The organism is Paraburkholderia phosphatilytica, from assembly GCF_003443895.1.
Lineage (GTDB): Bacteria > Pseudomonadota > Gammaproteobacteria > Burkholderiales > Burkholderiaceae > Paraburkholderia > Paraburkholderia phosphatilytica.
This window is the reverse complement of record NZ_QQOA01000033.1, coordinates 1-83790: the sequence shown is the minus strand read 5'-3', so window position 1 is coordinate 83790 and position 83790 is coordinate 1. Positions and strand designations below refer to the sequence as shown.

Genomic DNA, 83790 nt, shown 5'->3' with positions numbered 1-83790 from the left:
GTCGAACATCGACATCAGCACGACGAACGGCGCCAGCGCCGCGATGGAATCGATCGACAACGCGCTGTCCACGGTGAACAACCTGCAGGCAACGCTGGGTGCGGCCCAGAACCGCTTCGCGTCGGTCGTGACGACGCAGCAAAGCGCTTCGACGAACCTGGCCAGCGCGCAATCGCAGATCACCGACGCGAATTTCGCGCAGGAAACCGCGAATCTCTCCAAGGCACAAGTGCTGCAACAGGCCGGTATCTCGGTGCTGGCACAGGCCAACTCGCTGCCGCAGCAGGTTCTCAAGCTGCTGCAATAACGTGTAAGTCGGCATGGGCGAGCGGTCCAGACCAGGCAGTAGCCGCCCGCACATGCCAGTTACCCATGCTTAAGCATGGTGTTCTCCAGCGGAGACTGTCGCAAGACACTCTCCGCTTTTTTTATGGCGTTCAAAATCGCAGCAGGCGTGCCCTGCCGCCCCGAAGCCAGCGCGCTTCAACCGTCCGTAGAGAGCGTCACGGTCTCCCACGCGCGAATCTCATCCTCCAGCGCCGACAGCTTGTTTCGCACCAGCCCGAGCGCATCGCTGCCCAGCAGGAGATGCACCGGTGGGTGCTCCGCATCGATCGCGGCAAGCATCGCACGCGCGGCTTTTCCCGGATCGCCTAGCTGCCTGCCGCTCTTTTCCTCGCGTGCTTTGCGGACAGGATCGAACATATCGTCGTAGTCCGCGATCGAGCGAGGTGTTCGAGACATTGAACGGCCAGCCCAGTCCGTGCGGAACGAACCTGGCGCCACGGCTGTCACGTCGATACCGAAAGGCTTGACCTCTTTGCTCAACGCTTCGGAGATGCCTTCAAGCGCGAACTTGCTGCCGCAGTAGTACGCGATTCCCGGCATGGTGATGTAACCGCCCATCGACGTGATGTTCAGAATATGCCCGCGCCGACGTGCTCGCATGAAGGGCAACACGGCCTTCATCATGGCGACCGCGCCGAATACGTTCACATCGAACTGTCGACGCAGTTCCGACATCGGCGATTCTTCCACGATGCCTTCGTGGCCATAGCCGGCGTTGTTCACGAGCACATCGACAGGCCCCACGCCCGCTTCGATCTCCGTTACAACGCGCTCGATGGCGTCGAAGTCCGTTACGTCGAGTACACGTCCGAACGCCGCGTGCGCAGATAGCGACTCGAATTCATGCATTGCCTGCTCGCTTCTCACGGTGCCGATCACCTTGTGACCTGCCGCCAGCGCCTCGTGTGCGAGCGCACGGCCGAAGCCGCTGCTGACGCCCGTGATGAGCAACGTTTTGCTGGATGTCATTGAAGCACGCTCCCGAATGTTGTGAGGAACGTGCATACTAGTCTCAGGTTCAACGCCCGATAAGGCGAAATCCGCTAGTTTTATTGCCCAAAACTATGAGCAGCAAGCACCTCTCCCCTCGCCGTTCCGAACTCTCCTCGCAAAGCCAGAAGCGTATGGTCTCCCTGCTGCGCGCGCTGGCTCCCGAAGAGGGCTACAACCTGACCGCGCTGCCCAGCGTCCGCATTCTGCGTTCGAACCGCGCGTTGTCGCGCACGCCGGTTCTTTACGATCCCGGCATCGTGATCGTGTGCCAGGGCTGCAAGCGGGGCTACTTTGGAGAGCAACTCTATCTGTACGACGAGCGTCACTACCTGGCGGTGTCCGTACCGGTGCCGTTCAGCATGGAAACCGATGCAACCGCGGAGCGCCCGCTGCTTGCGCTGTATCTGCACCTCGATTTCGCGCTGGCCGCCGAACTGGCGGAGCAGATCGATCGTGAACACGTAACGGAACGCATCGAAACACCGCAAAGCATGACCTCCACGCCGATGGACGAAGCCATGCAAACGTCCGTGTTGCGCTTGCTCGAAGCGATGCAGCAGCCGCTGGAAGCCGCCGTGCTCGGTCCCGGGCTCCTGCGCGAACTGTACTTTCGTGTACTCACCGGCGCTCAAGGCGGCTCGATGCGAGAAGCGCTAGCCATGCGAGGACAGTTCGGCAGGATAGGCCGATCGCTACGGCTGATCCACACCGCTTACGCGCAGTCGCTCGATGTGACACGGCTTGCCGAAGAAGCCGGTATGAGCGTGCCGAGCTTCCATAGCCACTTCAAGGCGGTCACGCAGGTGTCGCCAATGCAGTACGTGAAGTCGACGCGTCTGCATCAGGCCCGCTTGCTGATGTTGCGTGAGGAACTAACCGCGGACACAGCGAGTCACGCCGTCGGTTACACGAGCACTTCCCAGTTCTCGAGAGAATTCAAGCGGCTCTTTGGTTTGACACCTGCCGCGGAGACAAAACGTATGCGCAAAAGCTTCGCGATCCCGGCGGCATTCGATGGCGCGACGTATGTTTCGTCACACTAAGCTTTCCACGGCGAGCTTGCGGCCAGCCAAAGAAAAAGCCCGCGCGGAGGCGGGCTGAATCCGTATCAAAGGAGACATGGAGGAGACAAGACTCAGTATAAACCCTTGATCCCGTGATGCAAGGCGATGCGCGTACATCGCTATCTTCAGGCGTTTCAACCAAAACTGCCCGCAATTACATTAACAACTGCTGCCTTACCGTCGATAGTATTGTCGAAATTACTACTCGCGGACGGGCATGGCATCGACGCCACGCGCAAATTCCGCGTTCATTCTGAGGAGGCGACATGCGCATAGGCGTTCCAAAGGAGATCAAGAACCACGAGTATCGCGTCGGCCTCACACCGTCTTCAGTGCGTGAGATCGTCGCGCACGGACACAGCGTGGACGTCGAGACAGGAGCCGGCGCCGGCATCGGCGCATCGGACGACGCTTACCGCGTCGCGGGCGCGCAGGTTGCGCCCAGTGCCGAAGCGGTATTTGCCGCTGCCGACATGATCGTCAAGGTCAAGGAGCCCCAGGCGCCCGAGCGTGCGCTGTTGCGCGAAGGGCAGATTCTGTTCACCTATCTGCATCTCGCGCCGGACCCCGAACAGTGCGCCGATCTCGTTCGCAGCAACGCGGTCTGCATCGCCTACGAGACCGTCACGCAGCGCGGCGGCGGCTTGCCGCTGCTCGCGCCGATGTCGGAGGTGGCGGGTCGCATGTCGATTCAGGCGGGCGCATTCTGCCTTGAACGCGCACATGGCGGCAAGGGCATTTTGCCCGGCGGCGTGGCCGGTGTTCCCCCTGCGAAGATCGTGATTCTCGGTGCAGGCGTAGTGGGTAGCAATGCCGCGCAGATAGCGGTCGGCACGGGTGCGCAGGTCGTCGTGATCGACCGCAACGTCGATGCGCTGCGACGCATGGACCGGTTGCTGGGCGCACGCGTGATCACGGTGTATTCGAATCAGGACAATATCGAGCAACACGTGCTCGATGCCGACCTCGTGATCGGCGGCGTGCTCGTGCCCGGCGCGGCCGCGCCCAAACTCGTCACGCGCAAGATGGTCGATGCGATGAGCCCAGGCTCGGTCATTGTGGACGTCGCGATCGACCAGGGCGGTTGCTGCGAGACGGCGAAACCTACCACTCACGCGAACCCCACGTACATGGTCGGCGAAATCGTGCACTACTGCGTGGCGAACATGCCGGGCGGCGTGCCGCGCACGTCCACTTACGCGTTGAATAACGCGACGTTGCCTTTCGTTCTGCAGATTGCCGACCAGGGCTGGCGCAAGGCGCTCACCGGCGACGAACATCTGCGTCGCGGGTTGAATGTCGCGTTTGGCAAGGTGACCTGCCCTGAGGTTGCCGAAGCTTTGGGCTACACCTGCGAAGACGCAGCGGTCATCGCCGCTGGATAACGCAAACTTGAGCAGACGAGGCGCGGCCGGTTCGAGCGGCCGCGCCTCCGATGCAACGCGCGGCTAGAAGTCGATCTTCGCGTTCAGGCTCACCGTACGCGGTTCGCCCGGCGCAATGTAGCTGTCGTACTGGAACAACCAGTAGCGGCGGTTTGCGAGGTTGTCGACCGCCGCACGCAGCGTGACGTCGTGACCGCCGATGCGCGTCATGTAATTCGCGCCCACGTTCACGAGCATGTAGCCGCCCGTTTGCAGGTCGCCGGCCGGACGCACTTCGGTATTGCCCGTGTACTTCGCGTCGGCGCCCAGTTGCAGGCCCGGCACCAGCGGCACGTCGTAAGTGACGCGCGCGGCGGCCGTGAACTGCGGGGCGCCGGCCACGCGCTTGCCGTTGTACGTCTGCCCCTTGGCGTACCACGTGTCGAGCAGCATCACGTCGCCCGCAACCTGCCAGTCGCGACCCAGACGCACGCTGCCGCCCGCTTCGATACCTTCATAAATGGACGTGCCGTCCTGCGTCAGCACGTTCTGGCTGTTCGTGTAGGTCGCGCCGCGTTCGATACGGAACAGCGCCGCGTTAGCGCTCCAGCGTCCGTGCTCGGTCTTGATGCCCACTTCGTACTGGCGCGAGCGCAGCGGGTTGAGCACCGAACCGGCATTTGCATAGGTGTCCGCAACAACCTGCCCCGCTTCCAGCGACTCCACATAGCTCGTGTAGATCGTGGTCAGCGGATCGAGCTTGTACATCAGCGCGAAAGTTGGCGTGATGACGCCATTCTTGCCGTACGCGGCGGTGGTTGCGCCCGCTTCGGAGAAGGTTTCCTGATCGTAATTGGTGTAGCGCAAGCCTGCGAGCACCGACCAGCGGCTCGTCAGTTGCACCGTATCGCTCACGAACAGCGCCTTCTGGTTGATCTCGCTCGCGCGGTACTTCGCGAGACCGCTGCCCGAGTAGTAAGCGTACGGATTCGGCTCGTAGAGATTGCCCGCGCCGAGCGTGTCGTAAATCGTGCTGGCCGCCGTGCCGTAATCGTTGGTCTGACGCTGGACAGCGGCGCCGAACACGAGCTGATGCGCGAACGGTCCGGTCTTCACCTTGCCTTCGAAGGTGCCCTGCCAGTAGATGTCCTGATGACCTTCGTCGCCATTCCAGCGGGTATCGGTGTAGTCGCCTGCCTGGTTCAGCAGCGTGAGCGTGCTCTCGTTACGGTCGCGCGCCACCTTGCTGTAGCTCGCCGAGGTGTTGAACGTCCAGTCCGGCGCGATCTGGTACTTCACGCCCGCCGTGTAGAGCTGCAGGTTCGTGTTCAGATGCTGGCCGGCGCTGTCGAGCCAGTTGGTGCCGCCGCTGATCGTCGCGGGCAGGCTCGAACCGGTATAGGTGCCCGGAATGTAGATCGAAGGCGTCTGACCGCTCGAGCGGCTCTGCTGATAGATCGCGTTGAAATAGACGTCGAGGTCGCGCGTGAGCTGGCCGTCTAGTGCAAGCGCCACCGAATTGCGGTTGATGTTGCCCGCGTTATAGGTCTTGCCCTGCTCGTGCGTGTAGTTGATGCGCGCACCGAACATGCCGTCCGGACCGAAGCGGCGGCTCAGATCGGCGTGCTGGGTCAGCACGCCGTCCATCCGGTAACCGACGTCGAAGCTCGTCACCGGGTCCTTGCCCGGCGTCTTCGTCACGTAATTGACCACGCCGCCCGGTGCCGCGAACCCGTACATGAAGCCACCGAGGCCCTTGAGCAGTTCGACGCGTTCGAGGTTTTCATAGGGCATCGTGATGCCGTACGAAATGAACGGATTGCCGTCGATCTTGAAGCCGTTCTGCCAGTCGATCGCGAGGCCGCGCACCGTGATGTAGGTGGCCCACGCGCTATAGGCGCTGCTGTTGTCGGTGACCGACGCGTCACCCGCAAACACGTCGCCGAGCTTGTTCGCCTGGCGGTCCGCCAGATCTTCGCCGGTCACCACCGTGGTCGAGAACGGCGTATCGATCTGCGAGCGCGTGCCGAGCGCGCCATTCGAAACGGGCGTCTCCAGATGCAGCGGCGTATCGGACACCGAGGTCGCGTTCACCTGCACGGCCGGCAGCGCTCCGTCGGCGCTAACCGCGGCTTTACCCGAAGCGGCAGCAGTCGCGCCGCTCGCCGGCGCGGCCGCGCCCTCTTGCGCGGCGGTCTGGCCAAATGCCGATTGGGCGGCCGCGGCAAACGTCAGCCAGGCGGCAATCCGCAAAGGACGAGGGTGTGTGCGCGTCGTGCGGCGTGTGGTTTTTTGACGTTCTTCGTTGTTCATATCGGTCTGAAATCCGGGCGCGCTCCGCCCCGGCTGGATGTCGAAGCAATTTATAAATGCGACGCATTCTCATTCGCAGAGCGCATACTAGCAAAACCGGCGGCGTTTTGAAAGCCTCCTGAAACAATCGGGAGACAGACCGTTGCGCGAACATGGGTTTGTCCGCCCGTGTCATTCCCGTGATGAACTGGGGCATTCACCTACATCGGTTGGAGTTCTGGTTTCGCGACCGTCTGCGGCCAGAATGTGCCGGCCTTCATCGACGGCGTCCGCGAACGCATCGGCGGGGATGCCAAAGGTCGCTGCAGCCTCTCGCACGACTTTCCGATCGACTGGAGCGTCGAGCAGGTGGTCACGTTCTATCCGGCCATCTGCAACTCGGCGCATGCGCAGGCCTAGCTCACAGCATGATGGATCCCGTCAAAGCCGGACCGACGGCGCATACGCGCGCACGAAGAACACCAGCGTGATACAGAGGGTCACCAGCAACGTACCCGCGCGCGTGACCTTGGGTGGAATCCGCCGCCCGATCAGCGCGCCGCCGTACCCGCCGACGATCGCAGCCACCAGCATCACGAGCGTCTCGTGCCAATAGACGGCACGAGCAATCACGAAGGTCAGTACGGCGCACACGTTCGCCGTACTGACGAGCAGCGTGCGTGGCGCATTCAGCCGCTTGAAATCGCGGCTGTCGATCAGGCTCCATACGGCCATCATCATGATGCCGACCGCGCCGCCGAAATAGCCGCCGTAAATGCCGAGTCCAAACTGGACCGTCAGCGCGACGGCGCCGCTCAGATGTCCGCGGCCACGCAATGCTTCGCCAAGACGCCGGCCAAAGGCCAATGCGAGACACGCGAGCAGCAGGAGCCAGGGCAACACAAACGAGAAGGCCGTCGACGATGTGCACAGCAGCAGAATCGCGCCAACGAATCCTCCCGCCAGCGTCGCGATCATCAGCCAGCGCAGCGTGAGCGGACCAACCGGGCCCAGACCGTCCCGATAGGCCCACGCGCTGGCAGCGCCGCCAGGAAACAGCGCAACCGTGCTCGAAGCATTCGCCTGAACCGGAGGCACGCCCACGGCGATGAGCGCCGGCAGGCTGACGAACGAACCGCCGCCCGCCAGTGCGTTCATCGCACCGGCCAGCAAGCCCGCAAAGAAAACCATGAAAAGTGGAGACATAGCGTGCATGCTAAGGGCTCAAAGGTCGCGTCACAATCTGGCAATTCCAATGCCAGACTTCGGCTGCTCCGAAGCGTCTTCCGCAATGCAACCCAGGCCATACCAAAGGATCGATACCCATGCGCTTCGATTTGACCGACCTGCGTCTCTTCCTGACCGTGATCGAGCAAGGCAGCCTCACGCGCGGCGCGCAGACGCTGCATCTGGCGCTCGCGTCGGTGAGCGAGCGGATCGCGGGCATGGAGACGACGCTCGGTACGCCGCTGCTCGAAAGGAATCGTCGCGGCGTGAGCGCAACAGCCGCCGGCGACGCGCTGGCTCGACATGCGCGCTCGATTCTCGAACAGGTCGAACAGATGCGCGGCGAGTTGCGCACGTACGCCGCGGGCCTGAAAGGACGCATCAGGGTGCTGTCGAACACGGCTGCGCTGGCCGCCTTTCTGCCGTCGCGGCTTGGCCGCTTTCTCGCGGACCACCCCGATCTGTCGATCGATCTGGATGAACGCCCTAGCGCGGAAATCGTTCTGGCGTTAGCCGACGGACGCGCCGATCTCGGCATCGTCGCCGACATCGCGGACCTGAGTGCGCTGCAAACCCATTTGATCGCGCAGGATCAACTGGTCGTGATCGCGCCGCATGAACATCACATCGTGACAGGTCGTCCGGTCGTGTTCGCCGATCTGCTGGACGAAGCGTTTGTGGGTGTCGCCGATGCGGCGCTGGAGATGCATCTCGCGGAACGCGCGTCGCGCCTCGGACGACAGTTGAATCACCGGATCCGGTTGCACGGCATCGAAAACGTTGCGATGCTGGTGGAAGCGGGCGTGGGGATCGCGATACTCTCGCAGGCTTCGATCGAAGCGGTACGTCACCGGCGCGTGACGATCGCCCCGCTCTCCGACCGCTGGGCCACGAGGCAATTGCACCTGTGCGCACGCGATTTCGCCACGCTGACACGACATGCCCGCCTGCTCGCGCAACAACTGACTGACGGAGCGGCTAACGCTTAAGGGTGCGGCTTACGCTTAACGCCACGCCTGCGTGAACTCGTCGATCACGCGCGCAAGATGCGTCTGCATCGCCGTGCGCGCAGCGGCCGCGTCGCGCGCCATGATGGCCGAAAAGATCCGCTGATGGTCTTCCTGCGAAGCCGCGCGCAACGCCGGCGTGTGGAAATGCTCTTCGATCTTTTTCCACAACGGGTCGGCGCGGGAGTTGTCCCACATAGCGGTCACCACCAGCCGGAGCACTTCGTTGCCGGTTGCCCGCGCGATCGCGAGGTGAAACTCGCGGTCCGCGGCTTCGTTGGCGGCCTTGTCGTCCATGTTTTCGCGCATCGTGCGCAACGTGGCGAACAGACGGTCGAGGTCCGAGTCTTTGCGTTCGGTCGCGGCCAGCGCGGCAATGCCGCTTTCGATCACTGCCCGTGCGCGCAGCGTTTCGATCGGACCCGGCCCGCGCGGCAGTTCGAACGTGAGAGGCCGCGCATCCGGTGCATCGGCCACGTAGATACCCGACCCGACGCGCACCTCCACCACGCCCTGCACTTCCAGCGCGATGATCGCCTCGCGCACCTGCGTACGGCTCACGCCAAAGCGCTCGGCGAGCGTTCGCTCGGAAGGCAGGCGCGCACGAGGGCCGACGTCGCCGGCCGCGATCAGGTCGTAGATCTGTTTCGCCAGCCCGACATAGGAACGATCGGCCGCGTCCGCATCGGCGTTGCGGCCGGTTGGCGTGGGCAAGAGGTCGGCCATCCGGGTTCCTGAAATCGTCCAAGCCGCACCGTGGCGGCGGCAGTCGCCAAAAAATGGTACACCAATTTCATGTCATTCCGCGGCCGGCTTCCGTGCGCCGGGACGACGCGTCCGGCATAGCATCGGCGCGGGTTTCAGGCCGATCGCGCTGTGCATGGACGCACTGGTAAACCACTATCGCGCGCAGATTGGTATGCCAGTACTGTCAGATGTGGAGGCGTTCGCACATGCGTTCCATTTCGCTTCGAGGGGACGCCTTTGAAGAGGTCATTCCGCTGGTTCACGCTGGTTCGGTAAGTCCGATTCAGTCCCGCTGCTGCACATCCGCAAGATTCCCAGCGTCACACACCGTGTCGGCATTGCATGACGAGACATGTGCGCCGGCAAACGGCAGGTTCAATCCAACAACAAGGAGACAACATGCTTTCAGGAATCCAGGTGCTTCGAGCGGCGGCGACCGCGGCTTTGGCGTTGTCCGCGAGTGCGGCATTCGCACAGGCATCGATCGTGTCCGGACCGTCCAGCGACCCCACGTGTATGGTCCCGTGGAAGAGCGACACGAAATTCGTTAAGTATCCGAAGAAAAACGGCCCCTACCGGATCGCGCTCGTGAACGGCTATATCGCGAATACGTGGCGGATCCAGATGATCAAGACCGCCAAGGCCTATACCGCGCAACCGGCCGTTGCCGCAAAGCTCAAGGAGTTCAAGGTCGTGTCGACCGGCGAGGATGTGCCCGCGCAGATCTCGGCAGTCAACAATTTCATCGATGCCGGTTATGACGCGATCATCGTGGACGCGCAGAATCCGGCGTCGTTCGGACCCGCGATCCGCCGCGCGAAAAAAGCCGGCGTGGTGCTGATCGCGTTCGACAATACGCTCGACAGCGAAGACGCGATCAACGTCGACGTCGACCAGTACGGGCTCGGCGTGCTGTGGGCGAAGTGGCTCGCGGGCCATCTGCCGAACGGCGGCAAGGTGCTGGAGGTGCGCGGCGTGGCGGGCACCTCGGTCGACACCGACCGGCACAACGGCTTCACGAAGACGCTCGACGACACCGGCAAAAAGTGGAACGTCGTGCAGGTCTACGGCAAGTGGGACGACGCGGTCGCGCAGAAGGCCACCGCCGATGCGATCGCGGTGCAGGGCCATTTCGACGGCATTTCCGCGCAGGGCGGCGACACCGGCGTGGTGCGCGCAATGATCGATGCGAAGCATCCGTTCGTGCCGTTCGGCGGCGAGACGGAGAACGGCTTCCGCAAATTCTGCGCGCAGTACGGCGGCCAGGGCCTGAAATGCACGTCGGCGGGCAGCGGTCCCGCGCAGGTGGCGGTCGCGATCAAGACCGCCCTCGCCGCGCTGGATGGCCAGACGATTCCCGTCGCGATCAAGCTACCGCTCGACGTCACCGACGATTCGAAGCTGAAAGCAGGCACCAACTATTTCCCGAACGAGTCCGACAACTTCTTCGTCGGCAACTCGTTCCCGACGTGCGGCATCAACTTCTCCGCGCAGGAAATCATGAAGCAGAGCCAGGGCAACCAGTGATCGCGTGATGGCGTGAAGGCGCGATTGCGCGCGACGTGACGGGAGGCGATGCATGCAGCAGGACGTAGAGCAGCCGTTCTTTCAGATGTCCGGTGTGTCGAAGAGCTACGGCGGCGCCGTCGCGCTGGATCATGCGGAGCTTGCGGTGCGCCGGGGACGCATCCACGCGATCCTCGGCGAGAACGGCGCGGGCAAGTCCACGTTGCTGAAGGTGATGTCCGGCGTCGTGCAGCCGGACGAAGGCACGATGCAGCTCGACGGCCATGAAGTGTCGTTCGCGTCGCCCGCCGCGGCGAACGCGGCCGGCATCGTCTGCGTGTATCAGGAGCTGTCGCTGATCCCCGACCTCAGCGTGGCGGACAACATCTTCGCGTCGAACCCGCCGCGACGCTTCGGCATGATCGACCGCCGCGCGCAACGCCGTCAGGCCGAAGCCGCGCTCGCCCGCGCGGGCGCACCCGACATCAATCCGCTCGCAAAGATTCGCGATCTACCGCTGTCGCGCCAGCAGATGGTCGAACTCGCGAAGGGCCTCGCGCGCGAGCCGCGCATCCTGATTCTCGACGAAGCCACCTCCGCGCTGACCGCGGCCGACGTCGCGCGTGTAATCGACGTGCTGAAGCGCCTGCGCGAAGAAGGACTCGCGCTGCTCTTCATCTCGCACCGGATGCACGAGGTGAAGGCGCTCGCGGACGAATGCACGGTCTACCGGAACGGCCGTCACGTGATGAGCTTCGACGCGGGTGCGCGCACCGATAATGAGGTCATCGAAATGATGATCGGGCGGACGTACCAGCATGCATTTCCAGAAAAACCCGCGGACAAGCCTGCTGACAAGTCCGAGCAACGAAACGCCGCCGCACCGGTGCTCGCCTGCCGCGATCTCGCATGGAACGACACGCTGCAAGGCATCAGCTTTTCGCTAAGGCGCGGTGAAATTCTCGGGCTGGGCGGCCTCGACGGGCAAGGCCAGCGCGAACTGCTGCTCGCGCTGTTCGGCGTGTTGCGCGGTTGCGAAGGCAAGATCGAGATCGACGGCAAGCCCGTGTCGATCGGCAGCCCGGTGGCCGCGCGCGCGAACGGAATCGGCATGGCGCTGATTCCGGAGGACCGCAAGACCGAAGGCCTGATGCTGCCGATGTCGGTGCGCGAAAACCTCTCCTTCGCCGCGCTCGATCGCATGTCCACCGCGGGCGTGATCGATCGCGAGCGCCAGCAGTCGTGCGTCGACAGCATGATGGAGACACTCGCGATCAAGTCGTTCGATGTGGACGCGGCCGTGGGGTCGCTGTCGGGCGGCAACCAGCAGAAAGTCGTGATCGCGAAGTGGCTGGTCCGCAAGCCGCGCATCCTGCTGCTCAGCGATCCGACGCGCGGCATCGACGTCGGCACCAAGCAGGAGATCTATCAGCTCCTGAGGCGTCTCGCCGACGAAGGCGCCGCGATTCTTTTCTACTCAACCGACTACGACGAACTGATCGGCTGCTGCGACCGCGTGCTCGTGCTGTACGAAGGACGGATCAAGAAGGAACTGGTCGGCCCGGCGATCACCGAGCAGAACCTGATTGCGAGCGCGCTGGACCTGCCTGTTGGGCAAACCGCGGAGCAGCCCTCGCCTTCCACAGGAGCCGCATCATGAGCGGGCTGCGTTACTGGTATGCGGAAAATCGCGGCACGACGTTCGCGTTCTGCCTGTTCGTGCTGATGTTCGCGATCTACCTGTTCAACTATCCGTCTTCCCTATCCGCGAACGTGTTCCAGACGGCCGCGAACAAGGCGGTGCTGCTTGCGCTCGTGTCGATGGCGCAGGCGCTCGTCGTGCTGACGGCCGGCATCGACCTGTCGATCGGCATGATGCTCGTGCTGACCAATTGCCTCGGATCGTGGATCGTCGTCGGCGACGCGCTGCATACCGCGCTCGGCATCGTTGGCGTGCTCGTGTCCGGCGCGCTGTGCGGCGCGCTCAACGGTGTGATCATCATTTTCGGCCGTCTGCAGCCGATCGTGACGACGATCGCGACGGGCGCCGTGTACTACGGGCTCGCGCTGCTGCTGCGCCCGGTTCCCGGCGGAACGATCAACGACGACCTCGGCGACATACTGACCGGCAAGGTGGCCGGCATCATTCCGACGAGTCTGCTGATCCTGATCGCGACCGTGATAATCGTCTGGATTCCTTTCAAACGCTCGGCAGTCGGACGCGCGGCCTACGCGACCGGTTCGTCCGAGCCTGCGGCGTTCCTGTCCGGCATGCCGATCCGCCGCGCGAAATTCGCGAGCTATACGCTCGCCGGCGTGCTCGCCGCGATCGGCGGTCTCTTTCTGACGTTCTTCACGGACACCGGTGAAGCGAGTCTCGGCAGCGCGAACTCGTACGTGCTGTTTTCGATCGCCGCGGTGGTGATCGGCGGCGTGTCGCTGCTCGGCGGCAAGGGCAGCGCGATCGGCGCGATCTTCGGCGCGTTCGCGTTCCGTTCCATCGGCGACCTGCTGTTCGTGTTCAACGTCGATGCGCTGTGGCAGCCGCTGTTTCAGGGTGTGATTCTGCTGCTTGCCGTGTCGATCGGCGCATGCGGACTGTTCAGGGTGCGCAACCGTCTGGAGTGGTTCCAATGAGCGGCGTTTCCGCAACCAGCCGGACCACCTTCGTGTCGCGGCTCACGCGCAGGATCGACAAGCCGATCGTGATCGCGTTCGCATGCATCGTCGCGCTGCTGCTGGTGGGCGGGATGTTTTCGCGCAACTTCATGTCGCCGGAGTACATCCTGCTGCAGCTGAAAGTCGGCGCGTTCCTCGGCATCATCGCGACCGGGCTGATGATGGTGATCCTGCTCGGCCACATCGACCTGTCGCTGCCATGGACGATCACGGTCGGCGCAATGATGGGCTGCGCCGTCGCGGGGCACGGCGAACTCGGGCGCGTGCTCGCGATTCCGGTCGGAATTGGCTGCGGCATGCTGATCGGCGTCGTCAACGGCATCCTCGTCGCGCTGCTGCGCATTCCGTCGATGATCGCCACGCTCGCGACCAACGCGGTCGCGCAGGGCATCATGATCGTCTACACGGGCGGATCGTCGCCGCAGGATTCCGCGCCGCCCGCGATGCGATGGCTCGCGGCGGGCTGGCTCGTACCGGGCGTGCCGAACGCCGTCGTGCTGTGGGTGGTGATCGGCGGCGCGACGATGTTCCTGCTGTCGCGCACCACCTTCGGCCGTACGCTGTACGCGATCGGCAACACCGAGCGCGCAGCGTATCTGTCGGGTATCAATACGCGTCTCGTGACCGTGGCCGCGTTTGCCGTGTGCAGCGCATTCGCGGCGTTCGGCGGCGTGCTGCTCGCGGGCTATGCGTCGAAAGCGGCACAGTCGATGGGCGATGCGTATCTGTTGCCCGCGATCGCGGCGGTCGTGCTCGGCGGCACGTCGATTCTGGGCGGCCGGGGTTCGTATCTCGGCACCGTGGCCGGCGCAATTCTTATCACGCTGCTGCAGTCGATCCTGTCCGTTGCGCAGATGCCGGAGGCGGGACGCCAGATCATCTACGGCGTGGTGATCGCGGCGATGCTGCTGCTCTACGGACGCAGCAAACAGGAAGCGTAGGCGATCGCGCACCGAAGCGCGTCAAGTTCGTTCGAGCTACTGATCAATCTCAATCCCACCCCGCCTCGGCCAGCTTCAGCGGCGCCATGCGCCGCATCGCCAGCCGGAAATCGCGCGCGACCGGCGAAAGCGGCGCGTCGCGTCGGCGGATCAACCCAAGCACGCGCGCAACGGACGGCTCGATCAGCGGCCGGATCGCGAGCCGCATGTGCGTATCGCGCGGCGCCGCGCAGCGCGGAATGATCGAGATGCCGAGCCCCGCTTCGACGAGCCCAAGCGACGTGGTGAGGTGCTCGATCTCGATCAGCCGCTCCGGCTTCCAGTCGATGTCGCGCAACGCGGTATCGAGCATCCGCCGGTTGCCGCTCGTCGTGCCCGACACGATCAGCGGCCACGGACGCAGTTCGCGCCATGCCACGTGCTCGTGCGCGGCGAGCGGATGATCGGACGGACACGCGAGCACGTACGGGTCTTCGAGCAACGCGTCGATCGCGAGCTCGGGCGTGTCGTTGACGAGAAACGCGATGCCGAACTCCGCATCGCCATCCACCACTCGCCGCGTGACGGTGGCGAGATCCGCTTCGATCAGGCGCAGCCTCACTTCCGGGCGCCGCCGGTGGTAGCTGCCGATGATGTTCGGCAGCAGAAACTTCGCCGCGGTCGGAATGCATGCGATGGTGAGCTGGCCCGCGCGGATGCGCGTCGCTTCGGTCACGATCCGAAGCGACGCATCCAGTTCGCGCAGCACGCCCTGCGCGCGCGGCAACAGCAGTTCGCCGGACGTGGTGAGCGCGACCGAACGCGTGGTGCGCTCGAAAAGTCTCAGGTCGAGCGCGGCTTCGAGACGTTTGATGCGGCGCGTCAACGCGGGCGCCGACAGATTGAGTTCGAGCGCCGCATCGTTGAACGACGCATGCGACGCGACCGACACGAACGCGCGCAACGCGTCGAGATCGACGCCGGGAAAGCGGTTGGCGAATGACACGGGCGGTAAATCGTGCCCTTGGGACAAACGGTTCGAACGCGTCAAGCGAAGCTCCGGAACTCTTGCATGTGAAGCAATAATAATCACGCGACGTGCAATTCACAAAGCATCCCGCGCTGCGGATACTGGATGCGCAAATCAACGAGACGCTCCAGCAATGAACCGATCCGACAATCCTGGTGGAAACGCGTATACGGCCGGCATCGCCGCTTTCGTCGCGGGACTTCGTTATGACGCGATTCCGTCCGAGGTGCGCGCGCGCATCAAGCTGCTCGTACTCGATTCGATCGGCTGCGCGATTTTCGGCGCGGGCCTGCGCTGGAGCGAGATCCTCGCCGATACGCTCGATGCGGTGGATTCGACCCGCAGCTGCGCTGTGTGGGGCACGTCGCGCCGTCTGTCCGCACCGCACGCGGCGCTCGTGAACGGCACGCTCGTGCAGAGCTTCGAACTCGACGACGTGCATCGCGTCGGCGTGCTGCACGTCGGCGCCGTGACCTTGCCTGGCATCGTCGCGATCGCGGAAGGCCTGCCCGCGAATGCGCGTATGAGCGGTCGCGATTTCCTGCGCGCGTGCGTCGCGGGCTACGAGATCGGTCCGCGCGTCGGTATGTGCATGGGTCCCGAGCACATCGCGCAGGGCTGGCATTCGGGCGCGACCGTCGGCGTCTATTCAGCGGCCGCGGGCGCTGCCGCGGCGCTAAGGCTCGATACGGAGCAGACCGTGCACGCGCTCGGCATCGGCGGCACCCAGGCCGCGGGCCTGATGGCCGCGCAGTTCGGCGCGATGGTCAAGCGGATGCACGCGGGCCGCGCCGCGCAAAGCGGCCTGTACGGCGCGCTGCTCGCGCAGAACGGCTTCACCGGTATCGTCGACGTGTTCGAAAATCCGTACGGCGGTTTTTGCAGCACGTTCTCGCGCTCCGACGACCGCTTCGATCTGACGCAACTCGTCGACGGGCTCGGCGAGCGCTTCGAGACGATGCGCGTCGCGCTGAAGTTCTACTCGTGCGTCGGCAGCAATCACACGACGCTCGATGCGATCCGTGCGATGCGCTCACGCCATCCGTTCGAGGTGGCCGACATCGAACGCATTGTCGTGCATGGTTCGCGCGTGACGATGGATCACGTCGGCTGGAAATACGTGCCGCAGGGTTTGACCTCGGCGCAGCTCAACCTGCCCTATTGCGTCGCAACGTTGCTGCTGGAAGGCGACGTATTCGTCGACCAGTTCAGCGAAGAGCGTGTGGCCGACCGCGAACGGATGGCGCTCGCCGACCGCGTGCAGGTGCTCGAGGACCCCGCGATCACCGCGCGCGGTCCGACGTTCCGGCACATGGTGCGCGTCGAGATCCTGCTGCGCGACGGCACGCGCCTTGAAGAAACCGTCGAAGCGCAGCGCGGCAGCGAGCACGCATTCGCGAGCGAAACCGACATCGTCGACAAGATGATGAAGCTCGCCACGCACCGTATTCCCGCTGGGCACGCCGAGCGCATCGTCGACTGGGTGATGCACGCGGAAGACCAGGCCGACACGGGCGAACTCGCCGCGCTGCTCGCGGCCGGCCCGCAACGCTAGCGCATCGCGGAACCGACATGGCCGCCACGCCCCACTCTCTCGCCGCAACTTCGCCGCGCACGGCGCGGCGCATGCGGATGCGCTCGATCATCGGCGGCAGCGCGGGCAACGTAATCGAGTGGTACGACTTTCTCGCGTACTCGATCTTCTCGATCTACTTCAGCCAGGCATTCTTTCCCGGCGACAACCGCACGGTGCAGTTGCTCAATGCCGCGGCCATCGCGGCGATCGGCTACGTGATGCGGCCGCTCGGCAGCTGGGCGATCGGCGCCCTCGCCGATCGTCGCGGGCGGCGCGTGGCGCTGAGCCTCTCGGTTGGCATGATGAGCGCGGGCTCGCTGCTGATCGCGATCACGCCAACCTACGCATCGATCGGCGTCGCGGCGCCGGCCATTCTCGTCTGCGCACGGCTCCTGCAGGGCTTCAGCATGGGTGGCGAAGCGGGCACCAGCGCGACGTATCTCAGCGAAATGGCGCCCGCGGGAAAGCGCGGTTTCTTCGTCGGCTTCGTGCAGGTGACGGTCGTGATGGGACAGCTCGTCGCGCTCGCGCTGATGCTGGTGCTGCAGCGTCTCGCGCTGACGCCGCATCAGCTCGAACAATGGGGCTGGCGGATTCCGTTCGCGATCGGCGGTGCGCTCGCGATCTTCGCGCTGTATCTGCGGCGCGGCATCGCGGAGACCGACGCGTACGCGCAAGCGGGTACGGGCACGGACACAGGCGATGCCACGACGGAACGCGGCAGCCTGCTCGCGCTGATCGTCCAGCATCGCCGCGAAACACTGTGGACGATCGGCATCAGCGTGGGCGGCACGGTCGCGTTCTACACGTTCACGATCTATCTGCAGAAGTACATGGTCAACACCGCGGGCTTCAGCCGCGACACGGCCACGCTGATCGCGACGGTTGCGCTCGTGATCTACATGTTCTGCCAGCCGCTGTATGGGTGGCTCTCCGATGTGATCGGCCGGCGGCCGGTGATGATGATCTTCGGCTTCGGCGGCACGTTCCTCACGGTGCCGCTGATGCATGCGCTCGGCACGACGCACAGCGCGTGGACTGCGTTCGGCCTGAGTCTTGCCGCGCTCGCGATACTGAGCGGCTTTTCGTCGATCCACTGGCTCGTGAAGTCGGAACTGTTTCCGGCGAAGGTGCGCGCGCTCGGTGTGGGCTTGCCGTTCGCGATCGTGTCGTCCGTGATGGGCGGCACGACCGAGTTTCTCGCGCTGCGCCTCAAGCATGCGGATCATGAGTCGTGGTTCTTCTATTACGTCAGCGCGTGCGCGGCCGTTTCGCTCGTCACGTACTGGCTGATGCCCGAGACGCGCCATCGGTCGGTGATCGACGACGAAGCGCGCACGTGATTCATCGTCTGGAGACTTTGTCGATGCAGTCAGGCTCGTCCGTCGCGCCATTTGCGGCGCAGGCGCTGTCGCGATACGCGGCCGCGCTGCGTTTCGACGCATTGCCCGCCGACGTTGTGCGGCGCGCGAAAGACTGCTTCGTCGATGCGATCGGCGCGGCCGTCTACGGGCACGACACGGCAGCGGGCCAGGCCGCGCTGCGTTACATCGCGGATGCGGCGCCCGGGTCGTGCGCGATCGTCGGCAGCATGCATCGCGTCGCGCCGGAGGCCGCGGCGTTCGCGGGCGGCGTGCTCACGCACGCGGCCGAACTCGACAGCCTGCGGCAACCCGGAGTCGGCGTGCATCCGGGCGCGGCGCTCGTGCCGGCGGCGCTTGCCGCGGCGCAGATGGCCTCGCTGCGCGCACGCGATGGCAATGCAACCGGCCGCGATCTGTTGACCGCGCTCGTCGCCGGCATCGAGGTGATGTTCCGCATCGGCACGGCGACGAAGCATTCGGCCGAGGCGCGCGGCTTCCACGCGCCGGGGCTGACGGGACCGTTCGGCGCGGCGATCGTCGCGGGCCTGCTCGCCGGTCTCGATGCGGATGCGTTGTGCCGCGCGCTCGGCATCGCGGGTTCGCTCGCGGGCGGCCTGCTCGAATTCGCGAAAGCCAGCGACGGCGGACTCGTGAAGCGCATTCACCTGGGCCGCGCGGCGCAGGCGGGCGTCACTGCCGTGCGTCTCGTGCAGGCCGGCTTCGATGGACCGTCGAGCGTGCTCGATGGACGCTATGGCTTTTTGCACGCGTACTGCGCGAGTTCGGATCAAGCGGCGCTCACCGCGGCGCTCGACGGTAGCCACTACGAAACGCCTACGCTGTGCATCAAGCGTTACGCGTGTCACATCGTCGCGCACACGCCGGTCTACGCGATCAGTCAATTGCGCGCCGCGCACGCGCTCGACGCGAGCCGCGTCGCGTCGATCCGCATCGAAGGCGCCGCGCGTCTCGCCGCGAATCACAACCTCAAGTCACCGAGCGATCTGGTGCTCGCGCAATACAGCGTGCCGTACTGCGTAGCCGCGGCGCTGCTGCACGACGCGGACGATCCGCGCGCGTTCAGCGCGGCGCTGCTCGACGATCCGCGCGTGCATGCGCTCGCGCAGCGCGTGGAAGTCATCGCAAGTGACGCAACCGGACTCGCGACCGTGACCACCGTCACGCTCGACGACAGTACGACGTCGACCCAGGCGCAACACGATTTTCCCGGTTGCCCGTCCGCGCCGCTGTCGCGCGCGCAGTTGCGCGACAAGTTTCTGCGCATGACATCGCGGCTGGGCCATGCGGCAGATTCGCTGTTCGAGCGTCTCGACGCGCTCGAACACGAGTCCGACCTGCACTGGCTCGATGCAGCGCCACATCAAGGAGGCTATCGATGAACGTCGCACGCACGCTGGGCGAGCGGATCGTCGCGTTGCGCTTTGCCGATCTGCCCGACGAAGCACTGCACTGGGCGCGCATCGGTATCGCCGACACGGTCGGCGTGACGCTGGCTGGCGCGAGCGAACCGTGCGCGCGAATCGCGCGCAGCGTCGCGGGGCCATCAACGGGACCCGCGCTGTGCTTCGGCAGCAACGAGCGAATGAAGCCCGTGGACGCTGCGTTCGTAAACGGCACCGCCGCCCATGCGCTCGATTTCGACGACTGCAGCAACACGCTCGGCGGCCATCCATCGGCGCCGATCCTGCCCGCCCTCTTCGCGCTCGCGGATGCACATAGCGTGAGCGGCCGCGCATTCGTCACCGCGTACGTAGCAGGATTTGAAGCACAGGCGCGTATCGCGCACGCGGTCAATTTTCACCACTACGACAAGGGCTGGCACCCGACCGCGACACTCGGCGTGTTCGGCGCATGCGCGGCCGCTTCGCATCTGCTCGGCCTCGATGCGGAACGAACCGCCACTGCGCTATCCGTCGCCGCATCGTTCGCATCCGGCGTGAAGGCGAACTTCGGCACGATGACGAAACCGCTGCACGTGGGTCACGCATCGCGCAACGGACTCGTCGCGGCATTGCTCGCGCGCGAGGGCTTCACGGCCGGCGACGACGCGTTCGGCCATCGCCAGGGCTTCTTCGAGGTCTACAACGGCGCGGGTCACTACGATCCGGCTGCCGCGCTGCGCAACTGGGCGGACCCGCTCGATATCGTCGCGCCGGGCATCGCGATCAAGCAGTACCCGTGCTGCGGCAGCACGCACCCTGCGATCGACGCGATGCTGATGCTCGCCGCGGAACATGAACTGACGCCGCGCAACGTTACGCGCATCGTGTCCCGCACGCATCCGCGCCGACTGCGGCACACCGACCGGCCGCAGCCGTCCGGCGCGCTCGATGCGAAATTCAGCGTGCAGTACTGCGTCGCGCGTGCGCTCGCGCAAGGACGCGTCGTGTTGTCCGATTTCGAAGGCGACGCATGGGCGGACGCCGCGATCCGCGCGCTGATGGAACGCGTGAGCGCGGAGCCCGATCCGCTTGCCGACCAGCAGCCCGATCACTTCGGCGCGGAGATCGTGGTGGAAACGACGGACGGACGGCGGTTGTCGAAGCGCGTCGCGAGCGCGGCGGGACGCACGTCGGCAAATCCGCTGCCGATGTCGCGCATCGAAGCGAAGTTCCTCGATTGCGCGGCGCATGCGCTGCCTGCCGACGCGTGCCGCGCGGCGCTCGACATGCTGTGGCAGATCGAAACGCTCGACGACGTTGCCGCGCTGACCGCGCAGCTTGCGCTTCAAGGCGAACGAAGCAAATGATGCGAATGAAACGAACGAAGCGAAGATTGATGGCTAGAGATTGAAGGCTGGAGTGCGCGGTGTGCCCGCGCACGTCGATGACACGGCGGCTACGACCGCCGGAACCGGAGACAGTCATGAACGACTCGCTGGTCGCGGCGCGGGTGGACCGCCTGCCGAACACGCGGATGCATCGCGCGTGGATGGTGCTGTTCGCGATTCCGCTCTTCTTCGACAGTTGCGACATCAATACCTTCGCGTCGGCGGCGCCCGCGCTGATCCGCCACTGGCACATCGCGATCAACGAGATCGCGCTGATCACGTCCGCGAGTTTCATCGGCATGTTCTTCGGCGCAACGCTCGGCGGGCTGCTATCGGACCGCATGGGGCGGCGGCGCTCGCTGGTGGTGTTCGTCTTGATCTCGTCGGTCGGCTCGCTCGCGTCGGCCATCGTGCCCAGTGTCGGCTATCTGTTCGCGGCGCGCGTGGTGACGGGCTTCGGCATCTCGGCCGGCATGGTGACGGTGATGACCTACATCGCCGAGCTGTTTCCGGCGCGCTCGCGCGGCACCTGGCAGTCGTGGGCGATGGTGATCAACCTGTGCGCGATTCCGCTGACCAATCTGGTCGCGCGGCTGCTGGTGCCGTACGGCGAGAACGGCTGGCGCTGGGTGTTCGTGTGGGGCGCGCTCGGTATCGTGTTTCCGCTGCTGGTGCGCCGGCTGCCTGAGTCGCCGCGCTGGAGCGCGCGCGCCGGACGCTACGACGAGGCGGACGCCGCATTAAATGCGATGGAAGCGCGCGCGGTCGCGGAAGGACACGTGCTCGACGCGCCCGAAGTCGCCGCGCGGCCGCCCGAAGTGCGCGAGCCGTGGGGCACGATGTTCAACCCCGTGTACCGGCGCCGCACGCTGACGCTGTGCGCGATCTGGCTGCTGCAAACGCTCGGCTTCTACGGCTTCGAAGCGTGGGTGCCGACGCTGCTCGTGCATCACGGCATCACGATCGCACGCAGCCTCACCTACTTCACGCTGATCAACGTCGGCGCACCGCTCGGTGCATTGCTCGCGGTGTACCCGGCGGACCGCTTCGAACGCAAGCATCTGATCGCGGTAGTCGCGTTGCTGATTGCAGTGTTCGGTCTGCTGTACGGACTGAGCTTCACGCCGATCCTGATCGTGACGTTCGGCTTCGCGGTCGGGATGCTGACGCAGACCTTCGCGACGCTCCTGTACTCGTACACGCCCGAGCAGTTCCCGACCGGCGTGCGCAATAGCGCGACCGGCCTGACTTACGGCGCGGGCCGCATCGCGAATGTCGCGAACGCGTTCGTGATCGCGGCGATCTACACGAACCTGGGCTACGTGACGGTGTTCATGTATATCGCCGGCGCGTGGCTGCTGACCGCGCTGATCACGCTGCTGTTCGGGCCGCGCACCACGGGACGCAGCCTCGAGACGCTGAACCCGGCCGTCGATGGCGCGCGCGACGAAGCGGGCTCGATCGGCAAGCTCGCCGACTATCCGCATCGCTGAACCGGCCGCACACGTTGCAGCTGTACACGCTCAGACAAGGAGATGGATTCGATGACCCTCGACGATCTGCATGACCTCGACGTACTCGTGGTGGGCGCCGGCAACGCGGCGGCCAACGCGGCGCTGGCCGCGCGCGAGCGCGGCGCGCAACGCGTCGCGCTGATCGAAAGCGCGCCCGAGCAGGCGCGCGGCGGCAACTCGGCGTTTACCGGCGGCGCGTTCCGCTTCGTGTACGACTCGGTCGACGATCTGCTGAAGCTCGCGCCCGACATCGCGGACCTCGATCTGCCGAACATCGATTTCGGCACCTATACGCGCGAGCAGTATTTCGACGATATCGGCCGCCTCACGGAATTTCGCGCCGATCCCGATCTCACCGAAGTGCTGATCGGCAACAGCTACGATGCGGCGCTCTGGCTCAGGCGGCACGGCGTGCGCTTCCAGCCGGCGCTCGGCCGCCAGGCGTTCAAGGTGGGCGGCAAGTTCCGCTTCTGGGGCGGCCTCGCGTGCCATATCCTGGGCGGCGGCACGCATCTCGTCGAGGCGCTGCATCATGCGCTCGCGGACGCGCGCGTCGGTGTGCTGTACCAGACCCAGGCGATGGGGCTGCTATACGGCGAACGCGGCATAGAAGGCGTGCGCGCGATGCACGCGGGACGCCAGGTCGATATCCGCGCGCGGGCCGTCGTGCTCGCGTGCGGCGGCTTCGAATCGAACGCGGAAATGCGCGCGCGTTATCTCGGACCGAACTGGGACCTCGCGAAGGTGCGCGGCACCCGCTACAACACTGGCTGGGGCCACCGGATGGCGATGGAGATCGGCGCGGCGGTGGCCGGCCACTGGTCCGGCGCGCACGCGGTGCAGTGGGACATGAACGCGCCCGAGTTCGGCGACCTGACGATCGGCGACCGCTTTCAGAAGCACAACTATCCATTCGGGATTCTGGTCAACGCGAAGGGCGAGCGCTTTCTCGACGAGGGCCTCGACTTCCACAGCTTCACGTATGCGAAGTACGGTCACGAGGTGCTGAAGCAGCCGGGCTTGTTCGCATGGCAGATCTTCGACCAGAAGGTGACGAAGCTGCTGCGCGACGAATACCGGATCGCGCGCATCACGAAGGAGACGGCCGGCACGCTCGAAGAGCTCGCAACGAAGCTGACGGGCGTCGACCCTGAAGGCTTCCTGCGCACCGTGCGCGCGTACAACGCGGCGCCGCGGCCCGACGTGCAGTTCGATCCGAACGTGCACGATGGGCTGCGCACTCAGGGTCTCGCGATCGACAAGACCAACTGGGCGAACCCGCTCGATACGCCGCCGTACGAAGCGTACGGCGTGACGACGGGCGTCACGTTCACGTTCGGCGGCCTGAAGGTATCGACCGATGGGGAAGTGCTCGATGCATCCGGGATGCCGATCCGCGGGCTGTTCGCGGCGGGCGAGATCGTCGGCGGGCTGTATTACCACAACTATGGCAGCGGCACGGGGCTCGTTGCGGGCGTGGTGTTCGGCCGGCGCGCGGGCGCAGGCGCGGCTGCACTCGCGGCACGGTGACGGACGATGAGCGCGCTTTCCATTTCCACGCCGCACAACACGCCGGCCGGCGACGTGCTGCTGATCGACAACGAGCTGGTGGCGAGCGTGCTGACGATGCGCGACTGCATCGACGCGCAGGAGCGTGCGTTCGCGGGCCTCGCGAGCGGCGCATCGATCGGCCGGCCGCGCATCGACACCTACGTGCCGACCGCTTCGGATGACAGCTACTACCGCTTTGGTTCCGTGGACGGCGCAACGGACGGTGTGCTCGCGGTACGGCTCAAATCCGACGTGATGGTGTGGCCGCGCGGGCACGGCGCGGCAGGCAGCGAGCAGAAGTACTGCATCGAGCCCGGCACGTACTGCGGGCTCGTCGTGCTGTTCAGCACGGAAAACGGCGCGCCGCTCGCGCTCCTCAATGACGGCCACCTGCAGCATATGCGGGTGGGCGGCGCGGCGGGACTCGGCACGCGTCTGCTTGCGCGCGCGGATGCGCGCTCGGTCGGCATGATCGGCTCGGGCGGCATGGCCGCGACGTTTCTGGAAGCGCTCGTCGCGGTGAGGCCCATCGAACGCGTGCGGGTGTACAGCCGCAGCGAAGCGAACCGGCAGCGCTTCGCGCAGCGTATGCGCGAACAGCTCGGCATCGACGTGCTCGCAGTCGATGCGCCGCATGATGCCGTGCGCGGCGCGGACATCGTGTCGACCTGCACCGACAGCATGACGCCGGTGCTCGACCCCGCGTGGCTCGAACCGGGCATGCACGTGGTCGCGCTGACGCCGCGCGAATTCGATGCAGACGCGGTGCAACGCTTCGACGTGAAGGTGGTGCAAGGACGCGAGCCGCTACCGATGGCCGAGAGCGAGCGCTTCAGCCAGCGCATCTCGGGCAGCCCGAATGCGTTCGTCGGCGGCTCGGAGGCGGAACGCGCGCGGCTGCCGGTGGCGAAGCGGGCGCGCGTCGATACGACGTCATGGCCGACCTATGCGGACGTGATTGCCGGCCACGCGCCGGGCCGCACCGACAGCCGGCAGATCAGCTTCTATTTCACGCCCGGCAACTGGGGCGTGCAGTTCGCGGCGGTGGGCGGCGTGGTGTATCGCGAAGCGCTGCGCAGAGGTCTCGGTCAGCGACTGCCGCTGCAATGGTTCGTGCAGTCGATCAGGAACTGAAGGGGTTCCCGTCGTCCCTGCCCGTTCCAGCGGCAAAATGTCCGCCACTCCACTCGCTCGATGTCTGGTACTCTGCGCCATTCGCGACTGCAGGCATTTCGAATCGATGGATACTCCCTTCAACGAGCGCGGCGTCTCGGTCACGCGCAACGCGTTCTCGGCGGCTGGCCAGGTCTTCGCGCTGCGCGAGATCGAAGGCGTGCGCGTCGTCACGATCCCCAAGAACAAGGCCTTGCCGACGACGATCTCGCTCATCGGGCTCGCCGGCGCGATCGCGGGCGGCGTGGCGGGATCGGGCGCGGGCTTCGTGCTCGGCGTCATGCTGATCGTGGTTGGGATCCTGGCGTGGTTCACGCAGGACGTCACGCACCGCCTGATGCTGAAGACCGCGAGCGGCGAGCGCGACACGATTTCGAGCGTCGATCTGGACTTCGTCGAGCGCGTCGCGCAAGCGGTGACGCGCGCGAAGGATGCGGCGGTCGTTGCTAGCGGGCCGGCCGCTTAAGCACGGCCGCCTGGTTCGCACCATGACAAAGCGGCGGTTGCGCGCAAACGCAACCGCCGCTTTTCGTTCACCGTCCGGCATCGACCGGCCCGCTCACTCCTCTTCGACTGGCTTCACATGCCAGATCTCGCGCGCGTAGTCGCCGATCGTGCGATCCGACGAGAACTGCCCCATGCCGGCCACGTTCGCGATCGCGCTGTCGGTCCACGCCTGCGTATCGACGAAACGCGCATCCACCTCTTCCTGCGCCTTCGCGAACGCCGCGAAATCGGCGAGCACCATGTAGTGATCGCCCCAGTCGACGAGCGTGTGGAAGATGTCCGAGAACCGGTGCGGATCGTCCGGCGAGAAGAAGCCGGTGCGGATCTGATCCAGCGCCATCCGCAGTTCCGGATTCTCTTCGTACAGCTGACGAGGCCGATAACCCTTCGCGCGCAGCTCGTCCACTTCGTCGGCGGTATGGCCGAAGATGAAGATGTTCTCGCGCCCCACCGCGTCGCAGATTTCGATGTTCGCGCCGTCGAGCGTGCCGATGGTCAGCGCGCCGTTCAGCGCGAGCTTCATGTTGCCGGTGCCCGACGCCTCCGTACCCGCCATCGAGATCTGCTCGGACAGGTCCGCGGCCGGGATGATCATCTCCGCGACGCTCACGCCGTAGTTCGGCACGAACACCACTTTCAGCCGGTCGCCCACCACCGGGTCGTTATTGATCTTCGCGCTCACGTCGCCGATCAGCTTGATGATCGTCTTCGCCATCCGGTACGCGGACGCGGCCTTGCCCGCGAACATCACGACGCGCGGCACCCAGTCGCGCTCCGGATGCTGGCGGATGCGGTTGTAGCGCACGATCACGTGCAGCACGTTCAGCAGCTGTCGCTTGTACTCGTGAATGCGCTTCACCTGCAGATCGAAGATCGCGTCGGGATTCACGGTCTGGCCGAGATGCTGCGCCAGATGATGCGCGAGATGCTGCTTGTTCCTGCGCTTCGCCGCGCGGAACGCGGACGTGAACGCAGGGTCGCCGCGCAGGTCGCCGAGCTTCTCGAGTTCGAACAGATCGCGGCGCCAGTGCGTGCCGATCTGCTCGTCGATCAGCGACGACAGCGGCCGGCTCGCCTGCGCGAGCCAGCGCCGCGGCGTGATGCCGTTCGTGACGTTGGTGAAGCGCTCGGGCCACATCTTCGCGAAGTCGGCGAAGATGTCGCGCGTCATCAGCTGCGAGTGCAGCTTCGACACGCCGTTCACCTTCTGGCTCGCGACGATCGCGAGATGCGCCATCCGCACGCGACGCTGCCCGTATTCGTCGACGAGCGAAATGCGGCGGATCATCTCGACGTCGTGCCCCGAATGCTCGCTGACGTGCTTCAGGAATTCGGCGTTGATGTCGAAGATGATCTCGAGGTGACGCGGCAACAGGCGCGCGAGCATCTCGACGTCCCACGTCTCCAGCGCCTCCGGCATCAGGGTGTGGTTCGTGTACGAGAACATCTGCTGGATGTGTTTCCATGCCTTGTCCCACGGCACGTGATGCACGTCCACGAGAAGCCGCATCAGTTCGGGAATCGCGAGCACCGGGTGCGTGTCGTTCAGATGCACCGCAACCTTTTCGGCGAGCCGCCCGAACGTGCTGTGCGTGCGCTGGTAGCGGCGGATCAGATCCTGCATCGTCGCCGACACGAAGAAGTATTCCTGGCGCAAACGCAGCTCGCGGCCCGCGGGCGTCGAATCGTCCGGGTACAACAGACGCGACACGTTTTCCGAGGTGTTCTTCGCTTCGACCGCGCGGCGATAGTCGCCCTTGTTGAACGCCGACAGATCGAGCTCTTCAGTCGCGCGCGCGGACCACAGCCGAAGCGTGTTGGTCGCGCTCGTCGCGTAGCCCGGAATCACGGTGTCGTACGCCATCGCGTTCACGTGCTCGGTGTCGATCCACTCCACGCGATCGTCGCGCTGCACCGTGCGGCCGCCGAAGTGTACGATGTACTGCACCTCGGGCCGCGGAAACTCCCACGGGTTGCCCGCGCGCAGCCAGTAGTCCGGCGTCTCGAGCTGCTCGCCCTCGACGATCTGCTGGCGGAACATCCCGTATTCGTAGCGGATGCCGTAGCCGAAGCCCGGAATGCCGAGCGTCGCCATCGAATCGAGAAAGCACGCGGCAAGCCGACCGAGACCGCCGTTGCCGAGCGCCGCATCGGGTTCGAGATTCACGAGCGACGCCATGTCGACGCCCATGCTCGCAAGCGCCTCGTTCATCTGGTCGTAGATGCCGAGCGCGAGCAGCGCGTTCGTAAACGTGCGGCCGATCAGGAATTCCATCGACAGGTAGTAGACCCGCTTCACGTCCTGTTCGTACTGCAGGCGGGTGGTCTTCATCCAGCGCGCGACGAGACGGTCGCGCACGGTCAATGCGGCGGCATGCAGCCAGTCACGCGGCTGCGCGGTGATGGCGTCCTTGCCGACGCCATACATCATGCGGTTGGAGATGGAGCGCCGAAGCGCATCGACCGTACTGTTGAGCTGGTCGAATTCCAGATCCACGGCTGTCATTGAAGCCTCCGGGAGAAATCGATCCAGCATGTGCGACGCCGCTGGGTCGGCGGCGAGTGCGCGCATGCCGGTCAGGCGGGTTAACTTGCAGAGTAGGACATTTTGCTCGCGGCCGAGCCGCCCGTTTCCGGTGCAGCGGCACGGCGTGGGTGCACTACCATGAAAGCACGGCGCGATCCCGTGGCGGCGCTTCCGGCCCGTGCCGGCCTCGCAGCCACGCCGCGAGGCCCGATGCCGGGTCCGCCACCACGCGCAGCGCGCACGAGGAGGTCATCATGAATGCACAATCCATGCTCGGGACGATTCATGCGCAGGAGTTGCTGCTGATGTCGGTGATCCGCGCGCTGCCACCCGATACGCGCCGCCGCATCGCCGACGAATTCCAGACCCAGGTCGAACTCGCCGACATGCCGCATCTGAGCGGCGGGCACGAACTGGAAACCGGCGAAGCATTCAAGGCTCATATCAGGAAGCTTTCGATCTTGCTGGCGTCGTTGAGTTGAGTTCAATTCAGTCGATACCGAAGATTGACCGGCCCACGATACCAGTGTTCCCCCATCGCGAGCATGTCGATTTCCCCCCTTGACCGCGGATTTCGTCTGGACGAGGTTTGCGGCCATGCGGGTTGCATGCTTTCGCGGTTTGACGTGCGTGTTGATGTGCCGCTGGCCTATGTGTCTGGTGAGCGCGCGCGGGCTCGACCGTTAGTTGCCTTCCAGTCATCTCGTACGGCCACATGAAAACCTTGGCTCCGGGCAGCGGCTCTCCTGCTCCGCCTGCCCGCTGCACTGCAAAATCGTCGCGCCTCTGTGACAATCGCTGAACCTGGACCCATCCGGCGGCGCATTGGGCAACGCCGGATCTCCCGCCCCACCCTTCCGACGGGAACCCGACTTGGCTGCCACTCCCCCCACCGGCCCCGGACCGTCCGCGGCTTCCGCGGCCCCTGCCGCGCTGCGCGGCGACGCGCCGCTGTCCGGCGCGAACCGTCGCGCGCTGGTCGCGATCATGCTGGCCGTCGCGCTCGCGACGCTCGACACCGCGATCGCCAACACCGCGCTGCCCACCATTGCCGCCGATCTGCACGCGGCGCCCGCCGCGTCGGTGTGGATCATCAACGCGTATCAGCTCGCGATGGTCGCGACGCTGCTGCCGCTCGCCGCGCTCGGCGACATCGTCGGGCACCGGCGCATCTATATCGCCGGCATCGCGCTGTTCACGCTGGCGTCGCTCGGCTGTTCGCTGGTCACCACACTGCCGATGCTCGCCGCCGCCCGCGTGCTGCAAGGACTCGGCGCGAGCGCGATCATGAGCGTGAATACCGCGCTGATCCGCTTCCTGTACCCGCCGCATCAGCTCGGCCGCGGGCTCGGCACGAACGCGCTGGTGGTGGGGTTTTCGTTCGCGGTGGGGCCGACGGTCGCGTCGATGATCCTGTCGCTCGGTACGTGGCCGTGGCTGTTCGCCGTAAACGTGCCGCTGGGCGTGCTGGCGCTGGTGTTCGCGCTGCCCGCGCTGCCGCACACCGCGCGCGGCTCGCACGGGTTCGATCCGGTCGCGGCGGCGCTCAACGTCGTGACCTTCGCGGCGCTTATCTTCTCGCTCGGCGAAGCCGCGCAGCGCGGGCCGACGCTAGTCGTGCTCAGCGCCGCCGCGCTCACGCTCGCATTCGGCGCGCTGCTGATCCGCCGCGAGCACGGCCACCCCGCGCCGATGCTGCCGGTCGACCTGTTCCGGCGGCCGGTGTTCGCGTTGTCCGCGGTGACGGCGGTGTGTTCGTTCGCCGCGCAGGGGCTCGCGTTCGTGTCGCTGCCGTTCTACTTCGAGGACGTGCTGCACCGCAGCCAGGTCGAGACCGGTTTCCTGATGACGCCGTGGCCCGTGATCGTCGCGCTGGCGGCGCCGGTTGCGGGTCGGCTGTCGGACCGCTATCCGCCGGGGCTCCTCGGCGCGATCGGCCTCGCGATCCTGAGCGCGGGCATGGCGGCGCTGGCGCTCCTGCCCGCGCATCCGACGGTGCTCGACATCGGCATCCGGATGGCGATCTGCGGCGCGGGCTTCGGCTTCTTCCAGTCGCCGAACCTGAAGGCGCTGATGGCGAGCGCGCCGCCCGAGCGCAGCGGTGGCGCGAGCGGGATCGTCGCGACCGCGCGGCTGATCGGCCAGGCGACCGGCGCGGCGCTCGTCGCGCTGAGCTTCGGGATTGCGGGTCGGCATGGGCCGACGCTCGCGCTCGGCGCCGGCTGCGTGTTCTCCGGACTGGCGAGCGTGGCGAGCGGATTGCGTCTGTTCGCGCCGAGCCACCGCGCGGGGCATGCGGTGGGCAGCGCGGTCAGCGTGACGGTGACGCCGGGCAAGATAGCCGGCGATGGGACGGATGCGGCGGGAAGCGCTTGAGCAGTGCGTGTGAACGGCGGTGGTGAACCTGCCGTGGTGAACAGCGGCGGTGAACAGCGGCGGTGAACGAAGACGCACCGAGCCGCCAAGGCAGCCCGGCGCGCGTCCCACATCAACGCGCGAAGTACGCCTTCACGGCATCGACGAACGTATCGATATCCGCGCGCGACAGATCGAGGTGCGTGACGAAGCGCGATGTGTAGACCATCTGCGTGAGGATGCCGCGCTCCTTCAGGAACGCTTCGAGCGGCACCCAGTGTTCCTGCGGAAACTGCGCAAAGACCATGTTGGTGGCCTGCGACAGCACCTCCACCTGACCGATCGACGCGAGCCCCTTCGCGAGATGCCCGGCGTTCGCGTGGTCCTCGGCCAGACGATCGACGTTGTGTTCGAGCGCATAGAGGCACGCAGCCGCCAGCACGCCCGACTGCCGCATGCCGCCGCCCAGCACCTTGCGCCAGCGGTGCGCGACTTCGATCAGCGCGCGGCTGCCCACCAGCACCGAGCCGACCGGCGCGCCGAGTCCTTTCGAGAAGCAGATCGACACCGAATCGAACGGCTTGCAGAGCGCCGCGAGCGGCTGACCCGACGCGACGGCGGCGTTGAACACGCGCGCGCCGTCGAGGTGGGTGGACAGCCCGTGCGAACGCGCGAGATCCGTCGCCTCGGCGACGTAGCCGGGCAGCAGCACCTTGCCGCCGATCGTGTTTTCGAGTGCGAGCAGGCGCGTGCGCGCGAAGTGGTGGTCGATCGGCTTGATCGCGGCGAAGATCTTGTCGAGCGGCAACGAGCCGTCGGCGGCGTTTTCGATGGGCTGCGGCTGGATGCTGCCGAGCACCGCCGCGCCACCGCCTTCGTACTTATAGGTGTGTGCCGCCTGGCCGACGATGTACTCGTCGCCGCGCGCACAGTGTGCCATCAGCGCGGCGAGGTTGCTCTGCGTGCCGCTCGGGAAGAACAGGCCGGCTTCCTTGCCGGCGCGCTCGGCAAGCGTCGACTGCAGGCGCAGCACGGTCGGGTCGTCACCCCAGACGTCGTCGCCGGTTTCGGCGGACGTCATCGCGGCAAGCATCGCCGGACTCGGGCGGGTTACGGTATCGCTGCGCAGATCGATCATGGTGGCTTCCTGAGTGGTCGGGAGTGCGGTGTCGGGCACGCGGCGCGCGTCGACAGACGGCATGCACGATGAGAATCGTGCAGTGTATCAAGCCTCCCGAAAGCCCGTGGCGCGGCGGGCCCGGGCGACCACTCGGCGCTGCTGCTCAGTTCGCTGCTCAATTTACTGTCTAGGCAGCCACGCAAGCGGATCGACCGGGCGGCCGTCCCAGCGCACCTCGAACTGGATCGAGGGCACGCCGCGCGGGTCGGTGCCGACCGTGCCGATCTGCTGCCCCTGCGCGACCGCGTCGCCTTCCTTGACGAACAGCTGGCCGTTCTGCCCATACGCGGTGACGACCGATGCGTCGTGCTTGATGATGATGAGCGGCCCGTAGGCCGGCATGCCCGTGCCCGCGTACACGACGCGCCCGGCGGCGGCCGCGCGCACCGCATCGCCCGGGCGGGCGCCGATCACGATGCCCTTGCTCTGGCCCGGCGTGAACGGCCGCATTACCGTGCCGTGCACCGGCCACGCGAGTTGAACGGTGGGCGTGGCGGGCGCCTGCGGCATCGGCGCCGGCGTGGGAGCGGGCATCGGCACCGCGTTTTCGACGACACCCGGCGCCTGCGGAACGTTCGCCCCGGCCGGCGGCGCGACGCGCAGCACCTGGCCGACCATCACGGCCGAGCCGGGCACGAGGTTGTTCCAGCTGGCGATGTCTTCGGGGCGCTGGCCGAACGCGGCGGCGATGCTCGGCAGCGAGTCGCCGGGGTTCACGCGGTAGTAGCCGGCCGCGACGGGCGGCTGGGTGACCTGCGTCTGCCCGGTTCCGCCGGACGGGTTCCACTGCGGCATCATCTCGCAGCCGCCCAGCAGCGTGGACACACTCGCCGCCACACCCGCGGCCACGCCTAGCGCGGCCGCCGCGCGCGGTATGCCGCGCATGCCGGCGGTTGCTGCCCATCTGTTCGGATTGCGCCGCTTCGCGTTCATCGTATGGCCCCCGCCTTCAATGCACCGTTTGACTCGTCACGGAAAACCGCGTCGCAAGACTTGCACCACGCGGCGTCGACTTCGGGATTATGACGCCGCACGATGACGATCGTTCGCCATTTCCGCGCACGAAACGTCCGGCGTCCGGTCAGACGCTGCCTTCGGTCTCCACGACCAGGATGCGCGCTTCGCCAATCGGGTATGCGACGTGCTCGGTTCCGACCGATGCGAAGAAGACGTCGCCGGTTTCGAGCACCGTGGACTGTTCGGCGCCGTCTTCGCGATAGCGCATCTCGACCCGGCCGTCGAGCACCGCGAACACTTCCTCGCCATCGTTGATATGCCAACGATAGGGCTGATCGGTCCAGTGCAGACGTGTGGTGATGCCGCGCATGTTGGCGATGTCGAGCGCGCCCCAGGGACGCTCGGCCGTGAAGCTCCTGCTGCGGATGATCTTCATTGTGAACGGTTCCGAACCCATTGCCGCGCATGCGTCGGCATACACGGCACGATGACGGTGACACAGTGGAAAGGACGACCATTATATGCGGCACGGCGGACGTTTTTTCGCAACGTCGGGCGGCCATCGTGCAGCAATTGCACACAACGCCAACCCGCGCGGCGCGACGATTGCAACCCGTCGAGCCTCGCCTATACTGGATTTTCACGCTGCCGTCAGCGCCGTGTCCGCGAGGCCGCGCGATCAATCCTTAAGGAGTCCGAGGATGAATAAAGCCACCTTCCTGGCCGTCCAGTTGAGCCTCGAGGACATCACCGGATCGCCAGGTTTGGTCGAGCTGCTGAACACGCATCTCGTGTTCTCGGCCGATGTGGCGGAAGCCGCCGACGCGCTGATCCAGCTCGCCAGCATCGCGAGGATTTCGGGCGGTACCGAGGCGCGCGTCGAACTGCCGGCGATCGCGCTCGAACGACTGCGCGAGGCGCTCGACAACCTGAGCGGCTACGACGAGTCGTGGCTGCTCGCGCTTGAACCCAGCGACGCGCTGTTCGACGACATCACGCGCCGGCATCGCATCCTGCACTGATTCGCACGCGAGGGCCGGCATGTCGCCGGCCCTCGTGTTTGTTGTGCTTTCCGCACGGACGCCGTGCGCCGGCGGCGGCCGGCGAGTTCGGGTCGCCGCGCGGCCATTTTTGGGGAACTGCCGTGAAAAGCCTCCTGAACCGACGCAGCGCCGTACTCGCCAGCACTCCTTCGCATCTCGTCGACGTCGAGCATGTGTCACTCACGCCGGCGCAGGACGGCATCCCCCGCGATGAAGCCGACGCCGCGGCCGCGCAGCTCGCGCAGGACGCCACCGTCGACGCGGACGATCCGCGCGACGGACGCCTCGCGCGGGTCGATCGCGCACCCGCGACGGTCGAGGCACCGCGGCCGGTGACGACGCTGCGCGCGGTGCCAGTGGTGCCGACCCAGGTCAACGGACGCAGCGGCGTGCTGTCCGCCGACACCGCGGAAGTCGACGATCTGTGCGCGCATGAGGAACTCGCGCCGTTTCGCGTGTTCCGCAGCTTCGCGTACTCGGCGAGCCTGCTGTTTCATCCGCGCGATCTCTGCTATTACATCGCGCTCTATCACGACAACACGCTGTGGCGCGCGCTGAAGGCGCTGGATCTCGAATCGGCCGAGACCGCGTTTCATCACTTCGAGGAACAAGCCACGCGGCTATCGGACGGCGAGACGCGCCGCGCGCAGCTCGAAGCGCAGAACGATCAGCTCGCGAAGATGATCGCGGCATCGGAAGCGCAGTCGGAACGGATGCGCGCGCATCTACAGCGCACGACGGCGCAGGAGCAGTCCGTCGCGAACCGGCAGCATCAGCTGCGCAAGGAGGTGTCGCAGCTCGAAGCGCAACGGGTGGCTGCGCAGGCGCATCTGAACAAGGCGCATCGGCAGTTGCACCAGCTCAACATCGTGAACAACGAAAATCTGCCGCATCTGCCTTCGAACCGCTAAACACGCGCGGCCACACAGTAGACGAACGAAGGGCGCCGACCGGATGATCCGGTCGGCGCCCTTTTCTTCGATGCGGGCTGATTCAGTTGGTCAATCTAGTTGGCCAATTCAGCTGGCTGAGTGACAAAACTTAGTTGCCAAAATACACCGGCTTCACGCCATCCGACGACACCGGGCCGCCTGCGTGCGAGGTGCCCGCAACCGCCGGGCCGTAACCCGTGGTTTCAGCCTGAGCCTGGGCGGCGCCGTTCTGCGCGGCGACGCGCGCTTCGGCTGCCTGGAGCTGCACGGGGTAGTCGTACTTGTCGGCCACCGGATCGTAGCCCGCCTTTTCGAGCTGGACGAGTTCCGCGCGAACCTGCGCGCGCGTCACGGGCTGCTGGTTGTTCGACTGTGCAAACGATGCGACCGGCGCGGCAAGCAGAACGGCGACGGCAACTGCGGACATGAGCGACTTCATGGTGACCTCCAATCTGGTTGTTTGTTTGTCCTGCGATCGCCCGATCAGCAGGACCACAACGTCAGTCTACGGATTGGAGGACTAAGTAAAAACCCTTGCTTTGACGATAATCTATTGCAGAATCCGTAAGTATTGACGGATTGATAGCCTTTTCGAACATCAGAATTCTGAGAGTCGTAACAATTATGGCAATTTCGCCATCTTCGGTCGGCACAGGAAAAACGGGCGCCTCCTTGCGGAGACGCCCGTTGCGGTCAGACTCGAAGCGGCGGCCAACGGCGACCAACACCCGCCGCCAGCCAACCTTACGACCAGTTCGCGTGGAAGCTGCCCGGCTTGTCGACGCGCTCGAAGGTGTGCGCGCCGAAGAAGTCGCGCTGCGCCTGCACGAGGTTCGCGGGCACGCGCTCCGAACGGTAGCCGTCGAAGTACGCGATCGCCGACGCGAACGCCGGCACCGGCACGCCCGCCGCGATCGCGGCCGTCACCACATCTCGCAGCGCCTGCTGGTACTTCGCCGCGATGTCGTGGAAGTACGGGTCGAGCAGCAGGTTCGCGAGCGCCGGATCTTTCGCGTACGCGTCCGTGATCTTCTGCAGGAAGCGGGCGCGGATGATGCAGCCCGCGCGGAAGATCTTCGCGATCGAGCCGAACTGCAGGTCCCACTTGTACTCCTGCGACGCCGCGCGCAGCTGCGCGAAGCCCTGCGCGTACGAGATCACCTTGCTGAAGTACAGCGCCCGGCGCACGGACTCGACGAACGCCGCGCGATCGCCCCCGAACGGCTTCGATGCGGGCCCTTCGAGCACCTTCGCGGCCGCGACGCGCTCCGTCTTCAGCGACGACAGCACGCGCGCAAATACCGACTCCGTGATCAGCGGCAGCGGCACGCCGAGGTCGAGCGCGTTCTGGCTCGTCCACTTGCCGGTGCCCTTCTGCGCGGCGCGGTCGAGGATCACGTCGACCAGATCCTTGCCCGTCTCGTCGTCCTTCTTGCCGAAGATCTTCGACGTGATCTCGATCAGGTAGCTGTCGAGCTCGCCCTGATTCCATTCGGTGTAGACCTTGCCGAGTTCTTCGTTCGAAAGCCCCACGACCTGCTTCAGCACCGCGTAGCTCTCGGCGATCAGCTGCATGTCGCCGTACTCGATGCCGTTGTGGACCATCTTCACGAAGTGGCCCGCGCCGTCCGGACCCATGTACGCGACGCACGGTTCGCCGTCCGGCGCCTTCGCGGCGATTTCGGTGAGGATCGGCGCGACCAGATCGTACGCGTCGCGCTGGCCGCCCGGCATGATCGACGGGCCTTTCAGCGCGCCCTCCTCGCCGCCCGACACGCCGGTGCCGATGAAGTGCAGACCCGATTTCGCGAGGTCCTGGTTACGGCGGATCGTGTCGGTGAAATGCGTGTTGCCGCCATCGATCAGAATATCGCCCTTCTCCAGCAGCGGGCGCAGCGACGCGATCGTCGCGTCGGTGCCCTCGCCGGCCTTCACCATCATCAGGATGCGGCGCGGCTTTTCCAGCGACCCGACGAATTCCTCCAGCGAATAGGTCGGCACCAGCTTGCGATCCGGATACTCGGCGATCAGCTCGTCGGTCTTTTCGCGGCTACGGTTATAAACGGACACTGCGTGACCGCGGCTCTCGATGTTGAGCGCCAGATTGCGGCCCATGACCGCCAACCCCACCACGCCAATTGCCTGCTTTCCCATGAGAATTCTCCAGCTTCAAAAAGTCGGGATGCCGCGCTGCGATGCTCCGCCTGCGATGTGTCACGATCGCCCGGATCGTGTCCGGGCGCGGCGTCGAGGGTGAAAGGATAAAAGAAACGGTACTTCGCTGCTCCCTGCGCGACATCTGTCGCCGATAAAGCCGGCGCTAGCGCCGATGAAAAATCACACAGAAATTGTTGGCCGGCATCGCGACCGGCTCTGCCGCGTCGAACCCCGCGGCGTCCGCCATTTCCACCACCGATTCGAGATCGCGCACGCCCCACGCGGGGTTGCGCTGCCGCAGCTGCGCGTCGAACGCCTCGTTGCTCGGCGCCGTGTGCGTGCCATGCCGCCGGTACGGGCCGTACAGCACGAGCGGCGCACCCGGTGTCAGCACGCGGCGCGCGCCGTCGAACAGCGCGCGCGTCGACGCCCACGGCGAGATATGGATCATGTTGATGCAGATCATTGCATCGGCGCCGTCGATGCCCCACGCCGGATTCGTCACATCGATCTCGAGTGGCCGCCGCACGTTGGACAGCCCCGCATGCGCGGTCCACGCCGCGATCGACGCGCGCGCATCAGCGTCAGGATCGCTCGGCTGCCAGTGCAGATCGCGCAGCGCCGCCGCGAAAAACGTCACGTGCTGGCCGGTGCCGCTGGCAATCTCCAGCACGAGCCCCTTGCGCGGCAGCACGCCGCGCAGCACCGCGAGAATCGGCTCGCGGTTGCGGTCGGCCGCGGGTGCGTGTTGCCTTGGATCAGGATCGGTCGTCATCGCGCGTGGTCGGTCGGAACGGTTGAGGATGGGTCAGTACAGCTGCGTTCGCACGCGTTCGGCGAGGTCGCGATCATACGTCGCGACGTCGAAGCCGTCACCCACGATGCTGCGGTGGATCTCGCCCGCGCTCGGCAACCGCGAACGTTCGACGTGACGCGCCGGGTCCCACAGATGCGAGCGGACCATCGCCTTCGAACAATGAAAATACACCGCGTCGACATCGACGATCAGCACCGTGCGCGGCAGCTTGCCGTCCACCGCGAAGCGCGCGAGCAGTTCGGGATCGCGCGTGATGCGGCCGCGTCCGTTCACGCGCAGCGTTTCTCCCATGCCCGGCACGACGAACAGCAACGCAAGCCGCGGATTCGCGATCACGTTGCGCAGACTGTCGAGCCGGTTGTTGCCCGGGCGGTCGGGAATCGCGAGCGTGCGTTCGTCGAGGAGCTCGACGAAGCCGGGCGCGTCGCCGCGCGGCGAGCAGTCGAGGCCCTCAGGGCCGGCCGTCGCCAGCACGACGAGCGGCGACGCCTCGATCATCGCGCGGTACGCCGCGTTCACGTACGCGATTTCCTTCTTCACCGCGCGTTCGTGCGGGTGGCCGTAGATCGCTTCGAGTTCTTCGATGGTAGTCAGCGATGCGGCGGCTGCGGTCGGCTTGGTCTGCGTGGTCTCGATCGTGTCGGTCATATCGGGTTGGTCCATGGTTCGGCGTGTTCGGCGTGTTTGCGTTTTCGGTCCGGGTCAGTCCACCGCGAGCTGCGCCGCCAGCGCGGTCAGCGCGGGTCCGCACGGCAGTTCCGCTTTCAGCGCGAGCAGCGGATCGGCGCGCGTGCGGCCCAGGTTGATCGCGGCGATCGGCTTGCCGAGCTTCTGCGCCCACACGCAGAAGCGGTAGCCGGAGTACACCATCAGCGACGAACCGACCACGAGCATCGCGTCCGCCGCTTCGAGCGCCGCGGACGCCGCGTCGACCCGCTCGCGCGGCACGCCCTCGCCGAAGAACACGACGGCCGGCTTCAGCAGCCCGCCGCATACCGGGCAGTCGGGCACGCGGAATGTGTGGAGCGCGTCCCATTCGAGGTGCGCGTCGCCATCGGCGGCGGTTTCGGCGGTGATGTCGAGCAGCGCGGGATTGTCTTCGGCGAGTGTCTGCTGGATCGCCGCGCGCGTGCGGTGCGCGCCGCAGTCGAGGCACACGACGCCGCCGATGCTGCCGTGCAGCTCGATCACGTCGCTGCTGCCGGCGCGCTGATGCAGCCCGTCGACGTTCTGCGTGACGAGCGTGCCGACGTGCCGCGCGCCCTCTAGCCGCGCGAGCGCGCGGTGTGCGTCGTTCGGCTGCGCGTCGGCGACGACCGGCCAGCCGACCATGCTGCGCGCCCAGTAACGGCGGCGGCTTTCGATCGAACCGAGGAAGGCCTGCAACGTGATGGGCGGCGAGCGCTTCCACTCGCCGTTCTCGTCGCGGTAGCCGGGAATGCCGGAATCAGTGCTGATGCCGGCGCCCGTCAGCACGAACAGGCGCGGATGCGCGCGCACGAAGTCGTGCAGGCCCGCGAGGGCGATGGCGGAAACATCGGACGTCAACGGCAGAAGGTCGGTCATGAACGGAACGTGGTGAGCGTACGGCTGACAGCTGCGCGTTTCTGGTGTTGCAGGTGTTTCAGGCGCGGATCCGGCGCGCCATCCGCATCATGTTTCAGCGCCCGCGCCGCCGTTTGCCGGCATGCCGCGCCTCCCAGGCGGCCAGCGCGACGCGATAGCGCTCGAGCGCCGCGTCGTACAGGTCGAACACGCAGGGATCGCAGCCGCTATGACAGCACTCGTCCGAAGTGGGCGGCTTCGGCGGCTCGGGCGGCGGCTCGTCGTCGCGGGGCACGTCGACCCGGGATCTTGACTCGGCAGGCACGGCGGGCTGGGGCATCCGTTGACAGCGCGATAGCGACAATCGTCCAGTATAAGGAAATCGGCCGACGCCCGTACGAACGGCGGCCCTTGGCGCTACTCATCGACTCTTATCCGCGCCCGACGTACGGCATCTTGCTGGCCATGATCGTCATGAACTGCACGTTCGCGGACAGCGGCAGCTCCGCCATGTGCAGCACAGCGTCAGCGACGTGCTGCACGTCCATCAGCGGCTCGGCCGCAAGTTCGCCGTTTGCCTGCGGCACGCCGCGCGCCATCCGCTCGGCCATCTCGGTCGCGGCGTTGCCGATGTCGATCTGCCCGCAGACGATGTCGTGCTTGCGTCCGTCGAGCGACACCGACTTCGTGAGCCCGGTGATCGCGTGCTTGGTCGCCGTGTACGCGATGCTGTACGGCCGCGGCGCGTGCGCGGAGATCGAGCCGTTGTTGATGACGCGGCCGCCGCGCGGCGTCTGCGATTTCATCAACCCGAACGCCGCGCGCGTGCACAGAAAGACGCCGGTCAGGTTCACGTCGACGATATTGCGCCACACGTCGACGTCGAGCTCGTCGATCTCCACCGGCGGGCCGTTGCGGCCCGCGTTGTTGAACAGCACGTCGAGCCGGCCGAAGCGGCGCCGCACGGTGTCGAACAGATCGGTCACCGCGACCGGGTCGGTCACGTCGCACACCACCGCGAGCGCGTTCTCGCCGCGCGCGGCGGCTTCGGCGGCCAGCGCAGCGAGCGGCTCCTGACGCCGCCCGACCAGCACGACGCGATAGCCGTGCGCAAGCAGCGTCGCCGCCGTCGCGCGGCCGATGCCGCTGCCCGCGCCGGTGACGAGCGCCACCTTGCCTTCGTTCGAATCCGTCATGGTCGTCCTCCCGTAGAGTGTTCGTCAGCGTGGCGATGAGAGCGTGCTCCCGCAAACCGCGCGCCCGGCACGTTCATATGCGGTTCGTTTGCGGCTCATACGCGGCTCATATTTGGAAATCGCCGGCCATGTCCTCGTCGCTGCGCGCTTCGAGCTTGCCGCTGCGGCAGGCCTTGAGGAACGCATCGTAGTCGCGTTCGACCTGATCGGCGTACGCGAATGCATAGCCGGTCAGTGCTTCGGCGAACTGGTCGCCGCGGCCGATATACGCGCCGATCCCGATCGCCTGGCCGCCGGCCTTCGCGTGTGCCCGCGCGAGCACCCAGCCGCACAGGCGCGCGTAACCCTTCAACAGCTCCGGCTCGAGCAGCTCGACGTTGACCGACAGCTTCATGTCGCGCAGCTGGCGCACGTAGTAGTGGCTGCCCGACGGACCCATGGTCCAGCCGAGGAAGATGTCGCTCGCGGCCTGCAGCATCCGCTGGCCGCGCACCACGCGCTCGCCCTGATGCTTGACACCCGTTGCCTTGAAGAACTGCGAGACGACGGACTGACGCGCCTCCTTCAGCTGCAGGAACAGCGGCTTGCCCATGTGATCGACCAGCAGCAGCACGAGACAGCGCGTGCCGACGCTGCCCACCCCGACCACCTTGAACACCAGGTCCTGCGGCGTGAAATGCTCGAGCAGCTCGCGGCGGTCCGGCGCCAGCGTTTTCGCGTAGCCGTCGTACATATCATCGACCAGCTTGCGCCCGTCGCCGATGCGGAACCCTTCGTCTCCCTCATCGAAGAGCGAATTGCTGCCTTGCACGTGAAAGAGGCTCGGCGGCGCATCGCGGATGACCCACGCGTCGTTTTCGAAGGCGGCCATTTTCGCGAGCATGCTTTCGTGCGTGCGGCCCGCGGCCTTCTCCATGCCGCGGCGGATCGCGCGGCGGCCTTCCTGGGTCAGCGCGGTTTCGATCATCAGGTCGAACGTGATGCGCTCGTACCAGAGGTCGAGCGCGCCGGACTGCGCGTACTGCGCGATCCGGTCGCGGTACTGCGTGACGGCGGTCATGACCAGCTCGTCGGCCGTCGCGCGGCTCAGGCGCATATGGCGCGCGGCGACCACGAAGCTCGCCGCGAGACGCTTCAGGTCCCACTCGAACGGACCCGGTGCGACTTCGTCGAAATCGTTCAGGTCGAACACCAGCTGACGCTCGGGCGTCGCGAAGCCGCCGAAATTCATCAGATGGGCGTCGCCGCAGATCGGCGCGACGAAACCGGTGTGCGGAACCTGGCCGAGATCGTGCGCCTGCAGGATCGCGCTGCCGCGAAAGAACGTGAACGGCGACGCGGCCATCCGTCCGTAGCGCAGCGGCACCAGCTTCGCGACGCGCCCTTCGCTGTTCGCTTCCAGCAGCGCGATCGGGTCGCGCCGCAGTTCGCCCGTCAGGCGATGGCTCGAGCGCTTCGAGCGTTCCCGCGCAGCACGGCCGGCTGCTTCGCGATCGGCAATGGTGGTGGCCCTCATCTCGTTCTCCGTTCTGTTCTGATTGGTGGACTCTGGTGGACTCGAAGTGCGTCGCGTCGCATTGCATCGTGCCGGGCCGTCCGCCTGGTACGGCGGTATTAAATCCCGCGGCGTAGCCGATCGCAAGCGCCGGCAGCGGGCGTCGCGTCCGGCATTGCATCGATACATGGATTCGTGTCGTCAGCATGTCGGATTTGTGAATCCGCCCGACGAAACGTGCGAAAAGAAAACGACCCGGCCGGCGGGAACCGGGCGGGTCGTCGTGTGATGGAGAACGCTTCGTATCGGCTTCAGTAGGCCGCGCGAACCTCGGTGTCGGTCGATGCGGTGCGGACCTTGACGGCGTCGGCGGTCGCGAAACGCTCGCGCATGCCGGCAATCGCGGCTTCGAACGCTAGCCGCTGCGCGGGCGAAAGCGGCGGCGTTGCGCCGTCGCCGGTGAGCGTCATCGGATCGACCGGCTGATCGGCCACGCGCACCTCGAAGTGCAGATGCGGACCCGTCGACGTCCCGGTGCTGCCCACCTTTCCGATCGTGTCCGCTGCCGTCACGGTCATGCCGGCGCGCAGCCCTTTCGCGAGCTTCGACAGATGTCCGTAGACCGTCGAATAACCGTCCGCGTGACGCACCACGACACGGTTGCCATAGCCGTGCTCCCAGCCGGCTGCCACCACGACGCCTGGCGCCGCGGCATGCACCGGCGTGCCGAGCGGCGCGGCGAAGTCGACGCCGGTATGCATGTGCGCCTGACCCATGACCGGATGCACGCGCATGCCGAATGGAGAGCTGATGCGCGTGTAGGCGACCGGCGTCGCGAACGGCATGGCGCTGAGCGGCTCGCCGTCGAACGTGTACCAGCCGCCGTCGAACCAGGCCGCGCGCCACGTGTCGCCCGCGACGTGCAGCTCGACGGCCGTCACGCGAACGTCCGCGCTGTCGGCGGTGCGGTCGTACTGGACACGCCAGCTGTCGCCCGGCTGCGCCGGCGCATCGAGATTCAGGCGCGCGCCGAAGATCTGCTTCAGCTGCGTCACGATGCCAGCCGGCACGTCGGCGCGCTGCAGCGCGAGCCGCAACGTGCCGTCGATCGAGCCGGCCAGCACGGTTGCAACCGCGCTGTTCGCGGCGAACGGCGCGGCGGTCGACAGCGGTGTCGCGTCGGGGCGCACGATCTTGCCGCGCCACTGGTGTTGCACGCGCTCGGCGCCGGACGCGCTGCACAGTTGCGGGTCGGTGCGGCACAGCGCGAGCAGCATCGGCGAAGCGGCGGAGGACGAATCGGGTTGCGCGTCATGCAGGGACGTTTCCGCGAGTCGGTGTGCCGTCAGGGTCGACGGCGACGCCTCGCTCCACGCGGCGGATGCGCCGAGTGTACCCAGCAGGCCGGCGAGCAGCGCGATACGCGCCGCGGAGCCGATCGGGGACTCGCGTTCCGGAAGCGCCGCGGCGCTCGCGTTCGGGGAAACGACCTGCCTGCGCGCCAGGTATCGACGTGTGAACATCACGTAAATCTCGCAGGCAGAAACAGGAAAACGGGCTGAGCAACCGTGAGGACAAAAACCGGCACGGCGGCGGCGCGAACCGATGAGGAAACGACGCGGCCCGGCTGGACCTGTCATTCATCGCACCGCGCGACCCGGTGAAAGAAGATCAGTGTAGAAGCACGCTTTTTTGCATTCGATAGGACGATTCTTGTATTCGTCCCAACCTCCTCAGAATCCGTCCTAAACCGTCGTTGCGAAGCGCTCCCGAACCCACCCGGCGTGAGCTTCCGGCTCGCGCACCGAGTGCGATGCCACGCCTGAATCCATAAGCAATAGCTAATGATTCAGGCGACAAACTTTAACTATCTTCAATCGTCCCAGCCTTTTATGCTGGACTCCATAGCCTGTCGCTGACACGGCGCCCCGTGCGTATGCGCACGGCCGGCGCGCCGCGCATGGCGGCGAACCCCACGCCAGGTCACGCGCAAGAACGGGCACGCGGTTTCATGTCATTGGGTTGGAGGAGAACGATGAAGATCTGCATCTTCGGAGCAGGTGCGATCGGCGGATTGATGGGCGCGCAGCTCGCGCGCGCCGGCGCCGACGTCAGTTTCATCGCGCGGGGGCCGCATCTGGCCGCCATGCGCGAGCGCGGCGTGCGCGTGATCTCGGACGAGGGCGAAGTCGTGGCGAACGTGCGCTGCACGTCCGATCCGCGCGAACTCGGCGTGCAGGACTACGTGATCATCACGCTGAAGGCGCATTCGGTGCCGGCGGTGGTCGAGTCGATGCAGCCGCTGCTCGGCAAGCACACGGCCGTCGTCACCGGCGTCAACGGCATTCCCTACTGGTACTTCCACGAGCACGGCGGCAAGTTCGCCGGCACGCGGCTGACAAGCGTCGATCCGGACGGCCTGCAATGGACGCGGCTCGGCCCCGAGCGCGCGATCGGCTGCGTGCTGTATCCGGCTGCGGAGATCGTCGAGCCGGGCGTCATCAAGCACACCTACGGCAAGAAGTTTCCGATCGGCGAACCGAGCGGCGAGCGCACGCAGCGCGTCGTCGCGCTGCACGAGATGATGCAGGCGGCCGGTTTCGACGCGCCGATCCGCGACACGATCCGCGACGAAATCTGGCTGAAGCTGTGGGGCAATCTGTGCTTCAACCCGATCAGCGCCCTCACCCACGCAACGCTCGACGTCATCACGAGCGACCCCGCGACGCGCGCCGTGTCGCGCACGATGATGCTCGAGGCGAAGCGCATCGGCGACCAGCTGGGCGTGCATTTCCGCGTCGACGTCGAGAAGCGGATCGACGGCGCGGGTGCGGTGGGCGCGCACAAGACGTCGATGCTCGTGGACCTCGAAAACCGCCGCCCGATGGAGATCGATCCGCTGCTGACGGTCGTGCAGGAGATGGGGCGTCTCGTCGGCGAAGCGACGCCGACCATCGACACTGTGCTCGCGCTCGTCAAGCAGCGTGAACGGATGGCGATGCAGGCGGCTTGACGGTTCCTCCACCGCGCCGGCGAATCGGAGCAAACCAGCAACAGTTTCCAGGACGGGGGAGCGGCAGATGTTTTGCCGTTCTCCCTATTTTTTGCGTTGCGGTTTGTCGTGCGCTGCGCTGCGGCTTTATCGCGCTTTGTCGTGCACCGCGCGCGGGCCGCGGCAACCAGCAGCGGCCCGCAGCGCGCTCAGGCCACCCGCGCGAGTCCCTTCGGCCGACCGATTTCCGTCACGACCGGCTCCGGCGTGATTGCACCAGTCATTGCAGAATCCATCGCCTCGTCGACCGACGCAAACTGCGTCCATACCGTCTCGGCATTCGGCCGCAGCGACCGGTTGCGTCGACGCACCAGCTGCGTGACGATCCGTTGGTCCGGCGTGAGCGGCCGCACGACGAGATGCTCCGGCACGTCGGGCCAGTGCTCGCCGACCGGCAGAATCCCGACGCCCAGTTGCAGTTCGACCATCCGCCACACGGCCGCGACGTGACCGAGCGCCTGCAACGGCCGCCCGCGCGCGCGTCCTGAGCCGAGCGCGCGCGCGACGGCCGCTCGCACGCCGCTGTCTTCATTAAGCGTGACGAGCGGCATCGATTCGAGCGCGGCCCACGTCAGCGTGGTCTCCTTCGCGAGCGGATGCGTGGCCGGCAGCACGGCGCACAGCGGCGTCGCGAACAGCGGCTGCGCACGCAGACCGTCGATGCAGCCATCCGCCGGCAAGGGCTCCGCGCCCGACACGAGACCGAAGTCGACTTCGCCCTGCGCGACCGCCGTCATCACCGCCGACTGCGACAGATCGCGCATCGACACGACGAGCGCCGGCGACACTTTCGCGCAGCGCGCGAGCGCCTCCGGCACCCAGCCTGTCGACAGCACCGGATTGCTCGCGACGATCACGAGCCCCGTGTGCCCCTCATGCGCGGCGCGACCTTCCAGCAGCGTGAGCTCGATCTCGTCGAGCAGCCGCCCGATGCGCCGCTCGAGCGTCGCGCCCGCGCTGGTCAACTCGACCTGGCGCGTCGTGCGATCGAACAGCTTCAGGTCGATCGCGTCCTCGAGTTCGCGAATGCAGCGGCTCACCGCCGACTGCGTGAGATCGAATTCGCGCGCCGCGCGCGTAAAGCTCTGCTCGCGCGCGACGGCGATGAAAACCTTCAGTTGATGCAGTGAAACGTTCATGGTCAGCGATACGTTCGGCCCGGCGCCGGCAACTCCGGATCCGCGCGGACCGGGTCGGCCCGCCGTCGGTCCCGCGTTGAAGCTTTCGGCGCTTTCGATATTCGAGGCGCTTGCAACGTCCGAAGCCCGCTTCGCATCGCGGCACTCGGCGCCGTGTCCACTGGACCCCGGCCGTGCGTGCAGTCGATGAAGCGGGCCTCGATTTCGCGCGAGCGAAATGAAGGAAACGTCAGTTCACTCGCCGGTCTGCTCGGGCCAGTGCGTGAGGCGCGATGCGCCGGCCGCGCTCGCCGCCGGCGTGGCCGTCGCGTTTAAAGCCGCGGGCTCGTCGGTCTGCGCGATCCAGCGTGCGCGCATCGGTGCGATCACGAACTTCGACGCGATGCCGGCTGCGATCGTGATCACTGCGGCCGCAACGAACACCGCGCTCCAGCCGCCGGAGGCCGACAGCAGCGACGCGATCGGCACGATCAGCGACGCCGTGCCCTTCGCCGTGTACAGCGTGCCCGCATTTGCCGCCGCATAACGGCTGCCGAACGTGTCGGCGCAGATGGCCGGGAAGATCGAGAAGATTTCGCCCCAGAACAGGAAGATCAGCGCGGCGAAAGTCATGAACGCATAGGGGTTCGTGCCGTATTGCATCATGCCGAGCAGCGCGAGTCCTTCGCCGACGAAAATCAGGAACATGGTATTTTCGCGACCGATTTTATCGGACACGAGTCCGCACAATGGGCGCGTAAATCCGTTGCAGATATTGTCGATCGAGACAGTGGCGGTCAATAACGGCAGCGTGACGCCGAACAGATTCATCGGAATTCGGGCGAGGCCCCAGTCTTTTGCAATCGGGCCGATTTGCGCGGTTGCCATCAATCCGCCTGCCGCCACGGCGACAAACGCGGCGTAAATCACCCAGAAAACCGGGGTTTTAATCATCTGGCCCGGCGTATAGTCGATTTTGGTGACCGCGAATTTGCGCTTCTTCGCGACGATGGTGCCGGGTTGCGGTTTTTTCAGCAGCAGCGCGAGCACGAAAATGCAGATGCCCTGGACAATGCCGAAGAACAGAAACGTCTGCTCGTAGCCGGAGCGCGTAATCATGTTCGCGATCGGAATCACCGTGACCGCCGCGCCCGCGCCGAAGCCCGCCGCCGTCAGGCCCGCCGCGAGACCGCGCCGGTCCGGGAACAGCTTCAGCGCATTGCCGACGCAGGTGCCGTACACGCAGCCGGCGCCCACACCCGCAATCACCGACGAGATATACAGTTCCGGCAGCGTCGTCGCGTACGAGTTCATCACCCACGCGAGACCCGCGCACACCGCGCCGGCCGCCACCACCGGACGCGGACCGAATTTATCGACCAGCCAGCCTTCGATCGGCACCAGCCAGGTTTCAGTCAGAATGAAAATGGAAAAGGCAAACTGAATTGAAGCCACACCCCAATGATGCCTGGAGTTCATTGGCGTGACGAACAGCGTCCATGCATATTGAAGATTGGCAACCAGCGCCATGCATAGCAGCCCGATTATCAGTTGAAACCAGCGGTTGCTTAAAACCGATGGTGCAGCAACCTGCCTGTTAAGCTCATTCATTTGCCTTGTCTCCGCTATCTATTTGATCAGCCGGTCTTTTGACCGTGCTCCATGCATCCCGTCTTATAGTTTTATTATTGAATTGGCAAAATCATTCAGGCTTTTTCCGGTTCTGGATTATCAAACCGTTCAAAGCGTGAGGCTTTTCCAGGACCTCATTAAACTGTTCAAGCAAAACAGAAAGCCATTCGAAATAATCACTTTCCTTATCTGACAGGGCTTTGCGCCTGGCGTTTACCCGATACCTGTCAGATCGTAAGCTCCGTGCATCAGGTTCCATGCTAGGGTGATTGCTGAATTACTAATAATTAAACTTTGTTATCATGATCATTCATTTTTCTGTATACATCGACCATGACGATGCGTAACGCGACGCTGCGGCAGCTGAAGGTGTTCGAGACCGTCGCGCGCCATCTGAGCTTCTCGCGCGCCGCGGAGGAACTGCACCTGACCCAACCCGCGGTCTCGACCCAGGTGCGCCAGCTGGAGGAGCACGCGGGTCTGCCGCTCTTCGAACAGCTCGGCAAGAAGATCTACCTGACGCCCGCCGGCACCGAGATGCTTCATTACAGCCGCGCCATCATCCAGCAGTTCCATGAGGTCGACGAGGCGATGGGACAGCTGAAGGGCATCTCCGGCGGCAAGCTGAACGTCGCGGTGATCAGCGCCGGCGACTACTTTTTTCCGCGGCTGCTTGCCGAATTCACGCGGCGCTACACCGGCGTCGTCCTGAATCTCGCGGTGCACAACCGCGAGGAAACGCTGCATCAGCTCGCCACCAACCAGACGGACCTCGCGGTGATGGTCCGGCCGCCGCGCGAACTGGACGCCGTGACGGAGCCGTTTGCGCCGCACCCGTATGTGATTGTCGCGTCGCCGTCGCATCCGCTCGCCGGCAAGCGCAACATCCGCATGAGCCAGCTCGCGAGCGAGGCGTTCGTCGTGCGCGAGCGTGGCTCGGACACGTGGAATTCGATGGAGGAAGGCTTCGCCGGGCGCCTGACCAATTTCAAGATCGCGATGGAGATCAAGAGCACCGAGACGATCAAGCAGGCGGTGATCGCCGGCATGGGCATCGCGTTCCTGTCCGCGCACACCATCAGTCTCGAACTGCAGGTCGGCAACCTCGTCGTGCTCGACGTCGAAGGCTTCCCGGTGATGCTCAACTGGTACGTCGTGCACCGGAAGAACAAACGCCTGCCGCCGGTCGCGCTGGCGTTCCGGCACTTCCTGCTCGAGGAAGGCGCGCAGTGCATCGAACAGATCACGCGCGTCAACGAACTGATCGTCCATAAATGAGCACTTATGGTTATTCGATAAAACTTTAACTGTTGTTAATCATTGGCGACCCCTATGCTGGAGTCGAGTTCACTGACTCGACTGCAACTGCACCAGGAGCCCGCCATGACGACTGCCACGCTTCTCTCGCCTTCCCGGCAATCCGCCGCTGTCCAGATGCCCGACGACGCGCATCTGAGCGCCTACAACGCCGCTTTCAGCGACCTCGGTCTGCGCTTTCGCTGGGACCACGCGACGCTCGATGCACTCAGCAGCGTCTCCAGCGAAATCGCGCGCATCACCGCGTACATCGAGCGGTTTCACGCGCATCTGCACAAGGCCTACGACGCCGACTTCCTCGCGGAACTGATCTTCAGCCGCAAGACGCAGTTCTATCGCGAGTTCACGCCGCAGGCGGCCGACTGATGCCGGCCATGCGGACCCGGCGGCGGAGCGCTTCAGCAGCGCTGCGCCGCGCGGGACCGTCGCCGACGGTTGTTTCCGTCATTACCGTTACTGCTGCCACCGATACTGCTGCGCGAAGCTGGCCGGACATGCAGCGTGTTCCGCGCGGGTAGTTCGCCGCTTACTCGCCAGCTCGCTTGCCAGCTCGCTCGCCGCGCTCCCAGGCTCGGGCCGCGGGCCGCCACACACTCCTTTGCCGACGCTCGCAGGTCGACGCCGCCTCCAGCAGCGCTCGAATGGCCCCCACCGGGTTCCACGCACGGATTCCAACCCCACCATTCATCGACGGCCATCTCGCGGCCGCTGTCGCGCAACGCACCGCAGTGACGCGCCGATACGCGCAGCGCGCGCGCCGTCAGCGCCTGCGCGGGCCAGCCGTCGAACGCCATCGTCAGATGCACGCCGAGCGCCGCCGCGAGCGCACCGATCGCGAACAGCGCGGCGGTCCCAGCGGGCGCGGTGTGCTCCGTGACAAAGCCCCATGCGAGCCACGCGCACAGCACGAACGCGAACGCGTCGAGCAGCAGGAAGTCGAGTGAATGGAGGTGGACGCCGGGCGAACGCGCGTAGCGTCGTCGCAGCACGCCCTGCAGTCTCGCGAGCGCGATCGCGGACGCGGCAAAGATCAGCGCACCCAGGAAAACCGCGCCGCACAGTTCGAAGCGAAACAGCGCGTCCGCATGCGTGCGCGAGACGACGTAACGCAGCAGGCCGCCGCCGAGCGCGGCCGCGCCGCTCGCGCAGCCGACGAGCGCGATGCGCGCGAGCCGGCGCGACAGATCGCGACGCACGAAGTACCCGACCGTCGCACCCGCGGCGCACGTGGCCGCGACGATCGCGTCGAGCCCGCCGCCGATTCCAGCCGCGAGCCAGCCGGCGAGCATCGCGCCCGTCGCCGCGAGCAGCGCGCGACGCCACGCGCGCGGACGCCGCTGCCGCGCGACGTCGTGCGCTGCCAGCAGCTGCGCGGTCGCGCCCAGCACCAGCGCGCACAGCAGCCCGATGCCGGCGCCGGCCACGCTGCCCGGCGCCGAGATGGTGCGCATCAGGTCCGACAGATCCGTCACGGCCCCTCCTTTGAGCGACGCGGAGCCGTCTGCGCGGCGTCCTGCATCGCGGTGTCTCCCGCGGCGCGCGCCTCGACGGGCACGCGCGCCGTACCGCAAGCCGTCATCGTGAACAACAGCACACGATGACGGCCGTCGTCAGATCGCGCCGACCGCGCGCAACTCGCCGATCTGGTCGCGCGAGAAACCGAACTCCGCCATCACCTCGTCGGTGTGCTCGCCGAGCAGCGGCGAACGCGTGACGTCGGTCGGGCTGTCGGACAGCTTGATCGGATTGCCCACCGTCAGATACCTGCCGCGCACCGGATGGTCGACCTCGACGATCGTGCCGGTCCTGCGCAGCGACTCGTCCTCGGCGATTTCCTTCATCGACAGGATCGGTCCGCACGGAATGTCGTACTTGTTCAGGATTTCCATCGCCTCGAACTTGGTCTTCGTCATCGTCCATTGCTCGATGCCGGCGAAGATGTCCTGCAGATGCGGCAGGCGCGCGGCGGCCGTCGCGTAGTTCGGGTCGTCGATCCACTCCTCGCGGCCGATCACCCGGCAGATGCGGTCCCACACGGGCGCCTGGGTGATGAAGTAGATGTACGCGTTCGGATCGTGCTCCCAGCCCTGGCACTTCAGGATCCAGCCCGGTTGCCCGCCGCCCGAAGCGTTGCCCGCGCGCGGCACGGCTTCCGGGAAGGTGCCGTTCGGGTACTGCGGGTACTCCTTCATCACGCCGTTGCGTTCGAGCCGCTGCTGGTCGCGCAGCTTCACGCGGCACAGGTTGAGCACGCCGTCCTGCATCGCGGCGAGCACCTTCTGCCCGCGGCCCGTCTGGGTACGCTGATAGAGCGCCGTGACGATGCCGAGCGCGAGATGCAGTCCGGTGCCGCTATCGCCGATCTGCGCGCCGGTGACGACGGGCGGACCGTCGTCGAAACCGGTCGTCGACGCCGCGCCGCCCACACATTGCGCGACGTTCTCGTACACCTTGCACTGCTCGTACGGACCGGGCCCGAAGCCCTTCACCGACGCGACGATCATTCGCGGGTTCAGTTCGTTGATGTGCTCCCACGTGAAGCCCATGCGATCGAGCGCGCCCGGCGCGAAGTTTTCGACGAGCACGTCGCACTGTTTGATCAACGTCTCGAGCACCTTCTTGCCTTCAGGATGCTTGGTGTCGATCGTCACTGAACGCTTGTTGTGGTTCAGCATCGTGAAGTAGAGGCTGTCGGCTTCGGGGATGTCGCGCAGCTGCTCGCGCGTGACGTCGCCGGTTCCGGCGCGCTCGATCTTGATCACGTCGGCGCCGAACCACGCGAGCAGCTGTGTGCACGTCGGCCCTGACTGGACGTGTGTGAAATCGAGGATGCGCACGCCGTCGAGTGCTTTACCCATGTTGTCTGTCTCCGTTCACGCTTCGTTTTCAGTGGATGGTGTTCGACGGACGCGCTCGGCCGGCTTCGCGCCGCTCATCGGCGGGATGTGCCATGCCTCGTTCGTCCATACGGTATGTGATATATCAGATTGGAGCAAGTAGGACATCTCCCTGCCCCGTCTCGCCCCGCCAGCACAAAGTCCTGTCCGATCAATCGACTAACGAAAATCGCCAGGATGACCGTCAGCCGATCAGGGAAAGCCCTAGGTCGATATCGTCAGGTCGTTTTGTTGATATATCACATACCACATTTCACGATGAGTCAAGCGGCAGCATCCCCAGGTGGTGTATCCAGACGACAAAAAGACCAGCGGTGTCACCACCGCTGGCCTTTTTCCTGATGCGTGATACGGGTTGCAAAGCCTTGCCGGCCGGGCTCGGACCGGCTGGCGAGACGCGCTAGTCGAGGAAATCGCAGTTCGCTTCGACGTACGCCGCGAGATCGAGCGAATGCTGGCGCACGAGCCGCTCGGCGAGTTCGGTGTCGCGTTTTTCGAGCGCTTCAATGATGCGCAGATGGTCGACGATCGAACGCGACGCGCGGTCGCTCTGCGAAATCGTCATACGCCGGATGGCCCGGACGTGGATGAAGATGTTCTTGATCGTCTCGAGAATGATCTGCGACTTCGACAGTTCGACGATCGCCTGATGGAACGCAATGTTCGCGTCCGAATACTCGGCGATGTGCTCCGCGGGCGTGGCGTCGCGGAAATGGTCGAACATGTGGCGCAGCTTCGCGATTTCCGCGTCTGTGGCGTGCAGCGTGGCGAGACGCGCCGCCATGCTCTCCAGCGCGGCCCACATCTGGATCATCTCGACGATCTCGCGCTTGCTCTTGCGCACGATGTAGATGCCGCGGCGCGGCACCATGCGCAGGAAGCCCTCCTGCTCGAGCAGCGTCATCGCCTCGCGCACCGGCGTCCGGCTCACGCCGAGCGTCTCGCTCAGCACGCGCTCGTCGAGCCGTACCTCTTCGCGCGACTGGTAGATGTCCGCGTCCGCGATGGCCTGGCGCAACATGGCATACGCCTGGTCACGCAGGCTCGCGGTGGCGTTGATGGGCTGCAGCGCCAGCGTGAGCGGCGCGGCAGCAGGTGTTTCAGTTTGAAGATCCGACGACATGCATCGCCTCTTGTTGAACACGACGTGCGCGGTACGGCGTAGCCGGGACCGGCTGCAACGACGCCCCGCCCAGACCCGCGTAACGGCCGTTGTACGACGCCGCTTCCGCGACAGGCTGCGGCAGCCATTTCGCCAGCAGCACCGTGGCAGCCGAACCGAGACCGATAAAACCGAGGGCGAGGAGCCCCAACGAAACGAAATCCATTTTATTGCTCCACAAGATTGAGTGATCCAATGCCTCAATCATATGGTGCGCTGCCGCAAAAAGCAATATTGTGTATGTAGTATATCAAGAACTGTTGTTTTTGCGACAGTGCCGACAAAGGTATCACGAAGCCCTCGAGCCAGCGCCGACCATACGGCCGGAAGATGTCGAGCCACACCTCGTTGTGCCGCCAGCTCGCGCCAGGGAAATCGTCCAGGCTTCGCACCGGCAATCGCGCGCATCGCGGCTCCGTTCTCCGTGTTAACGCGGAAAGTGTCCGCTATGCGCGCAAGTCTGCCCGATGATCGCGCAAAACAGGCCCGCATCGCCCTCGCTACAATTGCGGCCGCGTCGTGCCGCCGCTTATGCTGCGGACATCGATCGCTGGGTGGGTACGCAGCCCTCCCCGGTTACAACGACTTCCGGAGACATCATCATGACCGCAGCCGTATCCACCCCCGACGTCGGAAACGGGACCCGCACGCCGAGCCAGGCCCGCAAGGCCGCGCTGGGCAGCTTCATCGGCGCCGTCGTCGACTGGTACGACTTCCTGCTGTACGGCATCGTGGCCGCGCTCGTGTTCAACAGCGAGTTCTTCCCGAAAGTGAGCCCGGCGATGGGCACGCTCGCCGCGTTCGCGACGTTCGGCGTCGGCTTCCTGTTCCGCCCGCTCGGCGGCTTCGTGTTCGGCCACTTCGGCGACCGACTCGGCCGCAAGCGCATGCTGGTGCTGACCGTGATGATGATGGGCCTGTCGACCGCCGCGATCGGCCTGCTGCCATCGTTCGCGTCGATCGGCTACGCCGCGCCGGTGCTGCTCGTCACGCTGCGCGCGATCCAGGGCTTCGCGGTGGGCGGCGAATGGGGCGGCGCGGCGCTGATGGCGGTGGAAAGCGCGCCGGAAAAGAAGAAGGCGTTCTACAGCTGCGGCGTGCAGGTCGGCTATGGTGTCGGCCTCGTGCTCGCAACCGGCCTGATCGCGATCCTCAGCCGCACGATGGACAACGCGACCTTCTTCGCGTGGGGCTGGCGCCTGCCGTTCCTGTTCAGCGTCGTGCTGGTCGGCATCGGGTTGTGGATCCGCTCGGGCATGACGGAGTCGAACGAGTTCGTCGCGAAAGTCGGCGAGCACGGCGAACACGGGATGCGGATGCCGATCGTCGAAGCGCTCGTGCGGCACCCCGGCGCGTTCCTGCTGATCATCGCGCTGCGTCTCGCCGAGCTGTTCACGATGTACATCGTCACCGCATTCGCGCTGAACTACTCGACGCAGAACCTGCACATGTCGCGCGAGCTGTTCCTCAACATCGGCCTCGTGGTCGGCGCGGTGAGCTGCGTGACGATTCCGTTGTTCGCGAAGCTCGCCGACCGCTTCGGCCGCCGCCGCATCTATCTGATCGGCGCGATCGTCGGCGCGCTGTCGGCGATTCCGTTCTTCCTCGCGCTCGATGCGCGCTCGACCGCGCTGATCGTGCTGTTCTCGGTGATGCTCGCGAACGTCGCGCACGACATGATCGTGAGCGTCCAGCAGCCGATGTTCACCGAGCTGTTCGGCACCGAGTACCGCTATAGCGGCGCGGGCGTCGGCTATCAGGTGGCGAGCGTGGTCGGCGGCGGCTTCACGCCGTTCATCGCGGTCGCGCTCGTGAATGCGGCGGGCGGCTCGTGGCACCCGGTGGCGGGCTACCTCGCGGTCGGCTGCGTGCTTTCGGCGCTCGTCGCGATATTCATGAAGTCGCGTGCATGAGTGCGCGCCTGGGTGTGCGCATGAGCGGCCTTGCGGCGGCTCGCCGCGCACGCTGCACGATCGTTCACACGCGTGGCAGCTGACGCGGAAACAGGATCTCGAACGTCGTCCCGCGCCCGACGCGGGACGTGAAATGCAGTTCACCGCCTAGCACGCGGCACAGTTCCTCGACGATCGCGAGACCGAGCCCGGCGCCCGGCACGTCCTCCTCGGTCGCGCGCTCGAACTCGCGAAACACGCGCTCGCGGTCGTCGTCGCCGATACCGACGCCCGTGTCGACGACCCGCAGCAGCCAGCGAGCGTCGTCGTGCACGGTCATCGCGAACTCCACTTCACCCGCCTTCGTGTACTTCGCTGCATTGGTCAGCAGGTTCAGCGCAACCTGCTTCAGCTTCAGCCGGTTCGAATCGATCGTGCCGAGCGTGTCGTCGAAGCGGCTGACGAGCCGCAGGCCCTTCGCCTCGATCATCGGCCGGCAGGCGGTCACCAGTTCGTCGAAGAGTCCGCGCAGATCGAACGATTCGAGCGCGACCGGCGCGCTGTCGCCCACCAGCACCGAATACTCGACGAGTTCATCGACGAGCACCTTCATGTCCGCGACCTGACGCCCGGCCAGATTCAGCGCCGTATCGAGCTTCGCCGGCGCGCGCGCCGCGAGCTGCAGCGCCATCGAAAACACATTGAGGAAGTTGCGCAGGTCGTGCACGACGCTGCGCGTGAGCTGCATCCGCGATTCGTACAGGTCGCCGACCAGCTTCTGCTTGAGCGCGAGCTCGTGATTCGCGCGTTCGAGCCGGCCCGTGTACTCGTCGATCTTGCGGTCGCGTTCGGTCATCACCTCGCGGATCGACGTGAGCGTGACGAAACTCACCGCTTCGTCGACGAAGTGGCGCACGATCTCTTCGTGACGCCGCGTGAACGACCGGTACTGATCGGCGAACCGCACGACCGCGCCGAACAGCACCTGCCGGAACAGATCGAGTTCGCGCACCAGTTCGTCGATCCGGTAGCCCTGACGCCAGCGCAGCTTGCCGTGCTGACGCGCATTGCGTTCGATCGCGGGCTCGACGGGATCGAGATCCTGCTCTTCGAGCGCGGTGCAGATCTCGTCGAGCAGATTGGGGATGTGGTCGGACAGCTGCTCGTAGGTGAGGCGATCGGCGTCGTCCAGCTCGGTATCGAGAAAGACGGCCCGCATCCAGCGCTCCGTGAGGTCCTTGCGATCTTCGCGCAGCGCGGCCGCGAACAGTTGCAGCGCATTGCCTGCCTTGCCGCTCATCGGTTGGCTCCTCGTGGAAGCAGACACCTGCATGCGCCCGCGGTCGGGGCGTTGAATACTCAACTGCGACTCAACCTCGACTCAACCGCGCACTCAACCGCGCACTCAACCGCGCACTCAACCGCGGATCATGTCCGACAACGCGGCAATCTGCGCCGCGCACGCTGCATAAGCCTGCGTTTCGATGTCGCGATACAGCCGGACGATTTCCTCGCCCACCAGCGTCAGCGTACTGCCGCCGCCGCTCTGCCCGCCCGTACCGGACACGACGGCCGGCTCCTTCAGCGAGCGGTTCAGCTCATCCATCAGGAGCCACGCGCGCCGGTACGACATGTCGAGGCTGCGCGCCGCCGCCGAAATCGAGCCATGCTCGCGCACGGCCTCGAGCAGCGCGACCTTGCCGGGACCGAGCGCGACGGTCTCGCCATGACGGATCCGCATCCTGAAGCGCACCTCTGGCGCCGAGGCCACGTGTTCGTCCGGCAGCGCGCCGCCAGCCGCGTCCGGATTCGGACGCGACGCAGCTGCTGCCGATGCGGCAGCTTTGAGCGGAGAGCGTGGTGTGGTCATGCGCAGAAGCATACACGACGCACCTGAAGCGCGGATTGCGAAACCGGGCCAGGGTTATGACGTAGCGCCCTTCGCCGCGGCGTCGGCGAAGCAGAAGCCGAAGTCCTCGCACGCCGGACAGCCGGGCGCCGGTCCGGGCTCGGTGCCCTGCGCATACGCGAGCTCGCGGGCGAGAAACTTCTTCCAGCGCAGCCCCTCGGTGTTGCGCGCGATCAGCGACGGAAAATATCGCGTCAGCATCCGCGTGACGTCGTCGCGGCCATCGAGACCGAGATCGCGCCACAGGTGATCGGGCCGCAGACACGCGTGCGCGACGATCGATGCAACGCAGTACGCATCGTCGGCGAGCGGCTGCGTGGCCGCGTGTTCGAGCAGCAGCGTGCGCAGCGCCGCGACGAAGCCGGCGTGACCGGCGTCGAGCAACGGCGGCAACACGGCGTTCGTGGCCTCGCGATGCAAGGTCGACCAGGGGAAATGCCGGGCAAACAGCGCATCGAGCTGGGCCGGCGCGAGCCCGAGCAGCGGCAGTTCGCCGCGCACCTCGCGCGCGGCGATCAGACGCGCGAACAGCACCGTATCGTCGGACCGGCTGTGCGCCGGCGCTTCGTCCGTCAGCTGTGCGGCGCGGGCGCCGCTGGCAGCGGGCGCGGCCGCGGTCCCGGATTCGGGCGAAGACGGATGGGCATCGTGGGACATGACGGACGGCGCTCGCGCATCGGACATGGTGCCGATGTTACGCCGCGCCGCGAACGGCACGCAGCGCGCCAAAATTCATCCGGCCGGGCGCGGGCATCGAGCAGGCATCTGAGCAGACGTCAAACGCTCAGCACCTGCACGACGACGCGTGCAAGCCGCTTCACGTGGCGCGGCGCCGGCACGATGTCGCCGCCGGAGAACAGGATCGGCGCGCCGTCGTCGCTGCTGAGCGGCTTGCCGTCGCATTCGCAGGCCACCAGTGCACGCTCGCCGACTGGCGTGTTGAACAGCTCGTGCCACGAAAACGTGACCGCGTAGCCGTCGTGCGCGACCGCGATGAAGACAGTCCGCTTGAAATCGCCCGGCTTCTCGTTGCGCAGCCCCGCCTTGTCGATCAGCTCCTTCAGCAGCACGCCCCGATAGTTGCCGACCTGGCGGATGAAGCGGCCGCTCGTATAGCAGCGCAGGTCGAAGCCGTCGGCGTGCGCGCACGCGAAGCCGCGGAGTTCGTCGACCGACAGCGCAAGCGGCCGGATGACGGCGCCGGTCACGGCGAGCATGCCGTCGATGGCGAGCGGCGACGGGTTGTCGAGGCGAGGGGTGGCAAGGCTCATGGGCGCGTCTCCAGCGGCACGACGGAGCAGCGTGCTCCGCGCTGTATCGATCGGTATATTACGCTGCCGGAGCACAGCGAACACGCGGACCGTCGTATATCGGCCATCCCGCAACACGCATGCCCTAATATGCAGACTTTCGAAATACACAGACCGCGGCGGCCCGCGGCGACGGAGAACCCAGCATGGCGATGGCAACGCGGCGACAAACAGGCGGCGCAACGGTACAGAATGCGAGCGCTGTGAGCACTAAAATGCATGCGGCCCGCATCGGCGCGGCCACACTCGCCGCCGCGGTGGTCGCGCTGACAGCGGCCTGCAGTTCCGCACCGCCCGCAACGCCGGCGCATTCCCCCGTTGCGGCTTCGACCAGCACCAACGCCGCGCCCCTGCCCCCCGTCACACCGCAACGCATCGCGATCGCCGCGAAGCCGAACGGTCTCGCGGTCCGCGCCACGGACGGGGCGCTCTTCGTCACCGACGAAAACACCAACAGCGTGCTGCAATCCGCCGACGGCACGCGCTTCACGTCCTACGCGACGCTGCCGCCCGTTCCCGGCCAGCCGACGAGCTTGAGCCAGATCGCCTTCGACGACGCCGGCACGCTCCTGATCGAGCGCTTCGGCTTCGGCACCGCCAGCGCGGTGTTCGTCGCCGCGCCGCCCACCGCGACGACGGGCGGCGACGCCTTGATCCAGCTCACCGGCATCGATCCGACGCGGCGCCGGCTCGGCCTCGCGTCGCTCGGCCGCGGCAAGCTGCTGTCGACGTGGTTCGTGAAAAACGGCAACGAGCCGGAGCACGGCGGCCTGAGTCTCATCACCTACGATCCGGTGACGGGCACCGCGAACGAACGCGATCTGGTCGTCGACCTCGTGAAGCCGGTCGGCGTCGCGGTGGCGGGCGACAACGTGTACGTGTCCGATCAGGCGCAGAACACGATCCAGCGCGCGAGTCTCGCCACGTTGCTCTCGATGGCGCAACCGGCGGTATCGGGCGCCGCGTTCGCACATGTCGACGCGCCGGATCTGCTCGCGGCCGCGCCCGACGGCCGGCTCTTCACGAAATGCGGCGCGACTGGCGTCTGCGCGATCGCGGCCGATGGCACGACGAGCGTGCTCGCGAACGACTTCCAGCAGGCCCGCGGCATCGCGGTGGATGCGCCGCGCAACCGCCTCGTCGTGGTGGATCGCGCGTCGGGAACGTCGGGGGTCAGCGCGCTGCGGATCTTGCCGTTGCGTTGAGCCGTTGCCTTAAGCAACGGCGCGTTGAGTCGCGCGTCGCGCCGCGATCAGTCGTCGACCGCGACGATCACGCTCGACGCCTTGAAGATCGCCGACGCCGCCGCGCCCTTCGCGAGCCCGAGACGGTCGGCGCTTTCGTTCGTGATGATCGCCGCGACCTGAGCGCCGCCCTGTGCCGCGATCACCACTTCGGAATTGACCGCCCCTTTCGTGACCGACGATACCGTGCCCGCGATGCAGTTGCGCGCCGACGTCTTGCCGCTCGCGTCATCGGCCATCACGATCACCGACGAAGCCTTCACGAGTGCGATGGCCGGCTTGCCGGCGGCGAGGCCGAGCGACGCGGCGCTGCCGTGCGTGATCACCGCGACGATCTCGAGGCCGTCGCTGCTTTTCAGCGTGATCTCGTCGTTGACGGCGCCGGCCTTGACCGCCGTGACGGCTCCGCCAAACTGGTTGCGCGCGCTGGTTCGCATGATGTCTCTCCACTGTGATTTTCGATCCATGCAGTATAGCGGTGCCGCCTCGCGCCAACGCCTTGTCCGGAATTCGAAAGTCCTTGTCCAGACGGTCGCGTGCGTCCGCCCTACACTGCGATTCAACGCTGCGGACTTCAATCGATGCATGCAGCCCACTCAGTCCGATCGAATCCAGGAGTTCATCCGATGAAAGCCATCCAGATCACGCAGTTCGGCCAGCCCGATACGCTTGCCGTCGTCGATCTGCCGACGCCCGAACCCGTGCCCGGCAACGTGCTCGTGCAGGTGAAGAGCGCGTCGGTGAATCCCAGCGACGTAAAGAACGTGTCGGGTCATTTCGGCCACACGACCTTGCCGCGCGTGCCGGGCCGCGATTTCAGCGGCGTCGTGGTCAAGGGTCCGGCCGTGTGGCTCGGCGTCGACGTGTGGGGCACCGGCGGCGACATCGGCTTCACGCGCGATGGCACGCACGCGGAATTCATCGAGATTCCGATCGCCGCGTTGAGCCGCAAACCGAAAGTGCTGACGCACGAGCAGGCTGCATCGATCGGCGTGAACTTCGTCGTGGCATGGCTCGGGACAGTCGAATTCGCGCAGCTCGCGCAGGGCGAGACAATTGCGGTGATCGGCGCGTCCGGCGGCGTGGGCGGCGCGGTCACGCAGATCGCGAAGGCGCGCGGCGCGCGCGTGATCGCCGTCGATCGCAGCATGCCGGATGCGAACTCGCCGGCTGGGCGCCTGATCGACCACTACGTGTCGTTCGGCGACGGCGCAGTGCAAGCCGTGCGATCACTCACCGAAGGACAAGGCGCAGATGTCGTGTACGACGCCGTGGGCGGCGTCGCGTTCGAACTGGCGCTGAGCCTCGCACGCCGGCGCGGCCGCGTCGTCGAGATCAGCGCGACGGGCAAACGCCGCGTCGAATTCGATCTGATCGACTTCTATCACAACGAGACACAACTGCTCGGGGCGGACAGCGCGAAGCTCGGCGTGACCGAATCGGCCGCGCTGATGACGGAGATCGCCAAAGGCTTCGACGCCGGGCAGTTCGAAGCGCCCGTGATCGCGCAGCGTTTCCCACTCGACGATGCGCGCGCCGCGTATGGCGCGGTGGCAGGCGGCACGCGTGGCCGCGTCGTGATCAACATGTGAAGCCAGGCGCCTCGTCATGAAACCGTATCTGATCTCACTGGCCGCGGGACTCGCGGTGGGCCTGCTGTACAACCTGATCGGCGTGCGCTCGCCGGCGCCGCCGACGGTGGCGCTGATCGGCCTGCTGGGGATGCTCGGCGGCGAACATCTGATTCCGTTCGCTCGCACGTTGCTGACGCACGTCACAAGCTGAGATGAGAGCGGCCCGCCAGGCTGCTCAGTACGTCTCCAGATGCAGCCGCCCTTCGCGCTTGAGCGTCTGCCACAGGGTCTCCCAGTTCAGCCCATGACGCTCGGCGACATCCTTCAGCGCCTGCAGCACGCCGTCCTCCATGCCTTTCAGGCCGCACACGTAAATGTACGTGTTCGCGTCCTTCAGCAGCTGCGCGACATCCGCGGCGCGCTCGCGCATCGCGTCCTGCACGTAGCGTTTCGGCTGCCCAGGCGTGCGTGAAAACGCGAGATTCGTGTCGATGAAGTCCTTCGGCAGATTCACGAGGGGTCCGAAATAAGGCAGCTCTTCCTTCGTGCGCGCGCCGAAGAACAGCAGCAGCTTGCCGGTCGCGCCTTTCAGCCGGCGACGGCGCCGGTACTCGGTCATCGCTCGCATCGGCGCGGAGCCGGTGCCCGTGCAGATCATCAGCAGGTGCGAGTCCGGATGATTCGGCATCAGGAAGGTGCTGCCGAACGGGCCGATCACGTCGACGGCATCGCCTTTCTTCAGATCGCACAGATAGTTCGAGCAGACGCCGACCGTCGCACCGCCCGCGTGATCCTGGGTCACGCGCTTCACGGTGAGCGACACGTTGTTGTAGCGCGGACGCTCGCCGTCGCGCGGACTCGCGATCGAGTACTGCCGCGCGTGGTGCGCGCGCCCGTCCGCGCTCGCGCCCGGCGGCAGGATGCCGATCGACTGCCCTTCCAGCACCGGAAACGGTATCGTGCCGAAATCCAGCACGATGTGATGGATGTCGCTTTCCGTCGCTTCGTCCGTCAGACGATAGTTGCCGACCACCGTCGCCTTCACCGGCGCCTTGTGCGCGTACAGGTTCACGTACGGCTTCGCGGCCGACCACGGCGGTACCGTCGAACCGCGCACGGTGTCCACTTCCGGAGACGGGTCGTCGATCGCGTTATCCGGCGTGGACGCTGCTGCTGAACTCGTATCGACGGCGGCCGGCGCGAGCGCCGCCGTGGTGCCCTGCTCGGGCAGCACGTCCCAGCCCAGTTGCTCGTCGACGGAATACGCATCCGCTTTCAGCACCAGCCGCCAGTTGTCGATCGCGCCGGTCGGGCACGGCGGCACGCACGCCATGCAGCCATTGCACACGTCCGCCTTCACGACGTAGTTGTTGCTGTCGTGCGTGATCGCGTCGATCGGACAGGTCTCTTCGCAGGTATTGCAGCGAATGCAGATTTCCGGGTCGATCAGGTGCTGCCTCAGCACATCGGCCGATTCTGGCGCGTTCATGCGTGTCTCCTTCTCATGCCTCATGCCGTGATGCAAAGCGCGATCAGTTGAACCGCACGTACTCGAAATCGACCGGCTGACGGTTGATGCCCATCGCCGGCGGCGCGATCCAGTTCGCGAACTTGCCCGGTTCGATCACCCGGCCCATCAGCGACGCGACGAACGCGCGATCTTCCGGCGTCGGCAGCCACTTCGCTTCGTTCGCGGCCCATTCGGCCGCATCGATCACACGGCCGTCCGGCGACACGCGCAAGCCGGCGAACGTGCCGATCTGGCGATTGAACGCCTTGTGCGGCACCGTCAGCCGGAAGCCGATGCCGGCCTTCTCGAGCACCTTGTTCCAGCGGTTCACGCCCGCCACCGAGTCCTTGATGTAATCGTCGCGCAGCACCTCGTTCATCGCGTTCAACATCGGCACCTCGCGTTCGACGAGCCTGCCGTCCTGCACGTCGAGCAGCCGGTACGACTGGCCTTCGAGCTGATGGTCGTCGTCGCGCTTGGTCTCTTCGTAGCGGCCCTTCAGACCCGAGCTGTAGAACGTCGCCGCGTTCGACGACTGGTCCGCGCCGAACAGGTCGATCGTGACGGAGTAGTGGAAATTCAGGTAGCGCTGCAGCGTGTCCAGATCGATCACGCCGGCCGCGCGCAGCCGCGCCGGATCGTCGGTGTTCAGTTCGTTGATCACCTGGGCAGTGCGCTGCACGACGCGCGACACGCCCGATTCGCCGACAAACATGTGATGCGCCTCTTCCGTCAGCATGAATTTCGTCGTGCGGGCGAGCGGATCGAAACCCGACTCCGCAAGCGCCGACAGCTGGAACTTGCCGTCGCGATCGGTGAAGTAGGTGAACATGAAGAACGCGAGCCAGTCCGGCGTGCGCTCGTTGAACGCGCCGAGAATGCGCGGATTGTCGTCATCGCCGGATCGGCGTTCGAGCAATGCTTCGGCTTCCTCACGACCATCGCGTCCGAAGTAGCGATGCAGCAGATACACCATCGCCCACAGGTGCCGGCCCTCTTCCACATTCACCTGGAACAGGTTGCGCAGGTCGTACATCGACGGCGCCGTGAGACCGAGATGGCGCTGCTGCTCGACGGAGGCCGGCTCGGTGTCGCCCTGCGTGACGATGATGCGGCGCAGGTTCGCGCGATGCTCGCCCGGTACGTCATGCCACGCGGCCTCGCCCTTGTGCGCGCCGAAGTGGATCTTGCGGTCGGCTTCGCCCGGCGCGAGGAAAATGCCCCAGCGGTAGTCGGGCATCTTCACGTGATCGAAATGCGCCCAGCCGCCCGGATCCACGCTGACGGCCGTGCGCAGATAGACGTCGTAGCCGTGCGAGCCATCCGGTCCCATGTCGCCCCACCACGACAGGAAGTTCGGCTGCCATTGCTCGAGCGCGCGTTGCAGCGTCCGGTCGTCGGCGAGGTTGACGTTGTTCGGGATCTTTTCGCTGTAGTTGATCGTGGACATGTCGTTTCCTGTCGGTTCGTTGTGTGTCGTGCATGGCACGGCGCGGCGGCGCGATGATGGCGCGTCACACCCGCGCGACGTCGAATTGCGCCTTGCTGCCCTTGCCGTACACCTTGAGCGCGCCCTTCTCGCCCACCGCGTTCGGCCGGTTGAAGATCCAGTTCTGCCACGCGGACAGCCGCCCGAAAATGCGCGTCTCCATCGTCTCCGGACCGTTGAAGCGCAGATTCGCTTCGAGGCCCGTCAGCGCATCGGGCGACATCGCCGCGCGCTCTTCAAGTGCGAGACGGATCTCGTCGGCCCAGTCGATGTCGTCGGGCGCCGCGGTCACAAGACCCAGACGCTCCGCATCGAGCGGCTTCACGGGCTTGCCGATCTGCTCGCGCGCGTCCGCGAGTTGCGTCGCGTCATCATAGAAGCGGCGCGCGAGCCGCGACTGATGCGTGACCATCGGATAGAGCCCGAAGTTGACTTCGGACAGCGTGATCGCCGGCTCTTCGTCCTCGTTGCCGGGCAACGCGGCCATATACGTGCGGTCCGCGGCGAACGCGAATTCCGCGAACGTGCCCGCGAAACACGAGCCCCGCTCGATCAGCGTGAACAGCGAACGCGACGACACGTCGATGCGCGCAAGCGTCCGGCGCAGCAGACCGATCGTTTCGCGCACCAACCAGTGCTCGCGGAACTTCATCAGCGTCGCGTCCGTGGCGAGCACGTCGCGCGCATCGCCTTCGGTGCGGAAAATCCACGTGCCGATGTCGAGTTCGTTGGTCCGCATCGACAGGATCGCGTCGTCCAGTTCGCGTGCGAACCGCAGCGGCCACCAGGCGGCGCCGGCCGCGACGATCGCATCGAGGTTGTCCGGCTGCGGACCCTTCGGCGCCTTCGCGGTGAAGGTTGCGATGCGCTTCGCGCGGTCGATCGAAACATCGACCGTCGCATAGCCGATGCCGTCCTCGCGCTCATTACGTTCGATGCGGGTCAGCGCGACGCCCTTTGCATCCGCCGGCCGGTCGCTCTGTGCCGCTAGCTCGAGCGCGCGCGCCTGAATGGCCTGATTGAACTGGTTCGGCTTCACGACCTCGTCGACAAGACGCCATGCTTTCGCGCGTTCGCCGCGAATGCCTTCCACCACCGTACAGAAGATATCGGCGCGATCGTGGCGCACCTTGCGCTTGTCGGTCAGACGCGTGAGACCGCCGGTACCCGGCAGCACGCCGAGCAGCGGCACTTCCGGCAACGCAACCGAAGACGAGCGATCGTCGACGAGCCAGATTTCGTCGCACGCCATCGCCAGTTCATAGCCGCCGCCCGCACAGGCGCCGTTCACGGCCGCGATGAATTTCAGGCCGGAGTGCCGCGACGAATCTTCGAAGCTGTTGCGGGTCTCGTTCGTGAACTTGCAGAAGTTGACCTTCCACGCGTGCGTCGACAGGCCGAGCATGAAGATGTTCGCGCCCGAGCAGAACACGCGGTCCTTCAGGCTCGTCACGACGACCGACTTCACCTCCGGATGCTCGAAGCGGATGCGCTGCAGCGCATCGTGCAGTTCGATGTCGACGCCGAGGTCGTAGGAATTCAGCTTCAGCTTGTAGCCATCGCGGATGCCGCCCTCTTCGGCGATGTCGATGCCGAGCGTGGCGACAGCGCCGTCGAAGCTGAGCTTCCAGTGGCGGTACTGGGACGGCTCGGTGCGATAGTCGACCGGCCGGATGGCGGTTTCCACTGCGGACATGGGCGTCTCCTGAGTGTCGGCGGGAGTCCGGCGCTTCGGCGCCTGCTCCCGCCCCATGCAGATGATGGCTTCGTGCACTTCGTTACGAAGAACAATAGTGCATCTTCATACCCATGTAAAGCACTTCAATGCATTTTAATGCATACGACTAATCGAGCCGGCCGGAGAACCTAGCCGATCAGCGCGCCATCGGTGCTGGTTTCGGCTGCCAGACGCGCGGCCAGCCGGTCACGCAACTGCAGGTACGCATCGGCCAGGGTTTTTTCGCTGGTGTCGAAAATCATGTCCGCGCGGCCGTACAGCTCGCTGCGGCCGGCGAGGATGCGCTTCAGGTCGTCCATCGCCTCGCGGTTGCCGGACATCGGCCGCAGGTCGCCCTGCGCGACGACCCGGCGCATGTGCTCTTCCGGCGTCGCCTGGAGCCACACGGTGAAGCAGTGCGCAAGCAGCGCGTTGAAGGTGGCCGCCTCGGACACGATGCCGCCCGGCGACGCGATCACCGCGCGCGGGTGCTCGGCGATGACCGCCTCCAGCGCGCGATGCTCGTAGCGGCGGTACGCGCTCGCGCCATACAGCGAATGGATTTCCGACGGCGGGCAACCCGCCAGCTGCTCGATCACCCGCGTCAGCTCGACGAACGGCGCCTTCAGTTCCTGCGCAAGCATCCGGCCGAGCGTCGATTTGCCCGCGCCGCGCAGCCCGATCAGCGCGATGCGGTCCTTGCGGTGCGGGTCGCGCGGCGCCTGCGAGAACATCTCGGCGAGCGCGACGCGGGCGCGCTGCAGCGCGGCCTGGTCGCGGCCCTGCAGCAGTTCGCGGATCAACAGCCATTCCGCCGACGAAGTCGTTACGTCGCCGATCACTTCCGCGAGCGGACAGTTGAGCGTGGCGGCGATCTGCCGGAGCACCAGCACCGAAGCATTGCCGACGCCGGATTCGAGATTGGCCAGATGCCGTTCCGACAGACCGGTCTCGGTTGCCAGCGCCTTGCGCGTCATGCCGCGGCGGGCGCGCAGCATCTTCACGCGCTCGCCCATCGCCGTGAGAAAGGGATCGCGCTCTTCCCGGCTGGCGCCTGAGCTTGCGTCCTCGTCGATGGATGCCGATTCTGCAGAGTAATTTTGCTTCATGTTTTGAGACCTCCAACCCAATCAATATGTACTATAGTGCTTGACACGGCGCCCGGCGGCAGTTAATTTTCGCCAAAAGCGACCCGCCCGACAATCGCCATTCATCGCCGCGACGCTTGCACCGTGGCTTTCGGAGACAGTGGCGCGCCCCACATGCACTAATTTGCCTGTCCAGTGCGCGGCGCGCTGCATAAGGAGACGCACATGTCCCCACAGGACTTTCAGCGCCTGATCGCGGACGTCACCGGCGAAATCGCCCGACGCCCGCTCGATCCTGACCTGGGCGACTGGCTCAACACCACCTGGCCGAACGGCAGCCCCACCTTCGACGCGCTGTCGCAGGCGTGCCGCACCGGCGTCGCCGAAGGGTGGCTGTGCAACCGCGAAGGCGGCGGCATCCGCTATGGCCGGATCTTCAAGGCCACGCCCGATACGCACGGCTTTTCCGTCGACGTCGTCGACATGCAGGACATTGCCGGTCCGCATCACGTGCACCCGCACGGCGAAATCGATCTGATCGTGCCGCTCACCGACGGCGCGACCTTCGACGGCCATCCGGCGGGCTGGTGCGTCTATGGCCCCGGCAGTGCACATCGCCCGACCGTCGCGAATGGACGGGCGCTCGTGCTCTATCTGTTGCCGCAAGGTGCAATCGAATTCACTCGCGACGCCGTTGCCTGATCGGCAGGCAAGCGAAGCCAATCCCGCGGTGCGGTCAACGCAGCCAATCGGAGGAGCCATGCAAGCCCAGCTGGAACCGGACGCGGGTTCGCCCGATGTCGTGCCCGCAGTCGCGCAAACTTCAGTGCAGCCATCCACCCAGCTGGCGATCAAGCCGCCGCCCGCGCGCTTCAATTTCGCCGCGCATCTGTTCGCGCTGAACGCAGCGCGCGCCGGCAAGATCGCCTACATCGACGATGACGGCCCGCTCACCTACCAGGAACTCGAAGACCAGTCACGCCGTTTCGCGAGCGCGCTGCGCGCGCAGGGCGTGCACGCCGAAGAACGCGTGCTGCTGGTGATGCAGGACACCACCGAGTTGCCGGTCGCGTTTCTCGGCGCGCTGTACGCGGGCGCAGTGCCCGTCGTCGCGAACACGCTGCTGACCGCGGCCGACTACGTCTACATGCTGACGCACAGTCACGCGCGCGCCGTGATCGCGTCCGCGGCCTTGCTGCCGGTCGTCACGCAGGCGATCGACGAAGCGCTGAAGGAAACCGAACAGGACGCCTGCACGCTGATCGTCGCGCGCCCGCCGGCGGATGCAGCCGATACCGCCAACGCGGCCGCGAGCGATGCATGCAGCTTCGGCGCACTGGTCGATGCCGCCGTGCCCGCCGCGAAGCCCGTGCCGACCAGTTGCGACGACATCGCGTTCTGGCTGTACTCGTCAGGCTCGACCGGCAAGCCGAAGGGCACGGTCCATACGCACGCAAATCTCTACTGGACCGCGGAGCTGTATGCGAAGCCCGTGCTCGGCATCCGCGAGACCGATATCGTGTTTTCGGCGGCGAAGCTGTTCTTCGCGTACGGCCTCGGCAACGGCCTGACGTTTCCGTTGTCGGTTGGCGCGACCGCGATCCTGATGGCCGGGCGCCCCACCGCGGATGCGATCTTCGCGCGGCTCACGCAGCACCGGCCGACCGTGTTCTACGGCGTGCCGACGCTATACGCGAGCATGCTCGCGTCGCCTTCGCTGCCGGCGCGCGCGGACGTCGCGCTGCGCATCTGCACGTCCGCGGGCGAAGCGCTGCCGCGCGAAATCGGCGAGCGTTTCACCGCGCACTTCGGCTGCGAGATTCTGGATGGCATCGGTTCGACCGAGATGCTGCACATCTTCCTGTCGAACCGCGCGGGCGACGTTCAATACGGCACGACAGGACGCCCGGTGCCGGGCTACGAAGTCGAACTGCGCGACGAACGCGGCAACCCCGTGCCCGACGGCGAAGTCGGCGATCTCTACATCAAGGGCCCCAGCGCCGCGGTGATGTACTGGAACAACCGCGAGAAATCGCGCGCGACCTTCCTCGGCGAATGGATCCGAAGCGGCGACAAGTATCAGCGCCTCGCGAACGGTTGCTACGTGTACGCGGGCCGCAGCGACGACATGCTGAAAGTCAGCGGACAATACGTGTCGCCGGTCGAGGTGGAGATGGTGATCGTGCAGCACGAACGCGTGCTGGAAGCGGCGGTCGTCGGGGTCGATCACGGCGGTCTCGTGAAAACGCGGGCGTTCGTGGTGCTGAAGCATCCGGGAGAAGCGTCCGCTACGCTCGAGGCCGAGCTCAAGGCGTTCGTCAAGGAACGGCTCGCGCCGCACAAGTATCCGCGCGATATCGTGTTCGTCGACGATCTACCGAAAACCGCGACCGGCAAGATTCAACGCTTCAAGCTGCGCGAACTTCCATAGTATTTCTAACGATCAACGCATCACGATATGTCCGCTACGCCCGCCACGATTGCCGCACCCGCCTGCTTCGCCGACCTGCCTGCCGCCGCTGACGGCTCGCGCGGCGCGCTGCGGCTCGAATATCGCTGGCTGAATTCAAAACACGAAGATGCGCCGCTCGCGGTGTTCCTGCACGAAGGGCTCGGTTCGATCGACATGTGGCGCGACTGGCCGCAGACGCTGTGCGACGCGCTCGGCATGCGCGGACTCGTCTACTCGCGGCCGGGCTATGGCCGCTCCACGCCGCGTCCGCATCACGAACGCTGGCCGCTCGACTTCATGTCGCGGCAAGCCGAAGACGTGTTGCCCGCGCTGCTCGACGCGCTCGGCGTCGATGCGCAGACGCGTCGCCGCATGTGGGTGATCGGCCATAGCGACGGCGGCTCGATCGCGCTGCTGTACGCGGCCGCGTACCCCGACGCGCTGGCGGGCGTAGTGGCGATCGCGCCGCACGTGTTCGTCGAAGACATCTCGGTGGCCAGCATCGCCGAAGCGAAAACCGCTTACGGGCAGGGCGATCTGCGCGAACGTCTTGCCCGCTATCACACCGACGTCGATTCCGCGTTCTACGGCTGGAACGATGTCTGGCTCGATCCGGCGTTTCGCGGCTGGAGCATCGTCGAGCGGCTCGCGCGCATTCGCGTGCCGCTCCTCGCGATTCAGGGACACGACGATCACTACGGCACGATGGCGCAGATCGATACCATCGCGCGCGAAGTCGGTCACGCGAAGCTCGAGAAGCTGGATGACTGCGGACATTCGCCGCATCGCGACGCGCCCGGCGCGCTGAACGATACGATCGTGCGCTTCATCGCCGCATTGCCTGCATAAGTGAGTCCATCGCGCGGTCGCTGTAACTGAACGGTCACGCCGAGCGAACTACCTGGAGAGCCCGCGGCCCTCGCCGCGGCATGCTTTGCGCTCGGCGCTTTGCACGCCCGCTTTGCACGCCCGCGTTGCAAGCCCGCGTTGCAAGCCCGCTTGGTACGCCCTCCACGCACCGGACCGCCCATGCACACCGACGACCTCGTGTCGAAACTCGCCGCGCGCGCCACGCCGCTCGACCCTCGCTATGCCGCGAAACGCTTCGGCCGCGCGCTGCTCGCCGGGCTGTCCGCGAGCAGCGGCCTGCTGGTCGCGCTGTACGGTGTGCGTAGCGACATGCCGCAACTGATCGCGACGCCGCAGTTCTGGCTGAAGCTCGCGTTTCCGCTGGCCGTCGTCGCGGCGTCCGTGCAACTGGCGACGCGTCTCGCGCGTCCCGGCGCGCGCACCACCCTCGCATGGGCCACCGCGGCGGCACCGCTCGTCGTGATGTGGATCGTCGCGGCGCTGATCGTCTGGGCGACGCCCGCGTCGCTGCGGCTGGGTCTGATGCTGGGACCCGCGTCGCGGGTCGGAACCCTGAATATCGTGCTGCTCTCCGTGCCGGGTTTCATCGCATCGTTCTGGGCGATGCGCGGCCTCGCACCGACCCGCCTCGCGCTGGCGGGCGCCGGCGCGGGGCTGCTGGCCGGCGCGCAGGCCGTGCTGGTCTACACGCTCTACGTGCTCGACATCGCGACGCCGTTCTGGAGCGTCTGGTACGTGACGGGGATGGCGATTCCGGTCCTCGCGGGTGCGCTGCTGGGGCCGGTGCTGCTGCGCTGGTAAAGCGCGGGCGCGATAATTTTGCGTTTGTGGAAATTATTGACTGATCGAGCCTGGCGAACGTTAAATTTCCATATACGGAAACTATATGGACATTTGCTTGGCGTCCCCCTATAGTTTCCTTATAGAGAAACTTTGCAGGCAAACCCCCGCTCGTTAGCGATTGTTTCCATATAGCGCAACTATGGCCCGTACCCTATCCAAGCCGGACGCCGCCGTCACCCCGTGGGCACACAACCTCGAGGCGCTCGGCGAGATCGTGCGCAACCAGCGGCTCGAGCACGGCATGCGCATCGACGACGCTGCGGCTTTGCTCGGCGTGTCGTCGAACGTCCTGTCGCGGCTGGAGAATGGCCGGCCGGTCGGCTCCGACCGGCTGTTCAGGGTGTTGATTGGCCTCGGTCTGGACATGCTGCTGGTCGAAAGAGGCGATACGGCCGCGGCCATGCGTGCGGTCGACAAACACGTTAATCGCGATGCGTCGCCGCATGCGGACGGGGAATCGTGATGGCGCATCTGCTTCACGTAGCAACCCAGGCCGGCACGGTCGGTCAGCTCGCGTTCGAAAGCCGTGACGATCAATACAGCTTCCGGTATGACGACGCGTGGCGCGCGAAAGATGGCGCCTTTGCGCTTTCGCCGCACATCCCGCTCGCCGGTAGCGAACCCGGGCGCGGCGTCGTGCACCGGTTTCTCGCCAACCTGCTGCCCGAGGGCCGCGCGCTCGACGTCGCCTCGATCGTGTACCAGATGTCGAAGGACAACACCTTCGGCCTCGTGCGCATGCTGGGTAAAGAACCGGTCGGAGCACTCAGTTTTCGGGCAGCGAACGACGATGCTGCCACCGCGTCGAACAACGCCGGGATCGACGATGAGCCGGAGCGCCGCGTCATTACGAACGAGGAACTCAGCGAGCGCATCCGTGAGCGCGACACGATTCCGTTTCCGGTCTGGGACCGGAAGGTCCGCATGTCCGTGGCCGGTTACCAGGACAAGCTGCAGGTGCTCGTCGAGGGCGATCGGATTTCGCTCGCCGATGGCGCCGCCCTCAGCTCCACGCACATCCTGAAGCCGGAGTCCCGCAACGCGAACACGCCGCACATGGTTGCGAACGAGCACTACTGCATGACGCTCGCTGCACGCATCGGTCTGCCGGTGGCCGCCGTCACGATCCGACGCATCCCCGAGCCGATTCTGCTGATCGAGCGCTTCGACCGCGAGGCGAGCATCGACAAAGCGGATGGCGTGACCGTGCGCGCAGTGCGGCGTCTGCATATCATCGATGGCTGCCAGGCGCTCGATCTGCCCGTGTCGTTCAAGTACGAGCGCAACTTCGGGCATACGCGCGACGTGCGTCATATTCGCGAGGGCGTGAGCTTCGAAAAGCTCTTCTCGCTCGACCCGCATCTCGCGCTTCCCGCGGCGGCGCGGCAATGGATGCTGCGCTGGGCGCTCTTTCAGCTCTTCATCGGCAACAGCGATGCGCACGGCAAGAATCTGTCGTTCTTCGTGAGGAACTCGGGCCTCGCGCCCGCGCCGTTCTACGACCTCGTGTCGGTCAACGCATACGGAGAGAACGTCGAGCAGGAGATGGCGCTCGGGTATGGCGACGCGTTCCGGCTCGAGGAAGTGACGCCGCTGGAGCTTGCCGACTTCGCGAACCGTGCGCGCGTGCCCGGCGCGGTGATCGCTCGCGAACTAGCGCGCATGGCCCGGGCGGTACAGGGCACCGCGTCCGAACTGGCGGAATCGGACATCTACGAAGGCGACGAGCGCGACCTCGTACAGCACATCGCCGCGTTCATCGGCACGCAAGCCGCCCGCCTTGCGCAGATCGCGCCCGGGATCACGAAGGTCGACCGGGCGCTGATCTAGCCGGCACATAACCCGCAAACCTCAGAACAGATTCCGCAACCCAACCGCGACGCCCGTCTGGTTGTTGCGGCCCGGGTAGTCCGCGGTGAACGCGCCGTTGCCGCGCGTGTAGTCGATCGTGCCGTACACCTCGGTGCGCTTCGACAGCGCGTACTCGGCCAGCACCGTCGCCGAGTAGTTGATGCCGACGCCAAGGTCGCCGTCGAGCAGCGCGGCATTGCGCGCGTGATCGTAGTAGCCCGCGAGCGTGAGCGTCAGCGGCGACGTCACCTGCCAGGACGAGCCCAGATAGAGGCTGTCGTCGATGCGGTTCGGACTCACGCGCGGCAGCGTCGGCGCGCCGGACTGCTGCATGTCGACGTCGGCAAGACCCGTGTTGTCCTGCGAATGCAGCCAGCCGCCCAGCACCTTGACCGACTGCGTGAACGCATACACCGCGCTCAGGTTCAGGATGTTGAACTTCTTGCCCGATACATCGTTCTGCTGAAAACCCACATCCGCCGACAACGGCCCGAGCGTGTACGACGCGGTCACGCCATACATGCTGTTTGCGCCGACGCTGCCCGCCACGCCGCCGAAGCCGTACATGCCCTCCACCTGCAGCCCGCCGAAGTGGTTGCTGTACTTCACCGAGCTGTTGGTGAACAGGAACGGCCCGACCGGGTTGTACACGTAGCTGTCCTGCCAGAAGTCGCCGACCGTCATCGGATCGTAAGTGTTGCCCATCTGCTCGAAGAACGGCGTCTGCTGGCGGCCGAACGCCAGCGTGCCGTACTGGTCGCTGGACAGTCCGACGTAAGCCTGGCGCTGGAACAGCTGGTTGTTGCTGTTGTCGAGCTTTCCCGACCACAGCTGGAACTGGTTCTCGAGCCGGAACACCGCTGAAAGCCCCCCGCCCAGATCCTCGCTGCCCTTCAGGCCGAACCGGCTCGGCGTCTCCACACCTTCGCCCATCGAGACGAGTCCGTCGTTGTGCGAATTGGCGTTGGTGAGGTAGCGGACCGTGGTGTCGACGAGGCCGTACAGCGTGACCGAACTCTGCGCGAATGCGCTGGTGCCGGACAGCATGAGCGCGCCCGCGGCCGCGCCCATCAGAACATGGGACCCTTTCATTTTTTCTCCATTTGTTGGTGTAATGTCGAAGAAGCTGTTCTGTGCCGCGCGACTCTCAGAAGCGAATGGCGCGGTGAAAGTCACGCCGCCACGATTCGCTATCGCGCGAGTGCGATGCCTCGACCCCGGCTATCCCAGGCCCCCGACTGGCATGCACACCGAAAGAAGGCTACTCCGTTTGGAGAAAGTCAGACATGCAGCCGCGCAAGCATTTGCGCAAACGCCACATCGGTTTTTTTACTGCTTGCGCGGCGTGGGGCTAGTGCACCGGCGAACGCGGATTGCCGTCGACGAGCAGCGTCTTCGTGTCGCCCGTGACGATGTACTGGACACGCTGCGTGGGCGACACGGCGCCATACGACGTGCCGTTGACGAACACGGCGCCGTCCTTGAGTTCGATCGTGTCGCCCGCCACCCTCGCCTTGCCGCTCGAGCCCATCAAGGTCGCCTCGCTCCTGCCGGGTGTCGACGAGCTGCTCACCGATGTGCCCGAGGTGCCTGACGAACCCGACGTGGCCGATGCCATGCTGCACGAAGTCTCGCAGCCGCTCACGCTCATGGCGGCCACGAGCGCGACGGTCAACGGTATGGATTTCATGGGCTTTGTCTCCGCGATGAACGACGCTGGCGTCTTCATTCAGAACGGCCTTCGGCACGCCCGTTTCAACAGACCAAAGCGCCGCATTCGCGAACCCTCAGGCACCGTCGCCGAACAGCCCGTTGAGCGTGCCGCCGTTTGCCGCGCCTGCGAAGCCGTCGAAGCGTCCTTCGGCCAGCCCCTGCGCGGCGCTGATGAAGCCGCCCCACGCCGCGCGCGCGAGCCCGCCGCCCACGCTCACCCGCCGCACACCGAGCGCGGCCACGTCCTGCACCGTGAACGACGAGGTCGCGCCGATCAGCAGGTTCACGGGCTTCGGCGCCACCGCGCGCACCACCGCCTCGATCTGCTCGCGCGTTTTGATGCCGGGTGCATACAGGCAGTCCGCGCCGGCGGCCGCGTACGCGTTCAGCCGCGCGATGGTGTCGTCGAGATCCGTGCTGCCGACGACGAAGTTCTCTGCCCGGCCAACCAGCAGCGTATCGCCGCCGGTGTCGTCGATCGCGCGGCGCGCGGCGGCGAGCCGTTCTACCGCGACGTCGACGGGAAACTGCGGCGTGCCGGCGTCGCCCGTGGAGTCTTCGATCGACAGGCCCGCGACGCCGGTTTCGACCGCGAGCCGCACGCTTTCCGCGACGCCCGCCGGGTCCGCGCCGAAACCGTTCTCGAAGTCCGCGTTGACGGGCAGATCGGTTGCCTGGACGATCACGCGCAGATGCGCGAGCACGGTATCGCGGGACAGCGTGTTGTCCGCATGGCCGAGCGACCACGCGAGCCCGGAGCTCGTCGTCGCAAGCGCCTTGAAGCCGAGCTGCTGCAGATAGCGGGCGCTGCCGATGTCCCACGGATTCGGCAGCGTGAAGCAGCCGGCGGCGTGCAGCTCACGAAAGGCGGCGCGCTTCCCGGCGACGGTGCGAGGCATGAGGTGTCTCCTGAACGAAGGGAACGAGGTCCCCTGCTTGAATCGGGCGGCATGCGCGGCAAACGGCGCGAAGCCGGATGACGGGCGCGGTGCATTGCGGCTGGAGAACGCTCGATGTCGCAACGCGGCGGCCGGCCCGCTACGATGATCGCCGAAACCGCGCGTTCATGCTCGTTGCGCCCGCGCAGTTGCGGAGCGTTGGCAGCACGTGCGTCTACGTGTCGCTTTCCGCCGAAACGTCGTCGATCAGCCAGCGGCCCGCGGCATAGCCGCCCTTCAGCGCATCGACGTCGTTGCGAAACAGCTGGCCGTCCGCATCCGACAGCCGCAGCGGCGCGAACTGCGAGACGGGCGCGCCGGCGCGCAGCACGCGTACCACCGTCACGAAGCCCGGCTGCCGGCTACCCACGCCCAAACGCGCCGACGCGCTGGACGCCTCGACGCTCACTTCGATTTGATAGCCGTGGTATTCGTAGTTGCGCTTCATGATCGCTCGATGGTGTCGGCCGCGATGGCGAGGCGTTGCGCCTGCCACTGGTTGCAGTCTCGTACAGATCGTCGCATCGTGCACGGCGCGGCGCATGGACGCCGCTGCAATCCATCACGATCAGCGCGGCTGGAATGCGATCAGCGCCATTCCCGCCAGCGTCAGCAACGCGCCGGCCAGGTCCCAGCCGGTTGGCCGCACGCCGTCGACGGCCCAGAGCCACACGATCGCCACCGCGATATACACGCCGCCGTACGCCGCATACGTGCGCCCCGCCGCCGACGGATGCAGCGTCAACAGCCACGCGAACAGCGCGAGCGAAGCGCCTGCGGGCAGCAGCAGCCACGCACTCGCGCCTTCCTTCAGCCAGCGATACGGCAGATAGCAGCCGACGATCTCCGCGATCGCGGTCAGCGCGAACAGCACGAACGTTTTCATCGAGCCAGCGCGCGGCGGACCATCACGCCACCACGACGCGCGCATCGCCCGCTTCGAGCCGGCCGATCACCGCCGCCTGGCCGAAGCCGCCATCGTGCAGACATTGCACCACCTCGTCGACCGCTTCCGGCGCGCACGACACGAGCAGCCCGCCCGACGTCTGCGGGTCGGTCAAGAGCGCCTGCGCGATCGCGGGCAGACCGCCTTCGAGCGTCACGTCCGCGCCATACGCGCTCCAGTTGCGTCCCGACGCGCCCGTCACGCAGCCCGCCTTGGCAAGCGCCGGCGCGGCGTCGATGAACGGCAGCGCGCGGTAGTCGACGCGCGCCGTGAGCCGCGCGCCGCGACACATCTCGAGCAGATGCCCGAGCAGGCCGAAGCCCGTGACGTCGGTCATCGCGTGCACACCGTCGAGTCCGGCGAGCGCCGTGCCCGGACGGTTCAGGCGCGTGGTCGTGTCGAGCATCGCCGCGTAGCCTTGCGCGTCCAGCCGCCCCTTCTTCAGCGCCGCCGACAGCACGCCGACGCCGAGCGGCTTGCTCAGCACCAGCACGTCGCCGGCACGCGCCGCGGCATTGCGCGCCACCCGTTGCGGATGCACGACGCCGATCGCCGCGAGCCCGTAGATCGGCTCGACGGAATCGATCGAATGGCCGCCCGCGACCGGAATGCCCGCGTCGGCGCACACCGACTCGCCGCCGGCGAGGATGCGCGCGATCGTCTCGTGCGGCAGCACGTTGATCGGCATGCCGACGATCGCGAGCGCGAACAGCGGCTTGCCGCCCATCGCGTAGATGTCCGACAGCGCGTTGGTCGCGGCGATACGGCCGAAGTCGTACGGATCGTCGACGATCGGCATGAAGAAGTCGGTCGTCGCGACGATCGCCTGCTCGTCGTTGAGCTGGTAGACGGCGGCGTCGTCGGCGGTTTCGGAGCCGACCAGCAGGTTCGGGAACAGCGGCATCGGCGCGGCGCGCTTCAGCAGCTCGGCGAGCACGCCCGGCGCGATCTTGCAGCCGCAGCCGCCGCCGTGCGACAGCTCGGTCAGGCGCGGCACCGCGCCCGCGGTCGGAAGAGAGGGGTTCATGGCGAGTCCGGAGCGGTCAGAAATGGAGCGCGACGGCCGCGAGCCCGGCGATCACGCCGACCGCGACCACCATCGCGACGAGCAGCGCCTGGGTACGGGCGCCGAGCGCGCGCGCCGTCATGGCGAGCGACGGCAGGCTGATCGGCGGCAGCGTCAGCAGCAGCGCGGCCGCCGGACCCGCAGCGACGCCGAACGACAGCATGGTCTGCACGATCGGCACCTCGCCGGCCGTCGGGATCACGAACAGCGTGCCCGCCACCGCGAACGCGACGATCCAGCCGAGCGTATCGGCCACTTCCGGGCCGACGTGCGGGAACAGCCACGCGCGCGCCGCGCCGAGCAGCAGCACCAGCACGATGTACTCCGGCACGAGCCGCAGCGCCATCCGCGCGACGAGCGCGAGCCAGCGGCCGAACACGTTGCCCTCGGCGGCATCGCTCGCGGCGAGCGCGTCGAGCTTCGCCTCAGCAACCGCACGCTCCGCCGGCGCGGCACGGCGATTGACGAGCCAGCCGCCGCCGAACACGAGCAGCACGCCGAGCGTGAGACGCAGCGCCGTCCAGTGCCAGCCGAGCACGAAGCCCATGAAGATCAGCGTGGCCGGGTTCAGCACCGAATTGCCGAGCCAGAACGCGACCGCCGCGCCAGGTGCGGCCTTGCTTTGCCGCAGACCGACCACGACCGGCGCCGCGCAGCACGTGCACATCATGCCCGGCAGCGCGAGCAGACCGCCCGCGGCGACGCTGCGAAAGCCGGCGCCGCCCAGCACGCGCGCGATCCACTGCGGCGGCAGCAAGGTCTGCACGGCCGAGCCGAGCAGGAGACCTAGCACCAGCGCCTGCCAGATCGCCTTCCCGTAGGCGAGCGCGTAGTCGAGCGCGGCCTGCCACGACGGCGCAACTGGCAACGCGGCCGTGCCGGAGAGGATCGAGTGGCCGATCGAATGGGTGTCGGCGGCGACGAACGCGCGGTGGTAGTACGGCGACCACTTCACGTAGTAGAGCCCCGCCACGGCGATCAGCGCGAAGAGCGCGACGCCGGCCGCCGAAACCGGGCGTCGTGAGGGTTGAGCGAAAGATTCCATGTGGGTTCTGAAGGTTTGCGCGTGGTGAGCGGAGGGTGAGCGAAGAGCGGATTGCCGGGCTGGCGACGGCGGCCAGCGCGGCTACGAATGATGCGGTTCGGTCGAAGTGGAACTGGAAGCGGCAGCCGCGGACGGCGCGGTCCGCCGTTCGCTCGCGGACAGCGGCAGCGCGGCTACCTGCGCGAGCAGTGCGCGCGCCTGCGAGAGACGGTCGGCCGAACCGGGGTCGAAGTCGAACGTCATCGCGTCGTCGAGCGCGCTGAACGAACGCCGGCTGCTGCGCGCATAGGCCGGGTCGTAATGCAGCTCGACCAGTTCGCGGAACAGCCCGGCGCGCTCGCCGGCATCGATCAGCGCATGCCAGCGTTCGACCGTCTGCCGGCTGTGCAGCCCGACGAGCCGCGACAGCTGGCCCTTAAACGCGTCCGGCGTATCGAACAGATGGCCGTAGTCGTCCAGCAGGAACGCGACGCGGGCCGCGAGCGGCGCCCTCACCTGCACACAATGGCCGGCGTGGAACGCGTCGAGCAATGTCTCGGGCACCGTGATCCGGCCGATGCGCCGGCTCTCGGCTTCGACAAACACCGGCTGGTCCGCGCGGAAGTCCGCCAGCACCGCCGCGAGTTCCGTATCGAACGCCTTCTGGCTCGGCTGGCTGCAATCGGGCAGCGCGCCCAGCAGCGAGCCGCGATGCCGCGCGAGACCTTCGAGGTCGAGCACCTGCGCGCCCGCCTCGCCGAGCGCGCGCAGGAGCCGCGTCTTGCCGGTGCCGGTATGGCCGGTCAGCACGACATACGACAGTCGCGCGGGCAGCGCGGCGAGCCGCTGCAGCACGTGATGCCGGTAGGCCTTGTAGCCGCCGTCCAGCTGGCGCGCCTGCCAGCCGATCAGGTTGAACCAGGTCGTCATCGAGCCGGAGCGCTTGCCGCCGCGCCAGCAGTAGATGAGTGGACGCCAGTTGCGCGGCCGGTCGGCGAACAGCGTGTCGAGATGCTGCGCGATATTGCGCGCGACCATCGCGGCGCCGACGCGCGTCGCGTCGAACGGCGAGCTCTTGTACAGCGTGCCGACGATCACCCGTTCCTCGTTGCTGAGCACGGGCGCGTTGAGCGCGCCGGGGACGTGGTCTTCGGCGAATTCGAGCGGGGTCCGGACGTCGATGACTTCGTCGAACGAGGCCAGGTCGTCGATGGAAACGATGAGGTTTTTCACGGAATTCACCGGGCGGCGCGAGCGCCGCGGCCGGCAGGCGGAGCATGGGAAGGCGGCATTATCCCACGGCCGATGGTTCGCTTCCCGCCCGCGCGGCAGGTTCGACGGCCATACCCCGATATCACCTGCCCCCTGATCGCGCCGACCATCATGCGCCTGGATCCCGTCATCGCGCGGGGTTCACGTGCCAGCCACTTCATGGAGAGAGAACATGAGCGTACAGGGTACCGATCAAAGGCCGATCGCTGGCCACGGCGACTATTGCCCCTGGCTCGCGGCGCACAATGCCGCCTGGATCCTCGAGGATGGCTTCTATGCATACGCGCCAACCCGCAACACGCTCGAAATGCGTTCGTTTGGCGGCAAGCCCGTATGGCAATCGGAGATCGATCCGAAGACACGGAAAGCGTCGTATCGCTACGTCGACACGAACCCGCCCAGCTTCTGGATTTCGCAGCGCGTGTGGACGGTGATCAAGGCACGGGAAAGCGCGTTCCAGAAACTGCTCGCGACCTTGCTTCGCCCCATGTGACGCGACGCCCGACGACGATCGCCCGTGGCAGGCCCTGGTGAAAATTTTCCGCAGCGCTGTAATATCGCGTCAGGTTCCCCGACCAACACCGCATCGATCACCCCGGCGGCCGTCCCCGCCACCCGATCCGCGATGAATCCATCTACCGAAAGCACCTTGGCGCGTCCCGTCGAAGAGCGGCTGAGAGCCCTGCTGCTCCGCTCGCTTGACGGCGACTCCGCGGCCTATCGTGCGTTTCTCGACGATCTGAGCCGGCATCTGCGCGGGTTCCTGCGCAAGCGGCTCTATCATCTGCAGGACGACGTGGAGGACATCGTGCAGGAGATCCTGCTCGCGGTGCACAACGGCCGCCACACCTACCGCGCCGACGAACCGCTCACCGCCTGGGTGCACGCGATCGCGCGCTACAAGATGACCGACTATCTGCGCTCCCGCGCGCGCCGCGAGGCGCTGCATGATCCGCTCGACGACGACATGGACCTGTTCGCGGTCAGCGACGCCGAGCCCGCCGAAGCGCGCCGCGACCTGAGCACGCTGCTCGAACAGTTGCCCGACAAGCAGCGCCTGCCGATCATGCACGTGAAGCTCGAAGGACTCTCGGTCGCGGAAACCGCGAAGCTGACCGGTTTGTCGGAATCGGCGATCAAGGTCGGCGTGCATCGCGGACTGAAAGCCCTGGCCATGAAGATTCGAGGCGCCGCATGAAGACGCAAGAACTGGTTTCGCTGTTGTCGGCGGGCGTCGCGCCCGTCGATCCCCATGTCGTCGCGCGCCGCTTCACGTGGGCGCTGGTGATTGGCGGCGCCGGCTCGATCGCGCTGATGGCGCTCTGCTATGGCCTGCGTCCCGACCTGGGCGAGATGCTCCACACGCCGCTCTTCTGGGCCAAGTGCGCGCTGCCCTTCTGTCTCGCGCTCGCCGCGCTCGTCGTCACGACGCGGCTGTCCCGCCCGGGCGTGGCGGTGCGCGAAGGCTGGGCCGCACTCGCGGCGCCCATCGCTGCAGTGTGGATCGGCGCGCTCGCGGCGTGGTACCTGACGCCGCCCGACGCGCGCGTCGCAAGCCTGATGGGCTATACGTGGCGCACCTGTCCGCTGAACATCGCGTTCCTGTCGCTGCCCGGCATCGTCACCGTGTTCTGGGCGATCCGCGGGCTCGCGCCCGTGCGGCTGCGCGTGGCGGGTGCGGCGGGCGGTCTGCTCGCGGGCGCGACCGCGACCCTCGCGTACTGCCTGCACTGCCCTGAAATGGGCGTGCCGTTCTGGGCCGTCTGGTACCTGCTCGGCATGGCGCTGCCCACCGCCGTCGGCGCCTTGCTCGGGCCGAAGTTGCTGCGCTGGTAGCGCGAACGGCGGCCGGCGTCAGCAGCGCTCGCTCGCGCCGATCGCGAGCAGCGGCGGGATGCGCGTGACGAGTTCGTCGATCGCGACGCGCATCTTCAGCGGCAGATGCGGCGTGCGCAGCCACGCCAGATGCACGTCGACGCGCGGACCGGACAGTTCCGGCAGCACGCGCACAAGCGCGCCGGCACGAACCTCGTCCGCGATCAGCCAGCACGGCAGCCGCGCGATCCCGGCATCTGCTTTCGCCGCACTGACGATCGTCTCCAGATCGTCGAGGCGCAGCCGGTGCGCGATCTCGATGTCGCGCCAGCCGCCGTTCGCGCCGCCGGTGTCGGGCACCGGCCAGTTCGCGTTGCGGCGCCCGCTCGCGTAGATCACACCCTGGTGCCCCGCGAGGTCGTCGACGCCCGCCGGCACACCGTGACGCGCGAGGTAGCCCGGCGACGCGACCAGGATCATCGCCTGCTCGCCGAGCTTGCGCGCGACGAGCGCCGCCGATGCATCGCGCAGCCTGCCGCTGCGGATCACGAGGTCGACGCCTTCCTCGACCAGATCGGTCACGCGGTCGGTAAAGCTGATCTGCAATTCGAGCCGCGGATAGCGCGCGGCCAGCGCCAGCAGCACCGGCGCGACGCAGCGGCGGCCGAACAGCACCGGCACGCTGACGTGCAGCCGCCCGTACGGGTCGCGTCGCCCCGCGCTCAGCGTCGCTTCGCCGGCCTCCAGTTCCGCGAGCGCGCGCACGCAGCGTTCGTAAAACGCGTGGCCGTCCTCGGTCAGGCTCTGGCTGCGCGTCGTGCGATGGAACAGGCGCGTGCCCAGCCGGTCCTCCAGACGCACGATGCTCTTCGCCACCGCCGATCGCGTCAGATGCATCCGCTCCGCCGCCAGCGCAAAGCTCCCTGCTTCCGCCGCGTTCACGAACGCGGCAATCCCGCTCAGGCGATCGCTCATCGATTGAAGAGTTTCTGTCGACAGTAATCGGAGAATTATCCTCCACCGTATCCGAAAGCGCACCACTAGACTGGTTGCATCGTTCAAGTACACGGAGAGCTACGAATGAGTCAGTCGATGCGCAAGTGGCGTCTCGCCGCCCCGGGCGTGGAGCATCTCGTCCTCGACACGGCGGCGCGCCCGTTGCCCGGCCCAGGGGAGATCGTGGTGCGCGTGGGCGCGGTTTCGCTGAACTATCGCGACCTGATCATCGTGCGCGGCGACGACGCCGACAATCCGCCGCAGCTGCCGCTCACGCCGGCATCCGACATGGCAGGCACGGTCGCGGCGCTCGGCGCGGGCGTCACGCGCTTTCGCGAAGGCGACGACGTGATCAGCACGTTCTGGGCTGGCTGGATCGACGGCCGGTGGCACGAGGGCGCGCGTCAGCTCGGCAGCGCGCTGCCCGGCATGCTGGCGGAGTACGTCGTGCTGCATGAGGACTGGGCGGTGCGCGCGCCGCGCACGCTGAACGCGGCGCAGGCGAGCACGTTGCCATGCGCGGGGCTGACCGCCTGGTTCGCGCTCGTGGAGACCGGCGCGATTCACGCGGGCCAGACCGTGCTCGTGCAGGGCACAGGCGGCGTCGCGCTGTTCGGCGCGCAGCTCGCGCGGGCGCACGGCGCCGACGTGATCGTGATATCGGGCAGCGAAGACAAGCTGCGACGCGTGCGGGAGCTGGGTGCGACGCACGGCATCGGCCGCACGGCGAACGGCGACTGGGCTGGCGCCGCGCGCGAGCTGACAGGCGGCCGCGGCGTCGATCACATCTTCGAACTGGCGGGCGGCGACAACCTGCACGCATCGGTGCGGGCACTCGCGCAGGGTGGGCGGATTTCGCTGATCGGCGTACTCGACGGCTTCTGCATGTCGCTGCCGAGCGTGCCGTCGTTTCTCGGCAGACCGACGATCCAGGGGATCGGCGTCGGCCATCGCCGCGCGCTGGAGGACCTCGTGCGCGCGGTCGACAAGCTGAAGCTCGAACCGGTGATCGACACGACCTATGCGTTCGACGCGGTACCGGACGCGATCGCGCATCTCGCGCGCGGTGCGTTCGGCAAGATCGTGGTCGACGTGGGCGAACGCGCAATGACCGCATAACACCTGAATGCGAGGCGCATACCTAGGGAAACGCTGATTTATTCGGCTCGGCAGTCATCGCTGACGGGGCCGAGGACGTTGTAGAAAGAAGCTCACGGAACGGTCCCACAGTCATGA

At 66.2% G+C, this 83790-nt stretch carries 81 protein-coding genes; 38 read left to right on the top strand and 43 right to left on the bottom strand.

What is annotated here, in order from left to right:
* Positions 1-307: flagellin (locus DVS29_RS27695; RefSeq protein WP_276314345.1), on the top strand; the 307-nt coding region annotated here is incomplete at its 5' end.
* A 176-nt stretch (positions 308-483) separates the two neighbouring features.
* On the opposite strand, the gene DVS29_RS27690 is transcribed toward DVS29_RS27695, so the two are convergent.
* A complete protein-coding gene (locus tag DVS29_RS27690; protein WP_118183719.1) occupies positions 484-1317 on the bottom strand; it encodes an oxidoreductase in 834 nt (277 codons plus the stop codon).
* Between the two features lie 155 nt (positions 1318-1472).
* On the opposite strand from DVS29_RS27690, the gene DVS29_RS27685 reads away from it, so the two are divergent.
* Both DVS29_RS27685 and ald read left to right on the top strand, forming a co-directional pair.
* Entirely contained in the window at positions 1473-2384 is a 912-nt protein-coding gene (locus DVS29_RS27685; protein WP_420816170.1) for an AraC family transcriptional regulator, read from the top strand.
* 287 nt (positions 2385-2671) lie between these two features.
* Positions 2672-3790: an alanine dehydrogenase gene (ald, locus tag DVS29_RS27680; RefSeq protein ID WP_118183717.1), complete on the top strand. Its 1119-nt coding sequence runs from the start codon at positions 2672-2674 to the stop codon at positions 3788-3790.
* A gap of 63 nt (positions 3791-3853) precedes the next feature.
* Here ald and DVS29_RS27675 read toward each other — a convergent pair whose 3' ends face one another.
* Positions 3854-6082 (bottom strand): TonB-dependent siderophore receptor, encoded by a 2229-nt coding sequence (locus DVS29_RS27675; RefSeq protein ID WP_205962521.1) that lies wholly within the window; start codon positions 6080-6082, stop codon positions 3854-3856.
* A gap of 246 nt (positions 6083-6328) precedes the next feature.
* Between DVS29_RS27675 and DVS29_RS37440 the strand changes: the two genes are divergently transcribed.
* A complete protein-coding gene (locus tag DVS29_RS37440) occupies positions 6329-6481 on the top strand; it encodes a hypothetical protein (protein ID WP_164708000.1) in 153 nt (50 codons plus the stop codon).
* Positions 6482-6502: 21 nt separating this feature from the next.
* Here the strand turns inward: DVS29_RS37440 and DVS29_RS27670 are convergent, their stop codons facing one another.
* Positions 6503-7267, bottom strand: coding sequence for a sulfite exporter TauE/SafE family protein (locus DVS29_RS27670; protein ID WP_118183715.1), 765 nt, complete (start codon positions 7265-7267; stop codon positions 6503-6505).
* A gap of 119 nt (positions 7268-7386) precedes the next feature.
* Between DVS29_RS27670 and DVS29_RS27665 the strand changes: the two genes are divergently transcribed.
* Positions 7387-8277: a LysR substrate-binding domain-containing protein gene (locus tag DVS29_RS27665; protein ID WP_118183714.1), complete on the top strand. Its 891-nt coding sequence runs from the start codon at positions 7387-7389 to the stop codon at positions 8275-8277.
* Positions 8278-8292: 15 nt separating this feature from the next.
* On the opposite strand, the gene DVS29_RS27660 is transcribed toward DVS29_RS27665, so the two are convergent.
* Complete coding sequence (locus tag DVS29_RS27660; RefSeq protein WP_118183713.1) at positions 8293-9021, bottom strand: FadR/GntR family transcriptional regulator; 729 nt, start codon at positions 9019-9021, stop codon at positions 8293-8295.
* A 420-nt stretch (positions 9022-9441) separates the two neighbouring features.
* Between DVS29_RS27660 and DVS29_RS27655 the strand changes: the two genes are divergently transcribed.
* Genes DVS29_RS27655 through DVS29_RS27640 form a run of 4 tightly spaced genes read left to right on the top strand, consistent with a single transcriptional unit; the run spans position 9442 to position 14168 of the window.
* Positions 9442-10569, top strand: a complete 1128-nt coding sequence (locus DVS29_RS27655; RefSeq protein WP_118183712.1) for a sugar ABC transporter substrate-binding protein — start codon at positions 9442-9444, stop codon at positions 10567-10569.
* A 52-nt stretch (positions 10570-10621) separates the two neighbouring features.
* Positions 10622-12208 (top strand): sugar ABC transporter ATP-binding protein, encoded by a 1587-nt coding sequence (locus DVS29_RS27650; RefSeq protein ID WP_118183711.1) that lies wholly within the window; start codon positions 10622-10624, stop codon positions 12206-12208.
* Entirely contained in the window at positions 12205-13185 is a 981-nt protein-coding gene (locus tag DVS29_RS27645) for an ABC transporter permease (RefSeq protein ID WP_118183710.1), read from the top strand. Before DVS29_RS27650 ends, DVS29_RS27645 begins: the two co-directional genes overlap by 4 nt.
* Positions 13182-14168 carry an ABC transporter permease gene (locus tag DVS29_RS27640; protein WP_118183709.1) on the top strand — a complete coding sequence of 329 codons (987 nt, stop codon included), beginning with the start codon at positions 13182-13184 and terminating at the stop codon, positions 14166-14168. Before DVS29_RS27645 ends, DVS29_RS27640 begins: the two co-directional genes overlap by 4 nt.
* A gap of 49 nt (positions 14169-14217) precedes the next feature.
* Here the strand turns inward: DVS29_RS27640 and DVS29_RS27635 are convergent, their stop codons facing one another.
* The gene (locus tag DVS29_RS27635) at positions 14218-15153 is read right to left on the bottom strand and encodes a LysR family transcriptional regulator (protein ID WP_118183708.1); all 936 of its coding nucleotides are present in this window, start codon (positions 15151-15153) and stop codon (positions 14218-14220) included.
* Positions 15154-15310: 157 nt separating this feature from the next.
* Here DVS29_RS27635 and DVS29_RS27630 point away from each other — a divergent pair, with 157 nt between their 5' ends.
* From DVS29_RS27630 to DVS29_RS27595, 8 genes are all read left to right on the top strand, one after another.
* Positions 15311-16732 carry an MmgE/PrpD family protein gene (locus DVS29_RS27630; protein ID WP_118183707.1) on the top strand — a complete coding sequence of 474 codons (1422 nt, stop codon included), beginning with the start codon at positions 15311-15313 and terminating at the stop codon, positions 16730-16732.
* 17 nt (positions 16733-16749) lie between these two features.
* Positions 16750-18096 (top strand): MFS transporter, encoded by a 1347-nt coding sequence (locus DVS29_RS27625; RefSeq protein WP_118183706.1) that lies wholly within the window; start codon positions 16750-16752, stop codon positions 18094-18096.
* Positions 18097-18119: 23 nt separating this feature from the next.
* Positions 18120-19517 carry an MmgE/PrpD family protein gene (locus DVS29_RS27620; RefSeq protein WP_118183705.1) on the top strand — a complete coding sequence of 466 codons (1398 nt, stop codon included), beginning with the start codon at positions 18120-18122 and terminating at the stop codon, positions 19515-19517.
* A complete protein-coding gene (locus DVS29_RS27615; RefSeq protein WP_118183704.1) occupies positions 19514-20887 on the top strand; it encodes an MmgE/PrpD family protein in 1374 nt (457 codons plus the stop codon). The genes DVS29_RS27620 and DVS29_RS27615 overlap by 4 nt, the downstream gene beginning before the upstream one ends.
* Before the next feature lie 116 nt (positions 20888-21003).
* A complete protein-coding gene (locus DVS29_RS27610) occupies positions 21004-22401 on the top strand; it encodes an MFS transporter (RefSeq protein WP_118183703.1) in 1398 nt (465 codons plus the stop codon).
* A 51-nt stretch (positions 22402-22452) separates the two neighbouring features.
* On the top strand, positions 22453-23952 hold the full coding sequence (gene tcuA / locus DVS29_RS27605) for an FAD-dependent tricarballylate dehydrogenase TcuA (protein ID WP_118183732.1): 1500 nt from the start codon (positions 22453-22455) through the stop codon (positions 23950-23952).
* 6 nt (positions 23953-23958) lie between these two features.
* On the top strand, positions 23959-25107 hold the full coding sequence (locus tag DVS29_RS27600) for an ornithine cyclodeaminase family protein (protein WP_205962520.1): 1149 nt from the start codon (positions 23959-23961) through the stop codon (positions 25105-25107).
* A 106-nt stretch (positions 25108-25213) separates the two neighbouring features.
* The gene (locus tag DVS29_RS27595) at positions 25214-25612 is read left to right on the top strand and encodes a DUF6232 family protein (RefSeq protein ID WP_118183702.1); all 399 of its coding nucleotides are present in this window, start codon (positions 25214-25216) and stop codon (positions 25610-25612) included.
* A 93-nt stretch (positions 25613-25705) separates the two neighbouring features.
* Here DVS29_RS27595 and DVS29_RS27590 read toward each other — a convergent pair whose 3' ends face one another.
* Entirely contained in the window at positions 25706-28159 is a 2454-nt protein-coding gene (locus DVS29_RS27590; protein ID WP_118183701.1) for a glycogen/starch/alpha-glucan phosphorylase, read from the bottom strand.
* 154 nt (positions 28160-28313) lie between these two features.
* Positions 28314-28436, bottom strand: coding sequence for a hypothetical protein (locus DVS29_RS38195; protein WP_276314344.1), 123 nt, complete (start codon positions 28434-28436; stop codon positions 28314-28316).
* Here DVS29_RS38195 and DVS29_RS27585 point away from each other — a divergent pair.
* Positions 28435-28662, top strand: a complete 228-nt coding sequence (locus DVS29_RS27585) for a hypothetical protein (protein ID WP_118183700.1) — start codon at positions 28435-28437, stop codon at positions 28660-28662. The genes DVS29_RS38195 and DVS29_RS27585 overlap by 2 nt on opposite strands.
* Before the next feature lie 469 nt (positions 28663-29131).
* Positions 29132-30556, top strand: coding sequence for an MFS transporter (locus tag DVS29_RS27580; protein WP_205962522.1), 1425 nt, complete (start codon positions 29132-29134; stop codon positions 30554-30556).
* A 112-nt stretch (positions 30557-30668) separates the two neighbouring features.
* Here DVS29_RS27580 and ltaE read toward each other — a convergent pair whose 3' ends face one another.
* From ltaE to DVS29_RS27565, 3 genes are all read right to left on the bottom strand, one after another.
* On the bottom strand, positions 30669-31673 hold the full coding sequence (gene ltaE, locus DVS29_RS27575) for a low-specificity L-threonine aldolase (RefSeq protein WP_118183729.1): 1005 nt from the start codon (positions 31671-31673) through the stop codon (positions 30669-30671).
* 162 nt (positions 31674-31835) lie between these two features.
* Positions 31836-32600 (bottom strand): peptidoglycan DD-metalloendopeptidase family protein, encoded by a 765-nt coding sequence (locus DVS29_RS27570; RefSeq protein WP_118183728.1) that lies wholly within the window; start codon positions 32598-32600, stop codon positions 31836-31838.
* Positions 32601-32796: 196 nt separating this feature from the next.
* Positions 32797-33108, bottom strand: a complete 312-nt coding sequence (locus DVS29_RS27565; protein ID WP_118183727.1) for a cupin domain-containing protein — start codon at positions 33106-33108, stop codon at positions 32797-32799.
* 265 nt (positions 33109-33373) lie between these two features.
* On the opposite strand from DVS29_RS27565, the gene DVS29_RS27560 reads away from it, so the two are divergent.
* The gene (locus DVS29_RS27560; protein ID WP_118183699.1) at positions 33374-33694 is read left to right on the top strand and encodes a hypothetical protein; all 321 of its coding nucleotides are present in this window, start codon (positions 33374-33376) and stop codon (positions 33692-33694) included.
* Between the two features lie 122 nt (positions 33695-33816).
* The gene (locus DVS29_RS27555) at positions 33817-34626 is read left to right on the top strand and encodes a DUF2968 domain-containing protein (RefSeq protein WP_118183726.1); all 810 of its coding nucleotides are present in this window, start codon (positions 33817-33819) and stop codon (positions 34624-34626) included.
* Between the two features lie 130 nt (positions 34627-34756).
* On the opposite strand, the gene DVS29_RS27550 is transcribed toward DVS29_RS27555, so the two are convergent.
* From DVS29_RS27550 to DVS29_RS27510, 9 genes are all read right to left on the bottom strand, one after another.
* Positions 34757-35086 (bottom strand): DUF4148 domain-containing protein, encoded by a 330-nt coding sequence (locus DVS29_RS27550; protein WP_118183698.1) that lies wholly within the window; start codon positions 35084-35086, stop codon positions 34757-34759.
* A 305-nt stretch (positions 35087-35391) separates the two neighbouring features.
* Entirely contained in the window at positions 35392-36801 is a 1410-nt protein-coding gene (gene gndA / locus DVS29_RS27545) for an NADP-dependent phosphogluconate dehydrogenase (RefSeq protein ID WP_118183697.1), read from the bottom strand.
* Between the two features lie 166 nt (positions 36802-36967).
* Positions 36968-37579 (bottom strand): DUF938 domain-containing protein, encoded by a 612-nt coding sequence (locus DVS29_RS27540; RefSeq protein ID WP_118183696.1) that lies wholly within the window; start codon positions 37577-37579, stop codon positions 36968-36970.
* A gap of 33 nt (positions 37580-37612) precedes the next feature.
* The gene (locus tag DVS29_RS27535) at positions 37613-38269 is read right to left on the bottom strand and encodes a pyridoxamine 5'-phosphate oxidase family protein (protein WP_118183725.1); all 657 of its coding nucleotides are present in this window, start codon (positions 38267-38269) and stop codon (positions 37613-37615) included.
* A gap of 54 nt (positions 38270-38323) precedes the next feature.
* On the bottom strand, positions 38324-39187 hold the full coding sequence (locus tag DVS29_RS27530) for an NAD-dependent protein deacetylase (protein WP_118183695.1): 864 nt from the start codon (positions 39185-39187) through the stop codon (positions 38324-38326).
* Between the two features lie 94 nt (positions 39188-39281).
* Positions 39282-39506 (bottom strand): oxidoreductase-like domain-containing protein, encoded by a 225-nt coding sequence (locus DVS29_RS27525; RefSeq protein WP_118183694.1) that lies wholly within the window; start codon positions 39504-39506, stop codon positions 39282-39284.
* 91 nt (positions 39507-39597) lie between these two features.
* Entirely contained in the window at positions 39598-40362 is a 765-nt protein-coding gene (locus DVS29_RS27520; protein WP_118183693.1) for an SDR family oxidoreductase, read from the bottom strand.
* A gap of 106 nt (positions 40363-40468) precedes the next feature.
* Positions 40469-41878, bottom strand: coding sequence for a DUF2252 domain-containing protein (locus DVS29_RS27515; RefSeq protein ID WP_118183692.1), 1410 nt, complete (start codon positions 41876-41878; stop codon positions 40469-40471).
* 290 nt (positions 41879-42168) lie between these two features.
* Positions 42169-43380 (bottom strand): M23 family metallopeptidase, encoded by a 1212-nt coding sequence (locus DVS29_RS27510; protein WP_164707999.1) that lies wholly within the window; start codon positions 43378-43380, stop codon positions 42169-42171.
* A 512-nt stretch (positions 43381-43892) separates the two neighbouring features.
* Between DVS29_RS27510 and DVS29_RS27505 the strand changes: the two genes are divergently transcribed.
* A complete protein-coding gene (locus tag DVS29_RS27505; protein ID WP_118183690.1) occupies positions 43893-44870 on the top strand; it encodes a 2-dehydropantoate 2-reductase in 978 nt (325 codons plus the stop codon).
* A gap of 188 nt (positions 44871-45058) precedes the next feature.
* Here DVS29_RS27505 and DVS29_RS27500 read toward each other — a convergent pair whose 3' ends face one another.
* Positions 45059-46048: a LysR family transcriptional regulator gene (locus DVS29_RS27500; protein ID WP_118183689.1), complete on the bottom strand. Its 990-nt coding sequence runs from the start codon at positions 46046-46048 to the stop codon at positions 45059-45061.
* A 234-nt stretch (positions 46049-46282) separates the two neighbouring features.
* Positions 46283-47638 carry an oxalate/formate MFS antiporter gene (oxlT, locus tag DVS29_RS27495; RefSeq protein ID WP_118183688.1) on the bottom strand — a complete coding sequence of 452 codons (1356 nt, stop codon included), beginning with the start codon at positions 47636-47638 and terminating at the stop codon, positions 46283-46285.
* Positions 47639-47992: 354 nt separating this feature from the next.
* On the opposite strand from oxlT, the gene DVS29_RS27490 reads away from it, so the two are divergent.
* Together DVS29_RS27490 and DVS29_RS27485 are read left to right on the top strand one after the other, a co-directional pair.
* Entirely contained in the window at positions 47993-48937 is a 945-nt protein-coding gene (locus tag DVS29_RS27490; RefSeq protein WP_118183687.1) for a LysR family transcriptional regulator, read from the top strand.
* Between the two features lie 105 nt (positions 48938-49042).
* Positions 49043-49342, top strand: coding sequence for an HAD family hydrolase (locus DVS29_RS27485; protein ID WP_118183686.1), 300 nt, complete (start codon positions 49043-49045; stop codon positions 49340-49342).
* A gap of 32 nt (positions 49343-49374) precedes the next feature.
* Here DVS29_RS27485 and DVS29_RS27480 read toward each other — a convergent pair whose 3' ends face one another.
* The 4 genes from DVS29_RS27480 to DVS29_RS27465 form a co-directional block, all read right to left on the bottom strand.
* Entirely contained in the window at positions 49375-50448 is a 1074-nt protein-coding gene (locus DVS29_RS27480) for an NAD(P)(+) transhydrogenase (Re/Si-specific) subunit beta (protein WP_118183685.1), read from the bottom strand.
* A gap of 138 nt (positions 50449-50586) precedes the next feature.
* A complete protein-coding gene (gene frc, locus DVS29_RS27475) occupies positions 50587-51834 on the bottom strand; it encodes a formyl-CoA transferase (RefSeq protein ID WP_118183684.1) in 1248 nt (415 codons plus the stop codon).
* 439 nt (positions 51835-52273) lie between these two features.
* Complete coding sequence (locus tag DVS29_RS27470; RefSeq protein ID WP_118183683.1) at positions 52274-52996, bottom strand: GntR family transcriptional regulator; 723 nt, start codon at positions 52994-52996, stop codon at positions 52274-52276.
* Positions 52974-53201 (bottom strand): hypothetical protein, encoded by a 228-nt coding sequence (locus tag DVS29_RS27465; protein ID WP_118183682.1) that lies wholly within the window; start codon positions 53199-53201, stop codon positions 52974-52976. Before DVS29_RS27465 ends, DVS29_RS27470 begins: the two co-directional genes overlap by 23 nt.
* A gap of 436 nt (positions 53202-53637) precedes the next feature.
* Between DVS29_RS27465 and shiA the strand changes: the two genes are divergently transcribed.
* Positions 53638-54948, top strand: a complete 1311-nt coding sequence (gene shiA / locus DVS29_RS27460; RefSeq protein ID WP_118183681.1) for a shikimate transporter — start codon at positions 53638-53640, stop codon at positions 54946-54948.
* 64 nt (positions 54949-55012) lie between these two features.
* Here the strand turns inward: shiA and DVS29_RS27455 are convergent, their stop codons facing one another.
* The 4 genes from DVS29_RS27455 to DVS29_RS27440 form a co-directional block, all read right to left on the bottom strand.
* Entirely contained in the window at positions 55013-56227 is a 1215-nt protein-coding gene (locus DVS29_RS27455) for a sensor histidine kinase (protein WP_118183680.1), read from the bottom strand.
* A gap of 117 nt (positions 56228-56344) precedes the next feature.
* Positions 56345-56668 (bottom strand): winged helix-turn-helix domain-containing protein, encoded by a 324-nt coding sequence (locus tag DVS29_RS27450; RefSeq protein ID WP_118183724.1) that lies wholly within the window; start codon positions 56666-56668, stop codon positions 56345-56347.
* A 183-nt stretch (positions 56669-56851) separates the two neighbouring features.
* Positions 56852-57493 (bottom strand): nitrogen fixation protein NifQ, encoded by a 642-nt coding sequence (locus DVS29_RS27445; protein WP_118183723.1) that lies wholly within the window; start codon positions 57491-57493, stop codon positions 56852-56854.
* A 119-nt stretch (positions 57494-57612) separates the two neighbouring features.
* A complete protein-coding gene (locus DVS29_RS27440; protein WP_118183679.1) occupies positions 57613-58107 on the bottom strand; it encodes a molybdopterin-dependent oxidoreductase in 495 nt (164 codons plus the stop codon).
* 242 nt (positions 58108-58349) lie between these two features.
* Here DVS29_RS27440 and DVS29_RS27435 point away from each other — a divergent pair, with 242 nt between their 5' ends.
* On the top strand, positions 58350-59351 hold the full coding sequence (locus tag DVS29_RS27435; RefSeq protein WP_240655814.1) for an NHL repeat-containing protein: 1002 nt from the start codon (positions 58350-58352) through the stop codon (positions 59349-59351).
* Positions 59352-59398: 47 nt separating this feature from the next.
* On the opposite strand, the gene DVS29_RS27430 is transcribed toward DVS29_RS27435, so the two are convergent.
* Entirely contained in the window at positions 59399-59827 is a 429-nt protein-coding gene (locus DVS29_RS27430; RefSeq protein ID WP_118183677.1) for a TOBE domain-containing protein, read from the bottom strand.
* Between the two features lie 189 nt (positions 59828-60016).
* On the opposite strand from DVS29_RS27430, the gene DVS29_RS27425 reads away from it, so the two are divergent.
* On the top strand, positions 60017-60982 hold the full coding sequence (locus DVS29_RS27425; RefSeq protein WP_118183676.1) for a quinone oxidoreductase family protein: 966 nt from the start codon (positions 60017-60019) through the stop codon (positions 60980-60982).
* 16 nt (positions 60983-60998) lie between these two features.
* Positions 60999-61175, top strand: a complete 177-nt coding sequence (locus DVS29_RS27420; protein WP_118183675.1) for a DUF1427 family protein — start codon at positions 60999-61001, stop codon at positions 61173-61175.
* 24 nt (positions 61176-61199) lie between these two features.
* Here DVS29_RS27420 and boxA read toward each other — a convergent pair whose 3' ends face one another.
* The 4 genes from boxA to DVS29_RS27400 all read right to left on the bottom strand — a co-directional run bounded on the left by boxA (position 61200) and on the right by DVS29_RS27400 (position 66789).
* A complete protein-coding gene (gene boxA, locus DVS29_RS27415) occupies positions 61200-62453 on the bottom strand; it encodes a benzoyl-CoA 2,3-epoxidase subunit BoxA (protein WP_118183674.1) in 1254 nt (417 codons plus the stop codon).
* Between the two features lie 43 nt (positions 62454-62496).
* The gene (gene boxB, locus DVS29_RS27410) at positions 62497-63924 is read right to left on the bottom strand and encodes a benzoyl-CoA 2,3-epoxidase subunit BoxB (protein WP_118183673.1); all 1428 of its coding nucleotides are present in this window, start codon (positions 63922-63924) and stop codon (positions 62497-62499) included.
* A gap of 64 nt (positions 63925-63988) precedes the next feature.
* The gene (gene boxC, locus DVS29_RS27405; RefSeq protein WP_118183672.1) at positions 63989-65659 is read right to left on the bottom strand and encodes a 2,3-epoxybenzoyl-CoA dihydrolase; all 1671 of its coding nucleotides are present in this window, start codon (positions 65657-65659) and stop codon (positions 63989-63991) included.
* A gap of 170 nt (positions 65660-65829) precedes the next feature.
* Positions 65830-66789 (bottom strand): helix-turn-helix transcriptional regulator, encoded by a 960-nt coding sequence (locus DVS29_RS27400; protein WP_118183671.1) that lies wholly within the window; start codon positions 66787-66789, stop codon positions 65830-65832.
* Positions 66790-66993: 204 nt separating this feature from the next.
* Between DVS29_RS27400 and DVS29_RS27395 the strand changes: the two genes are divergently transcribed.
* From DVS29_RS27395 to DVS29_RS27370, 6 genes are all read left to right on the top strand, one after another.
* Entirely contained in the window at positions 66994-67470 is a 477-nt protein-coding gene (locus DVS29_RS27395; protein WP_118183670.1) for a DUF4863 family protein, read from the top strand.
* Between the two features lie 58 nt (positions 67471-67528).
* On the top strand, positions 67529-69199 hold the full coding sequence (locus DVS29_RS27390; RefSeq protein WP_118183669.1) for a benzoate-CoA ligase family protein: 1671 nt from the start codon (positions 67529-67531) through the stop codon (positions 69197-69199).
* A 27-nt stretch (positions 69200-69226) separates the two neighbouring features.
* Complete coding sequence (locus tag DVS29_RS27385; protein ID WP_118183668.1) at positions 69227-70069, top strand: alpha/beta fold hydrolase; 843 nt, start codon at positions 69227-69229, stop codon at positions 70067-70069.
* 180 nt (positions 70070-70249) lie between these two features.
* Positions 70250-70891 carry a DUF1109 domain-containing protein gene (locus DVS29_RS27380; protein WP_118183667.1) on the top strand — a complete coding sequence of 214 codons (642 nt, stop codon included), beginning with the start codon at positions 70250-70252 and terminating at the stop codon, positions 70889-70891.
* Between the two features lie 181 nt (positions 70892-71072).
* Positions 71073-71396 carry a helix-turn-helix domain-containing protein gene (locus tag DVS29_RS27375; RefSeq protein ID WP_118183666.1) on the top strand — a complete coding sequence of 108 codons (324 nt, stop codon included), beginning with the start codon at positions 71073-71075 and terminating at the stop codon, positions 71394-71396.
* Complete coding sequence (locus DVS29_RS27370; RefSeq protein WP_118183665.1) at positions 71396-72763, top strand: HipA domain-containing protein; 1368 nt, start codon at positions 71396-71398, stop codon at positions 72761-72763. Before DVS29_RS27375 ends, DVS29_RS27370 begins: the two co-directional genes overlap by 1 nt.
* A 21-nt stretch (positions 72764-72784) precedes the next feature.
* Here DVS29_RS27370 and DVS29_RS27365 read toward each other — a convergent pair whose 3' ends face one another.
* The 8 genes from DVS29_RS27365 to mnmH form a co-directional block, all read right to left on the bottom strand.
* The gene (locus DVS29_RS27365) at positions 72785-73876 is read right to left on the bottom strand and encodes a porin (protein WP_118183664.1); all 1092 of its coding nucleotides are present in this window, start codon (positions 73874-73876) and stop codon (positions 72785-72787) included.
* 259 nt (positions 73877-74135) lie between these two features.
* On the bottom strand, positions 74136-74474 hold the full coding sequence (locus DVS29_RS27360) for a sugar ABC transporter ATPase (RefSeq protein ID WP_240655813.1): 339 nt from the start codon (positions 74472-74474) through the stop codon (positions 74136-74138).
* 97 nt (positions 74475-74571) lie between these two features.
* Positions 74572-75396, bottom strand: coding sequence for an isocitrate lyase/PEP mutase family protein (locus DVS29_RS27355; RefSeq protein WP_118183663.1), 825 nt, complete (start codon positions 75394-75396; stop codon positions 74572-74574).
* A 214-nt stretch (positions 75397-75610) separates the two neighbouring features.
* Complete coding sequence (locus DVS29_RS27350; protein ID WP_118183662.1) at positions 75611-75883, bottom strand: hypothetical protein; 273 nt, start codon at positions 75881-75883, stop codon at positions 75611-75613.
* A 120-nt stretch (positions 75884-76003) separates the two neighbouring features.
* Positions 76004-76321, bottom strand: a complete 318-nt coding sequence (locus DVS29_RS27345) for a YnfA family protein (RefSeq protein ID WP_118183721.1) — start codon at positions 76319-76321, stop codon at positions 76004-76006.
* 22 nt (positions 76322-76343) lie between these two features.
* The gene (selD, locus tag DVS29_RS27340) at positions 76344-77408 is read right to left on the bottom strand and encodes a selenide, water dikinase SelD (RefSeq protein WP_118183661.1); all 1065 of its coding nucleotides are present in this window, start codon (positions 77406-77408) and stop codon (positions 76344-76346) included.
* A 16-nt stretch (positions 77409-77424) separates the two neighbouring features.
* Entirely contained in the window at positions 77425-78492 is a 1068-nt protein-coding gene (locus tag DVS29_RS27335; protein WP_118183660.1) for a permease, read from the bottom strand.
* Between the two features lie 81 nt (positions 78493-78573).
* Positions 78574-79704: a tRNA 2-selenouridine(34) synthase MnmH gene (gene mnmH / locus DVS29_RS27330; RefSeq protein ID WP_118183720.1), complete on the bottom strand. Its 1131-nt coding sequence runs from the start codon at positions 79702-79704 to the stop codon at positions 78574-78576.
* A 211-nt stretch (positions 79705-79915) separates the two neighbouring features.
* On the opposite strand from mnmH, the gene DVS29_RS27325 reads away from it, so the two are divergent.
* The 3 genes from DVS29_RS27325 to DVS29_RS27315 all read left to right on the top strand — a co-directional run bounded on the left by DVS29_RS27325 (position 79916) and on the right by DVS29_RS27315 (position 81579).
* Positions 79916-80236 carry a hypothetical protein gene (locus tag DVS29_RS27325; protein WP_118183659.1) on the top strand — a complete coding sequence of 107 codons (321 nt, stop codon included), beginning with the start codon at positions 79916-79918 and terminating at the stop codon, positions 80234-80236.
* Between the two features lie 132 nt (positions 80237-80368).
* Entirely contained in the window at positions 80369-80941 is a 573-nt protein-coding gene (locus DVS29_RS27320) for a sigma-70 family RNA polymerase sigma factor (RefSeq protein ID WP_118183658.1), read from the top strand.
* Positions 80938-81579, top strand: coding sequence for a DUF1109 domain-containing protein (locus DVS29_RS27315; protein WP_118183657.1), 642 nt, complete (start codon positions 80938-80940; stop codon positions 81577-81579). Before DVS29_RS27320 ends, DVS29_RS27315 begins: the two co-directional genes overlap by 4 nt.
* Positions 81580-81597: 18 nt before the next feature.
* Here DVS29_RS27315 and DVS29_RS27310 read toward each other — a convergent pair whose 3' ends face one another.
* Entirely contained in the window at positions 81598-82533 is a 936-nt protein-coding gene (locus DVS29_RS27310; protein WP_118183656.1) for a LysR family transcriptional regulator, read from the bottom strand.
* A gap of 105 nt (positions 82534-82638) precedes the next feature.
* Between DVS29_RS27310 and DVS29_RS27305 the strand changes: the two genes are divergently transcribed.
* Entirely contained in the window at positions 82639-83673 is a 1035-nt protein-coding gene (locus tag DVS29_RS27305) for a zinc-dependent alcohol dehydrogenase family protein (protein WP_118183655.1), read from the top strand.
* Positions 83674-83790 lie beyond the last annotated feature (117 nt).

Coding starts and splice junctions, on each gene's coding strand:
- DVS29_RS27690 (WP_118183719.1), bottom strand. CDS start 1,317: ATGACATCCAGCAAAACGTTGCTCATCACGGGCGTCAGCAGCGGCTTC.
- DVS29_RS27685 (WP_420816170.1), top strand. CDS start 1,473: ATGGTCTCCCTGCTGCGCGCGCTGGCTCCCGAAGAGGGCTACAACCTG.
- ald (WP_118183717.1), top strand. CDS start 2,672: ATGCGCATAGGCGTTCCAAAGGAGATCAAGAACCACGAGTATCGCGTC.
- DVS29_RS27675 (WP_205962521.1), bottom strand. CDS start 6,082: ATGAACAACGAAGAACGTCAAAAAACCACACGCCGCACGACGCGCACA.
- DVS29_RS27670 (WP_118183715.1), bottom strand. CDS start 7,267: ATGTCTCCACTTTTCATGGTTTTCTTTGCGGGCTTGCTGGCCGGTGCG.
- DVS29_RS27665 (WP_118183714.1), top strand. CDS start 7,387: ATGCGCTTCGATTTGACCGACCTGCGTCTCTTCCTGACCGTGATCGAG.
- DVS29_RS27660 (WP_118183713.1), bottom strand. CDS start 9,021: ATGGCCGACCTCTTGCCCACGCCAACCGGCCGCAACGCCGATGCGGAC.
- DVS29_RS27655 (WP_118183712.1), top strand. CDS start 9,442: ATGCTTTCAGGAATCCAGGTGCTTCGAGCGGCGGCGACCGCGGCTTTG.
- DVS29_RS27650 (WP_118183711.1), top strand. CDS start 10,622: ATGCAGCAGGACGTAGAGCAGCCGTTCTTTCAGATGTCCGGTGTGTCG.
- DVS29_RS27645 (WP_118183710.1), top strand. CDS start 12,205: ATGAGCGGGCTGCGTTACTGGTATGCGGAAAATCGCGGCACGACGTTC.
- DVS29_RS27640 (WP_118183709.1), top strand. CDS start 13,182: ATGAGCGGCGTTTCCGCAACCAGCCGGACCACCTTCGTGTCGCGGCTC.
- DVS29_RS27630 (WP_118183707.1), top strand. CDS start 15,311: ATGAACCGATCCGACAATCCTGGTGGAAACGCGTATACGGCCGGCATC.
- DVS29_RS27625 (WP_118183706.1), top strand. CDS start 16,750: ATGGCCGCCACGCCCCACTCTCTCGCCGCAACTTCGCCGCGCACGGCG.
- DVS29_RS27620 (WP_118183705.1), top strand. CDS start 18,120: ATGCAGTCAGGCTCGTCCGTCGCGCCATTTGCGGCGCAGGCGCTGTCG.
- DVS29_RS27615 (WP_118183704.1), top strand. CDS start 19,514: ATGAACGTCGCACGCACGCTGGGCGAGCGGATCGTCGCGTTGCGCTTT.
- DVS29_RS27610 (WP_118183703.1), top strand. CDS start 21,004: ATGAACGACTCGCTGGTCGCGGCGCGGGTGGACCGCCTGCCGAACACG.
- tcuA (WP_118183732.1), top strand. CDS start 22,453: ATGACCCTCGACGATCTGCATGACCTCGACGTACTCGTGGTGGGCGCC.
- DVS29_RS27600 (WP_205962520.1), top strand. CDS start 23,959: ATGAGCGCGCTTTCCATTTCCACGCCGCACAACACGCCGGCCGGCGAC.
- DVS29_RS27595 (WP_118183702.1), top strand. CDS start 25,214: ATGGATACTCCCTTCAACGAGCGCGGCGTCTCGGTCACGCGCAACGCG.
- DVS29_RS27590 (WP_118183701.1), bottom strand. CDS start 28,159: ATGACAGCCGTGGATCTGGAATTCGACCAGCTCAACAGTACGGTCGAT.
- DVS29_RS27585 (WP_118183700.1), top strand. CDS start 28,435: ATGAATGCACAATCCATGCTCGGGACGATTCATGCGCAGGAGTTGCTG.
- DVS29_RS38195 (WP_276314344.1), bottom strand. CDS start 28,436: ATGATGACCTCCTCGTGCGCGCTGCGCGTGGTGGCGGACCCGGCATCG.
- ltaE (WP_118183729.1), bottom strand. CDS start 31,673: ATGATCGATCTGCGCAGCGATACCGTAACCCGCCCGAGTCCGGCGATG.
- DVS29_RS27570 (WP_118183728.1), bottom strand. CDS start 32,600: ATGCGCGGCATACCGCGCGCGGCGGCCGCGCTAGGCGTGGCCGCGGGT.
- DVS29_RS27565 (WP_118183727.1), bottom strand. CDS start 33,108: ATGAAGATCATCCGCAGCAGGAGCTTCACGGCCGAGCGTCCCTGGGGC.
- DVS29_RS27560 (WP_118183699.1), top strand. CDS start 33,374: ATGAATAAAGCCACCTTCCTGGCCGTCCAGTTGAGCCTCGAGGACATC.
- DVS29_RS27550 (WP_118183698.1), bottom strand. CDS start 35,086: ATGAAGTCGCTCATGTCCGCAGTTGCCGTCGCCGTTCTGCTTGCCGCG.
- gndA (WP_118183697.1), bottom strand. CDS start 36,801: ATGGGAAAGCAGGCAATTGGCGTGGTGGGGTTGGCGGTCATGGGCCGC.
- DVS29_RS27540 (WP_118183696.1), bottom strand. CDS start 37,579: ATGACGACCGATCCTGATCCAAGGCAACACGCACCCGCGGCCGACCGC.
- DVS29_RS27535 (WP_118183725.1), bottom strand. CDS start 38,269: ATGACCGACACGATCGAGACCACGCAGACCAAGCCGACCGCAGCCGCC.
- DVS29_RS27530 (WP_118183695.1), bottom strand. CDS start 39,187: ATGACCGACCTTCTGCCGTTGACGTCCGATGTTTCCGCCATCGCCCTC.
- DVS29_RS27525 (WP_118183694.1), bottom strand. CDS start 39,506: ATGCCCCAGCCCGCCGTGCCTGCCGAGTCAAGATCCCGGGTCGACGTG.
- DVS29_RS27520 (WP_118183693.1), bottom strand. CDS start 40,362: ATGACGGATTCGAACGAAGGCAAGGTGGCGCTCGTCACCGGCGCGGGC.
- DVS29_RS27515 (WP_118183692.1), bottom strand. CDS start 41,878: ATGAGGGCCACCACCATTGCCGATCGCGAAGCAGCCGGCCGTGCTGCG.
- DVS29_RS27510 (WP_164707999.1), bottom strand. CDS start 43,380: ATGTTCACACGTCGATACCTGGCGCGCAGGCAGGTCGTTTCCCCGAAC.
- DVS29_RS27505 (WP_118183690.1), top strand. CDS start 43,893: ATGAAGATCTGCATCTTCGGAGCAGGTGCGATCGGCGGATTGATGGGC.
- DVS29_RS27500 (WP_118183689.1), bottom strand. CDS start 46,048: ATGAACGTTTCACTGCATCAACTGAAGGTTTTCATCGCCGTCGCGCGC.
- oxlT (WP_118183688.1), bottom strand. CDS start 47,638: ATGAATGAGCTTAACAGGCAGGTTGCTGCACCATCGGTTTTAAGCAAC.
- DVS29_RS27490 (WP_118183687.1), top strand. CDS start 47,993: ATGACGATGCGTAACGCGACGCTGCGGCAGCTGAAGGTGTTCGAGACC.
- DVS29_RS27485 (WP_118183686.1), top strand. CDS start 49,043: ATGACGACTGCCACGCTTCTCTCGCCTTCCCGGCAATCCGCCGCTGTC.
- frc (WP_118183684.1), bottom strand. CDS start 51,834: ATGGGTAAAGCACTCGACGGCGTGCGCATCCTCGATTTCACACACGTC.
- DVS29_RS27470 (WP_118183683.1), bottom strand. CDS start 52,996: ATGTCGTCGGATCTTCAAACTGAAACACCTGCTGCCGCGCCGCTCACG.
- DVS29_RS27465 (WP_118183682.1), bottom strand. CDS start 53,201: ATGGATTTCGTTTCGTTGGGGCTCCTCGCCCTCGGTTTTATCGGTCTC.
- shiA (WP_118183681.1), top strand. CDS start 53,638: ATGACCGCAGCCGTATCCACCCCCGACGTCGGAAACGGGACCCGCACG.
- DVS29_RS27455 (WP_118183680.1), bottom strand. CDS start 56,227: ATGAGCGGCAAGGCAGGCAATGCGCTGCAACTGTTCGCGGCCGCGCTG.
- DVS29_RS27450 (WP_118183724.1), bottom strand. CDS start 56,668: ATGCGGATCCGTCATGGCGAGACCGTCGCGCTCGGTCCCGGCAAGGTC.
- DVS29_RS27445 (WP_118183723.1), bottom strand. CDS start 57,493: ATGTCCCACGATGCCCATCCGTCTTCGCCCGAATCCGGGACCGCGGCC.
- DVS29_RS27440 (WP_118183679.1), bottom strand. CDS start 58,107: ATGAGCCTTGCCACCCCTCGCCTCGACAACCCGTCGCCGCTCGCCATC.
- DVS29_RS27430 (WP_118183677.1), bottom strand. CDS start 59,827: ATGCGAACCAGCGCGCGCAACCAGTTTGGCGGAGCCGTCACGGCGGTC.
- DVS29_RS27425 (WP_118183676.1), top strand. CDS start 60,017: ATGAAAGCCATCCAGATCACGCAGTTCGGCCAGCCCGATACGCTTGCC.
- DVS29_RS27420 (WP_118183675.1), top strand. CDS start 60,999: ATGAAACCGTATCTGATCTCACTGGCCGCGGGACTCGCGGTGGGCCTG.
- boxA (WP_118183674.1), bottom strand. CDS start 62,453: ATGAACGCGCCAGAATCGGCCGATGTGCTGAGGCAGCACCTGATCGAC.
- boxB (WP_118183673.1), bottom strand. CDS start 63,924: ATGTCCACGATCAACTACAGCGAAAAGATCCCGAACAACGTCAACCTC.
- boxC (WP_118183672.1), bottom strand. CDS start 65,659: ATGTCCGCAGTGGAAACCGCCATCCGGCCGGTCGACTATCGCACCGAG.
- DVS29_RS27400 (WP_118183671.1), bottom strand. CDS start 66,789: ATGAAGCAAAATTACTCTGCAGAATCGGCATCCATCGACGAGGACGCA.
- DVS29_RS27395 (WP_118183670.1), top strand. CDS start 66,994: ATGTCCCCACAGGACTTTCAGCGCCTGATCGCGGACGTCACCGGCGAA.
- DVS29_RS27390 (WP_118183669.1), top strand. CDS start 67,529: ATGCAAGCCCAGCTGGAACCGGACGCGGGTTCGCCCGATGTCGTGCCC.
- DVS29_RS27385 (WP_118183668.1), top strand. CDS start 69,227: ATGTCCGCTACGCCCGCCACGATTGCCGCACCCGCCTGCTTCGCCGAC.
- DVS29_RS27380 (WP_118183667.1), top strand. CDS start 70,250: ATGCACACCGACGACCTCGTGTCGAAACTCGCCGCGCGCGCCACGCCG.
- DVS29_RS27375 (WP_118183666.1), top strand. CDS start 71,073: ATGGCCCGTACCCTATCCAAGCCGGACGCCGCCGTCACCCCGTGGGCA.
- DVS29_RS27370 (WP_118183665.1), top strand. CDS start 71,396: ATGGCGCATCTGCTTCACGTAGCAACCCAGGCCGGCACGGTCGGTCAG.
- DVS29_RS27365 (WP_118183664.1), bottom strand. CDS start 73,876: ATGAAAGGGTCCCATGTTCTGATGGGCGCGGCCGCGGGCGCGCTCATG.
- DVS29_RS27360 (WP_240655813.1), bottom strand. CDS start 74,474: ATGAAATCCATACCGTTGACCGTCGCGCTCGTGGCCGCCATGAGCGTG.
- DVS29_RS27355 (WP_118183663.1), bottom strand. CDS start 75,396: ATGCCTCGCACCGTCGCCGGGAAGCGCGCCGCCTTTCGTGAGCTGCAC.
- DVS29_RS27350 (WP_118183662.1), bottom strand. CDS start 75,883: ATGAAGCGCAACTACGAATACCACGGCTATCAAATCGAAGTGAGCGTC.
- DVS29_RS27345 (WP_118183721.1), bottom strand. CDS start 76,321: ATGAAAACGTTCGTGCTGTTCGCGCTGACCGCGATCGCGGAGATCGTC.
- selD (WP_118183661.1), bottom strand. CDS start 77,408: ATGAACCCCTCTCTTCCGACCGCGGGCGCGGTGCCGCGCCTGACCGAG.
- DVS29_RS27335 (WP_118183660.1), bottom strand. CDS start 78,492: ATGGAATCTTTCGCTCAACCCTCACGACGCCCGGTTTCGGCGGCCGGC.
- DVS29_RS27325 (WP_118183659.1), top strand. CDS start 79,916: ATGAGCGTACAGGGTACCGATCAAAGGCCGATCGCTGGCCACGGCGAC.
- DVS29_RS27320 (WP_118183658.1), top strand. CDS start 80,369: ATGAATCCATCTACCGAAAGCACCTTGGCGCGTCCCGTCGAAGAGCGG.
- DVS29_RS27315 (WP_118183657.1), top strand. CDS start 80,938: ATGAAGACGCAAGAACTGGTTTCGCTGTTGTCGGCGGGCGTCGCGCCC.
- DVS29_RS27310 (WP_118183656.1), bottom strand. CDS start 82,533: ATGAGCGATCGCCTGAGCGGGATTGCCGCGTTCGTGAACGCGGCGGAA.
- DVS29_RS27305 (WP_118183655.1), top strand. CDS start 82,639: ATGAGTCAGTCGATGCGCAAGTGGCGTCTCGCCGCCCCGGGCGTGGAG.